Origin of the sequence: Pseudoxanthomonas sp., from assembly GCF_036845285.1 — a bacterium.
In the GTDB taxonomy this organism is placed as follows: domain Bacteria; phylum Pseudomonadota; class Gammaproteobacteria; order Xanthomonadales; family Xanthomonadaceae; genus Pseudoxanthomonas_A.
In genome coordinates this window covers 57672-160385 of sequence record NZ_DAIUEE010000008.1, presented here as the reverse complement: position 1 = coordinate 160385, position 102714 = coordinate 57672, and the positions used below count along the sequence as shown (strand labels likewise).

Below are 102714 nucleotides of genomic sequence, written 5' to 3'. Positions count from 1 at the left end.
CCAGGTGCGTGAGAGTGAACGCTCATGCGGGTTGCTGGAGTTTTGCAGGGGCGACTATGTAATATATACAACGAAATATGGCGTTTAGTGGCGATAATCATCACTTATCGTGAGTACGGAATCAATGGGGCAGGGTGCCCCAGTAGGAGGCAATCCATGGCTCGAGGCATTACCGAATCCGACGTCCATACCGCAGCAGACGAAATCGTCGCTGCAGGCGACCGACCCACCGTCGAGCGTATCCGCGCGCACTTGGGCACCGGTTCGCCGAACACGGTCACCCGATGGCTGGAGACCTGGTGGCAGGGACTTGGCGTGCGTCTAGAAGCTCAGCATCGGCGCATTGGTATCCCGGACGCACCGGAAGCCGTCATGGCCTTGGCAGGGGAGTGGTGGGCCTTGGCACTTGAGCACGCTCGTAGTACCGCGGCCGAAGCCCTTACCCACGAGCGCAACGCCCTTCAGGGAGTGCGGGACACGCTGCGCCAGGAACGGGAAGATTTTGAGGCCGAGGCTGCAGCTCTCCGGGACATAGTGGCGGTGGCCACACATGCGGAGCGTCTGGCTTCGACTCAGGCGGCCGAGTTGCAGCGTCTTGTCAGTCAACTTGAAGGACATGTGGAAGAAATGTCCCGGCAGCGCGACGCTGAAATGGCGAAAGGAACGGCGCTCGAAACCGCTCGTCAAGCCGTAGAAACGAGGTTCCAGGAGCTGCAGGATTCTTCAAGGGCTGAGCGTGAGAGCCTAAGCCAGCATGTTCGAGCCGTCGAGGATCGAGCCCATATCGAGATCGATCGCGCTCGCCAGGAGAACAAGGAGCTGCAGATCCGCCTGAATGCGGCTACCAAAGAGCATGCCGCTGCGGAGAAGTTACTATTCCAAGCTGCTGAGCAGGCTAAAGCCTTGGCTACCGATGCAAATCGGGATGCCGGCATCGAACGTGCTCGAGCTGATGCGCTGGAAGCGCAATTGGCCAAGCTGCAGGATTTTCCTGCAGCCTTGGAAGCTGCCCTGCGCCGAAGCGAGATCCCACAAAAACAACGGACGCTCGCTGGAAAGCGAGCAGCGCCGACCTCAAGAAAGCGCGCTAAAGTTTCGACCGATTAGTAGCGAGGATCTGATCCATGCAGACAGAACCAAATAATGAAGAAGGCGCAATCCAAAGCGCTATACGGCCCGAAGCGGATGAAGGCGCTCCAGACTTCACGCCTGAGCAATGGGCGGAAATCAAGGGCCTGCTGGGTGGGCGCATCAACTACGAGCTGACGGGGAAGGTGTCGGCCAAGAGCATCGGCGAAATCCTCGATGAAGAACTGGCCGAAATCAGCCGGGTTTGACCACCTGCATGCTGACGGATGCGGCGGGAAGCCGACATGCGCGGCATCTGTTCGCTCAAAGCAGAACTCTTTGCCTCGAAAGTGCGGAGTTTCTGCGGGCACCGACACTCTTGACCACCCAAACCGATCACGGCCGAGCGGTCACCGGTATTGCGGCGGCGGACTTGACGTGATCGTTCTGACTTGAGAATATGTATATATACAATATATACATATGGGGCTCCGATGTCCGCGCCGCAACTACTCATGAAGTTCAAGGAAAAGGACACGCCGAACACAGTGACGCGCAAGACCGTCAAAGCGATGGCCGCAAAGCTGGGCTTCAACGAAACCCAACTCATCAACTACGCGCTGGCCAAGCTGCGCGAGGACGTGTTGCCCACCTTGCCGGAAGATGCCCCGGAGCTTTCCGCCAAGGCAATGAAAGCCATCCGTGCCCGCCATGGGCATCTTGAAGCCGAGTATGAACCCACGTCCAGCTTGATCCAGGGCCTGTAATGTCCACGTCCTGGCCCAGGCTGCCCAAGGCTGGGGACATCGTTTGGTGTCACTTCCCCAATTACGATCCGAAAGACCCCACGATGAAGGAGCGCCCAGCACTGGTGGTCTCCGTCATGGAGGGCAGGGAGCCACCGCTGCTGCGGGTCGCATACGGGACTTCACAGAAGCCCCGCCCCGTCACTGCAGGCTGTTTCCTGCTGGAAGACCCAGAGCATCTGAAAATTGCGGGCCTGTGGAAGCCCACGCGCTTCAACATGAAGAACCTGGTGGTGTTGCCGTGGACGCTGGGGTCGTTTCTCAATGCACCGAGTGAGACCGGAATCTCCAAGCCCTCACCGGTCATGGGCGCACTGCATTCGGGCTGTTACCAGGACATGCTGCGAGCCGCCATGGAAGCAGGCATCACTGGGAGGCGATAACCGGCCTGTAAACTGATCAATCTGGCCGGGCCAGTGAGACTGGTCGTCGGTTTACTGATCAACTTCGTTTGGTTCGGTGGTCAGTCTGGCGTGGCGCACGCAGTTTCCTCCTCTGATGTACCAAATTGTCTGCACGGCAGTATTTTCTACGTCTAAAGACAATGATTCTGCCTAGGGGCTCCAAACTTCTTTGCGATCAACAACAGCTCCGAGTGCACCGTCGTACCTGTGTACATTTCAGGGGAGCGGTAGTTTGTTAGCATTTCCCAAGGAGCTGAGGGCAATTGTCCGCAGAATTATCTCCTCAGCACCGGACATCCCTAGCTCAAATATCAATCCTTCGGATCCTGCTACGGTCATGGTTCGGTGGCAGATTCTATGAATCGGGGGTGTTTTGTGAGAGGAAAGTTCGAGCCGGTGGCACTTTGTGTGCCGATCTACGATCAGAGGGCGATTGTTGGCGGCAATAGAGTGATTTGTCCGCCATCGCAGGGGCGGTTGCTCTCCAGCAGACAGCAGTCACGGCAACGGTTTTGGCGGTTTTCCGGGCCTTTCCCGGCGGGTTCAGTTTACGTCCTACATTTCGCATAATGCATATTATGTCAAGGTCGGATTGGGGCTGGTGGTGGCACTTGGCCAAGCAATGGCTGGCATGGCGCTTGTGTGGCTGTCAGCCCCGATGCGGACTGTGAAAACCCACGAGCCACGCTTTTCAGATTCGATCTTCAGTAGATAACGATCTTCAGTAGATGGCCAAGCAAGATCGGTCGCCACCGAAATTCCGGCTACAGCCCAAGCTCGTCCAGTTTTGCTTCTTCGTACACGCCATCTTCTGCCGGGTAGCGAAGACCATGCTTGCCAGCCTGCTTTGCGAGCGACCACACAAGGCTTTCTCCTGCCGGCAGCACATCGGGTGCCGAAAGGTACACCGGGTCTTCATAGGCGGCTTCGGGTTCGATTATCTGCCAGCCTGCGGCGCGAAACCGGGCGATGACATCCGATATGAAGTAGGCGTTGATGCGATTCGTGTGCAATAGCATGACGTGGTCTATCTCCCGACCGACCACCTCCTTCGCAAGCGCCGCGTAAGTGTTGGCCCTGTCCAGCAGATGGTCGAGGTAGGGTTCCTGAAAAGCCGCGGGGTGTCGCCCAGGGTTCTTCGCTATCCACTCGCGGAGCCGTTTGTCGTAATACCAGTCGCTTGTGTCGATGGATACCGCACCGGACCGATACCCCCGCTGTGCCAGCCAAGCGCGCGCGCCGTCCCGCTTCGCTGCGGTGTCGCCTTCCTTGAGGTACGGAAACCGGTAGCGCATCTTCCACCCGGCCAGCCCTGACAGAAGCGCTTCATTCTTTTCAGCGTCTTCCATAAACGACGCCAAAGTCACCGAGGAGTTGTGGAAGTTTCGGTGGCTATAGCTGTGATTCGCCAGATCATGGCCTTGCCGAGTCCATTCCTGTGCAAGCTCGAGCCCGGTCTCATTGTCAACGCGGAGTCCGCTTGCGAAGAAAATCGCCTTCACGCCATTCCGGGAAAGCGCAGTTGCCAGCGCCGAGTTCAACTGGCGGGCCTCGGGTTCCTTGCCGGTATCAAATCCATCGTCAAACGAGAACGCGATTCGCTGCGCGAACGCGACGTTGGGTGAGATCAACGCCAGAGCGATAAATAATTTCTTCCACACGCCATGTATCTCCATTGTCGTCAACGCCTGAATCAAGCCCGGCCGCGGGGCGGCGTGGCTCGAATGAATTGTCAGGATGTGCTCACCAAATATTTGAGTCCCATGGCCTCTTGAGCAACTAACCGACGACCCATTGGGCGGCGATCCTTCCAACTTCGGCGAGAACGGCCTCATGCTTGGCCTCGGTCTGCTCCGTGTACTCGCCGCTATCGAAGTAGGCCGCAATGATGACGGGCGCCCTGCCCGGCGGAAAAGTGATCGCGATATCGTTGCATTTGTTCGTCGTTCCCTCCACGCGGCCGGTTCCGGTTTTGTTTCCGGTACGCCACTCTCTGGGCAGGCCGGCGCGCAACCGATTGGGACCGGTGTTCGTGTTCCGCATCCACTGCAAGAGACGCTCCTGCGAACTACGCTGCAGGATGTCGCCTGTTGTAACGTGCCGGACGAGCTTCGCCATCGCCGATGGCGATGTGGTATCGCGAAGATCGGCCGATAGCACGAGGCCCAGATCCGGCTCATAGCGGTCAAGCCGGGTCACGGTGTCGCCCATCTCGCGAATCTTGGCAGTGACCGCGAACGGCCCGCCGAGGCGCCTGACCAGAAGATTGGCGGCAGCACCATCGCTCATCTCCTGGGCCGCTTGCGCCAGTGCAGCGATGCTCAAGCCGCCTTTCGCGAGGTTCTTGCGCGTCACGGGCGCCCAGGGCAAAAGATCGGCTTCCGAGTAGGCGACAATCTCATCAAGATCGATCCGGCCATGGTCCGCTTCGCGGAGGTAGGCAGCGACAAGCGCCAGCTTGAACGTCGAGCACAGGGCGAAGTGTTCCTCCATGCGGTTTCCACTGACTTCACCCGAACCCGTGTCAAGGAAACACACGCCCAGGCGCGCCTGGCCAACTTCAAGCGCCCGAAGTCGCGTTGCCGCATCGAAGCGGCGCGAAGCAGGAACTGCGGCGGAAGGAACAGCCACAAGCGCGCTCGCCATGGCAGATGCAATCAGGAAGTCGCGCCTCGTGAACATTCAGGTCTCCATGCGTTTGACTGCGGCGTGATCAAACATCGCGATGTGCGCAATATCCCTGCCCCGCCCTGGTGGCGACGCGCTACCTTGCGCATTGCTTGAGCTTCTCGATGATCGGTGCCGCGCTGTGCCATTCGATATCCAGTAGAACTTTCCTGCCATCGGACAACCTAAACCTTTGCACATCGCTCATTCCATTTACTAACGCTGTCAACCCGGGGACAGCAAACACGATCGCGCCGACGTCCCTTGTTTCCGTGAAATTGAATACTTGCAGGGTCTGTGCAGGCTCATCATCTTGCTGGAGAGTAATGCTCAGTTTCTTGACGGATCGTGGCTTTGGAATCTTGGCGCCGTAGAACATAAGCCACGCATCTTGCTTTGGTTGCTGAAACCCCACGATGGTGACAAGACCACCTATTACGCCTTCTTTGAAACTGTTCGTAAACATGGAGAACGTTGCGGCGCATAAATTTCCCTCCGGCGTGGAAGTGGAATCGACATTCCATACTCCATTTTCAAGCTCCGCGAGCTTTCTTTGCCTCTCTTGCTCTGCTTCCAGAATACCGCGCTCTAATGCTTCCGCTTCCTCTGCGGTCAGACCCGGAGCCGGAGGGCCACGATTGAAGATTGAATCAGAGCCGATGGCATCAATTGCAGCCCGACGGTCACGTAATAGATCCCACCCCGTGTACTCATACGGAGGACTACAGCCACTCCCGTTAAACAACATGCCGATCGGACACGCGCCGGCAGGAAATGCCACCGCCAGCGCGAAAGCTGCAGTGCTCGCGAGGATCAACAGCTTTTTCATATGCCTTATTCCTGTTCGTTGCAGATATTCAATCGTATTTCCTGCGAGGCCACTCTTCGGCTGCGCGTACATGCCATTTGCGAAAACGCCACCTACGGTGGAACGGCTTCCTGAAAGCTGCAGCCACTGTGGTAGATCATGCACTCCACGCCTGATGCGGAATCGCATAGCCGTGTTGCTTCAAGGATCGCGGTCTTTTCGTCTACCGCCGACGCCGCTATGCCGCGCCCGCCACCCCAAGCGTAGGCCGCGCATTGGTTGTAGAAGGAAAGATGCACGGAACACTTCTCTGGCTCCTTTGCCACTTGCTTGCAATCGAGTACGGCGTCCCTTTCGGCCGACGCTTTGGAGGCTCGGCCATTCACCACTCCCAGACCACTTCCTCCTGTTTCAGATGCATAGGCGCCCCACCGGTCAGCCCATACCATCTGGATCACGGTCATACCTTGCCGCCCTTCCTCGCCTTGCTGCTCGCCATAACCAGGAATCGGTGCACAGGCGATGAAATCACGCGACCCGGTTTCGAACATGCCAGGAGGGCACCGACCTTCTGCGGACCCGCTCAAGGGAAACCCAAGGAATACGAGCCCTGTGAGGAGAACGGCTATTGCAATGCGGGCCGCCTGTTTACGCATCTGGTTCCCTGCCTTCTCTGGGGGCGTGCCGGAGCGACAGTCGCCCTGCCCGGTACCTCGTTGCCATCTCTGCTGGGCCTTGGCCTTCATTGTTCATCGTGCTTCGAACAGCGAATCCCCGGCCCCGGGGTCGAAGCCCTGCACATCAGGTCCACCACCACACTCCCCCGCTTGCGTCCCGTATCCACGTACTCGTGCGCGGCAGCGATGTCATCCAACGAATAGGTCCTATCCATCAAAGGCATGAACGTCCCTCTGAACGCCAAGCTCGCAAGCAAACCGACGTCTTCCGGCGTTTCCGAAGCTGGCCCCGCGATTATCCGCTTCGTGGTCGTCATTGCGGCGACGGGAACGTGCAGGAGATCCGGCACGTTCGGTGCCAGCAGCAGCAATCGTCCCCTGCCCTTCAGATTTTTCGAGACCTTGTGAAACGAGCAGTTTCCGACGGCATCAAGAATGACGTCGTACGTATCGCCGTTGGCTGTGAAGTCCTGCATCGTGTAGTCGATGACACGCTGTGCTCCGAGCGACTTCACGATGGTTGCATTCCTCGTACTGCAGACCGCCGTTACTTCGGCACCCAAATACCTGGCGAGCTGGACTGCGGCGCTGCCCACGCAACCGGATGCTCCGTTGATCAGGATTCGCTCGTCAGGCAGAAACTGCGACCTGCGCAGATAGTCCAGCACCGTGGTGCCGCCAAAGGAGAGCGCGGCAGCCTGGCGGTGATCCAGGTTCAGGGGTTTGAGTGCGACAGCGCCTGTCTCCTTGATGCACAGGTACTCCGCATGACAGCCCAGACTGGCGCCGCTGGAACCGAACACCTTGTCTCCACGCCTGAACCGGGTGACCTTCGTGCCTGTCGACTCGATCTGACCGGAGAATTCACTTCCCAGTACCGTATTCCGGGGCTTGGTGATTCCGAACATCGCACGGGCGATGAGTCCGAACCCTTGCGGCATGTCCATGCTTCGAAGGCGTCGGTCGGCAGACGTGACGGTCGCCGCGTGGACCCTGACGAGGACCTCGTCCTCGGCAGGCTCGGGCTTGGCAATCTCTGCGATCCGCAGAACTTCTGGACCTCCGTACCGCTCGCAGATGACCGCTCTCATGAGGTCCTGCCTCATGGCCGCGAAACGGGGTCTCGCACCGAATAGATCACGGAGATGATTTTCCATCCGTCCTCGGTACGGACCAGATGCCACATCTCGCGCCCCCAATTTGTTTCCTTGCCGTCTGCAAGGTAGGAATAGTCGAAATTCACGGATGCGATTTCACCATCCGTATCCACGACGATGTCCCGGAAGATTTCCTCTCTCGGTTTTGCACCTGGTTTCGCAATCCCGTCAATGAACGTCAGATAGTTGCTTTCAGGCTCACGGTGGGCCTTGCGCTCTTCCGGCTTCGTCTTCTGGATTCGTGCCACCCTCGCGTCATCGGTCACCGACCGCCAAACCACGTGACCGGGGTCGTCAGAGTAAAAAAGACCCACGAACGTTTCCTTGTCCTTGCCGATGATCGATGCACGGAACTTTTCAACCACATCATGAAGATCGGCGACGTCCCCGGGCTGGTTATGGGTTGCCATTGCAGGCTGGGCAAAGACCAGAAAGCTGAAGGCCGTGAAGGCGATATTTGTCAGAAGGGACATGTGAACTCTCCGTGGCGGCCAGCGCCTGACGCAATGAAGTGACGGGTCAGGCGCCCAGCCATCACACCCGCGCGGCATGGCAAGACGCTTCTCCGTGTCGCTGTTGCAGCGGGTCGCGTCAGCCTTGGCTGAATTGTCGCGGAGCATCAACGCATTCCTCGGGCTGGAACAGGACTCCTGCAGGCCACTGCACAGGAGCCCTCTGGTTCATCGCGGAGATCTTCTGAGCCCAGCAATAGAACGACGAAAGACCGACTCCCTTGCGACGTTGATCCAACTGCGCGGGCATGACGATGTCGAAGAACCGTACCGGGCCAACGGAGTCGCGGAAGAACTGCGTGCCATAAACCTGCGGCTGATCATTGAGCCGGCGGTTGCGGTCGACGAGGAGTGCGAGGCGCTGCGGCTCGGCTTCGTTGGCGAGCACGGCGTACTTGAGCTGACGTGATGCCAGAACCTGGTACTCAGGGTCCATGTCGGCGTGCTGGGTGAGAAGCCAGGCCGCCTTGGCAGCCTCGTCGCCCAACTCGGATCGCTTGGGCCAACCGCACGCGGAAAGGACGTCTCGCATGAAAGCCGTATTCTCCGCATCAATGCGCAGCGCCGCATCTTGCGCCACGCCGGAAGCTGGTGTGGCGCTCAATGCCTTTCGCGCGTGCTGGTCCACCTCAAACCGAGCCAGGAGTTCCCGCTTCAGTCCTTCACCACAGTCTCGTGCCGCCGCTGGCGCACAGACCAGCGCCAAACCTGCCAGGAGTATCCGACGCTTCATGTGCCCCCCAAGACTTCAAGCGATCCATGCCATGACCCGCCGTTGACCTGTGAAAGGCCAGACGGAAATGCCGGCAGCATGGTGAGAACCTGCGTGCCCCGTGACCGGGCATGGGCGCCATGCAGTCTTCCGGAATCGAGACGATGAGCCTTGTCGCCGCAACCAGGGCGCATTACGCGTGGCCGGTTGCGGCGAGCACAATGCAGGTCTAGCAACGACCTGCGGCACGACTCAACGCGTCGCAGTTCTTGTCCGACGGCTGCGAAGGCGCGGAACCATCCAGCGGTTTGCAGACAGCTTCGGAGACCGATTTTCCGATCCCGGTAAGCGATCCGCCAACGAAGCAGTTGTACTGTTTTCCGGATTTCGTCACGACCTTGTAGCGGGCGGTCACGCCTTCATTCACCCGGTCCGATATGGTGAATTGACTGCTTGGCAAGCCGATCGCCGTTTCGGTTCTGGGAACCAGGGCTTCGTCACTGACTGCGAAAGATGCACCCAGCGTGGAGCAGGCCTGCAACAGGCCTGCAGCAGTGATGATTGCGATAGCCGATGCCTTCTGTTTGATCACGTTTTTCTCCAATGATTGATCACGCGCGGACCCATTGATACGTCCACGCAAGTTGCGCGACACGCGCCTACCCTGGGTACAGATACCCTACGAAAATCAGGAATTTCTCAAATCGGTCGTTGGAAGGTCCTGTCCGCTCCCGTGGCCAAGTGATTTCTCCGCCCGGAACTCCCGCCGCCGGATCGTTCCCATGCAACCCGGATATCGGGAACGGTCGATTACTGAACAGGTAGACAAATGATCCATCGTTTCCCGGATTCCGCTCACCGGACTGGCGCACCGGTTGACCGGCTCAACGCACTCTCCGTGGAAAACGCAGCCAGGCTCGCCGAATGCCCGCTTGAACTGGATATCTTGCAGACGCTCGCACTACCGGTGTTCCGCAAGCAGCAGGTTTGCTTCCATCCGCAAGAGCGCCCAGCGAGTCAAAGGCAAGACATAGAAGAATCGACCCTCGAGCTGCTTGACGGAGCGAGGTTTGCGAATGTGCCGACTGGCGCGCTGCGCATCAGTCGGGGCGCGGCGCATGTCGGCCGATCGCGCGGCCGGACGCCTGCACCACGATCACGGCGGTCCCGACCTGATGCGAGCGACAAGAATGCGCAGCTGCCATGCGGATCCACGGGCGAAGATTGCCGGTACATGCCGCAGGAACCACTCGGCAAAGCGATGAGGTACTGGCACCATGACCACGGATATTCATCCAGTTCGGAGAACGGCGATCACACCCCACACCCACCACCTGCCTCCGCTCTGGCTGCCGCTGCTGGCGGGCCTGCCGCTGGCGACCTGCCTGGTGCTGATGGCGGTTCCCAGTCTGGGGCACGGCGTCGCCACGGTCTCGCGGACCCTGTTCCTGATGACCTTCGTGCTGTGGGTGATCCCATTGACGCTGTTGCAGCGTCACCTGTGGGCGCGCGGGAAGCCCCTTTGGGTCGTGGCGCTGACGCTGCTGATGGCCACGTACTTGATGACGCTCGCCACGCGCGTACTCAATATCGGACTGCAGGCGGCCATCGCGGGACCGCGGTCGCCTGACTTCAATTGGTGGCTGGTCTTTCGCGGCATTGAAGGTGCCTGGCTGACACTGATCGCGTTCTGCGCGATACATGCGGTGGTGACCTACTACGCCGAGCTCAAGCAGGAGCACGCCCATCGCCTGGAGGCCCAGTCGCTGGCGCGTGATGCGGAACTGCGCGCACTGCGCTATCAGTTGCAACCGCACTTCCTGTTCAACACCCTCAATGCGGTCTCGGCACTGGTGGCAGAGCAGAAAGGCCAAGAAGCGCGCCAGATGCTCGCCCGCCTCGGCGATTTCCTGCGCGCGACCCTCGATCTTGGGCATGCGCATGAGGTCAGCCTGGCGGAGGAACTGGCATTGACCGAAGGCTATCTGGAGATCGAGAAGGCGCGGCTGGGGGATCGACTGCAACTGAAATGGCGGGTCGGACCAGGACTGCTGGGTGCGCGCGTGCCCTACCTGCTGCTGCAGCCGCTGGTCGAGAATGCGATCCGGCACGGCATCGCACCGCGGCGTGGTCCCGGTCGACTGGAGATCGACATCACCGGTAGCCCGAGCATGCTGCATGTCAGGATGAGCAACGATCTTCCGCCCGGAGACGAGCGTATCGACGCGTCCGGAACCGATCGCACCGAGCCGGTGGGCCTGCGCAACATCGACGATCGTCTGTCACGGCTCTACCCGGCGGCGTATGAACTGCATGCCGGCCAGGGCGATGATGGACGCTACCACGTCGCACTGTCGCTGCCATTGCGCATCGGCGTGGAGGTGACGACATGATCCGGGTAGCCGTGATCGATGACGAACCCTTGGCGCGCAGCGGCGTGATCGCGCGCCTCTCGGGCTGCGAGGATCTGGTGCTTGCCGGCGAGTACATCGATGGTCCCTCGGCCCTGAACGGACTCGGCGCGCAGCCGGTGGACCTCGCCTTCATCGACATACAGATGCCCGGCATGAGCGGGCTCGACGTGTTGACCGCGCTGGCGCCTGCCGATCGCCCGCTCGCGATCCTGTTGACGGCACACGACAGCTTCGCGGTGCAGGCCTTCTCGCTCAATGCCGTGGACTACCTGCTCAAGCCCGTGGACGACAGCCGCTTCGCGGAAGCACTCGAACGCGCCCGGCAACTGCTGGCATGGCGACGTCGTGGACAGGTGGATGTCCCGGCATCGCCGCATCCCGACGCGTGGCTGGAGCGATTCTCGGTGCGCATCGGTCGACGTGCCGTCTATGTCCGTGCCGCCGAGGTCGAATGGATCGACGCCGATGGCGACTATGCAACGCTGCACGCCGGCTCGCGCACCTACATCGTGCGCGAATCACTCCATCGACTTGCAACACGGTTGAATCCGGCGCAGTTCGTCCGTATCCACCGCTCCGCGATCGTTCGCCTCGACCAGATCGCGGAACTGCAACCGCTGACCAATCGCGATGCCGTGCTGCGCCTGAAGGATGGCACTCCATTGCGGGTCAGCCGAACCTACATCGATGCACTGTTGACGCGCCTTCACGACGCCGGAACACCGCCACGCTGAGTGGCGACATGCGCGCGGCCCCGCTTCGGCGCGCGCGATGCACGGTTGGCTGGACGTCGCGTGCCCGCGACGAAACATGGCACTACAGTCGTACTCCCTTCGAGGAGTCCCCCCGTATGCCCGCTTCGCATCTCCCCCCGCACGCCCGTCGATTCCGTCCGCTTGCGGCCGTTTGCGTTGCGATCATGACAACCACCAGCGTGGCGGCGCATGCCGCGGACTCCTGCGGAACCGCCCTTGCCGATCCAGCCATCGCCACGTCGCAACGCATGCTCGATGCCCTCGTCGCCACCAACGGCGTACCCGGCATGGGCGCGGCCGTCTGGCGCGGCGGCGAGATCGTCTGGACAGGTTGTTCCGGCCGTCGCGACGTCGCCGCAGGCTTGCCCGTCCAACGCGACACCGTGTTCCGTCTTGCCAGTGTGTCCAAGGCCATCACCGCCACGGCGGTCGCCAAGCTGTCCGAGGAAGGGCGCCTCGATCTCGACGCGCCGGTAGCAAGCATGCTGCCCTGGCTCAAGAACGGCTGGCAGCCGATCAGTGTCCGTCAACTGGCCGCACACACCTCCGGGCTTCCCCACTACCAGGCCATCGATGCCAATCGGGGCGGCGTCCACTACGCGACCTCGCGCGATGCGGTCGGGATCTTCGCCAGTCGGCCATTGCTTGCACGTCCCGGCACGTCCTACGAATACTCGTCGTGGGGATACACGCTGATCGGCGCGGTCATCGAGGCGCAATCCGGTCGGTCCTTCCTCGACTACGTCGCGACCCGGGTCGTCCCCGGGCTTGGTATCCAGGCCGACACCAGCGGCCGCGGGCCGAATGCATCGCGTCTCTACGAGATCGGCGACGGCGCGCCTCGCCTGCTGCCCCTGCGCGACTTCAGCTACACCTGGCCCGGCGGCGGATTGGCGGCCACGCCAGAGGCAGTGGCGCGCTTCGGCGGCAGCGTCCTGCACGGCCAGGTGATCTCCGGATCGACATGGCATTCGATGCTGCAGCCGGCACGGTTGCAGAACGGCGATCCGGTGCGCGAGCGCAACTACCAGGTGGGACTGGGGTGGCGCGTGGGCGCCGACGCGGATGGTGCGCGCATCGCTCACCACGCCGGCGTGACCGACGGCGCACGCAGCGCACTCGTGGTGTGGCCGGAAGAAGATACCGTGGCGAGCGTGCTGTCGAACGCGAGCTGGGTGTCGTCGATCGAATCGACCGCGATCCTGTTGGCGGCTCCGTTTCGTCCACAGCCGTCGGGTTTGCAATCCGTGACGTGCCCGGTGCGCTCACCGCGTTATAGCGGTCGCCTGGGGCGGCAGCCTGTTGGTGGCCTCGCAACATTCCGTCTGGAGCATGGTCGTTGCGTGGGCGAACTCGTCGCCAACGACGCGCTGGACAAGCACTTCGCGACCGCCTCCGCCTGGCCCGGGCACACGCTGCACGTGATCGCACTGGAGGCCGACGGCTCCCTCGCACGTGCGGCACTGGTGACGCCTTTCGGCCTGTATGACCTGCGCGCTGACGGCCCCGGCCGCTGGTCGGCTGCGCTGGCAGCCGACACACGGCTTGAACTGCAGCTGTAGCTGCTACCCGACCAACAACACCGATCCGGCATCGCATGGATCGCTTCGCCTCCGGCAGCCATCTCCAAGCCATACATTGCGGCGATCACGAAAGTCGCCATCCGCAGGAAGCGGCATACGCCCGGCTTCGTTTCGTCGCGCTCGACAGCGGCATGGAACCAGAACCGGCCGGACGCTCAGCTTTCCACCCGGTTGCGCCCAGCATGCTTTGCCCGATACAAGGCGTCGTCCGCCGCCATCAGGATGGTGGCCAGGTCCTCTCCTACCCTGCCCCGCGCCAGCCCCACGCTGATGGTCATCACGCCATAGGCCGAATCCTGGTGAGGAATCGACAGCCGGCTTACGGCCTCGCAGACGGCGCCGCCCAGGGACATGGTTTCCGGAAATGATGCCGTCGGCACTATCAGCAGAAATTCCTCGCCTCCCGAGCGGACCAGGCAGCCGAGCGAATCCTCCAGCAGTCCGGATACCGCTCCCGCCAGGCGGCGCAGGGCTGCGTCTCCCGCGGCATGACCATACCGATCGTTGTAAGCCTTGAAGTGATCGACGTCGAACGCGATCACCGTGACGGCCCCGCCCAGTTCTCCGTGCTCATCGCTCCACGAAGCAAGGCACTTCTGCAGCCCTCTCCGGTTCAGGCAGCCCGTCAGGGCATCCGTCTGGTTCAGTCGATCCAGCTCCTCCACGGCGGCGCGCAACTCTGCCGTCCTGGCCGTCACTTCCGACTCGGTCCGCTGCAGGGATTCCTGCAGGGAAAGCGCGAGATTCCGCTGCTCCATCAAGGATGCCTGCAGGTCGGCATTGGCGCTCTCCAGGCGCCACGACAGATCCCTGATGGCGCGTCCGAGTGGCTGGAACTCGTCGGGAAGGGACGCGATCCGCGAGATCGTGTTCCTGCCATCGGCCGCCAATCCTCCCAGCGACTCGACGAGCTTTCTCAGTGCGGCATTGAACCGCCTCATCTGCCACCGGTAGGCGAACCAGACGCCCAGCAGGACCAGGGACATGATCCCGAAAGACGTCAGTGCCCTGCGGTAGAGGAAGCTCCAGAGTTCCGTTTCGGGCGCAAAGATGATCAGCGTCCAGCCGGCCTCCAGCCTCGCCTGCGAAACCCAGGCGCCCCGCCCGTCACGCAGGACACCGGTCATGAACACGGCAGGCGTCGAACGCCGCCCGGATGCGGGATCCACGGATGCAACGCGATCGCTGACATCCTGGAGGAACGTGTACGGAATACCGTCGGACGCGTGGATCACGTGGCGGCTGCGATCCACGATGAGCACCTCCATGCCGCGGCGCTGGATCCCCGAGGTGCGCACCGAGACGAAGGAACTGACCGGAATCGATCCCTCCACGACACCCATGAACTTTCCGTCTTCCATCAGCGGCGCCGAGACCGCGACCAGGGCGTCATTCCCGAGGCGACGGCCCACGAATGCGTCGGACACGAAGGGCCGGTGGGAACGCTGGGGCACCCGGAAGTATTCCCTGTCCGTCACCCCCGACGATGGCGTGTCGGCCGGCGGTTCCGGCGACATGGCCAGGACCTTGCCGTTCCCGTCCGTGACCAAGGCGCTGATGAAGTGCGGATAGCGTTCGCGCAACTCCTCCAGACGCGCGCCCCACCCTTCCACCTTCACGGTTCCGAGGTCGGCGAGCAGCCCTACGCTCGACAGCTTCGCCTGCACGAACTCGTCGACCGCCGCACCGCTCAACGCGGCCGTCACCTCGACGCGATCACGCAGGTACTGGGCCTGGCTCCGGTAGGCCGCCACCTGATCCGCAAGCCCCAGACCCACGGCGGGCAACACGGCGGCCAGGATGACGGCTGTGGTGAACTTGCGTTGCAAAGATGGTGGGGGCGCTGCGTCGGGGACGGTATCCGCCATGGGTCAACCCTTACAGGGATACGGCCCTGCCGACTGGGATTATCGGCCAAGGAGCCGTCACGTTGAGGCCCGGGAATGGACCGGAGGCCATGGCGCAACGGCTGCGACGAAGGCCATCCGTTCCCGCGGGTCGCTGCCGGGCGGCGGCAGGCGCGGCCGATTCAGTCCGCCGTGAGCCGTCCTGCATGGCTGTAGACGACATGGCGATCGCGGCGCAGGAAGCCCACCAGGGTCAGCCCGCAGCCCTGCGCCAGGTCCACGGCCAGCGCGGTGGGGGCCGATATCGCTGCCAGCAAGGGCATGCCGGCCGTCGCGGCCTTCGCCACCATTTCATAGCTGGCCCGGCTGGTGACCAGCGCGAAGCCCGATGCTGCATCGATACCGCCCAGCAGCATCGCGCCGATCAGCTTGTCCAGCGCGTTGTGACGGCCCACGTCTTCACGGACCAGCACCAGCGTGCCATCCGGCCTTGCCCATGCGGCCGCATGGAGGGCACCGGTGAACGCGTTCACGGGTTGCTGCTTTCCCAGCGCCGCCAATGCGACTTCGAGTGCCGATGACGCGATGGCGGGTCCTTGTCCCACCGATTCGGGACGCCTGACGACCTCTTCCAGATGCCGGTGGCCGCAGATGCCGCATCCACTGCGACCCGGCAGCCAGCGTTGCGGGTCCAGCGCGTGCCGGGGCAACGGGTGGCGCGTCGCCAGGTCGAGCCGGATGCCTTCCAGCAGCGACTGCACGTCCACCGACAGCAGGTCGTGGCGGGCGATTCCCAGTTCGGTGAGCGCGAAGCCGCAAGCGAAGTCCTCCAGGTCGCATGGCGACACCATCATCACGGCCAGCGGTTCGCCGTTGGCGTGGATCGCGAGCGGGACTTCTTCGGCCAGCAGGTCCTGTCGCGTCGTCCGCATGCCGCCGGTGGCGTCGACAACCTCGCGTCTCGCCGTCCCCGCAATGCGGTCAATCGGCATGGTCGACCGGGACGTGCCGCTTTTTCACCCGTACCGGAATCGACTTGTAGGCCGGCGTACCCGACTGGGGATCATGGCTGTCCAGCGGTACCAGCCGGTTGCCTTCGGGGTAGTACATCGCGGCCGAGCCGCGTGGCAGGTCGTACTCCATCGCGATGAAACCGGACACGGTGTGCGTTGCCGCGCTCCCGCGCGGCATGCGGGATTCGACGTCGATGCGGTCGCCCTGCTGCAGGCCGCGCGCCTGCATGTCGTGCCGGTTCATGAACACCACATCGCGCCTGCCGCTGACACCGCGATAGCGGTCGTCGAAGCCGTAGATCGTCGTGTTGTACTGGTCGTGCGAACGGATCGTGGTCAAGGTCAGCACGTCCGTCGAGTCCGCTGCCGGGTCTTCGGCCAGGCCGGGTGCCACGAGGAACTGCGCCTTCTTCCCCGGCCCGCCCCAGTCGCGTTCGGATGCGCCGACGTACAGGCGGAAGCCGCCGGGTTCGCGCACGCGCCGGTTGAAGTCCTCGAACATCGGGAATACGGCCTCGATGTCGTCGCGGATACGGTCGTAGTCGCCGACCAGGCCCTCCCAGTCGACCTTCGACTGCGGCAACGTGGCCTTGGCGATGCCGGCCACGATGGCGGGTTCGGACTGCAGGTGCTCCGACGCCGGCGGCAGGCCGCCCTGCGACGCGTGCACCATCGACATCGAATCCTCCACCGTCACCGACTGCGGCCCGCTGGCCTGCACGTCGCGTTCGGTGCGGCCGAGGCAGGGCAGCAGGAATGCCTGCTTCGCCGGAATCAGGTGCGACCGGTTCAACTTGGTGGCGACATGCACTGCCAGGTCCAGCGAGCGCATGGCGGGAATCGTCGTGTCCGGGTCCGGCATGGCCACCGCCAGGTTGCCGCCCATGCACACCAGCGCCCTGGAACGGCCATCGCGGATCGCGCGCACCGCCTCGACCGCATCATGGCCATGCGTCAGCGGAAACTCGAAGCCGTAACGCCGCTTGATCGCATCCACCAGCGCCTGCGTCGGCTTCTCGGTGATGCCGACCGTGCGGTCCCCCTGCACGTTGGAATGCCCGCGGATCGGCGCGATGCCGGCGCCCTGCTTGCCTACGTTGCCCCGCAGCAGCATCAGGTTGGCCATCTGCTGCACGTTCTGCGTGCCGCGCCGGTGCTGTGTCATCCCCATGCCGTAGCAGAGGATCACCCGCTCGGCCCCGGCGTAGATGCGTGCCGCGTCGGCGATGTCCTCGCGCGACAGGCCCGACTGCTCGACGATCTCGTCCCATGCCGTCCGCTCGATATCGGCGCGCAGCGCGTCCAGGCCATCGGTGTGCTCAGCGATGAAGGCATGGTCGAGCACGCCTGCGCCGCCATTGGCGATATCGTCGGCATCGGCGGCGAACAGCCACTTCATCATGCCTTTCAACAGCGCGATGTCGCCGCCGATCCTGACCTGGTAATAGGTCTGCGCGATCGGCGTGGCGGTGTTGGTCAGCATCTCGGTCGGGTGCTGCGGCGAGGTGAAGCGCTCCAGGCCGCGTTCACGCAGCGGATTCACCGCGACGATGGGCACGCCGCGCTTCGACACTTCGCGCAGCGTGGACAACATGCGCGGATGGTTGGTGCCCGGGTTGTGGCCGAAGCTGAAAAGCGCATCGCAATGCTCGAAATCCTCCAGCGTCACCGTGCCCTTGCCGACGCCGATGGACGCGGGCAGGCCGACGCTGGTCGCTTCGTGGCACATGTTGGAGCAGTCGGGGAAGTTGTTGGTGCCGTATTCGCGCACCATCAGCTGGTACAGGAAGGCGGCTTCGTTTGAGGTGCGTCCCGAGGTGTAGAACTCGGCCATGTCCGGATGCGGAAGCGCGCGCAGGGCAGCGCCGATGCGGGCAAAGGCTTCGTCCCACCCGATGGCGACGTAACGGTCGAGCGACGCGTCGTAGGCCATCGGATGCGTCAGGCGTCCTTCGTCCTCCAGCGCGTGGTCGCTCCACTCCCACAACTCGGACAAAGTGTGGTCCGCGAAGAAGGACGGTGTCGCGCGCTTGCCCGTGGCTTCCCACGACACCGCCTTGGCGCCGTTCTCGCAGAACTCGAACGACGAGGTGTGGCGCGGATCCGGCCAGGCGCAGCCGGGACAGTCGAAGCCGGCGGGCTGGTTGACGCGGCGCAGCGCGGACGTCTCGCGGCCGACCGCCATCTGGCTCTTCACCGCGCGAGCGACCGCGGCGAGCGCGCCCCAACCGCCTGCCGCGCCCTCGTAGTCGTCGATGCCCGGGACCTTGCGTTCACTCATCGGGATCTCCTGCCTGCGGCGCGTCGACGGCGTCTGCAGGAAGGATACCCGATGGCCTGCAGGCCGCATCGCATCGGTACGGCCTTGCCGGCGAACGGCGCGTGTGAACCGCCGGCTCAGCATCGGGTTGTTAGCATCCACGGCGCCCCTGCATGGAATCGTCCGCCCACCGTGTTACGCATCCTGCTTCCCATCACCGCCCTGCTCGCCAGCGTCGCCCTGCTGCTGGGCGGCAACGGCCTGCTGGGCACGCTGCTGGCGATGCGCAGCCAGGCCGAGGGCTGGGGCGAAAGCACCACGGGCCTGGTGATGTCGGGCTACTTCGTCGGGTTCTTCCTCGGTACGTTCACGGCGCCGCCGCTGATCCGCCGTGTGGGCCACATCCGTGCGTTCGCCTTCCACGCGGCGCTCGCCGCAGCCGCCGTGCTCGTCTATCCGCTCTGGATGGAACCCGCGGGATGGATGCTGTTGCGCGTGGTCACCGGCATGGCGCTGGTCGGGCTGTGCACGGTGATCGAAAGCTGGCTGAACGCTCAGGCGGCACCGGAGCATCGCAGCCGCGTGTTCGGCGTGTACATGGTGGTCTCGCTGCTTGCGCTGGCGGCAGGCCAGTTGCTGCTGGACCTGCAGCCGCCGCGCAGCCCGGTGCTGTTCAGCGTGGTGGCGATCCTGTTCGCGCTGGCGATCCTGCCGGTCAGCGCGACGCGTCTGCAGCCGCCGACGCTGGCCGTCGCGCCGCGGACGCACATCCTGCAGATCTGCCGCGCTGCTCGTGCTGCGCTTCGAGGCCCAGGCGCATGCAGTGTTCTTCCTGTTCGGCGGGCTCGCCTTCGCGTTGTATCCGCTGGCCGTCGCACACTTGCTGGATCGCCTGCCGGGTGAGCAGTTGCTGGCCGGCTGCAGTGCGCTGCTGTTGCTCAACGGGATCGGTGCCGCGATCGGTCCGGCGGTCGCGGGTGTCCTGATGCAGCGGTTCGGTCCAGCAGCGTTGCCGCTGTTCTTTGCCGTCACGCTTGGCGCGCTGGCGCTGGTCGCGGGTGGCCGCCGCCTGTTCAAGGCGCGCCGGCTGCTGTCCGCTGCCCGCTTCCATCCGATGCTGCGCACCACGCCGACCGCACTGGAGCTGCTGCCCGAGATTCCCGATGCGACGGAGACGCCCGCGCCGAATTCACGCGTGAATTGATCCCGATCAATGCAGCGGAACGAGGCGCACCCTAGCCTGTGCGCCATGGGCATCGTCTCCCCCTCCCCGCTGTTCGATGCGGACCTGCTGCGGCGCTACGACACGCCGGGTCCGCGCTATACCTCCTATCCGACAGCACCGCAGTTCAGTGCCGCCTTCGGTGCACAGGAATTGCGCGACCACGCCGCAGCGACCAACCGGCAGGAACACGCGCGACCGTTGTCGCTGTACGTACACATCCCGTTCTGCACTAGCCCCTGCTTCTACTGCGGCTGCAACCGGGTGATCACGCGCGACAAGGCACGCAGCGACCTCTACCTGGATTACCTGTACCGCGAGATCGCGCACATGGCGCCGCTGTTCGACAGCGGGCGGCCGGTGGTGCAGTTGCATTTCGGTGGCGGCACGCCCAATTTCCTGACTCCCGCGCAGATCGCCGACTGCGTGGCCGAGTTGCGCAGCCAGTTCAGCTTTGCGGCGGCCGGCACGATGGATTTCTCCATCGAACTGGATCCGCGTTTCGTCACCCCTGCCGACATCGGTGAACTTGCGCGCGTGGGGTTCAATCGCGCCAGCCTGGGCGTACAGGACTTCGATCCCAAGGTGCAGAAGGCGGTCAATCGCGTCCAGGGCGTCGACGAGACGCTGGCGATCGTGGCCGCATGCCGCGACCATGGCATGCGCTCGGTCAATATCGACCTCATCTACGGCCTGCCGAAACAGACGCGCGAGGGCTTCGAGCGGACGCTCGACATCGTGGTGGGCGCGCGTCCCGACCGGATCGCGGTCTACAGCTACGCGCACCTGCCCCAGTTGTTCAAGCCGCAGCAACGCATCTCCCCGGAGGATCTGCCCGATCCGGAGCAGAAGCTGGCACTGCTGCAATGCGCGATCGAGCGTCTCGTGGCAGCGGGTTATGTCTACATCGGCATGGACCACTTCGCCCTGCCCGGCGACGAACTGGCGCGTGCGCAGGAACGCGGCGACCTGCACCGCAACTTCATGGGCTACACGACGCATGCGGACAGCGACCTGATCGGCTTCGGGGTAAGTTCGATCAGCCATATCGGCGACAGCTTCAGCCAGAATCCGCGTGACATCGCCAGTTGGGAGCGCGCCATCGACGATGGTCGCCTACCGGTCTGGCGCGGGATGCCGCTGGATCACGACGACGTGCTGCGTGCCGAGGTCATCCAGGAACTGATGTGCCACGGCCGCCTCGACTACGCTCGCATCGGCCGCAGCTTCGGCATCAGTTTCGCCGACTACTTCGCCGCCGCCCTGCCCCGCCTGCAGGCGCTGGCCGACGATGGACTGCTGACCTTCACGCGGGTCGGCTTCCAGGCCACGCCGAAAGGACGGTTGCTGCTGCGCGTGATCGCGATGTGCTTCGACCGCTACCTGCCGGCGGCACCGGCACCCGAAGCGCCCCGGTTCTCGCGCACGATCTGATCCCAGCGGTCAGCGGCAGGCTTCGCTGACGCGATCGTCGAGCTTGCGACTGGTCGCGAAATCGCGCTTCAGTCCCAGGCGCGCATGCGCCTGGTCCCGCACCTGCTTCGCGCGCTCGCAGGCAACGGCATCGCGGTGCATCGAAATCACGGCACCGGTCGGTGACGCCTGCCGGCGGCGCGTGCCGCTGCCGCCCAGCCGGCGCGGACGATCCGCATGGCCCGGCGCGGGAGAGGCCGGTGGCATGCGCGCAGTGGCCGCCGGCGCGGGTGGATCGACGGGAAACTCGCGTACCCATTCGGTCCGCTGGGTCGCCGTGCAGGGCGCCGCCTGATAGTGCGTCTGCCCGTCCTGGCCACGACACTTGTGGACGGGATCGCTGCCCCAGGCGGAGACGCTCGGGCAGACAAGCACGCACGCCAGCGCGATGCGCCACACACCATGGATGGACCGGGACATGACGCGCTCCTGCAGGAAGGAGCCCGCAGCATCCCGCCGCTCCGGAGGTTGGCGTGATCGGAGGACACCGCCGCTTGCCGTGGGGATTCTCCCCGCGTTCACTGCCCCATCACCCCACGCCATGCGAGAAGAAGCTCTCGTTCCCGCGGAGATGCCCCATGACGGCGGCCTACCTCTATCTCAATGCCGCGATCTACCTGCTGCTCGCGGGCTGGTGCACGTTCGCACCGGCGCGCACGGCGGCCGCCGTGGGCTACACCTCGCTCAGCCGGTCCGGCCAGGTGGAATACCTGACCATCTACGGCGGCCTGCAGGTGGGGCTCACGTTCCTGTTCGCGTGGTTCGCATGGAGCCAGCAATTCCGGACCGGCCTGGTACTGGCCATGGCGCTGTATCTGCCGATCGTGCTCTACCGCGGCATCGGGTTGCTGCGCTGGTGGCCGGTGGAGCCCGCGACGCTGGCGCTTGCGGTGGTCGAATGGCTGTTGCTGGCCGCTGCCCTGTGGCTGTGGTGGCAGGGCCGGGCCGGCTGATGCGCCTGCTCAGAAGTTGATCGGCAAGCGCGCGGTGAAGGTCATGTCCGGCGTGTCGCGGGTGATGCCGACGCCGAGTGCGACGTTGAGCGACATGCGATCGCTGAAGCGGTAGGTGCCGCCGAGCAGCAGCGTACCGAGCGTGGTGCGCACCGCACCGGCGACCTCCTCTCCGTTCTGCTTGGTCTTGCCGACGATGCTGGTGTCGTAGCCGAGGCTGATGGCGGCCTTTTCGTTGAGCGCCAGACCCATGCCGAGATTGAAGCCGAGGATGTCGCCGGCCTTGATGTCGCCGAGGAACTCGGTCTGTCCGCCCAGCACGCGACGCGACACATCGCTGCGCTTGAAATTGTGCAGGTAGCTGAGGCTGCCGAAGAACACCACGGGATCGGACGGGTACAGCCAGGTCACGCCGGGCTGCACCGCATTGAAGCCGCTGCCGGTGGGCAGGTCCAGCGGCAGGCCGGTGCCGGTGGTGTTGGCAACGCAGCGCGTCACGCAGTCGGTGGTCACGTCGAACAGGTCGCGACCCGTGCGGCTCTTGTAGCGCAGCCAGGCGATGTAGAACGGCTTGTCGGCGCCGCCACGGTTGAGCTGGTAGCGGCCGGTCAGTTCCACGTCGCCCAGGCCGCTGCCGCGCGCATTGAACACGCGGTCCTGCGCGGAGCCGGTGAAGATCTCGCGGCTCACGGTGTCGCTGTGGAGGTAGACGTAGGGCAGCTTGGCTTCCAGTTCCATGCGCTTGCTCAGGCCGTAGCGGCCGGTCAGCGTGGCGACGGCCGTGGTGGTCTTGACCTGGCGCACGTCGATCAGGCCGATCAGGATCGCGGGAATGATGGTGTAGCCGACCAGCGCCACCCGGTCGTTGGCGGAATAGCCGTACTGGATGGCCGGTTCCAGCACCAGCTTGCCCTTGGGCGTGAGCACGCCGGGCTGGTCGAAGATCTGCGCGACTTCCGGCGGCCGCGAATCGCTCTCCGGCGCCTGCCCCACACGCTGAGGCGCCTGTGCATCGCCGGCGGTGGCCGGTGCAGTCTGCGCCTGTGCGGCCTGTGCGGCCTGCGTGCCGGTGTATTGGGTGGCCACAGCGTCGCCTGTCGCCGGTGTGGAAGCGGATGCCGGTGCCGGACCGACGACGATGTAGGTTGGCGAACCCGCGGGCGCATCGCGGAACGTCGGCGCCTGGTTCAACGACGGCACGATGACCGGCGCGGGAGCGCCGCGTGCGCGTGCATTGGCCAGGATCTCGTCGTTCAACGCATTCTGCAGGCTGAAGATCTGCTGCTCCTGCGCCTGCATCAGCTCGCGCATCTGCTGCAGGCGTTGGGTCTGTTCGTTGAGCTGCCGCTGCAGGGCATCCAGCCGCGCGTCGGCGGTGATCTCGTAGGGTTGCGTGGGAATGGGCAAGGGCGGGGCTGCTGCAACCGGCGGCTCCTGTGCCCGCGCCTGCCCCGCCTGCACACCCAGGCCCACGGCCAGTGCCAGTGGTGCCACTTCGATGAACGACGTCCCTTTCATGGCGTTCCCCTTGTCTCGGTTCGGTGGCGAGGTGCAGGCACGCGTGTCACGGCCCGCCGGGCGCACGGATCAGCGCATCGGTCAACGCGCCACTGGCATTGAGGTTCTGGTAAGCACCCAGCGTGTCGACGCCCACTTCGACGCGGGTGAGCGTGCGGATGTCCTGGTCGTCCAGCGTGTTCTGGATGACCAGCCCACCGGCGGCCTGCGCCGGATCGAAGCGGTTGCCGTCGCCGATCCGCACGACCAGCCCGCGATTGAAGTCGGCCAGCGCCTGCGCCTGCTCCGGGGTGATGCGGGCCACGTCCGGAATCTGCACGGCGATGCGCGCGGTCAGTTCGCCATTGAGGAAAACGACCCGCTCGATGCCGAACGACAGCATCAGGCCGGACGGCATCTGGAAGCCGCCGCGCATCTGCGCCAGCCGGCCGGGATCGACCGCTTGCCACTCGGCGCCCAGTTCGCTGCCCTGCCCGCACACGCCCGCGGGAGACAGCAGTGCCGTCAGCAGGATCGCGAAGCGCGATGGCCCGTGCGCGTTCCAGTCCATGTCAGATGTCTCCCGGACCGCGCCGTGGGACGGTGATGTTGCGCAGGCCATCGCGCTGGATTCCCATGTCGAGCGGCGCCGGAGGTGCGGTCTGCCAGTCGCGGGCCTGGTTGAAGCGGGCGCGGTCGCGCTGGTTGTGCACGACGAACATCACCCGGTTGTCCCACAGGGCCTCGAAGCGCGAGCGCGGCATCGCCCGTGTCCCGCGTGCCGGGTCGCCCAGCAGTACACGGCCGTTGCGCAGGCCCTTCACCACGACGAAGTGGCGGTAGCCGCGGTCGTTGAGCAGCACGATGGCCGGTACGTTCTCCTGCTGCAGCTTGTCCAGCGGCAGTTCGAAGCCGTCCGCCTCGTAGCCCTGCGACCGCAGGTAGCGGCGCATGTCCAGCAGCGAGAAGCCTTCCTTGCGGATGCGCGCCTGGTCGCCGTTGTTGTACATCTGCACGAACACGTCCACTTCGCTGACAGGATGCCCGTACTGATGGGTCAGCAGCGTCGCGGTGGCGGCGGAGCCACAACTGAAGTCGTATTGCTGCGGCAGCGTGGTCCTGAAGCGGCCCTCTTTCAGGCTGGTCAAGCGCACGCTGTACGCGCCGCCCGGCACGCGCAGGTCGCTGGTCGCCGCCGATGCACCGCCAAGCACGGCAAGCGCGCCGGCCAGTGCCGCCCACGCCAGCCATCGCCTGTGCCGGGCATGGCGGTTCATGGCGGCCCGCCGGTGAAATCGACGCTGACGATCATCGCGTTCTGGATCAGCACGTTGCTGCCGGTGTTCTGGATGACCGTGTTGATGCCGCTGGCGTTGGTGAAGGCGCCATCGGCGATGCTGTTCGTGCCACTGGTGATGTGGTGCGCCGTGTTGCCGTCGACCGAGCCATCCACCTGGATGAGATTGTCGGTGTGGGTGGCATCGCCTCCGCGCAGGATCGACAGCCGGTCGGCGGCGACCGCGCGACCGAGTTCGCTGACGGCGATGGCGGGCACGTCGGGCGTCGGCAGTTCGGCATCGAGCGTCGGTGAAACGTGCAGCGGTGGTGTCGCGTCTTCCGCCGCCGCCCCGTACGCGACGACGAGCAATCCCCAGGCTGCCAAGCGCAGCCCGGCCTGGTGGTGCGTAAGCATGGTCGGTCTCCCTTGCCATGCGTCCACCACGCGGCCATCGGCGCCCCGCCGGTCAGCGGGGCGCCTGCGTCCGCGTGCGGTGCCCGGCCGATGAAGGCCAGGTCACCCGCGGAGCGCTTATGGGCCTACGGTCAGGTTGGCTTGCACGGTGATGCCCTGCTGGATCAGCGAGGCCATGCCGCTGTTCTGCGCCGCCACCATGATGCCGGCGGCGGACTGCCCGACGCTGGACATGGTGTTGGACATGTCGAACGTGCCGGCATCGACCGCCACGGAACCGCCTGCGCCGCCTGCACCACCGGTTGCACCGTTGCCGACGCCGCCGTTGCCGTCGCCGCCCATGCCGTCGCCGCCGTTGCCGACACCTCCAGCACCGCCGGTCGCGCCGACCGCACCACTGGCGCCGTTGCCGGCCGTGGCATCGCCGTTGCTGGCGCTGGACGAAGCGCTGCCGTTGGTGGCATCGCCGTTGCTGGCATCGCCGCCATTACCTCCGTTGCCGGCCGTCGCGGTCAACGTGCCGCCTGCACCACCGGTGCCCGATCCTGCGCCACCGCTGGCCATCGCGTCGCCGCCCGTGCCGGAGCCAGCACCGCCCGTACCCACGCCGGCGCCGCCGGTACCGGTCGCATCGCCGGAGGTGCCGGCGCCCGCCGTCGCGGTGCTCGCACCGCCGGTCGAGGTCGCGTCGCCCGACGTGCCCGCACCACCGGTCGCCATGCCGTCACCACTGGTGCCATCACCGGCGCCGCGCTCGCGGACATTACCGCTGCCGGCCCCCGCATCACCACCGGATGCGCCTGCGATCGCGCCGGTATCGCCACTGGCGCTGCCGGCATCGCCGCCGGATGCACCGGTCGCGCCACCGCCATCACCGCCCCAGCCACCGGCGTCGCCGCCACGGCCCCGTCCATTGCCGGCCGTCGCATCGCTTCCGCCGCCCCAGCCGCGGCCATCGCCGCCATTCGCGCCGCGGATATCGTTGGCGTTGCCACCACGTCCGCCGTTCCCGGCCGTCGCGTCGCCGATGCTGGCGCTGCCGTTGGACGAATCGCCCGCCGTCGCATCGCCGATGCTGGCACTGCCGCCACTGCCGCCGTTACCGCCGGCACCACCGTTGCCGCCGTCGCCACCACTGCCGCTGCCGCCGCCGGCTTCGCCACCGTAGCCGTCGCCGCCATGGCCGGCACCGCCGCGACCGCCGCTTCCGCCGTTGGCATTGCCCCAGTTCCGGGCGACGTTGCCGATATCGTGCACGATCACGCCCGAGACGCTGCCTTCCAGGCGGGTCTCCGCGACGGCCTTGCTGTGGTTGAAGGAGTTGGAGAACGTCGAGGTCGCCGTGCTGCCATTGTTGGCGGCGGTGGACCCGTAGCCTTCCGCACTGGCGCGACCGCGGTTGTTGCGGTTGTCGCCGTCGTGCGTGCTGTTGTCGCTGTGGTTGGAGCTGTCGGAATTGTCCGAGTTGTCGCTGTTGTTCGAGTTGTCGGTGTTGGTGCTGTGGTTGCTCATGTCCGCATCGAGATTGACCAGGATGTCATCGCCATCCCCGTTCTCGGTGTTGGTCTGCTGGGCGAACGCCTGTCCCGTCATGCCGAGCGCCAGCAGTACCGCCGACGCGATCAGAGTCTTGCGTGTGCACATGTTGAGTCTCCTTGTCGTCGCTCCGGGACCCAGGGGAAGCCCCTAAAAAGCGACGCGGGTCACACTTGCACGGCAATCGTTAGCCGTGCCCGCGCGCAAGGTTAAATTTTCGTTCTGCCAAAGACCGCTCGTCCGTCCGGAATGGCAGCGGTCGCATGGAGAGGCAGGTGGCCGACATGCCGCCGACGCGTGTTGACGGCCTACCAGGCAGGTGCACGGACCATGTCGGCAAGGCGTGCACCCAGCCACACCAGCAGCAATCCGGCGAACAGCGTAATGGCGAGGTACCCCAGCGCGGCGCCATGCCGGTCGGTCCGCGCGAACAGCAGGCACTCCACCATCAGGGCGGAATACGTGGTCAGCGCGCCCAGCACGCCGACGATCAGGAAGGCACGCCAGTACAACGCCGATGGGCCTCGGCCTTCGAGCCAGATTGCGAGGAACCCGACGGCCAGCGAGCCGATCATGTTCACGGCGAACGTGCCCCACGGGAATCCGCTACCGAGTTGCCGCAACAGCACGCCACCCAGCCAGTACCGCGCCGCGGCACCCAATGCGCCACCGGCCATCACCAGCAACAGTTGCTGCCACCACACCCAGGCCTGCACCGGCATGCGTCGTATCCTCTGGAAAGACTCAGTCGTCGCGACCGGCCTGCCGGCGGGCCGCCTGGCGCGCAGCGCGCAGGCGGTCGAGTTTTTCTTTCAGCTTGATTTCCAGCCCGCGCTCGACCGGCGCGTAGTACGTGCGCTCACCCATCGCATCCGGGAATGCGGTCTGGTCCAGCGCGATGCCGCCTTCCGCATCGTGGTCGTACTGGTAGCCGGTACCGTAGCCGAGCGACTTCATCAGTTTGGTCGGCGCATTGCGCAGGTGCATCGGTACGTCCTGCGTGCCGTACTCGCGCACATCGGCCTTGGCCGCGTTGAAGGCCATGTACCCGGCGTTCGATTTCGCCGTGCTGGCCAGGTAGATCACCAGTTGCGCAAGCGCCAGGTCGCCTTCCGGACTGCCGAGCCGCTCGTACGTATCCCACGCATCGATGGCCATCTGCAGCGCGCGCGGATCGGCCAGGCCGATGTCTTCCACGGCCATCCGCGTCATCCGCCGTGCCAGGTAGGCAGGATCGCAGCCGCCATCCAGCATGCGCGCCAGCCAATAGACGGCGCCGTCGGGATTGGAACTGCGTACCGACTTGTGCAGGGCCGAGATCTGGTCGTAAAACTGCTCTCCGCCCTTGTCGAAACGGCGCGTGCGGTCCGCCAGCACCTGCACCAGTGTCTGCGGGGTGATGTGCCCGCCTTCGTCGGCAGCCAGTTCGGCGGCGATTTCCAGCAGGGTAAGCCCGCGACGCACGTCGCCATCGGCGGCGGTGGCGATTTCGAGCAACGCCTCGTCGTCGACCTGCACCGCCAGCCCGCCCAGCCCCCGCTCCGTATCCTCCAGCGCGGCGCGCAGCGCCTGGCGGATGTCATCGGGCGATACCGCTTCCATCACGTGCACGCGGCAGCGCGACAACAACGCCGAATTCAGTTCGAACGAGGGGTTCTCGGTGGTGGCACCGACGAAGATAATGGTGCCGCGTTCGATATGTGGCAGGAACGCATCCTGCTGGCCCTTGTTGAAGCGGTGCACCTCGTCGACGAACAGCACCGTGCGCCGCCCTCCGGCGAAGCGCTGCGCCGCCTCGGCCAGGACCTGCCGCACCTCGGGAAGGCCCGACAGCACCGCCGAAATCGCCTTGAACTCGGCATCGGCGTAGCGCGCCAGCAACAACGACAACGTCGTCTTGCCGCAGCCCGGCGGCCCCCACAGGATCATCGAATGCACGTGGCCGGATTCGACCGCGCGGCGCAGGGCGCTGCCCGGCGCCAGCAGTCGCCGCTGACCGACCATCTCGTCGAGCGTGCGCGGACGCATGCGCTCGGCGAGCGGCCGCAGCGCGCTGGTGTCGACGCTCAACAGGTCGGGCGAATCAGGGGAAGGACGGGACGCTCTGGGCACGCGCCCATTCTAGCGTCCCGGCCATGGAAGCCGGTTACGGACCACCGACGACGTCCACGCCCTTCGCCGGCGCGTACGCGAACGTGCCGCGGGCGAACGTCGGGTTGCGCTTCCAGCCACTGAAGCTGATCTCGGTGCGCTGACCTACGGCATCCTTCACTTCCATCCTCACCAGCTGCCCGCCCGTGAACGCGAGGCGCGCGGTCTGGAAGCTGGCGTCGCCTTCCTGCTTCGGCGTGAGCGTCAGCCATTGCACGCCACCCTGCCCTGCGGCCTCGGCGACATTGAACTGCTGGTCCAGCTTGCCGGGGTCGATCAGCGCGGCCAGCGGGCTGTTCTCTTCCTCGATGCCCTGCTCGCGCACGGTCGCCTGCTGCAGGTCGGGATCGTAGACCCACACCTGCTTGCCATCGGCCACGATCAGCTGCTCGTACGGCTTGTTGTATTCCCAGCGGAACAGGCGCGGTGCAGACAGCGCGACGCGACCGTTCGAGCTTTCCTTGAGTTTGCCGCCGCCGTCGTAGACCTTCTGGGTGAACTGGCCATCGAGTCCCTTGAGGCCGGTGGTGAACGTCTTCAACTCATCGCGCGCACCGGCGAAGGCCGTGGTGGCGAACAGGGCGGTGGTGAGCAAGGCGTAGCGTGCGGTGCGGAGCATGGTGCGTTCCGGGGTGGATGACGTTGGGCGGAGTGTGGCCGGACAAAACTGAACGGGGGGTGGGCGCCCGGCGGTTGTAGGAGCGACGTCAGTCGCGATTGAGCTGCCACTACGCCCCATCACGACTGACGTCGCTCCCACGACCAGCTTTCACGGCGCTGGATCAGCGCGGCGGAGGCGGCGCCAGGACCTGGCGGTCGCCATTGTGTTCGGGGGGCGTCACCACGCCGGCCGCTTCCATCGCCTCGATCAGTCGCGCGGCGCGGTTGTAGCCGATCTTCAGGCGGCGCTGCACGCCGGAGATCGACGCACGCCGGCTCTCGGTGACGATCTTCACCGCCTCGTCGTACAGCGGATCGGACTCGTCGCCGCCACCGCCGCCGGATTCCGGCAGGCCGGTCGGGCCGACCTCGATGCCGTCGCCCATCGTCTGGATCTCTTCCAGCACGCCCTCGATGTAGTCGGCGCTGCCGCTGGCCTTGAGGTGTTCGACCACGCGATGCACTTCCTCGTCGCTGACGAAGGCACCGTGGATGCGCTCCGGCATCGCGGTCCCTGGCGGCAGGTACAGCATGTCGCCGTGGCCGAGCAGCGTCTCCGCGCCGGACTGGTCGAGGATGGTGCGCGAGTCGATCTTCGAGCTGACCTGGAAGGCGATGCGGGTCGGGATGTTCGCCTTGATCAGGCCGGTGATCACGTCCACCGATGGCCGCTGCGTGGCCAGAATCAAATGGATGCCGGCGGCGCGTGCCTTCTGCGCCAGCCGCGCGATGAGTTCTTCGACCTTCTTGCCGACGATCATCATCATGTCGGCGAATTCGTCGATGAAGATGACGATGAACGGCATCGGCTCCAGCGGGCGCGGCGCTTCGGCCAGGTCCGGGTTCGGCTTGAACAGCGGATCCATCAGCGGCTGGCCCGCGTCCATCGCATCCTTGACCTTCTTGTTGAAGCCGGCCAGGTTACGCACGCCCACCGCGCTCATCAGCTTGTAGCGGCGCTCCATCTCCGCCACGCACCAGCGCAGGCCGTTGGCGGCCTCCTTCATGTCGGTGACCACCGGCGCCAGCAGGTGCGGGATGCCCTGGTAGACGCTGAGTTCCAGCATCTTCGGGTCGATCATCAGCATGCGCAGGTCTTTCGGCGAGGCCTTGTACAGCAGGCTCAGCACCATCGCGTTCACCGCCACCGACTTGCCCGAGCCGGTGGTGCCGGCGACCAGCAGGTGCGGCATGCGCGCCAGGTCGGCCACGGTCGGGCGACCGGCGATGTCCTTGCCGAGCGCCAGCGTCAACGGGCTGCCGGACTTGTCGTATTCCTTGGACCGAAGCAGTTCCGACAGGAAGATCATCTCGCGGCTGGTGTTCGGGATCTCCAGGCCGATCACCGACTTGCCGGGGATCACATCGACCACGCGCACCGACTTCACCGACAGCCCGCGGGCGATGTCCTTGTCCAGCGAACTGATCTGGCTGACTTTCACGCCCGGTGCCGGCTCCATCTCGAAGCGCGTGATGACGGGACCCGGGTAGGCGCCGACCACCTGCACGTCGATGCGGAAGTCCTTGAGCTTGAATTCGATCTGCCGCGACAGGGTCTCGAGCGTCTCCTCGGAGTAGCCCTTGGTCTGCGGCTTGGGATCGTCCAGCAGCGACAGCGGCGGTAGGCCGGATTCGTCACCTCCGGTGCCGTGGAACAGCGGGATCTGCTGCTCGCGTTTCGCGCGTTCGCTCTTTTCGACCACCGCCGGCGCGGGCGGCTCGATCTTGACCGGCTCGCGCTTGGCGCGGGCCACGGCATCGGTCTTGCGGACGACCTCGCGCTCCTCGCGCATCGCGCGGGTCTGCTGCCACTCGTTGGCCTGCTGGCTGCCACGACGGAACAGGTCCGGCAGCATCAACACATACTTGCCGATGCGCTCCATCACCGCGAACCACGACAGCCCGGTCGCCAGCGTCACCGAGGTCAGGAACAGCACCAGCAGGAACAGGTTGCCGCCCAGTCCGCCGAACAGCTTCAGCAACGACTTGCCGACCAGCGTGCCGAGGATGCCGCCCGCCCCGTCCGTGAGCGCTTCGGCAGGCACGCCCCGCATGAACAACAGGCCGGTTGCCGAGATGAGGAACGCCACCATGCCGATCAGGCGTAAGGCTGGCCCCAGGTCCGGCTGTCCATCGCCGTCGGTATCCAGGCCGAACAGGGCGATCCACGCGATGGCGCCGAGAATGAGTGGCAGCACGAACGCGACGTAGCCGAACAGTGACAGCAACAGTGCCGACAGGTACGCGCCGGCCAGACCCCCCATGTTGTGCACCGGCGCGGTGATGCTGCCGGATTGCGACCAGCTCTGGTCCTGCGGCGAGAACGTGAAAAGGCTGGCCAGCAGATACAGCAGCAAGGGCGCAATGGCGATCAGCGCGAGATCGCGCCACAACCGCTGGCGGCGAGGATTCGGCGGCGCCGCCTGCTTGCGCGCGGCCGCGTTGCCAGCCTTGGATTTGCCGTTGTCCGGGAGCTGCTTCGCCACCTTTGGACCAGACCTTAGGAAATTTCTGTTAGTGATTGATAGTAAACGAATCGTGTGTCCCGCAACAGCGGGGCTATCCGGTCACGGACGGCGATGGGCGGAACCCGGATAGCAAAAACGCCGCGCGGTCGCGCAGCGTCTTCGTTTGATCGATCCCGGGCACGGCCTGCATCACCGCTTTCCATCTGCGTGCCTTGATTCGCCGGATACGCAACGCCACTCTATGTGCCTGCGGACGATGCGCCAGCGCGTCGTTGCCTGCCCGATCACCACCTTTTCGCGAGTATACATGAGCACTTCGAAGCACTGCCGCCTGTTGATCCTGGGCTCCGGCCCCGCCGGCTGGACCGCTGCCGTCTACGCCGCCCGTGCCAACCTCAAGCCGGTCGTGGTGACCGGTCTGCAACAGGGCGGCCAGCTGATGACCACGACGGAAGTGGACAACTGGCCCGGCGACGCCCACGGCCTGATGGGTCCGGACCTGATGGCGCGCATGCAGGCGCACGCGGAACGGTTCGAAACCGAAGTGATCTTCGACCACGTCCATACCGCCGACCTGTCCAAGCGCCCGTTCAAGCTGATCGGCGACAGCGGCGAATACACCGCCGACGCGCTGATCATCGCCACCGGCGCCACCGCCAAGTACCTGGGCCTGGAGTCGGAAGAGAAGTTCAAGGGACGCGGCGTGTCCGCCTGCGCGACCTGCGACGGCTTCTTCTACCGTGACCAGGACGTGGCGGTGATCGGCGGCGGCAACACCGCCGTGGAAGAAGCCCTGTACCTGTCCAACATCGCCCGCAAGGTCTACCTGGTGCATCGCCGCGACACGCTGCGCGCCGAGAAGATCATGCAGGACAAGCTGTTCGCCAAGATCCAGGCCAGCAAGATCGAGCCGGTGTGGCACCACACCGTCGACGAAGTACTGGGCAACGATGCCGGCGTCACCGGCATCCGGGTGAGGTCGGTGCAGGACGGCGGCACGCGCGACATCGATGTACATGGTTTCTTCGTCGCCATCGGCCATACCCCCAACACCGGTCTGTTCGAAGGCCAGTTGGACATGAGCAACGGCTACCTGAAGATCCGCTCCGGCATCGAGGGCAATGCGACGTCCACGACCATCCCGGGCGTGTTCGCGGCCGGCGACGTCACCGACCAGCACTACCGCCAGGCCATCACATCGGCCGGCTTCGGCTGCATGGCGGCGCTGGACGCGGAGCGGTTCCTCGACAAGGACGGCTGAGCCGGGCTACGGCCCCTCCGCGGATGGACACGCTGCTGATCAAGCACGGCCTGTTCTACGGAAGCTGGCTGGTCTGGCCCTGCGTGGCGTGGCTGGTGTGGCGGCTGCGCACACGGCGTGGCCGCTGGCTCGTCATGCTGATGCTGGTGGGCTGCCTGCTGTTCGCGTGGGCGCGCTTCGTCGAGCCGCAGCGCATGCGGGTGCAGGAAACCGTGCTGTCCGGCACGGGTGCAACGGCGCGGCTGGTGCTGATCAGCGACCTCCACCTGGGCGTCTACAAGGACACCGCCTACCTGCAACGGCTGGTGGACCGAATCAACACGCTGCAGGCCGATGCGGTGGCGATCGCCGGCGACTTCACGTACGAACCCGACGGCGCGTCGTTGCAGGCGATGTTCGCGCCGCTTGCCGGGCTGCGTCTGCCGGCGTATGCGGTGCTGGGTAACCATGACCAGCAGGCGCCGGGGCCAGACATCGACGTAGAGCTGCGCGCCGCGCTGACGGCGCACAACGTCGAGGTGATCGAAGGCCGGATGGTGACGCTGCGTGGCTTTCGGTTGGCCGGGTTGGGCGATCGCTGGGCCGGCAAGGACGATCCAGAATTCCTGCCGGTGATGCCTGGCAGCGCTCCCACCCTCGTGCTGACCCACAACCCGGACAGCGCGATCGGGCTGGATCCCACCCGGGCCACGCTGGTGCTGGCGGGTCACACGCACGGTGGCCAGATCCGCATCCCCTGGCTGTACAAGCAGGTGATTCCCAGCCGCTACGGCTTCGACCGCAGCGAACAGTACCTGCGTACGCCGGCGGGTCGCGTGCGGGTCTACACCACGGTCGGGACGGGCGAGGTCGGCTTGCCGATGCGGTTGTTCAATCCACCCACCATCGACCTGCTGGACCTTCGTCCGTAGCATCGGTACCGATGGCCGACGTCCGCTTCCTTCCCTCGCTCGCCGATGTGCCCTCGCCCGCCTGGGACGCACTGCACGACGGGCGCAACCCGTTCGTCTGCCATGCCTTCCTGCAAGGCCTGGAAGCCCACGGTTGCCTGCGCGAAGACTGGGGTTGGACACCGCACCATGCCACGCTGTGGGACGGAGACCGGTTGGTCGCGGCGGCGCCCGGCTACCTGAAGGGAAACTCGCACGGGGAGTTCGTGTTCGACCACGCCTGGGCGCACGCGTACGCGCAGCACGGACTCGACTACTACCCGAAGTGGCTGTGCGGCGTGCCCTACTCGCCGGTCACCGGACCACGGCTGCTGGCTATGGACGACGACCATCGTGGCGCCCTGCTGGCCGCGATCGAGCAGCACGCGGCACGGCAGCGCCTCTCCTCGGCCCACGTCAACTTCCTCACGGCGACGGAGGACGCCCGCTTTCCCGACGGCTGGCTGCCGCGCATCGATGTGCAGTACCACTGGCTGAATCCGGGGCATTGGCGCGACTTCGACGGCTTCCTGGCCGACTTCGACCACAAGCACCGCAAGAACATCCGCCAGGAACGCGCGAAAGTGCAGCGCGCCGGCGTGACGTTCCGCACCGTGCATGGCGACGAGGCAGGCCGGGCCGACCTGCAGGCCATGTTCGACTTCTACCGGCAGACCTTCCACGACTATGGCAACTCGCCCGCGCTGACCTTCGCGTTCCTGCGGCATCTCGCGTCGGCGATGCCGCGCAACCTGGTGATGTTCCTGGCCGAGCAGCGCGGGCAGACGATCGCCGGGGCCCTGTGCCTGCGCGGTGGCGACACCCTGTACGGTCGCTACTGGGGCGCGGTGTCCAGCGTACCGGGACTGCACTTCGAGACCTGCTACTACCAGGGCATCGACTACTGCCTGCGCGAAGGGCTGACGCGGTTCGAACCGGGCGCGCAGGGCGAGCACAAGATCGCGCGCGGCTTCCTGCCGACCCTGGTCCATTCGCGGCACTGGATCGCGCTCCCGGACTTCTCGGAGGCGCTGGCGCGCTGGTGTACGGAAGAGGCCGTAGCCGTCCGCCGCTACGCCGATACCCTGCGGGTGCACACACCGTTCAAACGCCGGGAGTAGGCGCTGCGTCACGCCCGCGGGTTGCCGCCTACAATCCCGGCATGCGCCAACGGCCGTTCGTCCTTCCCTCCGATCCACACGCGCCCTTCCCGCCCGCCGGCAGCGCGATGCGCGACCCCGACGGTTTGTTGGCGATCGGCGGCGACCTTTCTCTGCCGCGCCTGCTCAATGCTTACCGGCACGGCATCTTTCCGTGGTTTTCGCCGGGGCAGCCGCCGCTGTGGTGGTCGCCCGACCCCCGCATGGTGTTCCGCACCGATTGCGTGCGCCTGTCGTCCCGCTTCCGCCGCGCACTGAAGCAGAGCACCTGGCAGATCCGCGCTGACACCTGCTTCGAGCAGGTCATCAGCGCCTGTGCACTGGCGCCGCGACCGGGGCAGCACGGCACCTGGATCACCTCGGGCATGCGGCAGGCCTACATCGACCTGCATCGGCAGGGGCACGCGCATTCGGTCGAGGTCTTCGACGGTGGCGACCTGGTAGGCGGCATCTACGGGGTGGCGATTGGCCGGATGTTCTTCGGCGAAAGCATGTTCAGTGGCCGCTCCGGTGGATCGAAGGTCGCGCTCGCTGCGCTCGCCGTGCGCCTGCGCGAATGGGGCTGGCCGTTGATCGACGCACAGGTGGAGAACGACCACCTGCATTCGCTGGGTGGGAGCCTCGTACCCCGCGAGACCTTCCTGGAGCAGGTCGCCGGCCTGGTCGACCTGCCCCCCACGGAAGGTGCCTGGACCGGGAGATTCGGCGCGCTGGCCGCCAGTTCGCTGTCGCAAGCCCCGGCGCCATAACGGAATTTTTGCACCCGGGGCGTAGCTGGCGTACAATGCGCGGCTTCATGGCACCCGCCATCCCTTGCGGCACAGCACAGGCATACATGTCGAAAGACGATTCCATTGAATTCGAAGGCACCGTTGCCGAGACGCTGCCCAACACCATGTTCCGGGTCAAGCTGGAAAACGGGCACGAAATCATCGCCCACATCTCCGGCCGCATGCGCAAGAACTACATCCGCATCCTGACCGGCGACAAGGTGAAGGTCGAAATGACCCCCTACGACCTCACGAAGGGTCGAATCACCTATCGCATGAAATAAGCTTGACAAGCGATTGATTGAAAAGCGGCCATTGGCCGCTTTTCTCGTTATGGATGCATGCCCCGCTCCATGACTACCGGCACCGGGCCGGTAGTCACGCCGACCTAAGGCAGATTCGGCGTGAAGCGTGCGGGCTTCAGCATGGCGCAGCGTCCACTCCCGGGCGCAGACCGGAAAAAAGCCACCATGAGCCTCCTTCGCGCCCCTTCAACCTTGCTGACGCTGGCGTTGGCCATTGCCCCCGTGGCCGCTTTCGCCGGCGATGCCATTACCGACTGCGTGGACCTGGGAAACGATCAGGAGATCGTGCGTGCCGGTGGAGGCCAGCAGTTCTTTCTCCGCAACGGGGATGACCATTACAAGGTCGCATTCCAGCACAGTTGCGACTCCATCCTGATCACGCCACGCATCGACATCAGCACGGGCGGCCAGCCCAACCGCCTCTGCGCAGTCGACACACGGGTCAGAACCTCGCGCGACACCTGCCGCGTCGCATCGGTGGAGACGATGACAGCCGATGAATTCGCCAAACGCAAGAAGCGTGCGTCGCGCTGAACGGGTACGGGCTAAGTGAAAAGGCGGCCATTGGGCCGCCTTTTCGTTTCAACCGACTACGGGCAACGGGAGATCACGCTACCGTCGCCGGCAGCAACCGCTCCGGCTCCGCCTGCGCGTCGACCATCAGTTCGCCATCGCGGACATCGATGCTGACGCGGCCGCCGTCGACCAGCTTGCCGAACAGCAACTCGTCGGCAAGCGGACGCTTCACCTTGTCCTGGATCAGGCGGGCCATCGGCCGTGCGCCCATCAGCGGGTCGAAACCGTGCTGGGCCAGCCAGTCGCGCGCCGCCGGCGTGGCCGACAGGCTGACGTGCTTTTCCTGCAGCAGCATTTCCAGTTCGATCACGAACTTGTCCACCACCCGCAGGATGTGATCGAAGCCGAGGCCCTGGAACTGCACGATGGCATCCAGGCGGTTGCGGAACTCCGGGGTGAAACTGCGGCGGATCACTTCCATCGCGTCCGTCGAATGATCCTGCTGCGTGAAGCCGATGGTGCGGCGCGACGCCTGCGCGGCACCCGCATTGGTGGTCATCACCAGGATGACGTTCTTGAAGTTCGCTTCGCGACCGTTGGTATCCGTCAGCACGCCGCGGTCCATGACCTGCAGCAGGATGTTGAAGATGTCCGGGTGCGCCTTCTCCACCTCGTCGAGCAGCAACACGCAATGCGGTGTCTTGACGATCTTCTCCGTCAGCAGGCCGCCCTGGTCGAAGCCGACGTAACCCGGAGGCGCGCCGATCAGGCGGCTGACCGAATGCGGCTCCATGTACTCGGACATGTCGAAGCGCACCAGTTCGATGCCCAGTTGCAACGCCAGTTGCTTGGTCACCTCGGTCTTGCCGACGCCGGTGGGTCCGGCGAACAGGAAATTGCCGATCGGCTTCTCCGGATTGGCCAGACCGCTGCGTGCCAGCTTGATCGACGAAGCCAGTGTTTCGATCGCCGGGTCCTGCCCGAAGATGACCATCTTCAGGTTGCGCTCCAGGTGCTGCAGCACGTCCTTGTCGGACGAGGACACCTGCTTCGCAGGGATGCGTGCCATCTTGGCGACGATCGTCTCGATCTCTTCGACGTCGATCAGTTCCTTGCGCGCGCCTTCCGGCAACAGGCGCTGGCGTGCGCCGGCTTCGTCGATGACGTCGATGGCCTTGTCAGGCAGCAGGCGATCGCCGATGTGCTTCACCGACAGGTCCACCGCCGCCTGCAACGCATCGTCGGCATAGGTCACGCCGTGATGCGATTCGTACTTCGGCTTCAGGCCCTGGAGGATCTCGTAGGTCTCGCCCACGGTCGGTTCGACGATGTCGATCTTCTGGAAGCGGCGCGCCAGCGCACGGTCCTTCTCGAAGATGCCGCGGTACTCCTGGAACGTGGTCGAACCGATGCAGCGCAACTCACCCGACGCCAGCGCCGGCTTGATCAGGTTCGACGCGTCCATCGTGCCGCCGCTGGCCGATCCGGCACCAATGATCGTGTGGATTTCGTCGACGAACAGGATGGCGCCGGGGATCTTCTTGATCGACGCCAGCACGCCTTTCAGGCGCTTCTCGAAATCGCCGCGATACTTGGTCCCGGCCACCAGCGCACCGAGGTCCAGCGAATAGATGACCGCGTCCAGCAGCACGTCCGGCACCTCACCTTCCACGATGCGCTTGGCCAGGCCCTCGGCCAGCGCCGTCTTGCCCACGCCGGCCTCGCCCACATACAGCGGGTTGTTCTTGCGGCGGCGGCACAGGACCTGGATGGTCCGTTCGATTTCGTCGCCGCGACCCACCAGGGGATCGATCCGGCCCTGGCGCGCCATGTCGTTCAGGTTGCTGGCGAACTCGGTCAGGGCATCGCCCTTGCCCTCGCCTTCCCCACCCTCGGCCTTGCCCTCGCTCTCCGGCTGTCCGACGGCATCGTTCTCCTCGCCCTGCTTGGCGATGCCATGCGACAGGTAATTGACGATGTCGAGACGGGTCACGTCCTGCTGGTTGAGGAAGTAGACGGCGTGCGAGTCCTTCTCGCCAAAGATCGCGACGAGTACGTTGGCGCCGGTAACCTCTTTCTTGCCCGAGGACTGCACGTGGTAGACGGCGCGCTGCAGGACGCGCTGGAAGCCGAGCGTCGGCTGCGTGTCGCGGCCATCGTCTTCCGCCAGCCGCGATACCGAGGCCTCGATGGCCTGCTCCAGGTCGGCGCGCAGGCGATGGGCGTCGGCGCCCGTCGCCTTCAGGACGGCTTGCGCCGAGGGATTTTCGAGCAGGGCGAGCAGCAGGTGCTCGACGGTCATGAATTCGTGCCGAGCTTCACGGGCGCGCTTGTAGCACTGGCCGATGGTCTGCTCGAGATCTTTGCTGAACATGGTTGCCTCCGGGGCCTATGCCGACAATATGCGGCTTGGCGGGCGGTTTTCCATCACCCTACCGGATTTCAGTGTTCAGGGATCGTTGCCTTGTTCCCTGCGGCGATGCCCCCACCCCCGTATCCGTCCGGCATCCCTGCGCCGGTCCCCGTCAGGACTTCTCCATCGTGCACAGCAGGGGATGCTGGTTCATACGGGAAAACTCGTTGACCTGGGCCACCTTGGATTCGGCCACCTCGCGGGTGTACACCCCGCAGACGCCGCGACCGCGGGTATGCACGTGCAGCATGACCTGGGTGGCCTTCTCCAGGTCCATGACGAAAAACTGCTGCAGCACCGTCACCACGAAATCCATCGGGGTGTAATCGTCGTTGAGCAGCAGGACCTGGTACAGGGGCGGCGGTGCGACCTCGGGCCGGCTGGTCTCCACCATCAGGCCGTGGTCGCGTTCGTTTTCGTTCTTGCGGGGCATGCGCCAATTATATGCGCCCGCCGCCTTTGCACGCATGGACGCCATGCGTGACGCCGGCCACAATGCGCCATCCCTCCTCCACGAGCCGCCCATGAAACCGATGCCGTTCCGACTGCCTGCCGCCCTGCTGCTGTGCACCGCCGCCCTCGCCATGCCGGCGCATGCCGCCGATGCCTCGGTGGATGCCCGGTTGAAGGCCCGCGGCATCCAGTTCGAGGTGGACGAGGACGGCGACTACAAGGTCACGTATTCCTACAAGCAGGAAAACCGCACACAGCTGGTGTTCGTTTCCGGCCGTGCCGAACAGGTCAATGGCATCAGCGTGCGCGAAGTCTTCTCGCCCGCCGGTCGCGTGGCGGCGGACGGGATCGACGGCAGCAAGGCGCTGGCGCTACTCGCCGACAGCCGCAGCAAGAAGATCGGCAGCTGGGAGATTTCGGGCGACGTGCTGTATTTCGTCATCAAGCTGCCCGACAGTGTGGATGCGGCGGCGCTGGAAGCGGCCATGGACATCGCGTCGGAAACGGCGGACAACCAGGAGATCCAACTCTCCGGCGACAAGGACGAGCTGTAAGTGAGCTACCGCGAAGGACGCTTCTGGCAACCGGACGTCACCGTGGCCACGGTGGTCGTCCATGACGGCCGGCTGCTGATGGTGGAAGAGCGTGCGCAGGGCCGACTGGTGTTCAACCAGCCCGCCGGCCACCTGGAGCCGGACGAGAGCCTGCTGGAAGCCGCCCGCCGCGAGACCCTGGAGGAAACCGGCTGGGAGGTCGCGCCCACGGCATTCATCGGTGCCTACCAGTGGAAGGCGGAAACGGGGCGCCACTACCTGCGCTTCGCGTTTGCCGCCGATCCGGTGCGGCATTTGCCCGAGCGGCCACTCGATGACGGCATCGTCCAGGCGCTGTGGCTGACCCCAGCCGAACTGCAGGCCCAGTCCGACCGGCACCGCAGTCCGCTGGTATGGCAGGTCGTGCAGGACTACCTGTCGGGTCGCCGCTCTCCGCTGTCCACGCTGCAGCAGATCGCATGAGTGCGCCGCGCATCGTCGTGGGTATTTCCGGTGGCGTGGATTCGTCGGTCGCGGCCCTGCAGTTGGTGCAGCAGGGTGAACCTGTCGCGGGACTCTTCATGCAGAACTGGGCCGACGATGGCAGCGGCGATTGCCGCTCTGAGGACGACCGGCGCGATGCGGTCGCGGTCTGCGGCCGTCTGGGTATCCCCTTCCACTTCCGCGATTTCTCGGGCGAGTACTGGAAGGGCGTGTTCGAACACTTCCTTGCCGAGTACGCCGCCGGCCGCACGCCGAATCCGGACGTGCTGTGCAATCGCGAAGTGAAGTTCAAGCATTTCCTCGACGCGGCCCGGGAACTGGGCGCCGAGAAGATCGCCACCGGCCACTACGCCCGCGTGGACCGGCAGGGCGGCCGCTGGCGGCTGCTGCGCGGTGTGGACCGCGGCAAGGACCAAAGCTATTTCCTGCACCAGCTGGGCCAGGCGCAGCTGTCGGCGACGCTGTTCCCGATCGGTGAGCTGCAGAAGACCGACCTGCGCCGCATGGCGCGCGAGGCGGGATTGCAGACCCACGACAAGAAGGATTCCACCGGCATCTGCTTCATCGGCGAGCGCGATTTCCGCGAGTTCCTCGGGCGCTACCTGCCTGCGCGCACGGGTGAGATGCGCGATCCGCAGGGCCAGGTGATCGGCGAGCATCCGGGCGTGTTCTATTTCACCCTGGGCCAGCGCGAAGGCCTGCAGATCGGCGGCGTGCGCGGCCGTCCACAGGCACCGTGGTACGTCGTCGGCAAGGATGTCGCCAGCAACGTGCTGTACGTCGACCAGGACACGCAGAGTCCTTACCTGATGTCCACGCGGCTGTGGACCGAAGACGCCCACTGGATCGCCGGCCATCCGCCTGCGGATCGCTTCAGCTGCACGGCGCAGACACGCTACCGCCAGCCCGACGAAGCCTGCGAGGTGGACGTCCGCGAGGATGGCAGCGTGTCGGTGCGGTTCCTGCAGCCGCAACGCGCCGTCACGCCGGGACAGTCGCTGGTCCTCTACGCTGGCGACGAATGCCTGGGTGGCGCCGTCATCGCACGGACGGATGCACCCCTTGAAATGAAACTTGCGGAGCAAGCAGCTTGAGCAATCGATATTCCGACCGCGTGCTGGCCCTTGCCGGGCTGGCGCAGGCCCTCCACCAGGTGCGCCGCATCGCCGACACCGGCCAGTCCGAAGGTGCCGCCGTGCAGGCCGTGCTGGACAGTGTGTTCCGCATCGACGCGTCGACGCCGCTGGCCGTATACGGCCGCGTGGGCGACATCACACCGGGCCTGCGCGTCCTGCGCGGCTATCTGGCGAAAGAGGCGCAGGACGATGGCCTGCCCCGCCTGGCCATGTCGGTGCTGCAACTCGAGCGCCGGTTCGTCCGCGAAGACGACACGGTGCACGCCGTGACACGCGGCCTGGCGGAGATCGCCCCACGCGCGGAACAGCAGGGCAGCGCGCACCCCGACGTCCTCTCGTCGCTCGGCGGCCTGTACGCCGACACCATCAGCCACCTGCGCCCACGCGTGATGGTCCAGGGCAACCCGCATTACCTCGGGCAGCCTGGCGTGGTCGCGGAGATCCGCGCGATCCTGCTCGCCGCCGTGCGCTCGGCGGTCCTGTGGCGCCAGATGGGCGGCACGATGTGGGACTTCGTCTTCAGCCGCCGGCAGATGCTGGACGCGGTGGAAGACTGGTTGTCCTGACGGCGCGCGCAAGAGAGAAAAGGCCCGGCATTGCCGGGCCTTTTCGTTTCCACCCGCCGATCAGGCCGCGACGGTCTTCGCCACGTCCTGGTACTCCTCGATCTGGTCGAAGTTCATGTAGCGGTAGATCTCGGCGCCCTTCTCGTTGATCACGCCGATATCGGCCATGTACTCGGCCTTGGTCGGGATCTTGCCCAGGCGCGAGCAGATGGCAGCCAGCTCGGCCGAGCCCAGGAACACGTTGGAATTGCGGCCCAGGCGGTTCGGGAAGTTGCGGGTCGAGGTGGAGAACACCGTCGCGCCCTCGCGCACCTGCGCCTGGTTGCCCATGCACAGCGAGCAGCCCGGCATTTCCATGCGCGCGCCGGCGGTGCCGAACGTGCCGTAGACGCCTTCCTTGGTCAGCTCCGAGGCATCCATCTTGGTCGGCGGCGCGACCCACAGGCGCGTCGGGATGTCGCGCTTGCCTTCCAGCAGCTTGGCGGCAGCGCGGAAGTGGCCGATGTTGGTCATGCACGAGCCGATGAACACTTCGTCGATCACGGTGCCGGCGACTTCGGACAGCGTCTTCACGTCGTCCGGATCGTTCGGGCAGGCCAGCAGCGGCTCGTGCACGTCGGCCAGGTCGATGTCGATGATGGCGGCGTATTCGGCGTCGGCATCCGGCTCAAGCAGCTGCGGGTCGGCCAGCCAGGCTTCCATCTTCTTGATGCGGCGGGCCAGCGAACGGGCGTCGGCGTAGCCTTCGGCGATCATCCACTTCAGCAGCGTGATGTTGCTGGTGAGGTATTCGATGATCGGCTCCTTGTTCAGGCGCACGGTGCAGCCGGCGGCCGAACGCTCAGCCGAGGCGTCGGACAGCTCGAATGCCTGCTCAACCTTCAGGTCCGGCAGGCCTTCGATCTCGAGGATGCGGCCGGAGAAGATGTTCTTCTTGCCCGCCTTGGCCACGGTCAGCAGACCGGACTTGAGCGCGTAGTACGGGATCGCGTTGACCAGGTCGCGCAGCGTCACGCCCGGCTGCAGTTCGCCCTTGAAACGGACCAGCACCGACTCCGGCATGTCCAGCGGCATCACGCCGGTGGCGGCGGCGAATGCGACCAGACCAGAACCTGCTGGGAACGAGATGCCGACCGGGAAGCGCGTGTGCGAATCGCCGCCGGTGCCGACGGTGTCGGGCATCAGCATGCGGTTGAGCCAGCTGTGGATCACGCCGTCGCCCGGACGCAGCGAGATGCCGCCGCGGGTGGAGATGAACTCCGGCAGCGTGTGGTGCGTCTTCACGTCCACCGGCTTCGGATAGGCAGCGGTGTGGCAGAACGACTGCATCACCAGGTCGGCACTGAAACCGAGGCAGGCCAGATCCTTCAGCTCGTCGCGGGTCATCGGGCCTGTGGTGTCCTGCGAACCCACCGAGGTCATCTTCGGCTCGCAATAGGTGCCCGGACGCACGCCCTGCCCTTCCGGCAGGCCGCAGGCGCGGCCGACCATCTTCTGCGCCAGCGAGAAGCCCTTGCCGCTGTCGACCGGCTGCTGCGGCTGGCGGAACAGCTCCGTCGCCGGCAGCTTCAGCGCTTCGCGCGCCTTGGCCGTCAGGCCGCGACCGACGATCAGCGGGATGCGGCCACCGGCACGCACTTCGTCGAACAGCACGTCCGACTTCACCTGGAACTCGGCGATCACCTGCCCGTTCTTCAGCGCCTTGCCGTCGTACGGGCGCAGTTCGACCACATCGCCATGGTTCATCTGCGACACATCGAGTTCGATCGGCAGCGCGCCGGCGTCCTCCATGGTGTTGTAGAAGATCGGCGCGATCTTGGAACCAAGGCACACGCCGCCGAAGCGCTTGTTCGGGATGAACGGGATGTCCTGTCCGGTGAACCACAGCACGCTGTTGGTCGCCGACTTGCGTGACGAACCGGTGCCGACGACGTCACCGACGTAGGCGACCAGATGGCCCTTGTCTTTCAGCGACAGAATCTCGGCGATCGGGCCGCGCTTGCCGTCTTCTTCCGGCACGAACGGGGCGTCCGGGCGCTTGTTCTTCAGCATCGCCAGCGCGTGCATCGGGATGTCCGGGCGCGTGGTGGCATCAGGCGCCGGCGACAGGTCGTCGGTGTTGGTCTCGCCCGGCACCTTGAACACGGTGATAGTCAGCGACTGCGGCACTTCCGGCTTGCTGGTGAACCATTCCGCGTCGGCCCAGCTCTGCAGCACGCCCTGCGCGTGCGCGTTGCCCTTCTCGGCCTTTTCCTGCACGTCATGGAAGCTGTCGAACATCAGCAGCGTGTGCTTCAGGCCTTCCGCGGCGGTGGCGCCAAGCTCGGCGTTGTCCAGCAACTCGATCAGCGGATGGATGTTGTAGCCACCCAGCATGGTGCCCAGCAGTTCGGTGGCGCGCTTCGGGGACAACAGCGCGGTCTTCTCGGTGCCGAACGCGACGGCGGCCAGGTAGGACGCCTTGACCTTGGCGGCATCGTCCACGCCGGCCGGCACGCGGTGCGTGATCAGGTCGACCAGGAAATCCTCTTCACCGGCCGGCGGGCTCTTCAGCAGTTCGATGACCTCGGCCGTCTGCTGGGCCGACAGCGGCAGCGGCGGAATGCCCAGCGCGGCGCGCTCGGCTACGTGGTGGCGATAGGCTTCCAACATGGGTGGCTCCGGTCGTTCGATGGTGCGGTGGAAAGGAAAACGGTTGAGGCTTATTCGGTGGCGGGCACGATGAGTTTCAGGCCCTTGAAGTAGTCGCGATGGAAGGCGGTGTCGAAGGTGATCAGCCCGTCGCACTGCAGCAGCGCATGCGCGCCGACCAGGAAGTCCGCGATCGGCCTTGCCTCGCCATCGCGCTGGCGATGCCGGCGCTGCATTTCGCCGGCGCGCAGCGCGGACTTGGCTTCGACGGGATTGAAATGCACGCCCATCTCCTCCAGCGCCGCCAGCGCATCGGCGCCGTTGCGCAATGAGGCGCAGAGCTGCGCCAGTGCGGCATCGCAGACGACCACGCGGCCACTGCCGAGACTCTGGCGCAGGCCGGCTTCGACCGCATCGGCGCGCGCGCCATCGGTCAACAGCTCGATCAGGACAGGGGCGTCGACGGCGATCATTCGTTCGGCGCACCGTCGGCGTCGAGGGCGAACTTGCCGCGCACGCGCGAAATCGCGTCGTCGACGCTCTTCCGCAACACGATGCGGCTACCTTCCAGTTCGACCTTCAGCACGCTGCCCTTGCTCAGGCCCAGCGCATCACGGACGGCTTTCGGCAAGGTGATCTGGCCGCGCTCGGCGACGGTGGCTTCCATCGGGGACCTCCGGAAAGTATGCGCGAATTATACGTACCTGAACAAACATACTCAAGCCTCAGGCCAACAACGCGACGGGCCGGATTCATGCGAACCCGGCCCGTTCGAATCGCGATGACGCTGGACGGGGCCGTCAGAACGCCAGCTGGAAGCGGGCGTTGAACGTGGTGCCGCGGTCCTCGCCGCGGTAGGCGCCACTGCGGTTGTCGGTCTCCCAACGCACCACATCGAGCATGACCCGGCTGAAATCGTTGAGATACCAGTTCACGCCGGCGGTCAGCGCGTCCCCGGTACCGCCCGTAGGCAGCTCGGCGTAGTCCACGTTCTCGTAGCGGGCCTTGAGCTCCCAGGCCCCAGGGCCACCGGCAGTGACGGGACGCGCGATCTTCACCCGGCTCCAGGTGCCGGTCTTCGCCGCGAACGACGGGGTGGCGCCGGACAGGAACCAGCCAGCCGAGAGCGCCCAGGCATCGTGGGTCACCGCATAGCGGCCACCACCACCGAGCCCCGACACTTCGCGCGTGCCCCACTCGCCATAGCCCCAGAACGGGCCGCGCACGCCGAGCAGTTCGACCCCGTAGCCGTGGCCGTGGGTGGCGCCGTTGAGCGTGCCGGGCGCGATCTTCACCAGATCGTTGAGATGCCCTGAAATCGCCGAACTGCGGAACACGCCAGTGCTGTTGGGTGCGATGTCCTCGTAAAAGCCCCAGGCACCGAGATGCAGCAGGCGACCCTCGCCCTTCACCGGATTCCAGTGCGCGCGGCCGGCGACGGTCATCGAATCGTTGCTGTCGCCGACGTTGTTGAGGTCGTTGCCGGCGACCGAGAGGCTGCCGTGCCAGTTGTCACCGTAGACGCGCTCGGTCAGACCAACGCCGAACAGGCCGCGCTGCGGCAGGACCTGGGTGCCGACCACGTTGCGGTCCTGGAACGGCGTATTGGCGGTGCTGCTGGAACCGTCGATACCGCGGTCGTTGAGCCGGTTGCCGATGGTGAGGTCCGCCTCGCGCCCGAACGCGGTGTGGCCGATGGTCGCGTAGGCCGATTTCCAGGCCACGCCGTTGTCGGCGAAATCGCCCTCGACCGCGTAACCGAGTTTGCCGTAGCTGCCTTCGACGCCCAGGCGCACCGAGCGGATCTCCGTGCCGGTGATGTTGCGCGCGTCGAAGTCCGAGCCGCGGGTGCTGGAGGCGTCGACGAAGACGCGGCCTCGCGGCCGGAACGTGGTCTGGCCGTCGCTGCTGGTGAACTGCGGCGCGCCCTTGGACCAGCTGACCGCTGGCGCCTTGGCCTGCGCGGCTTCGACCTTGGCGATGCGCTCGACGAGCGCAGGATCGGCGGCAGCCGGCGCCTGTGCGGCGACCGGTGGCGTGCCGGTTTCGAGCGCCGCCAGGCGCGCTTCGAGCTGGCGGATCTGTTCGGCCTGCTGGCGAACCAGCGTTTCCAGTTCGCTCGGCGCGGTCTGTGCGGAGGCGGTGGACGAAGCCAGCAGCAGGCCAACGGCCAGTGCGGTGGGACGGGGGCGGAACGACATGCGCATCGTGCAATCTCCAGGCACGGCACGCCCTCGCTGCAGGCGGCCGCAGACAGGCCCGCCGGCGGGCGACGGGCAGAAATTCGGAAGGAAGGCGCCGGTGCCGACGAGGGGGTACCGGCGCGGAAGCGCACCCGGACGTGGGGGACGGGTGTCGAAGACGTCCCGGCGCAGCGCACGCCGGAACGCCGGTCGTCAACTCGTGGCTTCGCGCGAGGCGTTGGGACGCCAGGTAATCAAGCGGTTCTCGGCGATGTCGAGAAAGAAATCGATGATCAACACGAAGCCCGCCAGGATGATGATGCCGGCGAACACGCCGACCGCATTGAAGTTGCCTTCGGCCTGCGCGATCAGATAGCCCAGACCTGCGGACGCACCGAGGTACTCGCCGATGATCGCGCCGACCACCGCGAAGCCAACCGACGTGCGCAGCGAGGACAGGATCCAGCTCGCGGCTGCCGGGAAGTACACATGACGCAGCAGGTCACGACGATTCGCGCCGAGGATGCGTGCATTCGCCAGCACTACCGGGTTCACCTCGCGCACGCCCTGCATGGCGTTGAAAAACGTGACGAAGAACACAAGCGTCACCGCCAGCGCGACCTTCGACCACAGGCCCAGGCCGAGCCACAGCACGAAGATCGGTGCCAGCACCACGCGTGGAATCGCATTGAAACCCTTGATGAAAGGATCGAGGATCCGTGCCGAACGCCGACTCAGGCCAAGCCAGACGCCACCGGTGACGCCGAGTGCGGTGCCGATCACATAGCCCAGCACCGTTTCGGTCAGGGTGATGGAGACATGCTTGTAGAAGCTGGTGTCCAGCAACCACGTGACCATCTGCCGGACGATTTCCCATGGCGCCGGAAAGAAGAACGGATCGATGAGGCCGGCCGACACGCCGGCCTGCCAGCCGCCGAACACGCCGACGACGAGCATGATCTGGATGATGCGGTCAGTCTTGGCGTGCATAGCTCTTCTCCACTTCGCCGCGCAGGCAGGCCCAGATATCGCGATAGAGGTCGGTGAACCGCTGGTCGAGTTTGATTTCCGCGACATTGCGCGGCCGCTCCAGGTCCACCTGGAAGCTTTCGACCACCCGGCTCGACGGACCGGAGGACAGCACGACGACACGGTCGCCGAGCGCGATCGCCTCTTCGAGGTCATGCGTGATCAACATCACCGCGCGACGGTCTTCCTGCCACAGTCGCAGCAGTTCGTTCTGCATCAGATGGCGGGTATGGATGTCGAGCGCGGAGAACGGCTCGTCCATCAGTATCACCTTGGGTTCGACGATGAGGGCCTGCGCCATCTGCACGCGTTTGCGCTGGCCACCCGACAACTGGTGCGGATAGCGGTGCTCGAAGCCCTTGAGGCCGACCTTCGCCAGCCAGGCATGCGCGCGCTGCTCGCGTTCTTTCGTGTCGACGCCACGGAAGCGCAAACCGAGTTCGACATTCTGGAGGGCCGTCTTCCATGGCAACAGCGCGTCCTGCTGGAACAGGTAGCCCACCGATTCCTGCACGCCGCTGACCGGCTTGCCGTCGATGCGGATGCCGCCCTTGGTCGGACCCAGCAGGCCGGCGACGGCATTCAGGATGGTGCTCTTGCCACAGCCGGTCGGTCCGACGATGGCGACGAACTCGCCGTCGGCGACGTCGATGTCGACGTCGCGCACCGCAGTGAAATCACCGAAGGACATCGTGACGTTATCGACCGATACCATCGAACGCGACGGGGTCGGTATCGGGACTTCGTCCCGGATGCGGGTAACACTGGCGATAGCCATGGAACCTCCTTACTGCTTCGCGTCCGCGGCGACGCGGTCGACGAATGCGTTGGTGTAGGTCTTCTCGAGATCGATGTCGGCATTGGCGACATCGGTGTTGAACTCGCGCAGCACGAGCAGCGGCGTTTCCAGGTCCTTCGGCTCGAACCGGCCGTCGCGGGTGAAGATCGCACGGGCCTGTTCGACCGCCTTGGCATAGGTGTCGCGGTCGCCGGAAATGTACTTGTCCGGCAGTGCAGCCACGACTTCCGCCGAGGTGTGGTCGGCGATGAACGCCAGCGCCATGCGTTCGGCGCGCACGATCTTCTCGACCGCTTCGGGGCGCTTGTCGAGGAACGACCGCTGCGCATACATCACCGAGGTCGGATAGATGCCGCCATAGACTTCGCGCGCCCCCTCATCGCTGCGCGCATCGATGAGGATCTTGCCGACGCCACGCTCGACGAGCAGCGTGCCGGCCGGGTCGTAATTCACCAGCAGGTCGATCTTGCTCTGCTGCAACGCCGCGACCGCAGCCGCGCCCGAGCCGACGCCGATGATAGAAATGTCGTCGACCGGGATGTTGTTGCGCGCGAGGTAGTGACGGATGAAGAAGTCGGACGACGAGCCGGGCGCGGTGATGCCGACCTTCATGCCGCGGATCGATGCCGGATTGGCCGGATCGAACGTGCTGTCGGGACGACCGGCCAGCACCAGCCCGGAGTTGCGCGACAGCAGCACGAACGCGACGACATCCTTCTGCTTGGCCTGCATCTGGATGGTGTGGTCGTAGAAGCCGACCGCGACATCGGTGGAGCCGGCGACCAGTGCCTGCAGCACCTTGGAGCCGCCCTGGGCGAAGTTCTCGGTCTGGACCTTCAGGCCCACGTCTTCGAAATACCCGTTGGCATCGGCGATGAAGAACGGCAGGTTGTTGAGGTTGTACGAGCCGACGCTGATGCGTACCGACTCGGCTTCAGCAGGCCCGTGGCTGCCACTGCAACCGGCAGCACACACGATGGCCGCCGCAAGCACGGCGGTGATGAGACGCTTGTACATCGATCCCTCCCAGGATGGTGATGGCGTTGGACCGGGCGGCTGCCCGACTCTTTCAGTTCACGCAGCCGAACTCCATGGCGTTTGTGCGTTGCGCCGCGGATCCGTGCTGGCGAAGACGCGGCCCTCGAACAGCCGCCGTGCGGTCCGCACGACGCTGGCGACGATCGGGGCATCCATTGCGGGTCTGTGCAGTGCCACGTCCAGGCAACCGCTCGGGTGTTCAAGCCGCACGCTGCCGGGCAGCGAGAGGCTGCCTGCCATGCGCTGCGCCACCGTTCCGTCGGTGACGCACGCGGTCGAGATACCGACCGCACCGGTAATCGCCAGCGCGCTGTGGCACTGGTGGGGCATGAAATAGCGCACCTGCAGCACGCCGCCCGCCCGGGGCGGCAGCAGCAGCACGGGCTTGGGGATGACGCGATCGGCCGCATCGGCGATGCCCATCCTGCGCCCGGCCTCGATGCGGATCCGTTCCAGACGGGCCAGCATCCCGGTGTTCGCGTTGAGTTCGGCCACCGACTCCGAATCGGTCACGCCCAGGGCCGCACCCTCGAGCATCACCATCGGCATCGCGCAGTCGATGCAGCTCACCTCGACGCCATCGATCCATTCGCTGGCTTCGCCGGTAGGCAACAGTTTGCCAGTTCGGGCGCCGGCGGCGTCGAGGAACGCCAGCGAGATCGGCGCCGCGGTGCCCGGGGCGCCGGCGATCGCGGTCTCGCCGCGGTAGTGCACGCGACCCTGCGGGGTCTCCACGGTGGCCAGGATCACCTTGCCGGTATTGACGTTGTGGATGCGCACCTCGGTCCGGGGATCGCCGGCGGCGACCATGCCCGACTCGATCGCGAACGGACCCACTGCGGCCAGCATGTTGCCGCAGTTGGGCATGGTGTCGACCAGCTGGCGGTCGAGGCGTACCTGGGCGAACAGGTAATCGATGTCGGCGTCGGCCCGGGTCGGTGGGCCGACAATGGCGACCTTGCTCGACAGCGCATTGCCGCCACCGATGCCGTCGATCTGCAGCGGATGCCCGGCGCCCATGATCTCCAGCAGCAGGCGATCCCGCTCGGCGGGATCCGCCGGCAGGTCCGACGCACGGAAGAACGGCCCTTTCGAGCTGCCGCCACGCATCAGGACACAGGGAACGCTGAAGAGATCGTTGGACATAAGGGCCGCAGATTGATATGAATATCGAATCAATTAATCGATTCGTTGCGATACTGGCATGACCTGAATTGATCTGTGAAATGCTAATTTTCGGAGAATTGATACGTTATGAGCATTAATTGCGAAATCCTCGATCTGCGCGCTTTCCTGCTCGTCGCCGAGACCCGCAGCTTCCATCGCGCCGCCGAGGCCCTGCACGTCTCGCAGCCGGCGCTGAGCCGGCGCATCCAGAAACTGGAAAGCGCGGTCGGCGCGCCGCTGCTGGAACGCACCACGCGCAGCGTCGCGCCGACCGCCGTCGGGCAGAACCTGCTGCCGCTGGTGCGCCGCATGATCGAGGAGTTCGACGGCTCGCTGTTCGCCTCGCGCGGCGTCGATGACGGCCGCGGCAGCCAGGTCACCATCGCCTGCCTGCCGACCGCAGCGTTCTACTTCCTGCCGAGCGTCATCGCGCGCTTCCACGAGGACCATCCCAGCGTCCGCTTCCGCATCCTCGATATCCCGGCTACCGAAGGTCTGCAGGCCGTCGAACGCGGCGAGGTGGAGTTCGGCATCAACTTCATGGGCGCGTCCGATCCCGAGCTTGAATTCGACTCGCTGGTCGAAGATCCCTTCGTACTCGCCTGCCGGCGCGATCATCCGCTGGCGACCAAGCGCCGCGTGACCTGGCACGACATTGCCCAGCACCCCTTGATCACCGTGCATCGCACCAGCGGCAACCGCACCCTGCTCGATGGCGCGCTCGCGCGCGAGAACCTCAAGCTCAGCTGGTTCTACGAGGTGACGCACCTGTCGACCTCGCTCGGCCTGGTCGAAGCGGGCGTCGGCATTTCGGTGCTGCCACGGATGGCCACGCCGCAGCAGGAACACTCCATTCTGGTGACCCGCGAGATCGCGCCCCCCGTGGTGTCACGTACAATCGGCATCGTGCGCAGGCGTGGCGCGATGCTCTCGCCCGCCGCCGAGCGGTTCCTGCAGATGCTCAAGAACACCTGGCAGAACCCGTGAGGCTTGCCCGACCGATGACACGCCCGCCACACCGGCCGGCCTACACTGGTCGCCCCGAAGCGGCGGCGCGCATCGACCGGGCGCCGCTCTGCATCACCCCGCAGCAACCAGGATGCCTGCACATCCACGCATGCCCGCCACGACCAGCCCGACCGCGTCACCGCTAGCAACCCGCGACAGGAGCTTCCGCATGACCGATACCTTTTCCACGCGCGCCGACCTCGAAGTCGGTGGCCGCCGTTACGTCTATTCCAGCCTGCCCGCGCTGGGCAAGCGGTTCGATATCGCCCGCCTGCCCTACTCGATGAAGATCCTGCTCGAGAACCTCCTGCGCCACGAGGACGGCGAGACCGTCACCGCCCACCACATCGAGGCTGTGGCGACGTGGGACCCGAAGGCCGAACCGGATACAGAGATCGCGTTCATGCCGGCGCGCGTGGTGCTGCAGGACTTCACCGGCGTGCCCTGCGTGGTCGACCTGGCCGCGATGCGCGACGCCGTGGTGAAGCTGGGCGGCAGCCCGGACCAGATCAATCCGCTGATTCCCTCGGAACTGGTCATCGATCACTCGGTGCAGGTGGACGTGTTCGGCAGCCCGGATGCGCTGGACCTCAACGGCAAGATCGAATTCCAGCGCAACAAGGAACGCTACGGCTTCCTGCGCTGGGGCCAGAAGGCGTTCGACAACTTCAAGGTGGTGCCGCCGAACACCGGCATCGTCCACCAGGTGAACCTGGAGAACCTCGCCCGCGTGGTGATGACCGGCGAGAAGGACGGCCAGGCCATCGCCTACCCCGACACGGTCTTCGGCACCGACAGCCACACCACGATGATCAACGGCATCGGCGTGCTGGGCTGGGGCGTCGGTGGCATCGAGGCGGAAGCCGCGATGCTGGGCCAGCCATCGTCGATGCTGATCCCGCAGGTGGTCGGCTTCAAGCTGACCGGCAAACTGCCGGAAGGCGCCACCGCGACCGACCTGGTGCTCACCGTCACCCAGATGCTCCGCAAGCTGGGCGTGGTCGGCAAGTTCGTCGAGTTCTTCGGCGATGGCCTGCAGCACCTGCCGCTGGCCGACCGCGCCACCATCGGCAACATGGCGCCGGAATACGGCGCGACCTGCGGCATCTTCCCGGTCGACCAGGAATCGCTGAACTACCTGCACCTGTCGGGTCGCAGCGAAGAACAGATCGCACTGGTCGAGGCCTACGCCAAGGCGCAAGGCCTGTGGCATACGCCGGACAGCCCGCACGCCGAGTACAGCGCCACCCTGCATCTCGACATGGGCGACGTGAAGCCGTCGCTGGCCGGCCCCAAGCGCCCGCAGGACCGCGTGCTGCTGCAGGACGTGAAGGAGAATTTCCGCGACAACCTGGTGCCGTTCGCCGATGCCCGCCGCAAGCGCATCGACCTGGTGCAGGAAGACCGGCTGAAGAACGAAGGCGGCGGCGGAACGGCGGTCGGGGCGCACGAAGCGGCGCACGAATCCTCCCCCTCCACGGGCACGGGCCGGAAGCTGCGGGACGGCGATGTGGTGATCGCCGCCATCACCTCCTGCACCAACACGTCCAATCCCGCCGTCATGCTGGGTGCCGGCCTGCTGGCGCGCAATGCGGCCGCCAAGGGCTTGAAGGCGCAGCCGTGGGTGAAGACTTCGCTCGGCCCCGGTTCGCGCGTGGTCACCGACTACCTGGAAAAAGCCGGCGTGCTGGACGACCTGGAGAAGCTCGGCTTCTACGTCGTCGGCTATGGCTGCACCACCTGCATCGGCAACTCCGGTCCGCTGCCGGATGACGTGTCGGCGGCGATCGCTGCGGATGATCTGGTCGCGGCGTCCGTGCTGTCGGGCAATCGCAACTTCGAGGGCCGCGTGCATCCCGAAGTGAAGATGAACTACCTGGCCAGCCCGCCGCTGGTAGTGGCCTATGCCATCGCCGGCACCACCGACATCGACCTCACCACCGAGCCGCTGGGAACCGGCAGCGATGGCCAGCCCGTCTTCCTCAAGGACATCTGGCCGAGCAACCAGGAGATCGGCGACTTCATCGCGAAGACCATCGGGCCGGAGATGTTCGCCAAGAACTACGCCGACGTCTTCAAGGGCGATTCACGCTGGAACACCATCGCCTCGCCCGATGGCGACCTGTACGCGTGGGATGGCGAGTCCACCTACATCAAGAACCCGCCCTACTTCGACGGCATGTCGATGGAGATCGGCAGCATCGACGATGTGCACGGTGCGCGCGTGCTCGGCCTGTTCGGCGACTCCATCACCACCGACCACATCTCGCCCGCCGGCAACATCAAGAAGGAGTCGCCCGCGGGCCGCTTCCTGATCTCGCGCGGCGTGCAGCCGGTGGACTTCAACAGCTACGGCAGCCGTCGCGGCAACGACGACGTCATGGTCCGCGGCACCTTCGCCAACATCCGCATCAAGAACCTGATGTTCGGCGGCGAGGAAGGCGGCAACACGCTGTACTTCGGCAGCACCCCGCCGGAGAAGATGTCCATCTACGATGCCTCGATGAAGTATCAGGCCGACGGCGTGCCGCTGGTTGTCATCGCCGGCAAGGAATACGGCACCGGCTCGTCGCGCGACTGGGCCGCCAAGGGCACCAACCTGCTGGGCGTCAAAGCGGTGATCGCCGAGAGCTTCGAGCGCATCCACCGTTCCAACCTGGTCGGCATGGGCGTGCTGCCGCTGCAATTCAATGACGGCGAGAACGCGCAGTCGCTGGGCCTGGATGGCTCGGAAGTCTTCGACGTGACCGGCCTGCAGGACGGCGCGGCGAAGGTCGCCAGCGTCACGGCCCGCAAGCCCGACGGCAAGACGGTCGAGTTCAAGGTCAAGGTACTGATGCTGACGCCGAAGGAAGTCGAGTACTTCAGGCACGGCGGCCTGCTGCACTACGTGCTTCGCCAGTTGGCGGCGCGAAAGACGGCGTAACGCGTGGCGCCCGCCCACCGGAAACAGTGGGCGGGCGCTCCCCTGTAGGCGCGACGTCAGTCGCGACCGCGCCCCGACAGCATTACCCCATGCAGGGGCAAGAACGCGCCGCAGCGCACCCGGAAAGAGAACCACCGGCTTCTCGCGTGGCGGTTGGCCATGCGGTCGCGACTGACCTCGCTCCTACAAGGTGAAGGTCTGGTGCTATTGCGGCGAGCTTTTGGAAGTTGCGCCCGCCGGCTTGCGTTGCTTCACATGGCGCTCCAGCCACTGGTCCTGCTCCCAGAGCAGATGCAGCACCGACTCCTTCGCTGCGTAACCGTGGCTTTCCTTGGGGAGCAGCACCAGCCGGGTCGGCGCGCCGAATCCCTTCAATGCGTTGAAGTAGCGCTCGCTCTGCATCGTGAACGTGCCGGAGTTGTTGTCCGCCTCGCCATGCACCAGCAGCAACGGCGTCTTCATCTTGTCCACGTGCATGAACGGCGACATGTCGTTGTAGACCGCGGGCGCTTCCCAGTAGTTGCGCTCTTCCTGCTGGAAACCGAACGGCGTCAGCGTGCGGTTGTAGGCGCCGCTGCGCGCGATGCCGGCGGCGAACAGGTCCGAATGGGTGAGCAGGTTCGCGGTCATGAAGGCGCCGTAGGAGTGTCCGCCGACCGCCACGCGGGTGCGGTCGATGTAGCCCAGCGCATCCACGGCATCGATCGCTGCCTTCGCATTCGCCACCAGTTGGGTGACGAAGGAATCGTTCGGCTCCTCCTCGCCCTCGCCGACGATCGGGAACGCCGCATCGTCGAGTACCGCGTAGCCGCGCGTCACCCAGTAGATGGGCGAACCGTAGCTCGGGAAGATGAACTCGTTCGGGTTGGTGGTGTTCTGGCCGGCGCTGTCGCGGTCCTTGTACTCCGCCGGATAGGCCCACATCACCAGCGGCAGCGTCTGTGTCTTCGCGGCACGGTCGTAGCCCGCCGGCAGGTACAGCGTGCCGGTCAGCGGCAGGCCATCAGCCCGGGTATAGGTCAGGACGTCCTTGTGCACGCCCTGCAGCCCCTTGAACGGATTTTCGAAGCGCGTCACCTGCACCGGCGCGATGCGCTGCTTGAGATGGCGGATGTAGTAGTTCGGAAAGTCGGTCGGCGATTCCAGCCGCACCAGCACGGTGCCGGCCTGCGGATCCAGTACCGCCTGGATCGCTTCCTTCTGGCCGGTCAGGCGCGAGGTGTACAGCCGCTCCTTCTTGCCGGTCGCCAGGTCCATGCGGTCGATGAAGGGGAACTGGCCCTCCGGCGTGAAGCCCTCGCCGATCAGGTGCGCATGGCCGTCATCCAGCGCCAGCACGCGCTGGCCAGCGGCGTTGCGGCGGGTCTCGAACCGGCCCGGATCGCTGTACTGGTCCTGGTAGTTGCGACTGGCCAGTTCGCGCAGGGGCGCACCGGCCTGCGAAGGATCGAACAGATAGGTGCGCGTATTGCGCGTATTCCACCAGTAGTCGGTGACGATGGCATGGCGGTCGTCGCCCCACAGCACGCCCTGCACGCGATCGATGGTCTTGAAGATCGAGCGCGGCGATGCACTGAACGGTGCCTCCCATGCGAAGGCTTCATCGCGGAACGGCACGTCCAGCGACGGATCGCCCTGGTCCAACGCTTCCGCCCATACCAGCGTCGCCGGCTGGTCGGCGCGCCACTCGATATCCCGACGGCCTGCACGCACTGCCATGAAGCCCTTCGGCAGGTTCTCCGCGAGCGGCGCGTCGACGACGGTAACGACCGCCCTGCCGGTGGTTTCCACCACCTCCGCGCGGTACGGAAAGCGGCCATACGGCACCAGGTACGAGAACGGCTTCCGCAACGTGCGAAGCAGCACGTAACGACCGTCCGGCGAGAACGATTCCCCGGTGTACATGCCCGCGCCGCGCCACAGCGTCGCCCGGCCCTTCAATGGAACGCGATGCAGTTCCGAGGTCGCCAGCACGGTGAAATTGGCCTCGTCCTGCGGATTCTTCAGCAGGTCCTGGTAGGTGCGGTTCTGCGCCTTGCTGCCATCGCTGACGGACACGGTGGGGCCGGTGGGTATCTCACGCGACGTGTCGATCAGCGCGGGCCGTTGCACGGGCAGCATGCGCACCAGCAGCGCCTGGTTGTCGCGGAACCAGGTCAACGGGTTGCCGATGTTGCCGTTCACGCGCGCCTCGGTCAGGCGCGTCGCACGCGCCGACGCCAGGTCCAGCACCCAGGCTTCGACGCCGGTACGCGTGGTGTGGGTGAACGCCAGCCGTGTTTCATCAGGCGACCAGACGAAGTTGGCCAGGCGTGGCGCCGGCGGCAGGCCCGTCACCTGCCGTGCGGTGCTTCCCGCAAGTTCCTGCACCTGCAGATTGTTGAAATAGGCGGTGGCGCTGGCGATGCTGGTGCGCGGATTGACCCGCAGGCCACCCAGGCGCAGCTCCTCGTCGGACAGTTCCGCCAGCGACTTGAACGTATCCCGATAGAACAGCACTAGCCGCGTGTTGCCGCTATCGGTGACGACGCTGGGTGGACGCTGTACGTCCGCCAGTTGCAGGATCTCGGCGGGTGGCGTCTGGTAAGGAAGCGCTTCCTGCGCGAGCGTGGTGCCGGCGGCCAGCCACAGGCACGCCAGGAGTGTCCAGCGGATCGACATGGTGTTGTTTTCCTGTTGGATGCCCTGATGATCCCGTCCCCGCCGCGCTCGGGCAAGCCGGCGTGTTGCCGGTTCCGCGCAGTCGCTGCGTTGCTCTCTTGAAGGTCTCCTGTCGGAGGCCATGGGAGACCTGCCGTGAATCGACGCCTCCAGCGCTTCCTCGTGTGCGCCTGCCTGTGTTTCGGCGCACTGGCGACCAGCCCTGGTTTCGCAGCCGCGCCCGACCAGGACGAGGCGAAACGGATCGCCGGGCAGTTCGTCGCTGGCAAGCAATCCGCCGCAAGCAATCCGCAGGAGAGCTACGAAGCAGGCGATGTGGTCGTGAGCGATCTCGACGGCGACGGCCAGTCGGAGATCGTCGTCCTCTGGACCCTGTACGGTCCCACCTACTGGCACCATGGCGTGGCCGTGCTCGCGAAGCAGGGTGCGCGTTATGCGCCGGCCGGCGAGACGCAGGACGCCCTGGGCATGGTGGAAGGCATGACGGTGGCCGATGGCGTCATCCAGTTGAAGACGAAATGGCCCGGCCCCAACGATCCACGCTGTTGCCCGACCGTGTCCAAGACGCTGCGCTATCGCTGGACGCCGGGAAAGCTCACGCCGGTGAAGTGATCACTGCCCGCGTTCCCAGCGGGCGTGGTACACGCGCCAGTCGCCGCCCTCACGCCGCCAGGCCGTCGTGACGCGATAGGTGCCGGCCTGGTTCGGCAGCAGGCGTCCGCTGCTGGAGGTCAGCAGGACATTGAAGGCGATCTCCGCGTTCTCGCCATCCACCTTGACCTCGAGTGGTCCGGTGGTGGCGCCGATGCGCGCATTCATCAGTGCGTGCGCACGGATCATGTTGTGCAACGCAGCACGGTCCATGCCTTCTTCACCGGCGAAATCGGGGCTGACGCCGTCGATGAAATCGCCCGCCTTGCCGGCCTCCACTGCCGCCTGCATCGCATCGAACTGCTGCCGCAACTGCGCTTCCGGCATATCGCCGGCACAGGCGGCCAGCGCCAGCACGCAGGCGAACAGCCACCCGCGCGCGATGAATCCGGTCTTCGCCATCGAAACCTTCGCCTTTTCCATCCGGAACGGTATGCTCCCAGCAGGCGCCATCTCCGGCGTTCACCCATTGAACGCCGCGAGGCGACCCGAAGACCCTGGGGAGGGAATCGAACGATGAGTCAGGAACGTCCGTGGTTCAAGAGTTACCCGCAAGGCGTGCCGCACGAGATCGACCTGGAGCAGTACCGCTCCATCGTATCCGTCTTCGATGAAGCGATCGGCAAATACCGCGACCGCCCTGCGTTCCGCAACTTCGGCAAGACCCTGACCTACGGCGAGATCGACAAGCTCAGCCGGCAGTTCGCCGCCTACCTGCTGGGCGAACTCAAACTCAAGAAGGGCGACCGCGTCGCCATCATGATGCCGAACTGCCTGCAGTACCCCATCGCGATCTTCGGCGTGCTGCGCGCCGGCCTGACGGTGGTGAACGTCAATCCGATGTACACCCCGCGCGAATTGAAGCACCAGTTGGTCGATTCCGGCGCCAGCGTGCTGCTGGTGGTCGACAATTTCGGCAAGACCGCGCAGGAGGCCCTCACCGGCACGCAGGTCAAGCAGGTCGTCACGACCGCGCTCGGCGACATGGTCGGGTTCCCGAAGGGCGCCATCGTCAACTTCGTACTGAAGTACGTGAAGAAGATGGTGCCGGACTACGACATCCCCGGCGCCGTGCGCTTCAAGGACACGCTGACGCTCGGCCAGTTGCACACGCTGCCGGATATCGACATCGATTCGGGCGACATCGCCTTCCTGCAGTACACCGGCGGTACCACCGGCGTGGCCAAGGGCGCGATGCTGACGCACCGCAACCTGGTGGCGAACATGCAACAGGCCGGCGTGTGGGTCGGCACGGGACTCGACTACGGCCAGGAAGTCATCATCACCGCGTTGCCGCTGTACCACATCTTCGCGTTGACGGCGAACTGCCTGGTCTTCATGAAGCTGGGCGGCTTGAACCACCTGATCACCAACCCGCGCGACATGCCGGGTTTCGTGAAGGAATTGAAGGCCACGCGCTTCACCGCGATCACCGGCGTCAACACATTGTTCAACGGCCTGCTCAACACGCCGGGCTTCGACGAGGTGGATTTCTCCAACCTCAAGATGACCCTCGGCGGCGGCATGGCGGTGCAGCGTGCGGTCGCGGAAAAGTGGAAGAAGGTGACCGGCGTGACGCTGATCGAGGCCTACGGCCTGACCGAAACGTCGCCGGCCGCCTGCATCAATCCGATGAACCTGCACGAGTACAACGGCGCCATCGGCCTGCCGGTGCCCTCCACCGATGCATGCCTCAAGGACGACGATGGCAACGTCGTGCCGGCGGGCGAAGTCGGCGAACTGTGCATCAAGGGTCCGCAGGTGATGAAGGGCTATTGGCAGCGCCCCGAGGAAACGGCGAACGTGATGGACGCGGACGGTTGGCTGCACACCGGCGACATGGCGAAGGTGGACGAGAATGGGTTCTTCTACATCGTCGACCGCAAGAAGGACATGATCCTGGTCTCCGGCTTCAACGTGTATCCGAACGAGGTCGAGGACGTGATCGCGGGCCTGGAGGGCGTGCTTGAAGTCGCTGCGATCGGCGTGCCCGACGACAAGTCCGGCGAGGCCGTGAAAGTCTTCATCGTGAAGAAGGACCCTGCCCTCACCGCCGAGCAGGTGAAAGCGTTCTGTCGAGACAACCTCACCGGCTACAAGCAGCCGCGCCACATCGAGTTCCGTACGGAACTGCCGAAGACCAACGTCGGCAAGATCCTGCGCAAGGAACTTCGCGAACCCGCCAAGACTGCCTGAACCCTGTTCAGCGTTCTCGGAAAGGCCGGCCCTGTGCCGGCCTTTTCCTTTTGGTTCAGGACTTTAGGGTCCGATTCTAGACGCTCGTCACAAATATGGAGACTCGGGGCCGTCGGGAGGCCGCGACTTGCCGCAAGCGCGTGTGTGCACTGGATTTTAATTATTCGTTCAGGTGTAGGATCGGCGCGTGATGCCACTTGCGTCACATTAATCCGTCACCCGCTTCCCCTGCCACGCGGGCAAGAAACCCCTCCAAGGAGCTCCCCATGAACAACGTCGAAAAACTGCAGCGCACCCGTGCATTCCCCACCATTCGCGTCGAATCCGAACCCAGCGGCGATGCGCACTGGCTTTACATGCATTCGGATGTCGCACCCGGCGTGCGCCCGTGCTTCCGCAGCCAGATGCTCGACGACGTGTTGAGCTTCACCAACTCGATCACCCTGCGCGAATCCCAGCGCCAGCCCGGCAAATTGCGTCACCTGGTGATCGCCTCCGACGCGAACGCCTTCAACCTCGGTGGCGACCTGGAGCTGTTCTCCCAGCTGATCCGCGAGAACAACCGCGACCGCCTGCTGAGCTATGCGCGCCGCTGCATCGATGGTGTCCACCACCTCAACACCGGCCTGGGCGGCGACGTCCGCACCATCGCACTGATCCAGGGCGATGCGCTGGGCGGTGGCCTCGAAATCGCGCTGTCCTGCCACACCATCGTGGCCGAAGAGGGCGTGGACATGGGCCTGCCGGAAGTGCTGTTCGGTCTGTTCCCGGGCATGGGCGCCTACTCGTTCCTGTGCAAGCGCGTGTCGCCGCAGGTCGCCGAAAAGATCATCCTGGAAGGCAACATCTACACCAGCGACGAGCTGTACAGGATGGGCGTGGTCGACGTGCTGGTGCCGAAGGGCCAGGGCGCCGCGGCGGTGCAGACCATCATCGACAAGCAGCGTCGTTCGCCGCATGCGCACCTGGCGCTGAACGCCTGCCGCAACCTGGCGCAGCCGGTGGGCTACGACGAACTGATGGGCATCACCGAAGTGTGGGTGGATACGGCCCTGACGCTCGGCGACAAGTCGCTGAAGATGATGGAGCGCATCGTCCGCGCGCAGGAAAAGCGGTCCATCCGCGCCGCCTGACCACTCCCTGCACGTCTGCTGTAGCAACACCGGGACATACAGGGGAAAACCAGGGGGTTGAAGCGCGCAGAGCGCCTTCAAGGGCGAGTCCGGGTCACCGTACTCGCCAGAGACCCGCCACTGCCGTGCGACCCGGGAGATGCTGTCGGCCATCGCGCCCGGCCGCTGGCCATCGCATCAGGACGACGAACCTTCGTTGCCTTTTTCCGTCGCACCGCGCACACGCTGCCGCGCATCGAGCGCGGCACGGCCGTGACTGAGGTGCGAGTTCAGTGCCGCCAGGCGGTGCCGCCATTCGCGCGTGATCTGCCAGTCCGCCAGGCTCATCATCTCGCCTGCGGCCGCAGCGAGTTTCACCAGGCCGAGATTGCTGGCCACGCCTTTCAGCGCGTGCGCGTGTTCGCGGAGATGCTCGCCATCGCCACGCTCCATGGCATGCGCCATGGCGCCGATGCATCCGTCGGCGTCGTTGAGGCACTGCCCGATGAACTCGCGTTCGAAGGCATCGCCCATGCCGAGCGCGGTCAGTTCGTCCAGCACGCTGACATCGAGCACGCCGTCTGAGACTTCCGTCCGTGCGGGCATCGACGAAACGGCGGTCGCGGTGACGCGCCCGGAGGTGGCGATATCGGCGAGCGCATCCAGTAGCCGGGTCGCGACGACCGGCTTGGCGAGGAACGCGCGTGCGCCCGCCTGCTCGCAGCGCTGGATGGATTCGGGCGTGACGTCGGCACTGAGGATCAGCACCGGCGTGCGGCTGCCGCTGCCGGCTTCCATCACGCGCAGCTGCTTCAACAGGTCGAGACCGCTGAGGCCGGGCATGTGCAGGTCGCAGATGACGGCGTCGTAGGATGCCGACTCCAGCGCATCCAGTACTTCCTCGCCGCCATTGACGCAGGTGATGCGGTGGCCGGCCTTCTGCAGCAGGCGCTGCACGACCATGCGGTTGGCCTCGTGGTCGTCGGCCACCAGGATCTGCATGCTGCGCACGCGTGCGCGGTGGCGCAGGAATGGATCGGAGAACGCGATGATGTTCTCGGCACTGGCGGTGTCGGGCGCTTCCTCCAGCCACTCCGCATGTCCGTGCACCGCCGGCACGACGACGCGCTCGGGCACGGCTTCGAACGGCAGTTCGACCCAGAAGCAACTGCCACGCTGCTCATGGCTTTCGAACCCGATGGTGCCGCCCATCGCCTCGGTCAGTCCCTTGGCGATGGTCGTGCCCAGGCCGGTGCCGCCGTAGCGACGCGACAGGCTGCCATCGGCCTGTTCGAAGGCCTCGAACAGCCGCTCGCGCAGGGCGACCGGCACGCCGATACCGGTATCGGTCACGGTGAAGCGCAGGCGCATCCGGTTGCCCTCGACCAATGCCGGGGTGACCACCATGCGGACTTCGCCCTCGTCGGTGAACTTGACGGCGTTGCCGGCGAGATTCAGCAACACCTGGCGCAGGTGGCCGGCATCGCCGCGCAGCTTCAGCGGGATCGCGTCATCGACGGTGCCTTCGTAGCGGACCTGCTTGCCACGCGCCTGCGGCATCAGGATCAGGCCGATGCTCTCCACCAGTTCGCGCGGCGAGAACTCCACGACGTTGAGCTTGACCTTGCCGGCTTCGATCGCCGAGATGTCGAGCACGTCCTCGACCAGGCCCAGCAGCGTGCGCGTGGAGGCCTGGATGGTCGACAGGCATTCGCGCTGTTCGGCATCCAGCCGCGTCGTCGCCAGCAGTTCGGACATGCCCGCCAAGCCGTTGAGCGGCGTGCGGAACTCGTGGCTCATGTTGGCGAGGAAACGGCTCTTGGCCTCGTTGGCGCGGCGCGCCTCGTCGGTCGCGCGGGTCAGGTCGCGCAACAGGCCGGAGAGGTACATCGGCACGGCGATCAGGCCGAGCACCAGGCCCACGCCAAGGGTGAGGTTGGTCCGCCAGTAGTCGTTCATGGCGACCACGGCGGCGAACGAGGCACTGGCCATCGCCACCGCGACCACCAGGTAGCGGTTGCCGTAACGCAGGCCGTTGCCGACGGTGATCCACATCAGCACGACGTAGGCCCACGACAGCGGCTCGCCCATGCCGTTCATCGCCGCGGCCAGCAGGCCATAGTCGGCGATCATGCCCAGCCCGCGACGCACGTGCGACTGGCCTGGTTGCACCAGCAGCCACGCGAAGATGCCCAGCCCGTTGATCAGGCCCGACGTGATGATCGTCAGGACGATCGTGTACTCGCCCGCCGGCAGCGCCGCGCGCGAGGACGGCAGCAGCGCATAGAACAGGATGATCGAGATGACCGCGATGCGGATGGCGGCCTGGCCGTGCTCACTGTCGCCACGGTGCGCCAGGCGGGACTTCATCCAGCTGAGGGGATTGGTCATGGCTCACTCCATCCCTGGACGGTTCTGCACCGTCGAGTAGCGTTCGCAGATGTCATCGAGCCGCGCCCGCCCACGGATCAGCGCGTCGACACATGCGGGATCGAACAGGCGACCACGCTGGGCATACAGATACGCCAGCGCGGCGTCCTTCTCCCATGCCTTCTTGTACGGCCGCGGCGAAATCAACGCATCGAACACGTCCGCCACCGCCACTATCCTCGCTTCCAACGGGATCTGCTCGCCCACGAGGCCATCCGGATAGCCACTGCCGTCGTAGCGCTCGTGATGGCGCAGCGCGATCAGCGCACCGGCCTGGATGAAGCGGTTCTGGCTTCCCGAGAGCAGCTGGTGGCCGATCTTGGGATGCCGGCGCATGACGTCGGTCTCTTCGGCGGTCAGCGGCCCGGCCTTCATCAGGACCGAATCGGGGATGGCGATCTTGCCCATGTCGTGCAGCGGCGCGGCCATCTCGATGGTGCGCACTTCGTCTTCCGGCAGGCCGAGCTGTTCGGCGATCAGGCCGGCCACGTGCGCCATGCGTTCCAGATAGGCACTGGTACCGCTGTCGCGGTATTCGATGGCGCGCGCCAGGCGCGACAGGGTCTCGCGTTCGCGCTCTTCCACCTCGTGCATGCTGGACAGCAGGCGCTGCTCCAGCGACAGGGCGCGCTGCTTGACGTTCTCGGACTGCTGGCGCAGTTGCAGCAGGTTGCGGCAACGCGCGCGCAGCTCGCGCGGGCGGACCGGCTTGACCAGGAAATCGATCACGCCGGCTTCCAGCGCCGCCTGGCGGATCGGCTCGTCGCCGACCACGGTGATCAGGATGATCGCGATGTCGCGGTGCATCGGCAGCCGGCGGAAGCGGCGGGCGAACTCCAGCCCGTCCATGCCAGGCATGCGGTAGTCCAGCAGCAGCAGGTCGGTGCGGTTCTTCTCGCACCATTCCAGGGCCGCCTGCGGATCGCCGAAATCGTGGACGGCCAACTCGGACGCGATGTCCTCGATGACATGGCGCAGCATCGTGCGCGCAGACGTCTGATCGTCGACGATGACGATGTTCAAAGCGTTACCTACCCCTTGGGGCCACATCACGTGGCTGTCGGGCAAGGATACTCCGGCGGTGGCGGGGCTCGCATCCAACATGTCGGCAGTCCTGTTCGGCGGCACGGTCCCGGGCGGGGTCCGTGATCCACGAAGGGAACCGATGCGAATCACGGGGCCCCCTCCCCTGATCTCTATCGGCGCGGACGGCGGAAAATTGACCGTCCTGCGCGTGAAACCACGCAGGAACCGTGCCAGCCGTCGCAGCGGCCTGTCGGGACTCAACACGTTGACCTCCATCACGGATTGACGGCCTTCCCGTCCCTCCATGGCGGGCAGCGTGCCGGAATGCGGGGCCGGGCGATGGACGTTCGCGCCCCCGGTGGACCCGTCGCGTCATCCGGACGGGTGCGTATGCTGCCCCGGAGCGTCACTCTGTTGACGCGCCTGGCCTTGCGATTCAGCCGTGGCTTTCCGGGCGCATGTAGGGGAACAGCAGCACGTCGCGGATCGAATCCGAACCGGTCAGCAGCATGACCAGGCGGTCGATGCCGATGCCGAGTCCCCCGGTCGGCGGCAGCCCCACTTCCAGCGCACGGATATAGTCGGCGTCGAAGTGCATGGCTTCATCGTCACCGCCCTCCTTCGCCTGCACCTGGGCCATGAAGCGCGCGGCCTGGTCTTCGGGATCGTTCAGTTCGGAGAAGCCATTGGCGATCTCCTTGCCGTTGATGAACAGTTCGAAGCGGTCGGTGTAGCCCGGCGCATCGTCGTTGGCACGCGCCAGCGGCGACACTTCCACGGGATGGTCGGTGATGAAGGTGGGTTGCACCAGGGTGTGTTCCACCGTCTTCTCGAAGATCTCCAGCAACAGCTTGCCCCAGCCGTACGACGGCTTGACGTGGATCTTCAGGCGCTCGCAATGGCGCACCAGCGCATCGCGGTCGGTGCAGTCGGCGAGGCTGATGTCCGGGTTGTGGTGGCGGACGGCTTCATCCATGCGCCAGCGGCGGAATGCCGGCTCCAGGTCGATGTCCTCGCCGTCCCACGCCACCTGCCCGGTGCCCAGCACTTCGTGGGCGACGTCCCGGATGACGCCTTCGGTCAGGTCCATGATTTCGTTGTACGTAGCGTAGGCCTCGTACAGTTCGAGCATGGTGAATTCCGGGTTGTGGCGGGTGCTGACGCCTTCGTTGCGGAAGTTGCGGTTGATCTCGTAGACGCGCTCCAGGCCACCGACCACCAGGCGCTTCAGGTACAGCTCCGGCGCCACGCGCAGGTAGAGGTCCAGGTCCAGCGCGTTGTGGTGGGTGGTGAACGGCTTGGCCGCGGCGCCGCCGGGGATGTAATGCATCATCGGCGTCTCGACCTCGAGGAAGCGCCGCGTGTCCAGCCATTCGCGGATCGCGCGGATGATGCGCGAGCGCTTGATGAAGACGGCGCGCGCTTCCGGCGTGACGATCAGGTCGACATAGCGCTGGCGATAGCGCTGCTCGACGTCCGACAGCCCGTGCCACTTGTCGGGCAAGGGGCGCAGCGACTTGGTCAGCAGGCGGAAGGCATCGGCCTTGACCGACAGCTCGCCGGTACGGGTGCGGGTCAGCACGCCCTCCACGCCGACGATGTCGCCGATGTCCCAGCCCTTGAACGCGTCGTAGGTGTCGCCCAGCGTGTTGGCCTGCAGGAACAGCTGGATGCGCCCGGATTCGTCCTGGATCTGCACGAAGCTGGCCTTGCCCATTACCCGCTTGGCCATCAGGCGACCCGCCAGCTTCACCCGGCGGCCGGCACCTTCCAGCGCTTCGGCGGTCCACAGGTCGGCATCGTCGTATTGCGTCTGCAGGTCACCCGCGTAGTCGGTGCGACGGAAGTCGTTGGGGAACGCGATGCCCTGCCCGCGCAGCGCGGTCAGTTTGGCGCGACGCTCGGCGATGAGGCTGTTCTCGTCCTGCGGAGGCGTGTGGTCAGTCATCGGTTCTTATCGTGTTCCTGGACGTGGGAGCGACGTGAGTCGCGAACTTTCTCGGTGAACCTTCGCGACTCACGTCGCTCCCACAAGGGAGCTTTGGGTCGCTCAGGCGTCGATGCGTTTCGAACCGGCCTCCAGGCCGGATTTCAGGCTGGCCTCGACGAACTCGTCCAGGTCGCCATCCAGTACCTTCTGCGTATCGGAACGCTCCACGCCGGTGCGCAGGTCCTTGATGCGGCTCTGGTCCAGCACGTAGTTGCGGATCTGGCTGCCCCAGCCGATGTCGGACTTGGTCGCTTCCACGGCATCGCGCTCGGCGTTGCGCTTCTGGATTTCCAGCTCGTACAGCTTGGCGGCCAGCATCTTCATCGCGTTGTCGCGGTTCTGGTGCTGGCTGCGGCCGGTCTGGCAGGCCACGACTATCCCGGTCGGCACGTGGGTGATGCGCACCGCCGACTCGGTCTTGTTGACGTGCTGGCCACCGGCGCCGGACGAGCGGTACACGTCGGTACGCAGGTCGGCCGGATTGATGTCGATGTCGATGTTGTCGTCGACTTCCGGCGACACGAACACCGAGGTGAAGCTGGTGTGGCGGCGATTGTCCGAATCGAACGGCGACTTGCGCACCAGCCGGTGCACGCCGGTTTCGGTCTTCAGCCAGCCGTAGGCGAAGTCGCCCTCCACCCGCAGCGTGGCCGACTTGATGCCGGCGACGTCGCCGCCGCTGGCTTCCATCAGTTCGGTCTTCCAGCCGCGCGATTCGCACCAGCGCAGGTACATGCGCAGCAGGATTTCCGCCCAGTCCTGCGCCTCGGTGCCGCCGGCACCGGCCTGGATGTCGACGAAGGCGTTGGAGCTGTCCATCTTGCCGGAGAACATGCGCTGGAACTCCAGCTTGTCCACGTGCACGGCATAGCGCTCGACGTCGGCGACCACGGCGTGCGCGGTGTCTTCGTCGTTCTCCATCTCCGCCAGTTCCAGCAACTCGCTGGCGCCGGCCAGGCCTTCCTCGATGTCGCGGATGCCGTTGACCGTCTTGTCCAGCAGCGACCGTTCACGGCCCAGCTGCTGGGCGTACTCGGCGTTGTTCCAGATGTCCGGGCTTTCCAGCTCGCGGTTTACTTCTTCCAGGCGCTCGCGCTTGGCATCGTAGTCAAAGATACCCCCGGAGCGAGGCCAGCCTGTCCTGCAGGTCGGCGATGCGCTGGCGGATGGGATTCAGCTCGATCATGGGGTATGGGCGGGGGGGACGGAATCGGCCGGCAAGGATACCAGAGGCACACTGGAGGCCTGCGCCGGAGCGCCCGATGGAACAGAAGTTGCATCGCTGCGCAGGCGTCCTTCCCGAGAGCCGTCCGCTCATGCCGACTCCCGCCGCCGTGCCTGTTCCGCTGCTGACGTGCCTGCTGGGCCTGGCACTGCTGCTGGGCCTGCCGTCCTCGCGCGCCCAGGGCACGCAGCCGGTCGCGCAGGATCGCGCCAGCCAGGTGACGCGGTGCCTCCAATTGCGCCGCGATGCGCCACCCGTCGCGGTGGCACTGGCGGAGTCGCTGCTGCGCGAGCCCGACCTGACGGTCGAGGATGAAGTGAAGATCTTCAGCTGCCTTGGCATCGCCGCCGGCCTGGCCGGCGACAGGACGCGCGCGGTGGATGCCGGCGCACAGATGGAACGCCTCGTGCACCAGCACCCCGCCCTCGCCGTGCCGTTCCGCGCGCGTGCCTATTCGCAGGCCGGCTCGGTCTTCCATGGCGCAGGCCAGATCCATCGCGCCGAAGCAGCGTACCTGCGCGCCCAGCACCTCGCCGCGCAACTGCCGGCCGACGAAGCGGCCCTGTTCCAGGCCACCACGCTGAGCAACCTCGGCCTGATCCATGCCGACTACCTCGATTCCCCGGAGGTGGCCGACGGCTACCACCGCAAGGCGCTCGGTGCCGCTCGATCGGTCGGTCTGGAAGATCCGCTGATCCTGTACAACCACGCACTGAATCTTGTCCGGCTCGGCCGGACCGAAGAAGCCCTGGCGGTGATCGACGAAGGCGAAGCCATGGCCAGCCGCAAGCAGGCGCAGGCGGTGGCCGAGCGCCTGCGTGCCGAGCGCGCAGGCATCTGGGTCGCGCAGGGGCGCCTCGCACAGGCCCGTCCCGTGCTCGAAGCCGCGATCCAGATGCAAGAGACCCGCGCCGACAAACCCGGCCTGGCCGGATCGCTCGCCAAGCTGTCGGTCCTGCAGCGCATGTCGGGCGACACCGCCGGCGCGTTGGCCACCGCGCGACGCGCCTGGACGAACGTGGACGGCACGCCGCAACCGCAGAAGCAGCGCGAGGTGCTGCGCGCCTGGATCGCGGCGCACGCCGCGCTCGGACAGGCGGACGACGCCATGGCCGTCGGCGCACGCCTGCATGCACTGGAAATGCAGACGCTGAAGGAACAACGGCTGGAGCTGCTGGCGGACCTGCAGGCGCGCAGCGAAAGCGCCGCCGCGCAGCGCGAACTGGAGACGATGCGCCACCAGGCGCAGATCCGCGTGCTGAACGACGAGAAGTCCACGCAGCTGCGCCGCTCGGGCATCGCCCTGCTGGTGCTGCTGGTACTGGCGGGCGTCGGCTTCGGCCTGTTGCAGCGTCGGAAGAACCGGCAGCTGCACAAGGTCAGCGCCACCGATCCGCTCACTGGCCTGCGCAACCGGCGGGCCGCCACCGAAGCGATGAAGGCGATCTCGTCGCAACGCCCGGCGGCCGGCACCCGTCACGTGCTGTTCCTGATCGACATCGACCACTTCAAGCAGGTCAACGACAGCTTCGGCCACCATGCCGGCGACCAGGTGCTGGTGGCGCTCGCGTGCCGCCTGCGCGACCTGGGCCGCGTGGACGACGTCATCGCCCGCTGGGGTGGCGAGGAGTTCCTGATGGCATGCGCCGACCTTACCGAAGCGCAGGCCTGCACCGTCGCGGCCCGGTTGCACGAGGCGCTGTGCGAAGTGCACGAACTGGCGCCACGACAGCGCTGGTCGCTGACCGTCTCGCTCGGCTTCGCGCCGTTCCCGTTTTTCGACAACACCGCCAGCGGCTGGGACTACGCGCTGCGCATGGCCGACCGCGCCCTGTACGCCGCCAAGGACCGTCGCAACGCCTGGGCCGGCCTGTGGGGACGCGCGTTGCCTGCCGACGCCACGCTGCAGGCGTTGCTGGAAGCGCCCGAGGAGGCCGTCCGCAGCGGCGCCATCGGACTGGTCGCCAGTTATGCGGTGGAACGCCTGCCGCAGGTGCCTGCGACGCGCGCCGCGTAGCGGCTCGACGGACTTTCAGTCCGCTGGCGTCCAGTGGCGGATCAGCAACTGGATACCGCGACGGTCCTTCCAGTCGTCGGTATCCAACTGGTAGGCGGCCCGGACGCGGGCCGGCGGCTGCATGTCGTGCCAGCCGTTGAACTGGATGGCGTTCAACGCGGACGGGTGACCCGCCTGGCGCAAGGAGAACTTCAGGTGCTTCTCGCCGACCACGCGCCAGTCCAGTACATCGAACACGCCATCGAACACCGGCTCGGGAAAGCCCTGTCCCCAGGGCCCGGCGCTACGCAGCACGTCGGCGTGCATACGATCCAGTTCGCCTGGGGCAAGCTCGCCATCGCTCAACACCTCCTCGCGCAACAGATCGTCGTCGAGCATGGCCGCGGCGTGCTGGTGGAAGGCGGCACGGAACTGCGGCAATGCGCACTCGTCCAGCGACAGTCCGGCCGCCATGGCATGGCCGCCGAAGCGCTGCACGAGGCCGGGATGCAGGGCATCGACCGCCGCCAGCGCATCGCGGATGTGGAAGCCGGGGATCGAACGTGCCGAACCGCGCAGCGTGGTGCTGCCGGGTTCCGCCGGCGCGAACGCGATCACCGGCCGATGCAGCCGCTCCTTGATCTTGGACGCAACCAGGCCTACCACGCCGGGATGCCAGTCGGGATCGAACAGGCACGGCGCCAATGGCACCGGCCCGTCGTCCGCGTGTTCGATACGGGCCAGCGCGGCCTGCGCCTCGTCGACCATCTGCTGCTGCACGCCGCGACGTTCGGCATTGATGCCTTCCAGCACGCGCGCCATTTCATCGGCCTGGGTCGCGTCGTCGGTCAGCAGGCAGGCAATGCCGAGCGCCATGTCCTCCAGCCGCCCGGCCGCGTTCAGGCGCGGCGCGATGGCGAAGCCGATGTCGGCGGCCGTCAGGCGCGCCGGGTCGCGTCCCGCCACGCGCATCAGCGCCTGCAGGCCTGCGCATCCCTGCCCCGACCGGAGGCGGCGCAGGCCGGCACCGACGAGGGCACGGTTGTTGGCATCCAGCGGCACCAGGTCCGCCACGGTGCCGATCGCGACCAGGTCCAGCAAGGTGGACAGGTCGGGGACGACGTCCGTGAAGGCGCCGCGCTCGCGCAACACCCGCCGCAACGCGAGCAGCACGTAGAACATCACGCCGACGCCGGCCAGCATCTTGCTGGGGAACGGATCGCCGCGCAGGTTCGGATTGACGATGACGTCGGCCGGCGGCAGTCGCTCGCCCGGCAGGTGATGGTCGGTGACCAGCACCTGCCATCCGCGCGCCTTTGCTTCGGCGATACCGGCGTGGCAGGCGATACCGTGGTCCACCGTGACCAGCAGATCGGGTTGCAGCGCGGCCAGTTCGTCCACCAGCGACGGCGACAGGCCGTAGCCATGGACCATGCGGTTGGGCACCGCCGGCGTCACCCGTCGCGCACCCAGCAGGCACAGCCCGCGCACGCCGACCGCACAGGCGGTGGCGCCATCGCAGTCGAAATCGCCGACGATGACGATGTGGCGATCCTGCGCGATGGCGTCGGCGAGCAACGCCGTCGCCTCGCCAAGCCCACCCAGCAGGTCGGGCGGCAGCAGGTGCGCCAGTCGCGGCTGCGCCTGATCGACCGTCAGGGCGCCACGGGCTTCGTAGATCCGCCGCAGCAGGGGCGGCACGCTGTCCGGCCACTGCCCGTTCGCGGCGATGGCGCGACGCCGGATACTGGGGGAAGACGTCATGCCGGAACGTGGTCCGGGCGCACCGTATCCAGCCGCTGCAGGGGGCCGCGCCACAGGCGCCAGCGCTGTTCGCGACGCAACGAGAACAGCGCGCCATCCTCGAAATCGAGGTTCAACACATCCAGTTCGCGCTTGCGGAGCGCGTCGAGCAACGGGCGCAGCGCGTCCCGGCACAGCAGGTCGAGGTTGCGCAGGTGGCGCAGGTCGATCAAGGCATCGACACCGCCTTCGCCATTCGCATGCCCCGCTTCGACCCCGGCCACCTGCGCCAGCGACTGCAGCAGCACGTCGTTGCCCTTCACCTGGCGGAACCCCGTCAGCACGGCGTCCGGCAGCACGCCGCCGCCCCAGAACCACAGCGAGTTCACCGGCGGCTTGCCTTGCGCCACGCGATGCGCGTTCCACGGGTGGTTGTGCAGCAGCACCTGCGTCTCGCTGAGCAGGGCGCGCCACCGTCGACCCACGTCGCCTTCCGGCAGGTGCGCGAAGAGATCGTCGCCGAGCACGTCGCTGGCCGGCACGAACGCGGGCAGCTTCGCATCCACCGGCAGGCGCAGGTACCAGCGTGCGGGATCCGGTGCATCCAGCAGCATGCCGGCATCGCCGAACAGCGGCTTCAGCACCGGCAGCAACTGCGCGGTGTCCTCGTCGGTGAGTGCGAGCGCTTCGCCATAGGCCAGCATGCGGGCGCCGGTCATGTCGGGCGATACGCGCGCCGGATCGGCGCGCAGCCACGTTGCGCCGGCGGCGTCCCGTGCATCGTGCTGTCGCGTCAGTGCAGCGACCGGCCAATGGTCCGGCACCAGCTGGAACTGGCGCCGCACCTGCGCGCGCTCGCCGGTGTCACCGTCGCTCCGGTCGGCACGCCCGAGCGCCTTGGCGATGTCGGGCGGCAACACCTGCCCGACCAGGCGGGTGCGGGCGGGCAACAGCAGGGTGGCCTGGGCCATCAGGGTCTGCTTAGTCGGCGTAGGAAACGCTGACGATTTCGTACTCGCGCTGGCCGGCTGGCGCGTCGATCGTGACGCTGTCGCCTTCGTGCTTGCCGATCAGGGCGCGGGCCAGCGGCGAGGAGATCGCGATCAGGCCCAGCTTGATGTCGGCCTCCAGGTCGCCAACGATCTGGTAGCGCTTCTCTTCATCGGTGTCCACGTCGGCCAGCGCCACCTTGGCGCCGAACACGATGCGCGAGCCGGCGTTGAGCTTGCTGACATCGATGATTTCCGCGTGCGACAACTCGCCCTCGAGCTGCTTGATGCGGCCTTCGATGAAGCCCTGCTGCTCGCGTGCGGCGTGGTACTCCGCGTTTTCCTTCAGGTCGCCGTGCGCACGCGCCTCGGCGATGGCGGCGATCACTTCCGGACGCTTGACCGTCTTCAGCAGGTCCAGTTCCTGGCGCAGGCGCTGTGCGCCTTGCATGGTCAATGGTGCTCTCACCCTTGAAGCTCCTTGTGCAGTTCCTGCAACGCCAGTACCGGGCCGGTGCCGCGGTATTCCAGCGAATGCACCAGCGCCTTGGCGCCGGCGACAGTGGTTGAATACGTGACGCGATGCTGCAGGGCTTCGCGCCGGATCGAGAAGGAGTCGGCGATCGCCTGGCGTCCTTCCGTGGTGTTGACGATATACACGATTTCGCCGTTCTTGATCAGGTCGACGACGTGCGGACGGCCCTCCAGCACCTTGTTGATCTGCTCGCAGGCGATACCGTGCTCGCCCAGCCATGCGGCGGTGCCCGCCGTGGCGACGATGCGGTAGCCACGACTGACCAGTTCCTGGGCGACCGGCAGCACGCGCTTCTTGTCCGGATCGCGCACCGAGATGAACACCTTGCCTACCGGCGGCGCCTTGATGCCACCGGCTTCCTGCGCGCGCGCCATCGCGGCACCGAAGCTGCGGCCCACACCCATCACTTCGCCGGTGGAGCGCATTTCCGGGCCGAGGATCGGATCGACGCCCTGGAACTTGGCGAACGGGAAGATCGCCTCCTTGACCGAGTAGTAGTCCGGCACGATTTCCTTCGTCGCGCCCTGCCCCGCCAGCGTCATGCCGGCCATGCAGCGGGCGGCGATCTTGGCCAGCGGCATGCCCGTTGCCTTGGACACGAACGGCACCGTGCGGGACGCGCGCGGGTTCACTTCCAGCAGGTAGACGATGTCGTCGTTGCCGTCTTCGCTGGACTGGATGGCGAACTGCGTGTTCATCAGGCCGACGACCTTCAGCGCCTTGGCCAGTTCGACTACCTGGCGGCGCAGTTCGTCCTGCGTCTTCGCCGACAGCGAGTACGGCGGCAGCGAGCACGAGGAGTCGCCCGAGTGCACGCCGGCTTCCTCGATGTGTTCCATCACGCCGCCGATCAGCACGTGGCCTTCCGCGTCGGCGATGATGTCCACGTCCACTTCTACCGCATTGTCGAGGAAGCGGTCGAGCAGCACGGGCGAATCGTTGGAGACCTTGACCGCATCGCGCACGTAGCGGGCCAGGTCGGATTCGCCGTACACGATTTCCATCGCGCGGCCGCCCAGCACGTAGGACGGGCGCACCACCAGCGGATAACCGATCTCGCGCGCCAGCAGCAGGGCTTCCTGGTCGTTGCGGGCGATGCGGTTCGGCGGCTGCTTCAAGCCCAGCTTGTCGACCAGTTGCTGGAAGCGTTCGCGGTCCTCGGCCAGATCGATGGAGTCCGGGCTGGTACCGATGACCGGCACGCCGTTGGCTTCCAGCGCGCGCGCCAGCTTCAGCGGCGTCTGGCCGCCGTACTGCACGATGACGCCCTTCGGCTGTTCCAGCTCGACGATCTCCAGCACGTCTTCCAGCGTCAGCGGCTCGAAGTACAGGCGGTCGGAGGTGTCGTAGTCGGTGGAGACGGTTTCCGGGTTGCAGTTGACCATGATGGTCTCGAACCCGTCCTCGCGCAGCGCCAGCGCCGCGTGCACGCAGCAATAGTCGAACTCGATGCCCTGGCCGATGCGGTTGGGGCCGCCGCCGAGGATCATGATCTTGTCGCGATCGGTCGGCTGCGCCTCGCACTCGTCCTCGTAGGTCGAATACAGGTACGCCGTGCTGGTGGCGAACTCGGCCGCGCAGGAGTCCACGCGCTTGTACACCGGCTTCACGCCCAATGCCTTGCGCAGCACGCGCACGGCGGCTTCGTCGGTGCCGGCCAGTTGCGCCAGCCGTGCATCGGAGAAGCCCATGCGCTTCAGGCGGCGCATGCGTGCCTTGTCCAGCGACCCGAGGCCATCGGCGGCGAGCTGCTGCTCGGTCGCGATGATCTCCTCCATCTGGTCGAGGAACCACGGATCGATGAACGACAGCGCGTGCACCTGTTCCACCGTCATGCCGGCGCGGAACGCATCGGCGACATGGAACAGGCGTTCCGGACCCGGTGCCTTCAGTTCGCGGCGCAGCTTGGCCAGGTCGTCCTCGTCGGCGAGATCGAGGCCCGTCGGGTCAAGGCCGACCTTGCCGGTCTCCAGGCCGCGCAGCGCCTTCTGCAGCGACTCCTGGAAGGTGCGGCCCATCGCCATCACCTCGCCCACCGACTTCATCTGGGTGGTCAGGCGCGCGTCGGCCTGCGGGAACTTCTCGAACGCGAAGCGCGGGATCTTGGTGACGACATAGTCGATCGCCGGCTCGAACGAAGCCGGCGTCAGGCCGCCGGTGATCTCGTTCTTCAGTTCGTCCAGCGTGTAGCCGACCGCAAGCTTGGCCGCGACCTTGGCGATCGGGAAGCCGGTGGCCTTGGAGGCCAGCGCCGACGAGCGCGACACGCGCGGATTCATCTCGATGACGACCACGCGGCCGGTCTGCGCATTGATGCCGAACTGGACGTTCGAACCGCCGGTATCCACGCCGATCTTGCGCAGCACCGCGATGGAGGCATCGCGCAGGCGCTGGTATTCCTTGTCGGTCAGGGTCTGCGCCGGCGCGACGGTGATACTGTCGCCGGTGTGCACGCCCATCGGATCGAGGTTCTCGATGGAGCAGACGATGATGCAGTTGTCCGCGGTGTCGCGGACCACTTCCATCTCGAACTCCTTCCAGCCCAGCACCGACTCTTCCACCAGCACCTCGGTGGTCGGCGACAGTTCCAGGCCGCGGGTCACGATGTCGATCAGTTCCTCGCGGTTGTAGGCGATGCCGCCACCGCTGCCGCCGAGCGTGAAGCTGGGCCGGATGATGGTGGGATAGCCGACGCGGGTCTGGATCTCCAGCGCCTCTTCCAGTGTGTGGGCGACGGCGGCCTTCGGGCATTCCAGCCCGATCTCACCCATCGCCACGCGGAACAGCTCGCGGTCCTCGGCCATGCGGATGGCGTCGCGCTTGGCGCCGATCAGCTCGACGCCGTACTTCTCCAGCACGCCATTGTCGGCCAGGTCCAGCGCGCAGTTCAGCGCGGTCTGGCCCCCCATCGTCGGCAGCAGCGCGTCGGGCTTCTCCTTGGCGATGATCTTCTCGACCGTCTGCCAGTTGATCGGCTCGATGTACACCGCATCCGCCATCTCGGGGTCGGTCATGATGGTCGCCGGGTTGCTGTTGACCAGCACCACCCGGTACCCCTCTTCGCGCAGCGCCTTGCAGGCCTGTGCGCCGGAGTAGTCGAACTCGCAGGCCTGGCCGATGACGATCGGGCCTGCGCCGATGATCAGGATGGTTTTAAGGTCGTTGCGCTTGGGCATGCTGTCCTCGGTTCTTCGCGTGGCCGCCGCGCGCGATGCGCCGCGTGCGGCCGGTAGACACAGGTGGTGCGGTTCGGTGAAGCGTCGGTCTAGCGCGCCGCGCCCATCGACTGGATGAACCGGTCGAACAGCGGTGCGACGTCGTGCGGCCCCGGCGAGGCTTCCGGGTGGCCCTGGAAGGAGAACGCGGGAGCGTCGGTCAGTTCGATGCCCTGGTTGGTGCCGTCGAACAGCGAGCGATGGATCACGCGCACGTTGGCGGGCAGCGAGGCTTCATCGACGGCGAAGCCGTGGTTCTGCGACGTGATCATCACGCGGCCGCTGTCGAGATCCTGCACCGGATGGTTGGCGCCATGGTGGCCGTGGCCCATCTTGATGGTCTGCGCACCGGCGGCGAGCGCCAGCAACTGGTGGCCCAGGCAGATGCCGAAGGTCGGGATCTTCTTCGCGATGAATTCGCGGATGGCGGTGATGGCGTAGTCGCATGGCGCCGGGTCGCCCGGTCCGTTGGACAGGAACACGCCATCCGGCTGCAGCGCCAGCACGTCGGCGGCGCTGGTCTGCGCCGGCACCACGGTGACCTCGCAGCCACGCTCGGCCAGCATGCGCAGGATGTTGTGCTTCACGCCGAAATCGTAGGCCACGACCTTGAACTTCGCCGGCGCCTGCACGAAGGCATTGCGGTCCAGGTCCAGCTGGCCATCGCGCCACGCATAGGGCTTGTCGGTGGTGACCACCTTCGCCAGGTCCATGCCCTTCAGGCCGGGGAACTTGCGCGCCGCTTCCAGCGCCTTCTCGACATCCGTGTCGTCGCCGGCCATCAGCGCGCCGTTCTGGGCGCCGCGCTCGCGCAGGACGCGGGTCAGCTTGCGGGTATCGATGCCGGCGATGGCGACGATGCCACGCGTGGACAGCCATTCCGGCAGTGCCTGCTGGTTGCGCCAGCTGCTGGGGCGACGCGGCACGTCGCGCACGATCAGGCCGGCGCACCAGACCCTGGCGGCCTCGTCGTCCTGGTCGGTGCAGCCGGTATTGCCGATGTGGGGGTACGTCAGGGTGACGAGCTGGCGGGCGTACGACGGGTCGGTCAGGATTTCCTGGTAACCGGTCATGGCGGTGTTGAACACCACTTCGCCGACGGAAAGGCCGGCTGCGCCTACGGATTCGCCCTCGAATACGGTGCCGTCTTCGAGTACGAGAATTGCGGGTCGTGTCACGGGGTTCGCCTTGGGGTGAAGGAACCCTGTCCCACCGGCTTGCGGCTGCAAGAAACCGCGAACGCGGCGTTTATCCGGTCCGTGGCGATGGGTAACAGGCGAGGGCGAATTGTACGGGGATGGCCTGTTCAGCGCCACCGTTTTTTTCCCGCCAGACCATTGGCAGACCGCTGGCGGATGCCTTGTTCAGGTTTCCGCCGCGCTGTCCAGGACAGATCGCGTGCTCAATCGAGCAGGTCGCGCACCCGGTAGTTGCCGGCGGGCCGGCCCGCGAGCTTCGATGCAACGTGCAAGGCGCCGCGCGCGAATACATCGCGGTGGGTCGCGCGGTGGACCAGCTCGATGCGCTCGCCGAGACCCGTGAACTGCACAGCGTGCTCACCGACGATGTCGCCCGCTCGCAGGCTGGCGTAATGCACCTGCGCGCCCGCGCTGCCGGCGGCCTCTCCGAGCGTCAGCGCAGTGCCCGACGGTGCATCCTTCTTGTGGACGTGGTGCGACTCCACGATGTCGACATCCCATCCCGGCAATGCCGCTGCGGCCCGCTCCACCAGATCGGTGAGCACGGCAACGCCGAGGCTGAAGTTGGTCGCCCACACCAGCGGAATGCGCGCGCCCGCGTGCGCCAGCGCCGCCATCTGCCGATCGGAGATGCCCGTCGTACCCGATACCAGGGGCGTCCCACGCTCGACGCACAGGGCAAGGATGGGGTCGAAGCCGTCCGGCAGGCTGAAGTCGACCGCGACATCGAATACGGGCACCCCCGCCAGTTCGCTGGCGGCGAAGTACGGCACGCCATCGACCACGCGGGGCGACGGCGCGCGCCGCGTCACCGCTGCGACCACCTGGTAGCCGGCGGGCTGTTCTGCCGCCAGGCGAATCAACGCTTGGCCCATCCGTCCGGAGGCGCCGTGGATCAGGAGACGTGTCGGTGAGGTGTCCATGCCCGCATGGTACCGCCAGCCGCGGCCGCCGCGGCATCGCACTGCGCCGTTCTCACGGCACCCGGGGATGCCCGAGGTGGTAACCCTGGGCGTAAGGCACGCCGAGCTGCCTCAGCGTTTCGAGCTGCTGGGCCGTTTCGACACCTTCGGCCACGAGCTCGGCGCGGGTCCCGCGTGCGAACGTCAGCAGCGCGGCGATCAGCGACTGCATGCGGGGCCGCTGGTCGACCTCGCGCACCAGCGTGACGTCGAGCTTGATGATGTCCGGGGCCAGCCGCAGCACATGGCGGAGACTGGCGAATCCGGCGCCGGTATCGTCGACGGCGATGCGCATGCCCACTGCCTGCAGGGCGGAAAGACACGCATTGAGGCGCGTGTAGTCTTCAACGGGCGTGTGCTCGGTGATCTCGAGCACCAGCCGGTGCGGTTCGCGTGCTTCGAGCAGGGCTTTCAGCCTGTCGCTGCAGACCGTTTCCGGCGACACGTTGATCGCCAGGTAAGCATCGGAGGGAATGCGCGCGAGCTGGTCCAGCGCGACGCGCGCCGCGGCCAGTTCCAGTTCGATGCTCATGCCATGGCGGGCGGCCTCCTCGAACCAGCGTCCGGTCGACATGTCGTATTCCACCGGAAACCGCGCCAAGGCTTCGTAGCCGACGGTCGCGCCATCGTCCAGACGCACGATGGGCTGCAGCGCCGCGCTCAGCTGCCCGCCTTCCAGCACCGCTTCCAGACGCGCGCGCGCTTCCATGACCTGCTGGCGCTCGCGATCGCCCTGCCCTTTCCTGTGCTCGAGCGCCGCACGCATCTGCGCGTGTTCGATCGCCCTGTACAGGCTGGCGGCCACCAGCGCGCTCAGCTGGTCCAGCGTGCGCTGCTCGGTCTCGCCATAGGCGCCGGGTATCGTGGAAACGACTTTCAGCACACCCACCGCCTGTCGACGGAAATACAGCGGCGCGACCAGCATTGCGCGCAGCCCGACGCGGCGGCAGGCCTCGCGATTGACGCGCGGATCGGTTTCGCTGTCGTCGCAGCGCAGCACGCGACCTTCCTCCAGGCACTGTCCCGACAGGCTGCCCGCCACGGGCAGCACCAGACCGACCTGGTTGCCGGCGATGCCGCTGGCGGACCAGTAGCGCATCTGCTCGCCATCGCGGATCTCCAGCACGGCGCCCGCCGAACGCGTCAGTTCCTGCGCGCGGTATGTGATCGCATCGACCACGTCCTGCGGATCCGGGCCGGCAGAAGCGATCTCGCCCTGCGCCGCCACGATCCGCGTCAGCAGCGCGACCGCATCCTCTTCGGCCATCACGGGCGCCGCAGGCCGCATCGAGGACAGCGATACCAGCTTCTTGTCGTGAACCATCTCCGTCACTCCCTGCGGACGATGCGCGGGCGAAACCTCACACCGCCCGACGCGACTCGATGCTAGGCCTGTCGTCTCACGGTTGTCGAGTAAACAGGTTTACGTGCGCACGGAGCGTCTTGACGCAGTCGCTACGTGGTGGACTGCGGGAGGACGCGGCCGAGTTCGCGCGTGGCGATCTCGTCGACTGCGCGCTGCAGTGCCGCCATGTCCACGCCGTCATCGAATCCGATGCGGAAATGCACCTCGCCCTCTGGCGTGCGCGAGGAGTGGATCGACGACAGGCTGACCGACTGACGTTCGAACACGTCCAACAGCGCACGCAGCGAACCGGGCCGGTCTTCGGGCAGGTGCACGCCAATCGCCCGCACACCGGCGAGATCGGCCAGCAGGTAGCCGATCCGCTCGTAGCGGTAGTTGCCTTCAGCCAGGGTCGCGCACGCGATGGCGTCGCGGTTGTCGTGCAGGAATTCGCGGCGGAACGCCTCGCGCGCCGCGTCGCCGCCCTCGCCTACCAGCGAGGCCATGCGGGTGATCTGCGCCCCCAGCGCCAGCAGGGTCTCGCCCGCGTAGGGATTGCCGAACTGGATGTCCTCGTAGATCGCCGGATTCAACGACAGGATGCGGGCGATGACCGCCGCATCCATCTCGAAGGACGCCGAGCGGAACGGCATCACGGCGGCCAGGTCGCCGACCTGCGTGGCCTGTTTCCGCAGGACGCCGGCCTGGGCCAGATGCGCGGCATGCACCATGGCCTGCACCAGCGCCATCACCCGGTCGTGCTGTTCCGGCGTGGCGCGCACGCACTCGGCTTCCAACGCGGACAGCAATTCGTCCAACCACGGCCGCCAGCGGTCCAGCCGCGCGTCGCAGACCACCATCACCCTGCCCTTCAAGGTCGGCGCCTTCGGCGGCGCCGTCATCGGATGCAGGCCGACCACCTCCGCCCGCGAGCGCAGCATCGCGGCGACGGGCACGGCCTTGATCGACGTGACGTCCAGCCACAGCTTGCCTTCCTCGCTTCCTTCTGCCAGGTCCGCATGGCGGGCGATCAAGGCCGCGGCGTGGCGGATCGGTACGGAGAACACCAGCACGTCCGCGCGACGGACCAGTTCCGCCTCGTCGAAGGACGACGCGTCGGCAGGATCGTGGCCGATGACCTCCAACCCCATCCGTGCACGGAAGAACTGCTGCAGCCAGCGGCCGTAGGCGCCGGCGCTGCCGACGATACCGATGAGGGGTCCGGACACGAAATGGGCTCCATGAAGGAGCCCCATTCTAGAAGCAAGCCGGCACGGTCGGCCCTCAGGACGTCATGCGGTCCCAGAATCCCTTGACGCCGTCGAGGAACGTCGCCGACTTCGGCGAGTGCTTGCGCGCTTCCTCGCCACCGAAGGTCGCCTCGAACCTCTCCAGCAACTCGCGCTGCTCGGCCGTCAGGTTGACCGGCGTCTCCACCACCACGCGGCAGTACAGATCGCCCTCGCTGCGGCTGCGCACGGACTTCACGCCCTTGCCACGCAGGCGGAACAGCTTGCCGGTCTGGGTTTCGGCGGGAATCCGGATCTCCGCTTCGCCATGCAGCGTCGGCACGCGCACGGTGTCTCCCAGCGCGGCCTGCGAGATGCGGATCGGCACTTCGCAGTGCAGGTCGTCGCCGTCGCGCTGGAAGATCTCGTGCTCGCGCACGCGCACTTCCACGTACAGGTCGCCTGGCGGCGTGCCGGGAGGGCCGGCTTCGCCTTCACCTGTGAGGCGAATGCGGTCACCGTTGTCCACGCCGGCGGGGATCTTGACCGACAGGATCTTCTCTTCCTCAATGCGGCCAGCGCCGTGGCAACTGGTGCAGGGATTCTTGATGGTCTGGCCGCGCCCGCCGCAGGCCGGACAGGCCTGCTGCATGGCGAAGATGCCGCGCTGCATACGCACGTTGCCGCGGCCACCGCAGGTGCCGCAGGTCTCGATCTTGCCGTCCGCCGAACCGGAGCCGTTGCAGGGCTCGCATGCGACCAGCGAGGGGATCTCGATGCGCTTCTCCGCACCGGCGACCGCCTCTTCCAGGTCCAGTTCCATCACGTAGCCGACATCGGCACCGCGCCGTGCGGCGCGCGCTCCGCCACCGCCGAAAATGTTGCCGAAGATGTCGCCGAAGATGTCGCCCATGTCCGGGCCGCCCGGACCGCCGCCGCCCATGCCGTGCTCGAATGCAGCGTGCCCGTGGGCGTCGTAGGTGCGGCGCTTGGCGCCGTCCGACAACACTTCATAGGCTTCCTTGCATTCCTTGAAGGCGGCCTCGGCCGCTGCGTCGCCCGGATTGCGGTCGGGGTGGTGCTTCATCGCGCAGCGGCGATAGGCCTTTTTCAGGTCATCGTCGCTGGCATCCCGGGCCACGCCCAGGACTTCGTAGTAATCGCGCTTGCTCATGTGCTGTCTGGCTGGTCTCGCTGGGTCGCCGGATGACAAAACGGGAGGCCGTGGCAGGCCACGTCTCCCGTTCGCCGCATCCCGTTTGCGGAATTACTTCTTGTCGTCCTTCACTTCGGTGAATTCCGCATCGACCACGTCGTCGGCGGAGGCGGAGTCACCACCGGCCGGACCACCGCCGGGCTGGTCGGTCGAGGCCGCCGCCGCGTACAGCGACTGCGCGGCTTCTTCCAGTGCCTTGGCCTTGGCCTCGATCTGCGCCTTTTCGTCGCCCTTCATCGCCGTGTCCAGTTCGGCGATGGCGGACTCGACGCGACCGATCACGTCGCCCGGCACCTTGCTGCCGTGCTCGGTGATGGCGCTGCGGGTGGCGTGCAGCAGGCCATCGGCCTGGTTGCGCGTCTGCACCAGTTCCTGGAACTTCTTGTCCTCTTCGCGATGCGCTTCGGCATCGGCCACCATGCGCGCGATCTCGTCCTCGGACAGGCCCGAACCGGCCTTGATCTCGACCTTCTGTTCCTTGTTGGTCTTCTTGTCCTTGGCCGACACGTGCAGGATGCCGTTGGCGTCGATGTCGAACGACACCTCCACCTGCGGCATGCCGCGCGGCGACGGCTCGATGCCCGACAGGTCGAACTTGGCCAGCGACTTGTTGAAGCGGGCCTGTTCGCGCTCGCCCTGCAGCACGTGCACCGTCACCGCGGACTGGTTGTCCTCGGCGGTGGAGAAGGTCTGCGAGGCCTTGGTGGGAATGGTGGTGTTCTTCTCGATGATCTTGGTGAACACGCCACCCAGCGTCTCGATGCCCAGCGACAGCGGGGTCACGTCGAGCAGCAGCACGTCCTTGACGTCGCCGGCCAGCACGCCGCCCTGGATCGCGGCGCCGAGGGCGACCGCTTCATCCGGGTTGACGTCCTTGCGCGGGTCCTTGCCGAAGAACTCGGCCACCGCCTGCTGCACCTTCGGCATGCGGGTCTGGCCGCCGACCAGGATGACCTCACCGATGTCGCTGGCGCGCAGGCCGGCGTCGTTCAGCGCGATGCGGCACGGCTCGATGGTCTTCTTCACCAGGTCTTCGACCAGCGCTTCCAGCTTGGCGCGGGTCAGCTTGATGTTGAGGTGCTTCGGGCCGGAAGCGTCGGCGGTGACGTACGGCAGGTTCACTTCGGTCTGCTGCGCGCTGGACAGCTCGATCTTGGCGCGCTCGGCCGCGTCCTTCAGGCGCTGCAGGGCCAGCGGGTCCTTGCGCAGGTCGATGCCCTGGTCCTTCTGGAACTCCTCGACGAGGTAGTCGATGACGCGCTTGTCGAAGTCCTCGCCGCCCAGGAAGGTGTCGCCGTTGGTGGCCAGCACCTCGAACTGCTTCTCGCCATCGACGTTGGCGATCTCGATGATCGACACGTCGAAGGTGCCGCCGCCCAGGTCATAGACGACGATCTTGCGATCCGCCCCGCCCTCGCCCTTGTCCAGGCCATAGGCCAGCGCGGCGGCGGTGGGTTCGTTGATGATGCGCTTGACGTCGAGGCCGGCGATCTTGCCCGCGTCCTTGGTGGCCTGGCGCTGGCTGTCGTTGAAGTAGGCCGGCACGGTGATGACGGCTTCGGTGACGGTCTCGCCGAGGAAGGCTTCGGCCGTCTTCTTCATCTTCTCCAGGATGCGCGCCGAGATTTCCTGCGCCGACAGCTTCTTGCCGTCGCTGGTCTGCACCCAGGCATCGCCGTTTTCGTGCGCGATGATGTCGTACGGCACCAGGTCGAGGTCCTTCTTCACTTCGGCGTCGGTGAACTTGCGACCGATCAGGCGCTTCACCGCGTAGAAGGTGTTCTTCGGATTGGTCACGGCCTGGCGCTTGGCCGAGGCGCCGACCAGCACTTCGCCGTCCTTCGTGTAGGCCACGATGGAAGGCGTGGTGCGGTCGCCTTCCGAGTTTTCGATGACGCGGGCCTTGCCGCCGTCCATGATCGCCACGCACGAGTTTGTCGTGCCCAGGTCGATGCCGATGATCTTGCCCATGATGGATGTCGCTCCTCGCGAATTCTGTTTGGATCCGGCCATTGGCCGGGTGGATGGTCCCGATATAGGGATGCGATGGCGCCGTTCAAGCGCCCCCGCCGGGGCATTCAGTCGTGCTTTGCCACCACGACCAGCGCCGGCCGCAGCAGGCGCCCGTTGAGCACGTAGCCCTTCTGGAATACCTGCACCACGCTGCCGGGCGCGGCGCCGGGTGCGTCGGCCTGGCTGATGGCCTGGTGATGGTCCGGGTTGAAGGCTTCGCCGGCCGGATCGATCAGCGTCAGGCCGTTGTCGCCGGCCACCTTGAGCAATTGCTTGAAGGTCAGCTCCAGGCCGTCCTTCAGCGGGTTGGGTTCGGCGCCGGCGGCGGCGAGGCCGGCATCCAGGCTGTCGAACACCGGCAGCAGGTCGCCCAGCAGGCGCTCGTTGGCGAACTTGCGGGCCTGTTCGATATCACGGGCCACGCGCTTGCGCTGGTTCTCCAGGTCCGCGCGCTCCAGCAGCGTGGTGGCACGCAGCTGGTCCAGCTCGTTGCGCAGCGTTTCCAGCTCGGCCAGCAGCGCGGCGTCGGTATCGGGGGATTCGGGCGGCAGGCCCTGGGTATCGTCGCGGTCGTTCTGTTCGTTCATTTCGGTTCCTTGGCGGCAGGTCAAGCCGCCCGACCGGGAACCTATGGGGCCGTGGATTCGGGATTCAAGGCCGCGCCCAGCACATCGGCCGCTGCCTGCACCACCGGAATGACCCGGTCGTAGGCCATCCGCGTAGGCCCAATCACGCCCAGCACGCCCAGTACCTGCCCGCCCGCCATGTACGGCGCGGTGACCACGGACACGCCATCGTGCGGTGCCAGCCCGGTGTCTTCACCGATGAAGATGCGCACGCCCGGCGCCCGGATCGTGCGCTCGAGCAGCTGCAGGATCTCGCGCTTGCGGGCGAAGGCTTCGAACAGGTCGCGCAGCCGTTCCAGGTCGGACAGTTCCTGCACGCCCATCAGCCGGGTCTGCCCGGCCAGCACCACGTCATCACCGGCAGGTGCCAATGCCTGCTCCGCCAGCTCGATGGATTCGGCCAGCAGGCCTTCCATTTCCGTCTGCGCCCGGCGCAGGTCGCGCAGCAGGTTGGCCCGGATCTCCGACAGGGGCCGGCCAGCAAACTGGGTGTTCAGGTAGTTGGAGATGCGCTCGAGTTCGGAGCGCTCATAGGCGCGCCGCGTCTCGATGACCCGGTTCTGCACGTCGTTGTCGGCGAAGACGAGGATGGCCATCACCCGCTGCCCGTCCAGCGGCACGAAATCGATGTAGCGGAAGGCGAACTGCTCTCGCCGCGGCACGCTGACCACGCCAACGAAATGGGTCATCGCCGACAGCAGTTCGGAAGCGTTCCCCAGCAGCGCCTGGGTCCCGGCACCGGCCGACAACTCCGCGCGCAGGCGTGCCACTTCGCCGTCGCCCAGCGACTTCACCTGCACCAGACTGTCGACGAACACCCGGTAGCCCTGAGCGGTCGGGATACGGCCGGCCGAGGTGTGCGGCGAACTCAACAACCCGACCTCCTCCAGTTCCGACAGGATGTTGCGGATCGTCGCCGGACTGACTTCCAGCCCGGCGTGCCGTGCCAGGGTCTGCGATCCCACCGGCTCGCCGTCGCGGATGTACCGCGAGATCAGCGTGCGCAGCAGCTGGCGGGCGCGCGGATCCAGCGGAGGTGACGGGGTATTCATGCCTGTTAGATAACGTCGTGCCGGCACCTTTGCAAGCCGACATGCCCGGGGCGTCTCAGACGCTGAGCCGGCACCGCTTACAATCCGCCCCATGCTCAGACATCTCGCCATCAAGGATTTCGCCGTCGTCCGGACCGCCGAATTGGAGTTCGGCGCGGGCATGACCGTCATTTCGGGCGAAACCGGCGCCGGCAAGTCCCTGCTCGTGGATGCCCTGGGCTTCCTGTCCGGACTGCGCGCCGACAGCGGCGTGGTCCGTCACGGCGCCGAGCGCGCAGAGCTGTCCGCCGAGTTCACCGCCGTTGCCGGGTCGCCGGCGCAGGCATGGCTGGCGGACAACGAGCTAGACGACGAAGGCCAGTGCCAGTTGCGCCGGGTGATCCGCGCCGACGGCGGCTCGCGCGCCTGGATCAACGGGCGCAGCGTGACGCTGTCCCAGCTGGCCGACCTGGCCGGCCGGCTGGTGGAAATCCATGGCCAGCACGAACACCAGGCCCTGCTCGCCCGCAACAGCCAGTTGGAGCTTCTGGACGCCTACGCCCGCAACGACCGCGAACGCGGCGCGGTGCGCGAGGCCGCACGGCAGTGGACCGCCCTGCTTCGCGAGCGTGAACACCTGTCCGGCCAGGGCGACGTGTCCGACCGGCTCAACTACCTTGAGCACCAACTGGCCGAACTGCAGCGCGAAGACCTTTCGCCAGCAGCCCTGGACACCCTCGTCGCCAGCCACCGCCGGCAGGCGCACGCCACCAGCCTGATCCAGGCCTGCGACGCGGCGCTCGGGCAACTGGCCGGGGACGACAGCCCGTCGCTGACCCGACAGTTGCAGCAGGTCCGTGCCGACCTCGCCCGGCAGGCGGAACACGAGCCGCGCCTGCGCTCCGTCGATGCCCTGCTCGACGGCGCCGCGATCCAGATCGAAGAAGCGCTGTCGATGCTCGGTCAGGTACGCGACGACCTCGATGGCGAGCCGCTGCAGTTCGATGCGCTGGAACGCCAGCTTGCACGCGTGCACGACCTGGCGCGCAAGCACCGGGTGCCGCTGGATGGCCTGCAGGACCAGCACGACCGCCTGGCCTCGGAGCTGGAATCGCTGCGCGGCGCCGGCGAACGCCTGCTCCAGCTCAATGGCGAAATCGATACGGCCAAGGCCCAGTGGCACGTTGCTGCAGCGGCATTGACCCGCACGCGGCAGCGGGCCGCGAAAGCGCTTGGCGACACGACGACCGCGCTGATTGCCGAACTGGGCATGGGCGGTGGCCGCTTCGAGATCGTGCTGGAGCCGCAGGACGGCGAGCGCGCGGACCCGGCCGGCGCCGAGCGCGTGGATTTCCTGGTCTCCGCCAATGCAGGCCAGCCGCCGCGCCCGCTGCGCAAGGTCGCGTCCGGCGGCGAGTTGGCCCGCATCTCGCTGGCGATCGAAGTCGCCGCACTGGGTCTGGATGCCGTGCCGACGATGATCTTCGACGAGGTCGACACCGGCATCGGCGGCGCCGTGGCCGAGATCGTCGGCCAGAAATTGCGTGCCCTCGGCGCCCAGCGACAGGTCCTGTGCGTCACCCATCTCCCGCAGGTCGCCGCGCAGGGCCACGCCCATTACCGTGTCAGCAAGGCCCCGGTCGACGGCATGACCCAGAGCGCGGTCGAGAAGCTCGGTACGAAACAGCGCGAAGAAGAGCTCGCCCGCATGCTGGGTGGCGTGGAAGTCAGCAAGGAAGCCCATGCAGCGGCCAAGCGGCTGCTGGCGAATGCGGTCTGACAATCCTGCTGCTTACTGTGGGAGCGACGTAAGTCGCGATGAGGCGTTACCTATGCTGCTTCGCGACTTACGTCGCTCCCACATCCTGAAGCAGGAAATTTCCTGTCGTCAGCGCTTCTTGCGCACGTACAGCACCAGCGAGTGCTCTTCGAGTTCGTAGCCGTGCTTGGCGGCGACTTCGCGCTGCAGCTTTTCGATCTCGGTGCTTTCGAACTCGATGATCTTGCCGGTGTCCACGTCCACCATGTGGTCGTGATGGCCTCCGCGGTCGAACTCGTAGACGGCCTGCCCGCCCTCGAAGTTGTGCTTCAGCACCAGGCCGGCGGCTTCGAATTGCGTCAGCACGCGATACACCGTCGCCAGGCCGATTTCGTCGCCGTGGTCCAGCAACTGGCGGTAGATGTCCTCCGCACTCAGGTGATGCTGGCTGCTCTTCCGCTCCAGCAGCTCGAGGATGCGCATGCGCGGATGGGTGACCTTGAGGCCGACTTTGCGAAGGTCCTGCGATTCCATGGCGTCTCCGTTCACTCTCGGTTTAGCGCCAGCTGCCTGAAGCTCGGTTGCGGCGGTCTGCGGGAGTGTATCATCGGCCCGGTTTCCCACCGTACCTGTCCCAATGCGCAAATTCCTGCTGGTTGCCGTCCTCGCTTCCGCCACTGCCGGCTGCGGCATCTTGTACAAGCAGCCGATCTACCAGGGCAACCTGATCGAGAAAACGGCCGTGGACCAGTTGCAGGCAGGACAGAGCAAGCAACAGGTGCAGTCGCTGCTCGGCAGCCCGTCGATCGCCGACCCGTTCCATGCCGACCGCTGGGACTACACCGCGAGCAACCGCACCAACCGCCGCGGCACCACCGACATCAAGAACCTTACCCTGATCTTCAACGGCGACGTGCTCGCCAGTTGGGAAGGCGAGTACTTCCCCGAGGCCGATCTCCAGCTCTCGCGCGACGTGCGCAAGTTCGGCCCCAACCTCGCCAAGGACAAGAAGAAGGGCGGTCGCCGCCGCTGAGGCGGGACCGACTCAACCGCGCGCCCGACGCCGGCGCGCGTCCTTCGGGTCGATCAGCAACGGCCGCAGCACTTCGACGCGGTCGCCTTCATCGAGCACCGTCCCGGGCGTGGCGTTCACGCCATGGATCGCAACGGCGGGCGCGCCATCCCCGAAACCGCTGGCTGCCAGCGCATCGGCCACGGTAGCGCCATCGGCAAGCTCCAGCACGACCGAATCGAACCGGTGCGGCCATGCCCGGATCACCTCCACGCGCATGTCATTCCCCGCGATCGGCGGCACGCACGAAGTCGTCCACCATGCGATCCGCCAGGCCCTGGAACCCCAGCGCCATCGCTGGCGCCAGCAGGCGGCTGGACGGCTCGAATTCCAATGTCAGCGTGACCTTGCACGCCGACTCGTCCAGCGCATGGAAATCCCAGCGCCCATGCAGCTTGCGGAACGGACCGTCGACCAGATTCATGTCGATGCGGTGCGGGCGGTCCTGCGTGTTCTCCGTGGTGAACCAGGTCCGCAGCGACCCCAGCCCCAGATCCAGCCGCGCCACCAACCGCTGCTCGTCCCGTTCGATCAGGTCGGCGGCGCTGCACCAGTCGAACCGGCGCGGGTAGGCCGCCACGTCGTTGACCAGGTCGAACATCCGGGTGGCCGAGTGTTCGACCAGGGCGCTGCGGCGGATCGTATGCATGTGGCTCGCGTAGGGTTCCGCCTTCGGCGACAATAGGACGGATGGCAAAGAAACCGGACAAGAATAAAGCAACGGGCACGATCGCGCTGAACAAGCGCGCGCGGCACGAATACCACTTCGAAGATCGCTACGAGGCGGGCCTCGCCCTGCAGGGTTGGGAGCTGAAGGCGATCCGCGCCGGCCGCGCCAACATCACCGAGGCCTACGCGATCATCCGCCACGGCGAGATCTTCCTGTTCGGTGCGCAGATCACCCCGCTGATCCAGGCATCCAGCCACGTGGTGACCGACGACCGTCGCACCCGCAAGCTGCTGCTGCACCGGAACGAGATCGACAGCCTCATCGGCAAGGTCGAACGCGACGGCTACACGCTGGTGCCGACCTCGCTGTACTGGAAAGGCAACAAGGTGAAGGCCGAGATTGCGCTCGCCAAGGGCAAGCAGACCCACGACAAGCGCGCCACCGAGAAGGACCGCGACTGGGCACGCGAGAAGTCGCGCGTGATGCGCCGACACAACCGGGATGCGTGAAGCCTGAGTCGGTCGTGGGAGCGACGTCAGTCGCGATCGCTTCCGGTGAGCGGGCCAGCGACAACTGATTGCACAGGCGCTCTGGGCCGAGAGCTCGCGACTGACGTCGCTCCCACATCGGGCGCCGCCACGTGAAGCCTGGTTGACCCCGGACCTCCGTGAACCTTGTCTCGGCCCCACCCCACCCTTACACTTCGCGTCGTCAGGTTGTTTCTGGCTCCCGGGGGTGCACTGGCTTCGACGGGGGTTGCAAAGTTACCTGGTGCATGCCGAGGGGGCAGCTTTCCTCGTAAATCCAGCGGCAAAACTCTAGTTGCCAACGACGACAACTACGCTCTCGCCGCTTAAGGCGTAAGCCCCGAACCCACTTGTGCCCGTGCTCGTGGATGTAGGGTCATTATCACGGAACCGGCTGTGACGGCTGCCTGTCAGTCATGGCTTAACCAAAACAGGCTGGTTCCCGGATGCGCTTTGCGCGCCGTGCTGTCGGGGAACGAGACCTAACGGAGCGCTAAGCATGTAGTACCGGGGATGGCGTGCCTTCGGACGGGGGTTCAATTCCCCCCACCTCCACCATTACACGGTCCAGGAAGGACCACAAAAGGCCGGAAAGCCCAGCAAGATCAAGGCTTCCGGCCTTTTTTGTGCCCGCAGTAGTCCGAGAATGTCTTTTGCACTCCGGCTCACGATGACGGTAACAATGGCGGTAACGCACCTACCGCGAAAACAGTTACCGCCACGCCGCATACCGTTGCACACCTAACCGATACCGCCATCTCCATCCAAAAAAGAGGCAGTTTCAAGCCTCTGTTTTAAAAAGGGTTTTTGCCAGCTTCGGCACCAGGAATGGCCACCTCCCAGGTATCTTTTCCAGGATGGCTCCCATGCCAAAGCCCTTTTTTCTTGCCCGTCCCTCGGGCCTGCTCGCGCCAAGTGCGAACTCCACGGCAGCGGGCATCACCGGCGGTGCCCGCGCAGTGTTATGCCCGGAGAGCTGGTGACCTATGTGAGCCGGCCGACCCGCACACCAAACTACGGGCATCTAGCAGGATGTAGTCACCCGAGTCGCCGCTATGGGAGCCCGTCGCCCACAAGGACGCATGCCGGAGAGACGTGAACTCCATGTCCAATGGAAGCGGCAAGAGGCGAACAAGGCTACCGCCGCAAAGAGGCGAAAGGCCAAAGCCTGGGACACACCGACGCCTTTCAGCGTGGCCGTCGCCAGGCTATTCAGCCGCCAAGTGCTCGCCCGCAGAGCACCTATTTCTGTACCGCTGATGCTTTGAGCAGGTCCAGGTAGGCGCGATCAAGATCTTTATCGTGCCTTGCCATCAATTTGGGATCCGCGTAGTCGATATGCGCCTGCTTGGATAGGGCCACCAACTTTTGATGTTTCTTGTTTTCAGGATCGTAGGGAGGGACTTTCACGGGCGGCCTGATCTTGAAGGTCCGGCTGTCGCTGGAATTGAGGATGAATTGCGACACGAGGGGGGCATTGAAGATGGCGCAGATGTAGTGAGCTTCATCGTTGGTAATGAACTCACCGTCCGCACGCTGGGAAATGGAGACGGCGTGGTTTTGAAAGACAGGACGCTTGCCCTCCTTCGACCATGGCACGGGCAAGGTCGACACCACAGCCGCCTGCCATTTAGTGTTGTCGCGGAACGCTACAAAGTGATTGCCATACGAGTATTTGCCGACGCGGGCTAACGCGTAGAACTCGTTCTTGTGCTTCTCGCCAATGATCTTGTCGTTGTAATTTGTTTGATCTTCGAAGGTAGACCTGTTGGCACTGAAATACGCCATTAGATTAGGGGCCAACTTGGTCAGTCGCTCGCTTTCAATAGGAGCCCGCGCATTGTCGTCGTATGGGAACGGCACGACATACTGGGACGGCTCAATGTGGAAACGTTCGATGTCGGTGCCCTTGACCAGCGGATAAAGCAGGTCGGTTTCGATCAGGAAGTTACCCGCCGCAATCTTGTGCTTGGAGCGGTCGCTCTGATAGTTGCTCACATATGCACAGCCCTTACGTATTTTTTTTGTCTTGTCGACAGTTAGCAGGAATAGCTCCTGCGGAAAAATCTCGACACCCTCGCGCCCAAGATACGGGCACGCGCCGACCAACAGCGCGAACTTACGCCCCTCGTCCATATCGTTCGCGTAGGAGAACGCGGTGCTGGCTCCGGTAGTCAACGCTACCAACTCCGTGCGCTCAAAGATGTGCTCGATATCGGAGAAGCGCTGGCAATGGATGTAGTTTTTCAGGGAAAGAATATTCTTTGACTTGTCGTTAGGCTTCTTCTCAAATTGGATGACTGGCACACCCTGAGCGTAGTTACGCCTGGATTTGCCGATGAAGAAGCCTAGGAACCGATGCCCGACGGGGGCGAACGGCTTGCCTGCCTTATTCCAATCCACAAAGCGCTGGAAGAACAGACGCTTGTCGTCGTCCAGATAGAAATTCCGGAAACCCTCGTAGGATTGTTGGAAAATCAGATTCTCGGGCATGAGGAAGCCAATGGTTCCGGTGGGCTTCAACCAGTTCTGCGCCGCCACATTGGAAATCAACGCACAGACATTGAGGTTGATACCACCCGTGATGCCGTCACCTGAAAACAAGCGGCGGTCGATACACAACTGCTTGATCCGCTCACGGTAGCCCTGAGGCAAGTTCTTCCAGTCGATCCACGGCGGATTGCCAACAATGGCGTCGAAACGGCCCAAATTGGCCGTGGTCAGGAAGTTGCTGATGATCCTCGCCCAAATACCGTTCCACTTGTTGCGTTGCAGGTCCACGAGGTTCTTGGACAGCCTAGCGATTTCTTGCTTGACCTCCGTGGTCAGGTCGCTGGCAGAAACAATACCGCGCAGTTCCCTGCCCACGGCCGCTTCGTTCTCGCTATCAATGTAGGCCTCCAATCGCGTCATGGTCTTGGAGAACAGGGCGACATCTGCCACCGCGCTCTTGGGGAGCACCAGGTTCAGCGGACCCTTCTCTGTGTTGATGATGTATTCCAGGCACTGCACCTCGCCAATCTTCTTCGGCGTTGGCACATACGATGCGTCACCGAGGTACACCGGCACATCGAACTCGTCGTCCTCGCCAATCAGGTGCGAAAGATTGACGAAATAGTTGATGCGTGTAGTCAGTGCGGCCAATGGGTTGAGGTCTATACCCTTTACTCTCGACAGCACGTCGCGCAACCTCGCCGCGCTGGGCAAAGCCTTAGTCTCTTCCAGCACCAAGCGGATGAGCGCAGTGATGAAGGTGCCGCTACCGCAGCATGGATCCAGTGCGGTCCACTTTTTCGGCGGATTAGGCCCCAAGGCTTCCAGAATGGTCTGCTCTGCTAGCCATGGCGGCGTATAGAACTCGCCCATGCTATGCCGAACCTTGTCCGGGATGATCGCCATATACAGATCCTTGAACAGGTCCTGCACGTGCCCACCGTCGAACATGTGGTGGTTTTCATATTCCGCGAGGATGGTGAACACCTTCTTGACGGCCGCACCAATGTGCTTGTCCCACTGCTCGCTGGTGCAATACCAAGCGAAGAAATCGCCTTCCAACAAGTTTCCGAAGCCCTCTTGGCGGAAGATGGCCCCGCTCTCCAACCGGTTAAGGTGCGACCGAAGCGTTTCTGTCGACCCTTCGGCCAACGCCGCGAACTCCGTGGTTTCATTGGCCCGAATACTGGACAAGACCTTGAACGCGATAGCCTTGACGATGATTGCGTATGAGGTTTGGATGGCATACAGCACTTTGTATTCAGTGTCGTTGTCGCCCTTGCCAATGGAGATATTCAACGCCTCTGCTAGTGCAGTGCGCCGCTCTTCGATGGCTTTCTGCTTGGACTGATCTTCATGCGCCAAACGGAAGATGGCCTTCCATTCACGGAAGAGCATGTTGGAACGGCCCGTGGGGTGGCCTTGCAAGGCGTTGTAAAGAGCTGACGCCAGTTGCTTGGCCGGGCTAGGGTCGCCGTCCAAGCAAAAACCAGCAATAAGGTTGTCAGGCGTCAGCGCCTTCTTTTCCAGCGACAACACACCGCGAATAATACGCAGCAGATGCGCCCCTGAAAGGTCCTCAAACGCCGTCTCCGTAAAGGAGTCGTCCTCATTGCAGGACACGAATTTGATCCGCCACCCGTCTGTCAGAACGCCTACCGCCCCGCGCTTGAAGTCGTCGGGTAAGTGCTCCAAGTAGTTTTTGATCTGCGAGTTGGCCTTCGATTGGCCCTTGGGGGTGTCGAGTTGGCTTTTCTGCTTGTACTCGATGACCAAAGCGCCAATGCGAGAATCCAGGCGGCCTTTCTTGACATGCCGCTTCGTGTCAATTGCCTGCTCTTTTACGGGCTCGAATTCCACCTGCAAACGGCGCTTCATCTGGCCGTAAAGCTTCAACTCAAAGTTGGTGGCGATCGTCGCCTCATTCGGCGCCTTCGCCGCAATCTTCCTGATTTCCTTGGCTAGTTCGGCGAGTTCTTTGGCGAACTCTCCATGGCCGAGAACATGCTCACGGGTGCTTTCTTCCAGCGCCTTGCTATTCTTCTTGGTTGCAGCAAGCTTGGGGACGCTGGAGGCCATCATGTAGTGCTCCGATAGTTAAGCCTCCATTCCGACCGGAAAATTGCCGAGTGTCAATGGAAAAATGAGCAAAGAACTGGGGGCGATCATGCCCGTCCATGACCGTCAGAGCCGGAGACTGCTCGACACCCTTTCAAGCAATCATTCTCGTGGCGCTTAGACTGAGATCGTAGTCGTTTTATACAATTGGTTAGCGCACATTTCGACGCACGGAACGTCACTCGGGCGGATGCCTTCGCCGCAATCACCAACCGATCGAGCTGGCCAATACCATCCGCGATAATTGGCGGACCGGGTCTATCCTTCAACCGGGCGATGGCTGTCCGTAGCTATGTATAGAACGGTGGCCATTGCAGTGTCGAGCGCTGGAGCGTCCGCAAGCATTCCCGCTTTTCTGGCGCTGAGCGCAGATGCATCGCGATGTAGTCATGCAGCCACATCGCCAGCCCGTTCAGACCCAACCGCGCCTTGCGCGCCAGGGCATTGCGCATCACTTCTCTGCATAGGATTTGCCGCAATTGGCGGGCAAGCACAAAGAACAATCGACCGTCGGGCACGCGTATTGCTGTATCGATCAATGGTCCCGTGAGTCGGTTCAGACGCATCAAATGCGTCATTCCACCGAGCGCGAAGCCGAGCGCGGCTGCTTGCCTTACGTGCCAACCCTAGCGGGACGGCGGTTCGATTCCAAAGGGAGCACTCGCATCGGGGTAGCCATAGCGCTGGCATCACCTGCAACCTATTCACGCTCATCTCTAATCGCATGATTTCAAAAGATTTAATGCTTCAATCTTGTAGCCTCCACCCACCCCATCTTGAAGAGAAGCCGGAACCGCGAGGTTCCGGCTTTTTCCTTGTTGGCCCCGGGGCCTCGGCTCAGATTACCGGCCAATCCGCCTTTCGCAGGCCAGCCGGCTTGGCGCTTCCTGTAAAATCGCCGTCTTTTGAGCGTCATCGTGGCTTTACCGCAGCAACGGGCGGCCGTCTCGGCCCCCGCCTTCGTCCGACGACTGGCCCGGCTGGGCGACCTCGATATCCCTTCCGCAGGCCCCGCGTTGTCCGAACGGCTGGGCCAGTGGCTCGACTGGAACCGCGCCATCGCGCTGTCCCGGGCCCTTGATGGAACCCCGGTGTCCGGCGCCGATCCGATCTCCGCCGACAGCGAAGCGGCGGCCTGTGCGCGCGTGCGCGGAACACTGACGACCGCCATCCTGCGTGGCGACAAGCTGGATGCGCTTCCGGGCGGGGACATCGCGCCGTTCCACCGCCATTGCCTGGACCTGCAACGGTCGATGCAGGCCGCCACGGGTCAGCTGCGTGGACGGCTGCGCGACGCGCTGGCGAAAGGTTCGGCCGATCAGGCGCGGCTGGCCGAGGTCGACGCGGTCATGGAGATGACCCTCAGCCCGCGCGAGCAGAGCCTCCTCGTGACCACCCCCACCCTGCTCGGCCGGCATTTCGACCGGCTGAAGCAGGCCAACGCCGACGCGCCCGGCGATGCGTGGCTGGCCACGTTCCGCCGCGACCTGCAGGACGTCCTGCTCGCCGAGCTGGACGTCCGCTTCCATCCCATCGACGCGCTGCTGGCGGCGCTCCGTTCTTCACCTGTTTCCGGAACACCATGAACCGACATTTCCTGCTCGCGCCCCTGTTCCTGCTGGGCCTCGCCATCGTCACCTGGATCGGGGCCGGCTACATCGGCACGCATACGCTGGGCGTGGTGGTCACGCTGGTGATCGGCGCGTGCTACCTCGCTGGCGCGATCGAACTGCACCGTTACCGGCAAGCGACCGACACCCTGCTGCGCGCCGTCGCGGACACCTCGGCCGCCAGCAATGGGCTGGCGGCATGGCTGTCGTCGCTGGATACAAGCCTGCGTCCGTCGGTGCGCCAGCGCATCGAAGGCGAACGCGTCGCCCTGCCCGCCCCGTCCCTGACGCCGTACCTGGTCGGCCTGCTGGTGCTGCTCGGCATGCTCGGCACGCTGCTGGGCATGATGGCGACGCTGCGTGGTACCGGCCTGGCGCTGGAAAGCGCCACCGACCTCGACGCGATCCGCGGCTCGCTCGCGGCGCCGGTGAAGGGCCTGGGCTTCGCCTTCGGCACCTCGATCGCCGGCGTGGCGGCCTCGGCCGTGCTCGGCCTGCTCGCCGCGCTCTGCCGTCGCGAGCGGCTGCACGCGGTCCATCTGCTCGACGCCGAGATCGCGACCTCCCTGCACGTGCACTCGCAGTCCTTCCAGCGCGAGGAATCCTTCCGCCTGCTGCAGCAGCAGGCCGCGCTGATGCCGGACCTGGTCGAACGCCTGCAGGCGATGGTCGCGTCGATCGAACACCAGAACACAGCGGCCGGCGAACGCCTGGCCACCCACCAGCAGGCGTTCCACGAACGCACCGAGGCGGCGCAGGCGCAATGGGCCGCGGCGTTCGAGCAGACCTTGAAGTCCGGCGTCGACGCGAGCGCGCGTGCCGTGGTCGCGGCGCTGCAACCCTCGACCGAAGCGACCCTTGCCGGGCTGGCGCGAGAGGCCGCGGCGATGCACGACACGGTCAACCAAGCGGTGCAGCGCCAGCTTGAGGGCCTGAATGCCGGCTTCGGTGCCGCCACTTCGGCCGCCACCGCCAGTTGGACCTCGGCGCTCGAGCAGCAACAGCGCTCGAACGCCGCGCTCACCGGCGACATGCAGACGCTGACCGAGCGTCTGTCCAGTGCATTCGACGCGCGCGCCTCCGCGTTGATCGACGGCGTGTCGTCGCAGCTGGAGCGCAACGCCGCAACACTGTCGGACCGCTGGGAGCAGGCGCTCGCACAGCAGGAAACCACCAGCGCCGGTATCGCCGCGCGCAACGAGCAGGCCTTGGTCGCCAATGCCGCCGACATGCAGCGCCACGCCGCGTCGCTCCTCGACGCGATCGCTTCGTCGCATGCCGGTGTCCAGCAGGCGCTCGTCGCTCAGGATGAGCAGCGTCTTGCGGCCTGGGCCGAACGACTGGCGGCTACCGGCGCCACCCTGCAGACGCAGTGGGAACAGGCCGGCGCGCGCACCGCGCAGCTGCAGCAGGAGATCTGCGACGCGCTGTCGCGCAGCGCGCAGGACATCACCGCACAGGCGCAGGCGCATTCCACCCAGACCATCGCCGAGATTTCGCAACTCGTGCAGGTCGCGTCCGAGGCGCCGCGCGCCGCCGCCGACGTCATCGCCGAACTGCGCCAGAAGCTGTCCGACAGCATGGTCCGCGACACCGCCATGCTGGAGGAACGCAACCAGCTGATGGACACGCTGCAGACACTGCTCGACGCCGTGAACCACGCGTCCACCGAACAGCGCGGCGCCATCGATGCGCTGGTGGCGACTTCCGCGGATCTCCTGGAGCGTGTCGGGACGCGCTTCACCGACCACGTCGAAGCCGAAACCGGCAAGCTCGGCGGCATCGCCGCGCAGGTCGCCGCCGGCGCCACCGAAGTCGCCAGCCTCGGCGACGCCCTCGGCACGGCGGTGCAGCTGTTCGGCAAGTCGAACGAGGAACTGCTGGTCCGCCTGCAGGGCATCGAAGGCGCGCTCGATCGCTCGCTGGCGCGCAGCGACGACCAGTTGGCCTACTACGTGGCGCAGGCGCGCGAGGTCATCGACCTCAGCCTGTCCGCGCAGCGGCAGATCACGCTGGACCTGCAGCAACTGGGCGGCGCGCAGCCGGCGGAAGCCGCGTGAGCGTCGAGACCGGAGACGACGCCGATCTCGGCGCGCCTGTCTGGGCCAGCTTCGGCGACCTGATGTCGGTACTGCTCGGCGCGTTCGTGCTGGTGCTGGTCGGGGTGATCGCCGTGCATGCCCAGCTGTCGCAGCGGCTGGACGAGGAAGTGAAGCGGCGCGAGCTGGAAGCGCAGCAACGCAAGGCGCTGGAAGATGCGCTGGCCGAGCCGCTGGCGGAAGGCCGCGTGACGCTGGTGGACGGCCGCATCGGCATCCGCGGCAACGTCCTGTTCGCATTGAATTCGGACCAGTTGCAGCCGGAAGGCCGCGAGCTGTTGAAGGGGCTGGCTGCGCCGCTGGCGGGTTACCTGCGTACGCGCGACGAGATCCTGATGGTCAGCGGCTTCACCGACGACCGCCAGGTGAGCGGCAACAACCGGCTGTTCGCCGACAACTGGGAACTGTCCGCGCAGCGATCGCTGACCGTCACCCGCACGCTGATCGCCGATGGCGTGCCTTCGTCGTCGGTGTTCGCTGCCGCGTTCGGTGCCGAGCAACCGGTGAGCGCGAACGACAGCGAAGACGGCCGCGCACGCAACCGCCGCGTCGAGATCGCACCGATCCCGCGTCCCGCCAAGCGCAAGGCGACGCCCTGATGGATGGCGACGCCCTGTCCGTCGCCGCGCAGCTGCAAGCCTGGCGTGCACGCGGCGCCGAACGCATGGATCCGGTGCGCTTCGCTTTCATCGACGCGCTGGCGGCGCGGGCGAACACGCAAGCCGGCGATGTGCGTCGCATGCTTGATGCGCGCCTGTCCGGGCTGCTCACTGCGTATGCCGACGATCTCGCCGGCTGGACCACGCCGCGGCCGATGGACGCCACGGCCACCCCAGCCACCGAAGTGAGCGCTCTGCGCGCGCTGGTGGAAGCATTGCAGGCGCGCACCTCGGCAGCGGAAACGCCGGCTGCGACGGTCACGGCATCGCCGGGCCAGGCGCCGGCCGCACTCGAGGAAGCGCGCCGGGTATGGACGCAGGTGCGTACCGACAGCCAGCTGCGCGCGTCGCTCAACGATGTGCCCGCCGATGCCGGTCCACTCAACTCCGGCGTGCTGGTCCACCGCGCCCTTCACCTCATGCGCGAGGTGTCGCCAGGCTACCTGCAGCACTTCATCGCCTACGTCGATACGCTGTCGTCGCTGGAGCGCCTGCAGCAGGATCTTGGTCCCGCGGCACCGATCCACGCGGACAGCGGCAATCCCGCTCGCCGCAGCCGGACCCGCAAGCGCCTGGCCTGAGTCCAGGCGGTTGTCGTGGGAGCGACGTCAGTCGCGACAAGCCATCCGTAGCGCGCCATCGCGACTGACGTCGCGCCCGCGGCACGCCCTGTCTACTGCCCGCGCTCCGGATACAACAGGTAGCGCTGCCGCACTGCCCGGAACTGTTCGAGCGCAGGCGCCCAGCGGGCCTCGATGGCATCGATGCCGTCTCCACGTGCGATCGCCCCGCGCAGCCACGGCACGCCGGACAGGCGATCGAAGAACGGCGGATCGCCGGGCAGGAACGCGAAGTCCTTCGGATGCTGGTCGTGCAACGCCTTCAGCACGGCGATGCCGGTGCGCACCGGACGGAACGTGGCGCGGTCGGTGACATGCAGCTGCACGCCCGCGCAGGCCTGGCCCGCATGCTTGGAGAAGCTCGGCGTGAACCAGGTGGTTCGGAAACGCACACCGGGCAGCTGCATGGCATTGAGCCGATCCGCCAGCGCACGCGCATCCACCCACGGTGCACCGAGCGTTTCGAACGGCCGCGTGGTGCCTCGCCCTTCCGATACGTTGGTACCCTCCAGCAGGCCGGTGCCGGGATAGACCAGCGCGGTATCGGGCGTGGGCATGTTGGGCGACGGCGGCACCCACGGTAGCGCGCCGCGCAGCGGTTCCTCGCCCCGCCGCCAGCCCTGCATCGTCACGACATGCAGTTCGGCGCCGATGCCGAACTCGGCGTTGAACAGCGAGGCCAGTTCACCCAACGTCATGCCGTGGCGCAGCGGGATCGGGAACATGCCGACGAACGAGGCCAGCGCGGGTTCCAGCACCGGGCCTTCAACCCGCACGCCGCCCATGGGATCGGGGCGGTCGGTGACGACGACGGGAATGCCGGCGCGCTTGGCCGCGCGCATCACCCCGGCCAGCGTGTAGGGATAGGTGTAGAAGCGCGTACCGACATCCTGGATGTCGAACACCAGCACGTCGATGCCGGCCAGCATCGCCGCCGTAGGTTCGCGGTGTTCGCCGTACAGGCTGTGCACCGGCAGGTCGGTGACGGCATCGCGCGAGGACGCCACTTTGTCGCCCGCCTGTACATCGCCGCGCACACCGTGTTCGGGACCGAACAAGGCCACGAGCGTGAACCCGGGATGCGCGCTGAGCCGGTCCACGCTGCTGCGCAGCTGTCCGTCAACGCCGGTGGCATTGGTCACCAGCCCCACGCGCTTGCCACGCAGCAGGTCCAAGCGCTGCTCAAGCAGTACGTCGATGCCGAGCCGCGGGGCGCTGGCGGCACAGTCGCAGCCGGCCCCGGAAGCCGCGATTTCGGCGGAACGTCCGGGTGCCATCACGCCAACGCAGAGCAGCGCGAGCGCCAGGCCGCGCACGACCGGGCGCGGTGCAGCGTGCAGCGGACGGGGGAACCGGGGCATAGTGTCTCGACCGTTTGCTATCGTTGTCACGACGATAGCAGCCTGCGTCCGGTGCCGCGCAAGTGGATCTTGCGCCGGTACGGGCGCAATCTTCCGTTGTCAGATGAGGGATCCGATGTCCCGTACGGCGAAACGCATCATGCGCAGCATGTCCTTCCTTGTCATGGCCGGCGTACTGGCCCCCGCGGCCGCCCAGCCCGCACCGAACCGCCTGGGCATATCGCCGTCGGCGCAGTCGCAGGACTTCGTGGCGAACAAGCAGCAGTTCCAGCTGCACAGCCTGCTGACCGAACAGCGCCATCCGCGAAGCTTCGACCTGAGTGCACGCATTGCCGCCGACACGGCCGATGGCCTGTCGTCGCTGCTGTCGGTGGATGAGGACATTGCAAACGCGCTGCGGGGCGTGGCCGATGATCCGGTGCGGCTGGCGACGCTGGAAGCGGCATCGCGCGACATCACGCGTGCATTGCGCGATGGCCATCGCCTGTATTTCTACGGCACCGGCTCCACCGGCCGCCTGGCCGAGACCATCGAAAGCGGACTGTGGCGTCCGTTCTGGCAGCGCACGGCGAAGACCGTGGCGATGGCGAAGATCGAGGCACGCTATCCCGGCCTGGGCGAGCGCGTGCGCGGCGAGATCACCGGCGGCGACCGCGCGCTGATCGCCTCGCTG

At 65.8% G+C, this 102714-nt stretch carries 88 protein-coding genes, 1 other RNA gene and 1 pseudogene (1 of these 90 cut by a window edge); 35 read left to right on the top strand and 55 right to left on the bottom strand.

Going from position 1 to position 102714, the window contains the following annotated elements; genetic code table 11:
- Positions 1-156 precede the first annotated feature (156 nt).
- From V7060_RS11995 to V7060_RS11980, 4 genes are all read left to right on the top strand, one after another.
- Positions 157-1107 carry a DNA-binding protein gene (locus V7060_RS11995; RefSeq protein WP_334179473.1) on the top strand — a complete coding sequence of 317 codons (951 nt, stop codon included), beginning with the start codon at positions 157-159 and terminating at the stop codon, positions 1105-1107.
- Positions 1108-1124: 17 nt separating this feature from the next.
- A complete protein-coding gene (locus V7060_RS11990) occupies positions 1125-1337 on the top strand; it encodes a hypothetical protein (RefSeq protein ID WP_334179472.1) in 213 nt (70 codons plus the stop codon).
- Between the two features lie 246 nt (positions 1338-1583).
- Entirely contained in the window at positions 1584-1835 is a 252-nt protein-coding gene (locus tag V7060_RS11985; RefSeq protein ID WP_334179471.1) for a hypothetical protein, read from the top strand.
- Positions 1835-2257, top strand: a complete 423-nt coding sequence (locus V7060_RS11980; RefSeq protein ID WP_334179470.1) for a type II toxin-antitoxin system PemK/MazF family toxin — start codon at positions 1835-1837, stop codon at positions 2255-2257. The genes V7060_RS11985 and V7060_RS11980 overlap by 1 nt, the downstream gene beginning before the upstream one ends.
- A gap of 785 nt (positions 2258-3042) precedes the next feature.
- On the opposite strand, the gene V7060_RS11975 is transcribed toward V7060_RS11980, so the two are convergent.
- The 8 genes from V7060_RS11975 to V7060_RS11940 all read right to left on the bottom strand — a co-directional run bounded on the left by V7060_RS11975 (position 3043) and on the right by V7060_RS11940 (position 9466).
- Entirely contained in the window at positions 3043-3939 is an 897-nt protein-coding gene (locus tag V7060_RS11975) for a polysaccharide deacetylase family protein (RefSeq protein WP_334179469.1), read from the bottom strand.
- A gap of 118 nt (positions 3940-4057) precedes the next feature.
- On the bottom strand, positions 4058-4960 hold the full coding sequence (gene bla, locus V7060_RS11970; RefSeq protein WP_334179468.1) for a class A beta-lactamase: 903 nt from the start codon (positions 4958-4960) through the stop codon (positions 4058-4060).
- Positions 4961-5042: 82 nt separating this feature from the next.
- Positions 5043-5774 carry a hypothetical protein gene (locus V7060_RS11965; protein WP_334179467.1) on the bottom strand — a complete coding sequence of 244 codons (732 nt, stop codon included), beginning with the start codon at positions 5772-5774 and terminating at the stop codon, positions 5043-5045.
- A 92-nt stretch (positions 5775-5866) separates the two neighbouring features.
- On the bottom strand, positions 5867-6304 hold the full coding sequence (locus V7060_RS11960) for a DUF4189 domain-containing protein (RefSeq protein WP_334179466.1): 438 nt from the start codon (positions 6302-6304) through the stop codon (positions 5867-5869).
- Positions 6305-6495: 191 nt separating this feature from the next.
- The gene (locus tag V7060_RS11955) at positions 6496-7521 is read right to left on the bottom strand and encodes an NAD(P)-dependent alcohol dehydrogenase (protein ID WP_334179465.1); all 1026 of its coding nucleotides are present in this window, start codon (positions 7519-7521) and stop codon (positions 6496-6498) included.
- An 11-nt stretch (positions 7522-7532) separates the two neighbouring features.
- A complete protein-coding gene (locus V7060_RS11950; RefSeq protein WP_334179464.1) occupies positions 7533-8060 on the bottom strand; it encodes a nuclear transport factor 2 family protein in 528 nt (175 codons plus the stop codon).
- Positions 8061-8178: 118 nt separating this feature from the next.
- Complete coding sequence (locus V7060_RS11945; RefSeq protein ID WP_334179463.1) at positions 8179-8832, bottom strand: DUF6624 domain-containing protein; 654 nt, start codon at positions 8830-8832, stop codon at positions 8179-8181.
- Positions 8833-9040: 208 nt separating this feature from the next.
- Positions 9041-9466 (bottom strand): hypothetical protein, encoded by a 426-nt coding sequence (locus V7060_RS11940; protein ID WP_334179462.1) that lies wholly within the window; start codon positions 9464-9466, stop codon positions 9041-9043.
- A gap of 622 nt (positions 9467-10088) precedes the next feature.
- On the opposite strand from V7060_RS11940, the gene V7060_RS11935 reads away from it, so the two are divergent.
- The 3 genes from V7060_RS11935 (at position 10089) to V7060_RS11925 (ending at position 13542) form a co-directional block, all read left to right on the top strand.
- Positions 10089-11204: a histidine kinase gene (locus V7060_RS11935; RefSeq protein ID WP_334179461.1), complete on the top strand. Its 1116-nt coding sequence runs from the start codon at positions 10089-10091 to the stop codon at positions 11202-11204.
- On the top strand, positions 11201-11959 hold the full coding sequence (locus V7060_RS11930; RefSeq protein ID WP_334179460.1) for a LytTR family DNA-binding domain-containing protein: 759 nt from the start codon (positions 11201-11203) through the stop codon (positions 11957-11959). The genes V7060_RS11935 and V7060_RS11930 overlap by 4 nt, the downstream gene beginning before the upstream one ends.
- Before the next feature lie 185 nt (positions 11960-12144).
- Positions 12145-13542, top strand: a complete 1398-nt coding sequence (locus tag V7060_RS11925; protein WP_334179459.1) for a serine hydrolase domain-containing protein — start codon at positions 12145-12147, stop codon at positions 13540-13542.
- Positions 13543-13718: 176 nt separating this feature from the next.
- Here the strand turns inward: V7060_RS11925 and V7060_RS11920 are convergent, their stop codons facing one another.
- The 3 genes from V7060_RS11920 to V7060_RS11910 all read right to left on the bottom strand — a co-directional run bounded on the left by V7060_RS11920 (position 13719) and on the right by V7060_RS11910 (position 18704).
- The gene (locus V7060_RS11920; RefSeq protein WP_334179458.1) at positions 13719-15431 is read right to left on the bottom strand and encodes a diguanylate cyclase; all 1713 of its coding nucleotides are present in this window, start codon (positions 15429-15431) and stop codon (positions 13719-13721) included.
- Positions 15432-15592: 161 nt separating this feature from the next.
- Positions 15593-16342, bottom strand: a complete 750-nt coding sequence (gene fdhD / locus V7060_RS11915; RefSeq protein ID WP_334179457.1) for a formate dehydrogenase accessory sulfurtransferase FdhD — start codon at positions 16340-16342, stop codon at positions 15593-15595.
- A 49-nt stretch (positions 16343-16391) separates the two neighbouring features.
- Positions 16392-18704: an FdhF/YdeP family oxidoreductase gene (locus tag V7060_RS11910; RefSeq protein WP_334179456.1), complete on the bottom strand. Its 2313-nt coding sequence runs from the start codon at positions 18702-18704 to the stop codon at positions 16392-16394.
- A 183-nt stretch (positions 18705-18887) separates the two neighbouring features.
- On the opposite strand from V7060_RS11910, the pseudogene V7060_RS11905 reads away from it, so the two are divergent.
- Together V7060_RS11905 and hemN are read left to right on the top strand one after the other, a co-directional pair.
- A pseudogene (locus V7060_RS11905) lies at positions 18888-19887 on the top strand (MFS transporter).
- Between the two features lie 45 nt (positions 19888-19932).
- Positions 19933-21339, top strand: a complete 1407-nt coding sequence (hemN, locus tag V7060_RS11900) for an oxygen-independent coproporphyrinogen III oxidase (protein WP_334179455.1) — start codon at positions 19933-19935, stop codon at positions 21337-21339.
- 9 nt (positions 21340-21348) lie between these two features.
- Here hemN and V7060_RS11895 read toward each other — a convergent pair whose 3' ends face one another.
- Positions 21349-21798, bottom strand: coding sequence for a hypothetical protein (locus V7060_RS11895; protein ID WP_334179454.1), 450 nt, complete (start codon positions 21796-21798; stop codon positions 21349-21351).
- 158 nt (positions 21799-21956) lie between these two features.
- On the opposite strand from V7060_RS11895, the gene V7060_RS11890 reads away from it, so the two are divergent.
- Positions 21957-22331, top strand: coding sequence for a DUF4345 domain-containing protein (locus V7060_RS11890; protein ID WP_334179453.1), 375 nt, complete (start codon positions 21957-21959; stop codon positions 22329-22331).
- A gap of 9 nt (positions 22332-22340) precedes the next feature.
- Here the strand turns inward: V7060_RS11890 and V7060_RS11885 are convergent, their stop codons facing one another.
- The 9 genes from V7060_RS11885 to V7060_RS11845 all read right to left on the bottom strand — a co-directional run bounded on the left by V7060_RS11885 (position 22341) and on the right by V7060_RS11845 (position 32354).
- Positions 22341-23849: a transporter gene (locus V7060_RS11885; protein WP_334179452.1), complete on the bottom strand. Its 1509-nt coding sequence runs from the start codon at positions 23847-23849 to the stop codon at positions 22341-22343.
- Between the two features lie 46 nt (positions 23850-23895).
- Positions 23896-24399 (bottom strand): hypothetical protein, encoded by a 504-nt coding sequence (locus V7060_RS11880; protein ID WP_334179451.1) that lies wholly within the window; start codon positions 24397-24399, stop codon positions 23896-23898.
- A 1-nt stretch (position 24400) separates the two neighbouring features.
- The gene (locus tag V7060_RS11875; protein ID WP_334179450.1) at positions 24401-25105 is read right to left on the bottom strand and encodes a C39 family peptidase; all 705 of its coding nucleotides are present in this window, start codon (positions 25103-25105) and stop codon (positions 24401-24403) included.
- Positions 25102-25521, bottom strand: a complete 420-nt coding sequence (locus tag V7060_RS11870; RefSeq protein WP_334179449.1) for a hypothetical protein — start codon at positions 25519-25521, stop codon at positions 25102-25104. The genes V7060_RS11875 and V7060_RS11870 overlap by 4 nt, the downstream gene beginning before the upstream one ends.
- A gap of 117 nt (positions 25522-25638) precedes the next feature.
- A complete protein-coding gene (locus tag V7060_RS11865) occupies positions 25639-27165 on the bottom strand; it encodes a hypothetical protein (protein ID WP_334179448.1) in 1527 nt (508 codons plus the stop codon).
- A 200-nt stretch (positions 27166-27365) separates the two neighbouring features.
- Positions 27366-27773 carry a fluoride efflux transporter CrcB gene (crcB, locus tag V7060_RS11860; protein WP_334179478.1) on the bottom strand — a complete coding sequence of 136 codons (408 nt, stop codon included), beginning with the start codon at positions 27771-27773 and terminating at the stop codon, positions 27366-27368.
- A gap of 28 nt (positions 27774-27801) precedes the next feature.
- Entirely contained in the window at positions 27802-29169 is a 1368-nt protein-coding gene (locus V7060_RS11855) for a replication-associated recombination protein A (protein ID WP_334179447.1), read from the bottom strand.
- Between the two features lie 34 nt (positions 29170-29203).
- Positions 29204-29827, bottom strand: coding sequence for an outer membrane lipoprotein chaperone LolA (gene lolA, locus V7060_RS11850; RefSeq protein ID WP_334179446.1), 624 nt, complete (start codon positions 29825-29827; stop codon positions 29204-29206).
- Positions 29828-29990: 163 nt separating this feature from the next.
- Positions 29991-32354: a DNA translocase FtsK 4TM domain-containing protein gene (locus V7060_RS11845; protein ID WP_334179445.1), complete on the bottom strand. Its 2364-nt coding sequence runs from the start codon at positions 32352-32354 to the stop codon at positions 29991-29993.
- 289 nt (positions 32355-32643) lie between these two features.
- Here V7060_RS11845 and trxB point away from each other — a divergent pair, with 289 nt between their 5' ends.
- From trxB to V7060_RS11815, 6 genes are all read left to right on the top strand, one after another.
- Positions 32644-33597, top strand: a complete 954-nt coding sequence (trxB, locus tag V7060_RS11840) for a thioredoxin-disulfide reductase (protein ID WP_334179444.1) — start codon at positions 32644-32646, stop codon at positions 33595-33597.
- A gap of 23 nt (positions 33598-33620) precedes the next feature.
- On the top strand, positions 33621-34508 hold the full coding sequence (locus tag V7060_RS11835; RefSeq protein WP_334179443.1) for a metallophosphoesterase: 888 nt from the start codon (positions 33621-33623) through the stop codon (positions 34506-34508).
- A gap of 11 nt (positions 34509-34519) precedes the next feature.
- Complete coding sequence (locus V7060_RS11830; protein WP_334179442.1) at positions 34520-35647, top strand: GNAT family N-acetyltransferase; 1128 nt, start codon at positions 34520-34522, stop codon at positions 35645-35647.
- A gap of 41 nt (positions 35648-35688) precedes the next feature.
- On the top strand, positions 35689-36435 hold the full coding sequence (gene aat, locus V7060_RS11825; protein WP_334179441.1) for a leucyl/phenylalanyl-tRNA--protein transferase: 747 nt from the start codon (positions 35689-35691) through the stop codon (positions 36433-36435).
- An 86-nt stretch (positions 36436-36521) separates the two neighbouring features.
- On the top strand, positions 36522-36740 hold the full coding sequence (infA, locus tag V7060_RS11820; protein ID WP_055943174.1) for a translation initiation factor IF-1: 219 nt from the start codon (positions 36522-36524) through the stop codon (positions 36738-36740).
- A 120-nt stretch (positions 36741-36860) separates the two neighbouring features.
- Positions 36861-37295 carry a hypothetical protein gene (locus V7060_RS11815; RefSeq protein ID WP_334179440.1) on the top strand — a complete coding sequence of 145 codons (435 nt, stop codon included), beginning with the start codon at positions 36861-36863 and terminating at the stop codon, positions 37293-37295.
- Between the two features lie 73 nt (positions 37296-37368).
- Here V7060_RS11815 and clpA read toward each other — a convergent pair whose 3' ends face one another.
- The gene (gene clpA, locus V7060_RS11810; RefSeq protein ID WP_334179439.1) at positions 37369-39651 is read right to left on the bottom strand and encodes an ATP-dependent Clp protease ATP-binding subunit ClpA; all 2283 of its coding nucleotides are present in this window, start codon (positions 39649-39651) and stop codon (positions 37369-37371) included.
- A gap of 151 nt (positions 39652-39802) precedes the next feature.
- Positions 39803-40123, bottom strand: a complete 321-nt coding sequence (clpS, locus tag V7060_RS11805) for an ATP-dependent Clp protease adapter ClpS (protein WP_055943165.1) — start codon at positions 40121-40123, stop codon at positions 39803-39805.
- Between the two features lie 91 nt (positions 40124-40214).
- On the opposite strand from clpS, the gene V7060_RS11800 reads away from it, so the two are divergent.
- Genes V7060_RS11800 through hflD form a run of 4 tightly spaced genes read left to right on the top strand, consistent with a single transcriptional unit; the run spans position 40215 to position 42882 of the window.
- Positions 40215-40697, top strand: coding sequence for a hypothetical protein (locus tag V7060_RS11800; protein ID WP_334179438.1), 483 nt, complete (start codon positions 40215-40217; stop codon positions 40695-40697).
- Positions 40698-41159, top strand: a complete 462-nt coding sequence (locus V7060_RS11795; RefSeq protein ID WP_334179437.1) for an NUDIX hydrolase — start codon at positions 40698-40700, stop codon at positions 41157-41159.
- Positions 41156-42274, top strand: coding sequence for a tRNA 2-thiouridine(34) synthase MnmA (mnmA, locus tag V7060_RS11790; protein WP_334179436.1), 1119 nt, complete (start codon positions 41156-41158; stop codon positions 42272-42274). The genes V7060_RS11795 and mnmA overlap by 4 nt, the downstream gene beginning before the upstream one ends.
- On the top strand, positions 42271-42882 hold the full coding sequence (gene hflD, locus V7060_RS11785) for a high frequency lysogenization protein HflD (protein WP_334179435.1): 612 nt from the start codon (positions 42271-42273) through the stop codon (positions 42880-42882). The genes mnmA and hflD overlap by 4 nt, the downstream gene beginning before the upstream one ends.
- Before the next feature lie 60 nt (positions 42883-42942).
- Here the strand turns inward: hflD and acnB are convergent, their stop codons facing one another.
- From acnB to V7060_RS11745, 8 genes are all read right to left on the bottom strand, one after another.
- A complete protein-coding gene (gene acnB / locus V7060_RS11780; RefSeq protein ID WP_334179434.1) occupies positions 42943-45534 on the bottom strand; it encodes a bifunctional aconitate hydratase 2/2-methylisocitrate dehydratase in 2592 nt (863 codons plus the stop codon).
- Between the two features lie 50 nt (positions 45535-45584).
- A complete protein-coding gene (locus V7060_RS11775; protein WP_334179433.1) occupies positions 45585-45986 on the bottom strand; it encodes a type II toxin-antitoxin system VapC family toxin in 402 nt (133 codons plus the stop codon).
- Positions 45983-46180 (bottom strand): AbrB/MazE/SpoVT family DNA-binding domain-containing protein, encoded by a 198-nt coding sequence (locus tag V7060_RS11770; RefSeq protein ID WP_334179432.1) that lies wholly within the window; start codon positions 46178-46180, stop codon positions 45983-45985. Before V7060_RS11770 ends, V7060_RS11775 begins: the two co-directional genes overlap by 4 nt.
- A gap of 133 nt (positions 46181-46313) precedes the next feature.
- A complete protein-coding gene (locus V7060_RS11765; protein WP_334179431.1) occupies positions 46314-47714 on the bottom strand; it encodes a porin in 1401 nt (466 codons plus the stop codon).
- A gap of 195 nt (positions 47715-47909) precedes the next feature.
- Positions 47910-48686, bottom strand: a complete 777-nt coding sequence (locus tag V7060_RS11760; protein ID WP_334179430.1) for an ABC transporter permease — start codon at positions 48684-48686, stop codon at positions 47910-47912.
- Positions 48670-49503 (bottom strand): ABC transporter ATP-binding protein, encoded by an 834-nt coding sequence (locus V7060_RS11755; protein WP_334179429.1) that lies wholly within the window; start codon positions 49501-49503, stop codon positions 48670-48672. Before V7060_RS11755 ends, V7060_RS11760 begins: the two co-directional genes overlap by 17 nt.
- Before the next feature lie 9 nt (positions 49504-49512).
- A complete protein-coding gene (locus tag V7060_RS11750; protein ID WP_334179428.1) occupies positions 49513-50541 on the bottom strand; it encodes an ABC transporter substrate-binding protein in 1029 nt (342 codons plus the stop codon).
- Between the two features lie 57 nt (positions 50542-50598).
- Positions 50599-51708 (bottom strand): 4-oxalomesaconate tautomerase, encoded by a 1110-nt coding sequence (locus V7060_RS11745; protein ID WP_334179427.1) that lies wholly within the window; start codon positions 51706-51708, stop codon positions 50599-50601.
- A gap of 108 nt (positions 51709-51816) precedes the next feature.
- On the opposite strand from V7060_RS11745, the gene V7060_RS11740 reads away from it, so the two are divergent.
- A complete protein-coding gene (locus V7060_RS11740; RefSeq protein WP_334179426.1) occupies positions 51817-52716 on the top strand; it encodes a LysR substrate-binding domain-containing protein in 900 nt (299 codons plus the stop codon).
- Between the two features lie 190 nt (positions 52717-52906).
- Positions 52907-55663, top strand: coding sequence for an aconitate hydratase AcnA (gene acnA, locus V7060_RS11735; RefSeq protein ID WP_334179425.1), 2757 nt, complete (start codon positions 52907-52909; stop codon positions 55661-55663).
- Positions 55664-55867: 204 nt separating this feature from the next.
- On the opposite strand, the gene V7060_RS11730 is transcribed toward acnA, so the two are convergent.
- Positions 55868-58324 (bottom strand): prolyl oligopeptidase family serine peptidase, encoded by a 2457-nt coding sequence (locus tag V7060_RS11730; RefSeq protein WP_334179424.1) that lies wholly within the window; start codon positions 58322-58324, stop codon positions 55868-55870.
- A 135-nt stretch (positions 58325-58459) separates the two neighbouring features.
- Here V7060_RS11730 and V7060_RS11725 point away from each other — a divergent pair, with 135 nt between their 5' ends.
- Positions 58460-58936, top strand: a complete 477-nt coding sequence (locus V7060_RS11725) for a hypothetical protein (RefSeq protein ID WP_334179423.1) — start codon at positions 58460-58462, stop codon at positions 58934-58936.
- Here V7060_RS11725 and V7060_RS11720 read toward each other — a convergent pair whose 3' ends face one another.
- The gene (locus tag V7060_RS11720) at positions 58937-59377 is read right to left on the bottom strand and encodes a nuclear transport factor 2 family protein (protein ID WP_334179422.1); all 441 of its coding nucleotides are present in this window, start codon (positions 59375-59377) and stop codon (positions 58937-58939) included.
- A gap of 114 nt (positions 59378-59491) precedes the next feature.
- Between V7060_RS11720 and V7060_RS11715 the strand changes: the two genes are divergently transcribed.
- Together V7060_RS11715 and V7060_RS11710 are read left to right on the top strand one after the other, a co-directional pair.
- Complete coding sequence (locus tag V7060_RS11715; protein ID WP_334179421.1) at positions 59492-61171, top strand: long-chain fatty acid--CoA ligase; 1680 nt, start codon at positions 59492-59494, stop codon at positions 61169-61171.
- 266 nt (positions 61172-61437) lie between these two features.
- Positions 61438-62304 carry a crotonase/enoyl-CoA hydratase family protein gene (locus V7060_RS11710; protein WP_334179420.1) on the top strand — a complete coding sequence of 289 codons (867 nt, stop codon included), beginning with the start codon at positions 61438-61440 and terminating at the stop codon, positions 62302-62304.
- Between the two features lie 177 nt (positions 62305-62481).
- On the opposite strand, the gene V7060_RS11705 is transcribed toward V7060_RS11710, so the two are convergent.
- The 4 genes from V7060_RS11705 to prfB all read right to left on the bottom strand — a co-directional run bounded on the left by V7060_RS11705 (position 62482) and on the right by prfB (position 68915).
- Entirely contained in the window at positions 62482-64674 is a 2193-nt protein-coding gene (locus tag V7060_RS11705; RefSeq protein ID WP_334179419.1) for an ATP-binding protein, read from the bottom strand.
- A 3-nt stretch (positions 64675-64677) separates the two neighbouring features.
- Positions 64678-65763 (bottom strand): two-component system response regulator, encoded by a 1086-nt coding sequence (locus V7060_RS11700; RefSeq protein WP_334179477.1) that lies wholly within the window; start codon positions 65761-65763, stop codon positions 64678-64680.
- Positions 65764-66175: 412 nt separating this feature from the next.
- A complete protein-coding gene (gene lysS / locus V7060_RS11695; RefSeq protein WP_334179418.1) occupies positions 66176-67687 on the bottom strand; it encodes a lysine--tRNA ligase in 1512 nt (503 codons plus the stop codon).
- 102 nt (positions 67688-67789) lie between these two features.
- Positions 67790-68915 (bottom strand): peptide chain release factor 2 gene (gene prfB / locus V7060_RS11690; protein ID WP_334179417.1). Its coding sequence is split into 2 segments (ribosomal slippage): positions 67790-68839 and positions 68841-68915, totalling 1125 coding nucleotides; the frame shifts between segments, so codons are not numbered across the junction.
- Positions 68916-69045: 130 nt separating this feature from the next.
- Between prfB and V7060_RS11685 the strand changes: the two genes are divergently transcribed.
- Positions 69046-70971, top strand: coding sequence for a diguanylate cyclase (locus tag V7060_RS11685; protein ID WP_334179416.1), 1926 nt, complete (start codon positions 69046-69048; stop codon positions 70969-70971).
- Positions 70972-70986: 15 nt separating this feature from the next.
- On the opposite strand, the gene recJ is transcribed toward V7060_RS11685, so the two are convergent.
- The 12 genes from recJ to hrcA form a co-directional block, all read right to left on the bottom strand.
- The gene (gene recJ, locus V7060_RS11680; protein WP_334179415.1) at positions 70987-72714 is read right to left on the bottom strand and encodes a single-stranded-DNA-specific exonuclease RecJ; all 1728 of its coding nucleotides are present in this window, start codon (positions 72712-72714) and stop codon (positions 70987-70989) included.
- Positions 72711-73664 (bottom strand): phosphoglycerate mutase, encoded by a 954-nt coding sequence (locus tag V7060_RS11675; protein ID WP_334179414.1) that lies wholly within the window; start codon positions 73662-73664, stop codon positions 72711-72713. Before V7060_RS11675 ends, recJ begins: the two co-directional genes overlap by 4 nt.
- 10 nt (positions 73665-73674) lie before the next feature.
- Positions 73675-74139, bottom strand: a complete 465-nt coding sequence (gene greA / locus V7060_RS11670) for a transcription elongation factor GreA (RefSeq protein WP_334179476.1) — start codon at positions 74137-74139, stop codon at positions 73675-73677.
- A gap of 8 nt (positions 74140-74147) precedes the next feature.
- Entirely contained in the window at positions 74148-77393 is a 3246-nt protein-coding gene (gene carB / locus V7060_RS11665; RefSeq protein WP_334179413.1) for a carbamoyl-phosphate synthase large subunit, read from the bottom strand.
- Between the two features lie 89 nt (positions 77394-77482).
- Positions 77483-78610 (bottom strand): glutamine-hydrolyzing carbamoyl-phosphate synthase small subunit, encoded by a 1128-nt coding sequence (gene carA, locus V7060_RS11660; protein WP_334179412.1) that lies wholly within the window; start codon positions 78608-78610, stop codon positions 77483-77485.
- Positions 78611-78834: 224 nt separating this feature from the next.
- On the bottom strand, positions 78835-79554 hold the full coding sequence (dapB, locus tag V7060_RS11655) for a 4-hydroxy-tetrahydrodipicolinate reductase (RefSeq protein WP_334179411.1): 720 nt from the start codon (positions 79552-79554) through the stop codon (positions 78835-78837).
- A 52-nt stretch (positions 79555-79606) separates the two neighbouring features.
- Complete coding sequence (locus tag V7060_RS11650) at positions 79607-80917, bottom strand: EAL domain-containing protein (RefSeq protein WP_334179410.1); 1311 nt, start codon at positions 80915-80917, stop codon at positions 79607-79609.
- 131 nt (positions 80918-81048) lie between these two features.
- Entirely contained in the window at positions 81049-82194 is a 1146-nt protein-coding gene (locus tag V7060_RS11645; protein WP_334179409.1) for a prephenate dehydrogenase, read from the bottom strand.
- 28 nt (positions 82195-82222) lie between these two features.
- On the bottom strand, positions 82223-83341 hold the full coding sequence (dnaJ, locus tag V7060_RS11640; protein WP_334179408.1) for a molecular chaperone DnaJ: 1119 nt from the start codon (positions 83339-83341) through the stop codon (positions 82223-82225).
- Between the two features lie 93 nt (positions 83342-83434).
- Positions 83435-85354 (bottom strand): molecular chaperone DnaK, encoded by a 1920-nt coding sequence (dnaK, locus tag V7060_RS11635; RefSeq protein ID WP_334179407.1) that lies wholly within the window; start codon positions 85352-85354, stop codon positions 83435-83437.
- 107 nt (positions 85355-85461) lie between these two features.
- Positions 85462-85983 (bottom strand): nucleotide exchange factor GrpE, encoded by a 522-nt coding sequence (gene grpE / locus V7060_RS11630; protein WP_334179406.1) that lies wholly within the window; start codon positions 85981-85983, stop codon positions 85462-85464.
- Between the two features lie 41 nt (positions 85984-86024).
- Positions 86025-87074, bottom strand: a complete 1050-nt coding sequence (hrcA, locus tag V7060_RS11625) for a heat-inducible transcriptional repressor HrcA (protein WP_334179405.1) — start codon at positions 87072-87074, stop codon at positions 86025-86027.
- A gap of 91 nt (positions 87075-87165) precedes the next feature.
- On the opposite strand from hrcA, the gene recN reads away from it, so the two are divergent.
- Positions 87166-88833 carry a DNA repair protein RecN gene (gene recN / locus V7060_RS11620; RefSeq protein ID WP_334179404.1) on the top strand — a complete coding sequence of 556 codons (1668 nt, stop codon included), beginning with the start codon at positions 87166-87168 and terminating at the stop codon, positions 88831-88833.
- A gap of 108 nt (positions 88834-88941) precedes the next feature.
- Here recN and fur read toward each other — a convergent pair whose 3' ends face one another.
- A complete protein-coding gene (fur, locus tag V7060_RS11615; RefSeq protein WP_334179403.1) occupies positions 88942-89346 on the bottom strand; it encodes a ferric iron uptake transcriptional regulator in 405 nt (134 codons plus the stop codon).
- A 103-nt stretch (positions 89347-89449) separates the two neighbouring features.
- On the opposite strand from fur, the gene bamE reads away from it, so the two are divergent.
- The gene (gene bamE / locus V7060_RS11610) at positions 89450-89845 is read left to right on the top strand and encodes an outer membrane protein assembly factor BamE (protein ID WP_334179402.1); all 396 of its coding nucleotides are present in this window, start codon (positions 89450-89452) and stop codon (positions 89843-89845) included.
- Positions 89846-89857: 12 nt separating this feature from the next.
- On the opposite strand, the gene V7060_RS11605 is transcribed toward bamE, so the two are convergent.
- Together V7060_RS11605 and V7060_RS11600 are read right to left on the bottom strand one after the other, a co-directional pair.
- Positions 89858-90103: an RnfH family protein gene (locus V7060_RS11605; protein WP_334179401.1), complete on the bottom strand. Its 246-nt coding sequence runs from the start codon at positions 90101-90103 to the stop codon at positions 89858-89860.
- A 1-nt stretch (position 90104) separates the two neighbouring features.
- The gene (locus V7060_RS11600; RefSeq protein WP_334179400.1) at positions 90105-90533 is read right to left on the bottom strand and encodes a type II toxin-antitoxin system RatA family toxin; all 429 of its coding nucleotides are present in this window, start codon (positions 90531-90533) and stop codon (positions 90105-90107) included.
- A 41-nt stretch (positions 90534-90574) separates the two neighbouring features.
- Between V7060_RS11600 and smpB the strand changes: the two genes are divergently transcribed.
- Positions 90575-91063, top strand: a complete 489-nt coding sequence (smpB, locus tag V7060_RS11595) for an SsrA-binding protein SmpB (protein WP_334179399.1) — start codon at positions 90575-90577, stop codon at positions 91061-91063.
- A gap of 222 nt (positions 91064-91285) precedes the next feature.
- Positions 91286-91639, top strand: a transfer-messenger RNA (tmRNA) gene (gene ssrA, locus V7060_RS11590).
- A 684-nt stretch (positions 91640-92323) separates the two neighbouring features.
- Here the strand turns inward: ssrA and V7060_RS11585 are convergent.
- Positions 92324-95656 (bottom strand): N-6 DNA methylase, encoded by a 3333-nt coding sequence (locus tag V7060_RS11585; protein WP_334179398.1) that lies wholly within the window; start codon positions 95654-95656, stop codon positions 92324-92326.
- Positions 95657-95982: 326 nt separating this feature from the next.
- A complete protein-coding gene (locus V7060_RS11580) occupies positions 95983-96258 on the bottom strand; it encodes a hypothetical protein (protein WP_334179397.1) in 276 nt (91 codons plus the stop codon).
- Positions 96259-96597: 339 nt separating this feature from the next.
- On the opposite strand from V7060_RS11580, the gene V7060_RS11575 reads away from it, so the two are divergent.
- Genes V7060_RS11575 through V7060_RS11560 form a run of 4 tightly spaced genes read left to right on the top strand, consistent with a single transcriptional unit; the run spans position 96598 to position 100641 of the window.
- Positions 96598-97278, top strand: a complete 681-nt coding sequence (locus tag V7060_RS11575) for a DUF3348 domain-containing protein (protein ID WP_334179396.1) — start codon at positions 96598-96600, stop codon at positions 97276-97278.
- On the top strand, positions 97275-99362 hold the full coding sequence (locus V7060_RS11570; RefSeq protein ID WP_334179395.1) for a DUF802 domain-containing protein: 2088 nt from the start codon (positions 97275-97277) through the stop codon (positions 99360-99362). Before V7060_RS11575 ends, V7060_RS11570 begins: the two co-directional genes overlap by 4 nt.
- The gene (locus V7060_RS11565; RefSeq protein ID WP_334179394.1) at positions 99359-100000 is read left to right on the top strand and encodes an OmpA family protein; all 642 of its coding nucleotides are present in this window, start codon (positions 99359-99361) and stop codon (positions 99998-100000) included. The genes V7060_RS11570 and V7060_RS11565 overlap by 4 nt, the downstream gene beginning before the upstream one ends.
- A complete protein-coding gene (locus V7060_RS11560; protein ID WP_334179393.1) occupies positions 100000-100641 on the top strand; it encodes a DUF2894 domain-containing protein in 642 nt (213 codons plus the stop codon). Before V7060_RS11565 ends, V7060_RS11560 begins: the two co-directional genes overlap by 1 nt.
- A gap of 92 nt (positions 100642-100733) precedes the next feature.
- On the opposite strand, the gene V7060_RS11555 is transcribed toward V7060_RS11560, so the two are convergent.
- Positions 100734-102041, bottom strand: coding sequence for a DUF1343 domain-containing protein (locus V7060_RS11555; RefSeq protein ID WP_334179392.1), 1308 nt, complete (start codon positions 102039-102041; stop codon positions 100734-100736).
- Positions 102042-102189: 148 nt separating this feature from the next.
- On the opposite strand from V7060_RS11555, the gene V7060_RS11550 reads away from it, so the two are divergent.
- Positions 102190-102714, top strand: the beginning of a protein-coding gene (locus V7060_RS11550; protein ID WP_334179391.1) for a hypothetical protein. It continues 1518 nt past the right edge of the window; 525 of the gene's 2043 nt are visible here — the first part of the coding sequence; the start codon lies at positions 102190-102192; the stop codon falls past the right edge of the window.

Coding starts and splice junctions, on each gene's coding strand:
- V7060_RS11995 (WP_334179473.1), top strand. CDS start 157: ATGGCTCGAGGCATTACCGAATCCGACGTCCATACCGCAGCAGACGAA.
- V7060_RS11990 (WP_334179472.1), top strand. CDS start 1,125: ATGCAGACAGAACCAAATAATGAAGAAGGCGCAATCCAAAGCGCTATA.
- V7060_RS11985 (WP_334179471.1), top strand. CDS start 1,584: ATGAAGTTCAAGGAAAAGGACACGCCGAACACAGTGACGCGCAAGACC.
- V7060_RS11980 (WP_334179470.1), top strand. CDS start 1,835: ATGTCCACGTCCTGGCCCAGGCTGCCCAAGGCTGGGGACATCGTTTGG.
- bla (WP_334179468.1), bottom strand. CDS start 4,960: ATGTTCACGAGGCGCGACTTCCTGATTGCATCTGCCATGGCGAGCGCG.
- V7060_RS11965 (WP_334179467.1), bottom strand. CDS start 5,774: ATGAAAAAGCTGTTGATCCTCGCGAGCACTGCAGCTTTCGCGCTGGCG.
- V7060_RS11960 (WP_334179466.1), bottom strand. CDS start 6,304: ATGTTCGAAACCGGGTCGCGTGATTTCATCGCCTGTGCACCGATTCCT.
- V7060_RS11955 (WP_334179465.1), bottom strand. CDS start 7,521: ATGAGAGCGGTCATCTGCGAGCGGTACGGAGGTCCAGAAGTTCTGCGG.
- V7060_RS11950 (WP_334179464.1), bottom strand. CDS start 8,060: ATGTCCCTTCTGACAAATATCGCCTTCACGGCCTTCAGCTTTCTGGTC.
- V7060_RS11945 (WP_334179463.1), bottom strand. CDS start 8,832: ATGAAGCGTCGGATACTCCTGGCAGGTTTGGCGCTGGTCTGTGCGCCA.
- V7060_RS11935 (WP_334179461.1), top strand. CDS start 10,089: ATGACCACGGATATTCATCCAGTTCGGAGAACGGCGATCACACCCCAC.
- V7060_RS11930 (WP_334179460.1), top strand. CDS start 11,201: ATGATCCGGGTAGCCGTGATCGATGACGAACCCTTGGCGCGCAGCGGC.
- V7060_RS11925 (WP_334179459.1), top strand. CDS start 12,145: ATGACAACCACCAGCGTGGCGGCGCATGCCGCGGACTCCTGCGGAACC.
- V7060_RS11920 (WP_334179458.1), bottom strand. CDS start 15,431: ATGGCGGATACCGTCCCCGACGCAGCGCCCCCACCATCTTTGCAACGC.
- fdhD (WP_334179457.1), bottom strand. CDS start 16,342: ATGCGGACGACGCGACAGGACCTGCTGGCCGAAGAAGTCCCGCTCGCG.
- V7060_RS11910 (WP_334179456.1), bottom strand. CDS start 18,704: ATGAGTGAACGCAAGGTCCCGGGCATCGACGACTACGAGGGCGCGGCA.
- hemN (WP_334179455.1), top strand. CDS start 19,933: ATGGGCATCGTCTCCCCCTCCCCGCTGTTCGATGCGGACCTGCTGCGG.
- V7060_RS11895 (WP_334179454.1), bottom strand. CDS start 21,798: ATGTCCCGGTCCATCCATGGTGTGTGGCGCATCGCGCTGGCGTGCGTG.
- V7060_RS11890 (WP_334179453.1), top strand. CDS start 21,957: ATGACGGCGGCCTACCTCTATCTCAATGCCGCGATCTACCTGCTGCTC.
- V7060_RS11885 (WP_334179452.1), bottom strand. CDS start 23,849: ATGAAAGGGACGTCGTTCATCGAAGTGGCACCACTGGCACTGGCCGTG.
- V7060_RS11880 (WP_334179451.1), bottom strand. CDS start 24,399: ATGGACTGGAACGCGCACGGGCCATCGCGCTTCGCGATCCTGCTGACG.
- V7060_RS11875 (WP_334179450.1), bottom strand. CDS start 25,105: ATGAACCGCCATGCCCGGCACAGGCGATGGCTGGCGTGGGCGGCACTG.
- V7060_RS11870 (WP_334179449.1), bottom strand. CDS start 25,521: ATGCTTACGCACCACCAGGCCGGGCTGCGCTTGGCAGCCTGGGGATTG.
- V7060_RS11865 (WP_334179448.1), bottom strand. CDS start 27,165: ATGTGCACACGCAAGACTCTGATCGCGTCGGCGGTACTGCTGGCGCTC.
- lolA (WP_334179446.1), bottom strand. CDS start 29,827: ATGCTCCGCACCGCACGCTACGCCTTGCTCACCACCGCCCTGTTCGCC.
- trxB (WP_334179444.1), top strand. CDS start 32,644: ATGAGCACTTCGAAGCACTGCCGCCTGTTGATCCTGGGCTCCGGCCCC.
- V7060_RS11835 (WP_334179443.1), top strand. CDS start 33,621: ATGGACACGCTGCTGATCAAGCACGGCCTGTTCTACGGAAGCTGGCTG.
- V7060_RS11830 (WP_334179442.1), top strand. CDS start 34,520: ATGGCCGACGTCCGCTTCCTTCCCTCGCTCGCCGATGTGCCCTCGCCC.
- aat (WP_334179441.1), top strand. CDS start 35,689: ATGCGCCAACGGCCGTTCGTCCTTCCCTCCGATCCACACGCGCCCTTC.
- infA (WP_055943174.1), top strand. CDS start 36,522: ATGTCGAAAGACGATTCCATTGAATTCGAAGGCACCGTTGCCGAGACG.
- clpA (WP_334179439.1), bottom strand. CDS start 39,651: ATGTTCAGCAAAGATCTCGAGCAGACCATCGGCCAGTGCTACAAGCGC.
- clpS (WP_055943165.1), bottom strand. CDS start 40,123: ATGCCCCGCAAGAACGAAAACGAACGCGACCACGGCCTGATGGTGGAG.
- V7060_RS11800 (WP_334179438.1), top strand. CDS start 40,215: ATGAAACCGATGCCGTTCCGACTGCCTGCCGCCCTGCTGCTGTGCACC.
- mnmA (WP_334179436.1), top strand. CDS start 41,156: ATGAGTGCGCCGCGCATCGTCGTGGGTATTTCCGGTGGCGTGGATTCG.
- acnB (WP_334179434.1), bottom strand. CDS start 45,534: ATGTTGGAAGCCTATCGCCACCACGTAGCCGAGCGCGCCGCGCTGGGC.
- V7060_RS11775 (WP_334179433.1), bottom strand. CDS start 45,986: ATGATCGCCGTCGACGCCCCTGTCCTGATCGAGCTGTTGACCGATGGC.
- V7060_RS11770 (WP_334179432.1), bottom strand. CDS start 46,180: ATGGAAGCCACCGTCGCCGAGCGCGGCCAGATCACCTTGCCGAAAGCC.
- V7060_RS11765 (WP_334179431.1), bottom strand. CDS start 47,714: ATGTCGTTCCGCCCCCGTCCCACCGCACTGGCCGTTGGCCTGCTGCTG.
- V7060_RS11760 (WP_334179430.1), bottom strand. CDS start 48,686: ATGCACGCCAAGACTGACCGCATCATCCAGATCATGCTCGTCGTCGGC.
- V7060_RS11755 (WP_334179429.1), bottom strand. CDS start 49,503: ATGGCTATCGCCAGTGTTACCCGCATCCGGGACGAAGTCCCGATACCG.
- V7060_RS11750 (WP_334179428.1), bottom strand. CDS start 50,541: ATGTACAAGCGTCTCATCACCGCCGTGCTTGCGGCGGCCATCGTGTGT.
- V7060_RS11745 (WP_334179427.1), bottom strand. CDS start 51,708: ATGTCCAACGATCTCTTCAGCGTTCCCTGTGTCCTGATGCGTGGCGGC.
- V7060_RS11740 (WP_334179426.1), top strand. CDS start 51,817: ATGAGCATTAATTGCGAAATCCTCGATCTGCGCGCTTTCCTGCTCGTC.
- acnA (WP_334179425.1), top strand. CDS start 52,907: ATGACCGATACCTTTTCCACGCGCGCCGACCTCGAAGTCGGTGGCCGC.
- V7060_RS11730 (WP_334179424.1), bottom strand. CDS start 58,324: ATGTCGATCCGCTGGACACTCCTGGCGTGCCTGTGGCTGGCCGCCGGC.
- V7060_RS11720 (WP_334179422.1), bottom strand. CDS start 59,377: ATGGCGAAGACCGGATTCATCGCGCGCGGGTGGCTGTTCGCCTGCGTG.
- V7060_RS11715 (WP_334179421.1), top strand. CDS start 59,492: ATGAGTCAGGAACGTCCGTGGTTCAAGAGTTACCCGCAAGGCGTGCCG.
- V7060_RS11710 (WP_334179420.1), top strand. CDS start 61,438: ATGAACAACGTCGAAAAACTGCAGCGCACCCGTGCATTCCCCACCATT.
- V7060_RS11705 (WP_334179419.1), bottom strand. CDS start 64,674: ATGACCAATCCCCTCAGCTGGATGAAGTCCCGCCTGGCGCACCGTGGC.
- V7060_RS11700 (WP_334179477.1), bottom strand. CDS start 65,763: ATGTGGCCCCAAGGGGTAGGTAACGCTTTGAACATCGTCATCGTCGAC.
- lysS (WP_334179418.1), bottom strand. CDS start 67,687: ATGACTGACCACACGCCTCCGCAGGACGAGAACAGCCTCATCGCCGAG.
- V7060_RS11685 (WP_334179416.1), top strand. CDS start 69,046: ATGCCGACTCCCGCCGCCGTGCCTGTTCCGCTGCTGACGTGCCTGCTG.
- recJ (WP_334179415.1), bottom strand. CDS start 72,714: ATGACGTCTTCCCCCAGTATCCGGCGTCGCGCCATCGCCGCGAACGGG.
- V7060_RS11675 (WP_334179414.1), bottom strand. CDS start 73,664: ATGGCCCAGGCCACCCTGCTGTTGCCCGCCCGCACCCGCCTGGTCGGG.
- carB (WP_334179413.1), bottom strand. CDS start 77,393: ATGCCCAAGCGCAACGACCTTAAAACCATCCTGATCATCGGCGCAGGC.
- dapB (WP_334179411.1), bottom strand. CDS start 79,554: ATGGACACCTCACCGACACGTCTCCTGATCCACGGCGCCTCCGGACGG.
- V7060_RS11650 (WP_334179410.1), bottom strand. CDS start 80,917: ATGGTTCACGACAAGAAGCTGGTATCGCTGTCCTCGATGCGGCCTGCG.
- V7060_RS11645 (WP_334179409.1), bottom strand. CDS start 82,194: ATGGGGCTCCTTCATGGAGCCCATTTCGTGTCCGGACCCCTCATCGGT.
- dnaJ (WP_334179408.1), bottom strand. CDS start 83,341: ATGAGCAAGCGCGATTACTACGAAGTCCTGGGCGTGGCCCGGGATGCC.
- dnaK (WP_334179407.1), bottom strand. CDS start 85,354: ATGGGCAAGATCATCGGCATCGACCTGGGCACGACAAACTCGTGCGTG.
- grpE (WP_334179406.1), bottom strand. CDS start 85,983: ATGAACGAACAGAACGACCGCGACGATACCCAGGGCCTGCCGCCCGAA.
- hrcA (WP_334179405.1), bottom strand. CDS start 87,074: ATGAATACCCCGTCACCTCCGCTGGATCCGCGCGCCCGCCAGCTGCTG.
- recN (WP_334179404.1), top strand. CDS start 87,166: ATGCTCAGACATCTCGCCATCAAGGATTTCGCCGTCGTCCGGACCGCC.
- fur (WP_334179403.1), bottom strand. CDS start 89,346: ATGGAATCGCAGGACCTTCGCAAAGTCGGCCTCAAGGTCACCCATCCG.
- bamE (WP_334179402.1), top strand. CDS start 89,450: ATGCGCAAATTCCTGCTGGTTGCCGTCCTCGCTTCCGCCACTGCCGGC.
- V7060_RS11605 (WP_334179401.1), bottom strand. CDS start 90,103: ATGCGCGTGGAGGTGATCCGGGCATGGCCGCACCGGTTCGATTCGGTC.
- V7060_RS11600 (WP_334179400.1), bottom strand. CDS start 90,533: ATGCATACGATCCGCCGCAGCGCCCTGGTCGAACACTCGGCCACCCGG.
- smpB (WP_334179399.1), top strand. CDS start 90,575: ATGGCAAAGAAACCGGACAAGAATAAAGCAACGGGCACGATCGCGCTG.
- V7060_RS11585 (WP_334179398.1), bottom strand. CDS start 95,656: ATGATGGCCTCCAGCGTCCCCAAGCTTGCTGCAACCAAGAAGAATAGC.
- V7060_RS11580 (WP_334179397.1), bottom strand. CDS start 96,258: ATGCGTCTGAACCGACTCACGGGACCATTGATCGATACAGCAATACGC.
- V7060_RS11570 (WP_334179395.1), top strand. CDS start 97,275: ATGAACCGACATTTCCTGCTCGCGCCCCTGTTCCTGCTGGGCCTCGCC.
- V7060_RS11560 (WP_334179393.1), top strand. CDS start 100,000: ATGGATGGCGACGCCCTGTCCGTCGCCGCGCAGCTGCAAGCCTGGCGT.
- V7060_RS11555 (WP_334179392.1), bottom strand. CDS start 102,041: ATGCCCCGGTTCCCCCGTCCGCTGCACGCTGCACCGCGCCCGGTCGTG.